Raw genomic sequence first — 114,464 nt, forward strand, 5'->3', positions numbered from 1 at the left:
TATCCGGTCATCCGCAAAAACGCCGTCCACAAGGGCAAATGACAGCCCTCCACCACACCACCACGAACACACCCACACCACACCGCCAGACCACCCTGCCCACAGAACGGTCAAAACACGAGGAGGTATGCCTGTGCGTCATGAATATGACGCACAGGCATACCACTGTGCCTCAGTTACAACACCCCGCTGCCGCGCCCCCGCCGGCCGCCGCTGCCCGCCGCGCCCCCGCCGGCCGCCCGCCGCCCCCCGCTGGCGTGCCGCGTGCCGCTCGTCGGCCGGCTGGCCGGCCGCCCCGCTGCTCTTCGGCCGCGATTACGCAGCCGTCCGCCGCTCCTCGGCCCGCTGCCCTGCCGCCCCGCCCGCAAGACCGTCGGGTGGGACGGTCCGGCCGTGAACCTGGGCTGGGGGCGAGGGGCGGGGGCGAGTGGTGGGGCCGAGGGGCGGGCGGGGTGTGGGCGGACGGCGCGGGCGGACGGCTAGGCTGGCTTACCGTGCTCGTACTGGTGGTGGACTCCTCGACCCCCGCGGTCACCGCGGCGCTGGTCGAGGTGACGGCGGACGGCGTCGCGCTGCGAGCGTACCGGTGCACGATCGACGCCCGGGCCCACGGTGAGCTGCTCGCCCCGCAGATCGAGGCGGTGCTCACCGACGTCGACGCGCGACCGGGTGACCTCGGCGCGATCGTCGCCGGGCTCGGCCCCGGTCCCTTCACCGGGCTGCGGGTCGGCCTGGTCACCGCCGCCACCATGGGCCAGGTGCTCGGCATCCCCACGTACGGCGTCTGCTCGCTCGACGGCATCGCCCACCCCACCACCCCGACCACCACGGCGGATGCGTCGCCCGGCCACGCCGTGTCCGGCAAGGCCGAAGCCAGCAGCGCCACGGCCGGGCCGGCCACAGCCGGCGACGGCACGGCCGGACAGGCCACAGCCGGCGACGGCACGGCCGGACAGGTCGGAGCCGGCGGGGCGACGGTCGGCTGGTCGACGGCGGGGGAGCGGCGGGTGCTGGTCGCCGCCGACGCCCGGCGCAAGGAGGTCTACTGGGCGGTCTACGACGGCGACGGCCAGCGGATCGTCGGGCCGGAGGTGGACGCCCCGGCGGTCGCCGCCGCCCGGGCCCGGGAGTTGGCCGTGACCGTCGCGGCCGGCGACGGTGCCCACCGCTACGCCGACGTGCTCGGCCTGCCGCTGCGCGCCGAACCCCGCTACCCCGACGCCGTCGCGCTGGTGACCCTGGCCGCCGCACGGATCCGGGCGGGTGCCCCCGGCGAGACGCTCACCCCGTTGTACCTGCGCCGCCCGGACGCGGTCGCGGCGACCAGCCGCAAGTCGGTGCTGCCGTGACGGTACGCATCGACCGGTTCCGCTGGTGGCACGTCGCCGAGGTGCTGCCGATCGAGGAGGACCTGTTCGGTGCCGAGCAGTGGTCGCCGGCGATGTTCTGGAACGAGTTGGCGAGCGGCCACTTCTACCGGGTCGCCCTGGACGCCGACGGGTCGTTGCTGGGCTACGCGGGTCTGACCGTCGACCCGGGCGGCGAGTCATGGGTGCAGAACATCGCGGTCCGCCGGGACGCCCAGCGGCGCGGGATCGGCCGGGCGCTGCTGGTGGACCTGCTCGCCGAGGCGGCCCGGCGCGGGATCGACAGTGTCCTGCTGGAGGTGGCCGTCGACAACGCCCCCGCCCAGCGGCTCTACGCGACGTACGGGTTCGAACCGATCGGCGTACGGCGGGGCTACTACCAACCGAGCAACACCGACGCGCTGGTCATGCGGCGTGACGCGGAACCGGCCGCAGACGGGACGGACCATGGCTGACGAACCGCTGATCCTCGGCATCGAGACCTCGTGCGACGAGACCGGGGTGGGCATCGTGCGCGGGCACACCCTGCTCGCCGACGCGCTCGCCTCCAGTGTGGACGAACACGCCCGGTTCGGTGGGGTGGTGCCCGAGGTGGCCAGCCGGGCACACCTGGAGGCCATCGTGCCGACCATGGACCGGGCGCTGCGCGAGGCGGGGGTGACCATCGCCGACATCGACGCGATCGCGGTCACCTCCGGGCCCGGCCTGGCCGGTGCCCTGCTGGTCGGGGTGGCCGCTGCCAAGGGTTACGCGCTGGCCGCCGAGAAACCGGTGTACGGGGTGAACCACCTGGCCGCGCACGTCGCCGTGGACACCCTGGAGCACGGCCCGCTGCCCGCCCCGGCGATCGCGATGCTGGTCTCCGGTGGGCACTCCTCGCTGCTGCTCGTCGACGACCTGGCCCGGGGGGTGACCCCGCTGGGCGCGACCATCGACGACGCGGCCGGGGAGGCGTTCGACAAGGTGGCCCGGCTGCTCGGCCTGCCCTTCCCGGGTGGCCCGTACATCGACCGGGAGGCGCGGTCCGGCGACCCGGCGTCGATCGCCTTCCCGCGCGGCCTCACCGCCGCCAAGGATCTCGCCGCCCACCGGTACGACTTCTCCTTCTCGGGACTGAAGACGGCGGTGGCCCGCTGGGTGGAGGGTCGGCGGCGCTCCGGTGAGCCGGTGCCGGTGGCCGACGTGGCCGCGTCGTTCCAGGAGGCGGTCTGCGACGTGCTCACCGGCAAGGCCCTCGCCGCGTGCCGGGCACACGGGGTGGACACTTTGGTCATCGGCGGGGGAGTGGCGGCGAACTCACGGCTGCGGTCGATGGCCGAGCAGCGGGCGCAGCGGTACGGCATCCGGGTCCGGGTGCCCCGGCCGGGGTTGTGTACCGACAACGGGGCGATGGTCGCCGCACTCGGGTCGCACCTGGTGGCCGCCGGGGTACGCCCGAGCCGGCTGGACCTGCCCGCCGACTCGGCGTTGCCACTGACCACGGTCAGCGTGTGACGGGAGGGGCGACGTGATCGTACGGATGTGGGAGGCGCGGGCCGAGTCGTACGGCTTCGCCGACCTGATCACCTGGGTGTGCGAGACGGCGTTGCCGGAGTTCGAGCACGATCCGCTGCACCTGTCCAGTGAGGTCTTCTCGTCCACCGATCACCGGGTGGTGGTCATCTCGAAGTGGCGCAGCAACCCCCGCGCGTTGCCTGATCCGCCGGCCACCCTGGTCGCCCGTCCCCCGCACTCGTGGGATTTCACCCAGGTCGACCGCTGACCGACCGCCCCGAACCCGGTGCGCCCGGACAGCCGACCGCCCCGAACCCGGTGCGCCCGGACAGCCGACCGCCCCGAACCCGGTGCGCCCGGAAATCGGCCGCCGCGGCCGGAAAATCGGCCGCCCCGGCCCGGACAGCCCGACGGCCCGCCGGCGGTGGTGCCGCCTGCGGGCCGTCGGGTCAGGTGCGTGGGGTCAACTGCGGCGGGTGATCCGCCAGGTGGCGTAGCCGCCCGCGCCGAGCGCGAGCAGGAAGACCGCCCAGACGACGGTGGTGCTGATCGCGACCGACGGGCCGGCGGCCCCGGCCTGGGCGGCGGCGACCAGCGAGTCCTGCTGCGCGGCCGGGATCGCGGCCGGCGGCATCTGCTGCCAGCGGACCAGGCCGGTGCTCTCCAGCATGGCCATGTGGTCGTTGACGAACTTGTTGGCCTCGTCGGCGAGCTTGCGGACGGTGTTGTCCCGGGTGCTGGCCCGGACCGCGCCGATCACCGGGAAGATCTTGCCGTGGGCCACCCGGAGCCGGGTCACGAAGATCTGGTCGAACTGAGCACCGGAGGCGTTCTGCATCTCGGTCAGCCACCCCTTCTGCTCGGCGGTGGGGTCGCTCGGCAGCGTCGCGCCCAGCTTGTTGGCGGCCTGCACCACCAGTTCGTCGAGAACGCCGTGCTGCCGGGCGATCTCCGCGCCGACCTCCCGTACCCGCGCGGACTGACCCTTGTCGGCGGCCATCGTGCCGGCCGGCATCTCCCACAGGCCGGCCAGTCGAACGCCGTTGAGCAGCGCCACGTCGGCGGCGTTCATCTGGACGCCGGGAGCGGCGACGGCCATGCCCGGTAGCACGACCAGCCCGGCCAGGAAGGTGACGACCAACACCGCCACCCGGTGGGTCCGGTGCCCTCGCCGACGACGTACGGAATCCAGCGATGCCATGCTGCGGTGCCTCCTCGATCCGGGCCGACCTGTCCTGCCGGGCAGCGACCCGCCGGCTGCCCGTCCGTCCACTGGTACGGACTGTCGGGCCGATCAGTTCACCGGGTGGCGCACGAGTCGGGAGGTATCCGTTCAGGCGGCGTCGAGCGGGTCGGCGAGGAGCCGTTCGAAGGCCAGCTCGGCCGCGCCGATCAAGGCCGCGTCGTCACCGAGTTTGGGGGTACGCAGCCGGACGTGTTCCAGGCAGGCGGGCAGCCCGGTCTCGTTGAGCCGACTGCGGACCTGGGCGGCGGCGGCGAGGTAGAGGTCCCGCATGGTGCCACCGAAGATGACCATCTCGGGGTTGAAGATGTTGACCAGGTTCGCCACGCCGAAGCCGAGCCAGTCACCGGCGTGCCGTACGGCGGTCTGGGCGCGGGCGTCACCCCGGTCGGCGGCGTCGAACACGGCCAGCAGCGCGTCGCGGCCCCGGGCCTCGGCGCGGCCGGCGGCCCGCAGCAGCCCGTACTCGCCGATCTGGGTCTCCCAGCAGCCCCGTGAGCCGCACTCGCAGGGGGTGCCGTCACGCACCACGACCATGTGACCGACCTCGCCGCCGTAGCCACCGTGGCCGGTCAGCCGGCGGCCTCCGGCGATGATGCCGGCACCGACGCCGACGTCCCCGTAGAGGTAGATGACGTTGTCGCAGCCGGCGGCGACGCCCCGGGCGTGTTCGGCGAAGGCGGCGACGTCGGCCACGTTGCCGACCGTGACCGGCAACTCCACGCCCACCTCGGCGGCGAGCGCCGCGCCGATCGGCTCGTCCACCCACCCGGTGGTGGGGCCGAGCCGGACCAGCCCGTCGGCCTTGCGCACCATGCCGCACACGGCGACCCCGGCACCGACGCAGACCGACCCGGGGGCCACCCGTTCCCGCATCTGCTTGAGCGCGCCGGCCAGCATCGGGGCGGTCTCCGCGGCGTCCAGGTCACGCGGCCGGTCCAGCTCACGGCGGTCGAGCACCTCGCCGCCGAGACCGACCCGCGCGGCCCGCAGCCGGTCCACCTCGATCGAGTACGCGTACGCGTAGACCCGGGCCGACTCGGGCCGGACGACCAGTGAGGGTCGTCCGGCCCGGCCGGTCTCCTTGGGCGTGCCCTCGCTGACCAGCCCGGCACCGGCCAGGTCGGAGGTGAGCGCGCCGATGGTGCTGCGGTTGAGGCCGAGGGCGGTGGTGAGTTCCGCGCGGGAGGTGGCGCCGTGCACGTGGACGTGCCGGAGCAGGGCCCCGAGGTTCTGCCGCCGGATCTCGTCCTGGCTCGGTCCTACCCGCATCGTTGGTGGCACCCCATGTCCCGCCGGTGGCGTACGCGGATCAGCGGGTGCCGGAGGCGGAGGCGCGGCGGCGCGACAGCGCGTCCACGCTGGCCGCGAGGAGCAGCACCACGCCGGTGACGACGTACTTCACCCCGGCGCTGTAGCCCATCAGGCCCATGCCGTTGTCGATGACGGCGACCACCGCGCCACCGAGCACGGCGTCGAGGACCCGGCCCTTGCCGCCGAAGAGGCTGGTGCCGCCGATCACCGCTGCGCCGACAGCGTAGAGCAGCACGTTGCTGCCGCCGGTGTTCGGGTCCACCGAGTTGGCCCGGCTGGCGGCGACGATGCCGCCGATGGCCGCCATGGACGAGCAGATCACGAAGACCGAGATGCGGATCTTGTCGACGTTGATGCCGGCCCGGCGGGCGGCCTCCTTGTTGCCGCCGACGGCGTAGACGTGCCGGCCGTAGCTGGTGCGCTGGAGCACGAAGGTCCAGACGATCAGCAGCACCGCGATGACCGGCACCACGATCGGCACACCCTTGAGCGAGTTGATCAGGACGTTGCGGCTGCGTTCCTGGTTGAGGATGTAGACCGCGATGCCGAGGATCAGGGTCAGCCCGCCGATGCGGGCGAGCACCACCGCCATCGGGTCGGTGGTCAGGCCCCGGGACAGCCGCTTGCGGTGGCGCAGCAGTTGCACGGCCGCGTACCCGCCGATGGCGATGGCGGCCAGCGCCCAGCCGAGGGTGGGCGGCAGGTTGCGGTTGGCGATCGCCACCAGCACCTCGTCGTTGACCGAGATGTTGGCGCCCCCGCTGATCAGCATCAGCACGATGCCCTGGAAGGCGAGGAAGCCGGCCAGGGTGACCACGAAGGACGGGATGCCGATCTTGGCGACCAGGAAGCCGAGCACGGTGCCGATGACCACGCCGGTGAGGATCGCGGCGAGCACCGCCACGTACCAGGGGTAGCCGGCCTTGGTGGCGACGTTGGCCAGGACGGCCGCGCAGACCCCGCTGGCGAAGCCGGCCGAGAGGTCGATCTCGCCGAGCAGCAGGACGAAGACCAGCCCCATGGCGATCAGGGTGACCGCCGCGCCCTGGGTGAACAGGTTGGCGAAGTTGCCGGCGGTGAGGAACGACGGCCGCATGACCGAGAAGACCGTGCAGAGCACGATCAGCCCGAGTACGGCGGGCAGCGCGCCGATGTCGCCGCCGCGTACCCGGCCCCAGTAGCCGCGGAGGTGGCTGCCGACGGTAGGCGGTGGCGTGACCGCCGCCGGGCCTTCCTTGCGCACGGCGGTGGTGGTCATCGAACGCCTCCTGCAGTGGTGTCGGCGGGTCCTGCGCCGTTGCCGGCGGTGACCGGCTCGCCGGTCAGACCGAGATTGCCGGAACGACCGGCGGTGATCAACTCGACGACCTGTGAGTGGGTGATGTCGGTGGTCTTCACCTGGGCGACCATCTGGCCGAGGTAGAGCGCGGCGACCCGGTCGGACACGGCGAAGACGTCGTTCATGTTGTGGGAGATGAGCACCACGGCCAGCCCGTTGTCGGCCAGCCGGCGGACCAGTTCGAGCACCTGGGCGGTCTGGGCGACGCCCAGCGCGGCGGTCGGCTCGTCGAGAATGACCAGTTTGCTGTTCCAGAGCACCGCCTTGGCGATGGCGACGGTCTGCCGCTGCCCGCCGGAGAGGCTGGAGACGTGCTGGCGCAGCGACTTCACGGTCCGTACGGAGAGCCCGGCCAGGGTTTCCGCGGCCATCTGCTCCATGGTCGGCTCGTCGAGCACCAGCCCGCTGTGCTTCTCCCGGCCGAGGAACATGTTCTGCACGATGTCGAGGTTGTCGCAGAGCGCGAGGTCCTGGTAGACGACCTCGATGCCGAGCGTGGCGGCGTCGCGGGGGCTGTTGATGCTCACCGGTCGGCCGTCGAAGAGGAACTCACCGGCGTCGGCCGGGTAGATGCCGCTGATGCACTTGACCAGCGTGGACTTGCCGGCGCCGTTGTCGCCGACCAGTGCGGTCACCTCTCCGGCGTGGGCGGCGAGGGCGACGTCGCGCAGGACCTGGACGGGACCGAAGCTCTTGTCGATCCCGCGCAGTTCCAGCAGGGGGGTCGCGGACACGGGGGTCTCCTTCGTACGGAGGGAAGATCTCGGGACCCGTCCGGCGGCGAGCGCCGCCCGGCACGAGGTTCCGTGCCGGGCGGCGTCGCGTCGGCGGGGTACGACGCTCGTCGTACGGGTCAGCTGATGCCGTTGGCGGTGCAGAGCGCGGCGTACGCGCCGGTGCAGAGCTTGGCCTTGTCGACGTAGCCGTCGGCCACGACGTCCTTGACGGTCGACTTGTCGATGGCCTTCGGCTCCAGCAGCACGGACGGGACGTCCCGGCCGCTCTCCGGGTCCTTGACGGTCTGCCCGGTCTCCTTGCGCTCGCCCTTCGCCACGGCGATGGCCAGCTCGGCGGCCGCGTCGGCCTCCTTCTTGACGGCCTTGTAGACGGTCATGCACTGGTCACCGGCGAGGATGTTCTGCAGGCCGGTCACGTCGGCGTCCTGGCCGGTCACCGGGACCTTGCCGTTGAGCTTGTTCTTCTTGAGCACCGAGATGGCCGCGTTGCCGAGGCCGTCGTTGGCGGAGAGCACACCGTCGATCTTGCCGCCGGTCTGGGTGAGCATCTGCTCGAAGATGGTGGCACCCTGCGCCGGGTCCCAGTCCGGGACGGCCTGGTCGGGGCCCTTGGTGTATTCCTTCGACTCGAACTTCGGCTTGAGCACCGAGTCGTAGCCGTTCTTGAACAGGGTGGCGTTGTTGTCGGTCGGCGAGCCGTTGAGGTAGGCGACCGTCGGGTTCTTGACGCCCTTCTCGGTCAGGCACTTGGCCAGGCCCTCGCCCTGGAGCTTGCCGACGGCCTCGTTGTCGAAGCTGACGTAGTACTGCGCGGAGCCGCCCAGGGTGAGCCGGTCGTAGTCGATCGTCGCGACGCCCTGCGACTTCGCCTTGTCCAGCACGGCCTTGCCGGTGCCGGAGTCCAGGTTGACGATCATCAGGGTGGTGACGCCACCGGTGATCATCTGGTCGGCGATGGTCTGGAAGGCGTTCTTGTCGTTCTGCGCGTTCTGGATGTCCGACTCGACGCCGGCGGCGTCGAACGCCTCCTTGAGGAACCGGCGGTCGGCCGTCTCCCAGCGGGCGGAGGACTTGCTGTCCGGCAGGATCACGCCGATCTTCGGCTTCTTGGCGGCGCTGCCGCCGGTGTCGTTGCTGCTGGAGTCGTCGCCACAGGCGGCCATGCTGCCGGTGGCGAGCAGGCCGACGGCGGCGAAGGTGAGGAAGCCCTTGCGCATGTCTGCACGGGTCCTTTCGAGGGTGGGGGAAGGAGTGGTCGGTGTTTTGTTGTGTCCGGCAACGTATTCCCGCTCACATCTCGGGCGCAAGACTGCCGAGGTCAGAAGTTTGTTGGGGGCGGTAACAATTCAGCAACGCGGTTGTCACCCGCAGGACACCCGTCCCGCAATCACGCTGCGTGTCCGGTCTGCGACCGCCCTGCCGGGGCTGGTCAGCGGGTGGCGATCCGCGCGGTACCGGCCCCGGTGAGGGCGACCAGATCGGTCGGGGCGAGCTGGAGCTGCAACCCCCGGCGACCCGCCGAGACATAGACGGTCTCGTGGTCCAGCGCGGAGACGTCCACCACCGTCGGCAACCGTCGCCGCTGACCGAGCGGACTGATCCCGCCCCGCACGTACCCGGTGCTCCGCTCGGCGACGGCCCGGTCGGCCAACGCGGCCCGTTTGCCACCGACCGCCGCCGACAGCGCCTTGAGGTCCAGCTCGCCGGTGACCGGGACGACCGCCACCGTCAGCGCCCCGTCGACCTCGGCGACGAGGGTCTTGAACACCCGCTGCGGTGGCACCCCGAGCGCCGCCGCGACCAGCGCGCCGTAGTGGGGCGCATCCGGGGAGACGTCGTACGGATGGATGCTGTGGGTGATCTTCTGCCTGGTCAGCAGCGCCGTCGCCGCGGTGGACCGTCCCGCCATGCGGTCACGCTAGCCCGGCCCGGCCCCGTCCGCGACCGGTCGACCGACCAGCACCGTCGGTGCCCCGGCGACCCGGGTCAGCACCAGGCTGGCCGGGTTCTCCCCGCTCAGCCGCAGGTCCCGGCGCAGCTGTTCGGGCACCAGCGCCGAGCCCCGCTTGAGGATCTCGACCCGGCCGACCCGGCGCTCCCGCAGCAGTGCGCGCAGCCGCTTCAGCGAGAACGGCAACACGTCGACGATCTCCAGGCACCGGCCGAACGGGGTCGGCCGCGGGGCGTCGGCATAGAGGTAGGCGATGCTCGGATCGGCAAGCGTCGCGTCGAGCGTGCCGGCCAGCTCCGCGACCAGGTGCGCCCGGACCACCGCCGGGCCCGGGTCGTACAGGTAGCGCCGCACCGGTCCGACCGTGGCCTCGGCCGCACCGGTGCCGGTCAGCTGGTGGACGGCGACCGGATCGCGGTCGGCGGTACGGCAGGTGGGAGAACCGTCCGCCGGGCGGTGCCGGTCGGCGGTCCCCGCCCTCAGCACGGTCGCCCGGCGGGGCACCTCGGCGAGCGGGCCGCCCCAGAGGGCCGCCTCGACCAGGTCCCCGTCGACGCTGACCCACTCCGCCTCGGCCCCGGCCGGGATCAACGCGTGGTCGACGCCGGGGGCCACCTTCACCACCGTGTGCGGCACCCGGCCGGCCAGCCCGGTGACGAAGTCCCACGGCGGCGAGTAGGCGTTCGGGTCGAAGATCCGTCGTCCGGTGCCGGCCCGCCGCCGGGCCGGATCGCAGAAGACCGCGTCGACCCGGGTCACGTCGAACGCCGTCGCGTCGCCGCACTCGACGGTGAACCGCCCGGCCAGGCCGGCCGCCTCGGCGTTCGCGGCGGCCAGCGCGGCGGTGACCGGGTCGGCCTCCACCCCGTACACCCGGATGCCGGCGCGGGCGGCGGCGAGCGCATCGGCGCCGAGGCCACAGCCCAGGTCGGCGAGGGTGCGCACCCCGGCGGCGGCGAGCCGCCCGGCCCGCCGGTCGGCGACGACCCGACGGGTGGCCTGCTCCAGGCCGGGGCGGGTGAGGAACATCCCGGCCGCCTCGGGGCCGAACTTGCCGACCGCCCGGCGACGCAGCTCGGCCTGGGTCAGCGCGGCGGCGGCCAGCCCGGGGGGCACCCCACGCGACCGCAGCGCCGCCGCCGCGACCAGCGGGTCGCCGCCGGCCACCTCGGTCGCCGCGGCGAGCACGACCGACCCCTCGGGGGTACGCAGCGCGGCGAACTGGTCGAGATCCACGCCCTCATTGTCCGGCCCGGCCGGCGGGCCGGCTCGGTCGGGCCGGTGTCGCGGCCTCCGGGCGGTGTCGCGGCCTCCGGCCGGTGTCGCGGCCTCCGGCCGGTGTCCGCACCGCCGGACCGCCGCCGTCGGGTCGGGCACCGCCCGGTCGACACGAAGGGCGGCGGATTGGCACTCTCCTTGACGGAGTGCTAGCCGAGGAATAACCTGCGATTAGCACTCTCACCCTGAGGGTGCCAGCGTCCGGGCCACCTGGTCCGGGTGCTGAACGCCAGGCGGACCGGCACCCGCGACGACGGCCCCGCCCGGTGGCATGTGGCAGATTGACGCTGGTCGGACTCTCGGCCGGCAACGAAACCAAGTACCCCAGGAGGGTATGCCCGTGACTACCGCGACCAAGGTTGCGATCAAGCCGCTCGAGGACCGCATCGTGGTCCAGGCGAACGAGGCTGAGACCACCACGGCGTCGGGCATCGTGATCCCCGACACCGCCAAGGAGAAGCCGCAGGAGGGCACCGTCCTCGCCGTCGGCCCGGGCCGGATCGACGACAAGGGCAACCGCGTGCCGCTCGACGTCAAGGTCGGCGACACCGTTCTCTACTCGAAGTACGGCGGCACCGAGATCAAGTACGCCGGCGAGGAGTACCTGGTGCTCTCCGCCCGCGACGTTCTCGCGGTCATCGAGAAGTAACCAACCGATTCCAGTGTCGTCGCCCCGGTCCGGCTCGCCGGGCCGGGGCGACGACGCTTCGAAGGGACATTCATGGCGAAGATCCTGAGCTTCTCGGACGACGCCCGACACCTGCTGGAGCACGGTGTCAACGCCCTCGCGGACACGGTCAAGGTCACCCTCGGCCCGCGCGGGCGCAACGTCGTCCTGGACAAGAAATTCGGTGCGCCGACGATCACCAACGATGGTGTGACCATCGCCAAGGAGATCGAGCTCACCAACCCGTACGAGAACCTCGGCGCGCAGCTGGTCAAGGAGGTGGCGACGAAGACCAACGACGTCGCCGGCGACGGGACCACCACCGCGACCGTGCTGGCCCAGGCGATGGTGCGCGAGGGTCTGCGCAACGTGACCGCCGGGGCCAACCCGGCCGGCCTCAAGCGGGGTGTCGACGCGGCGGCCGCCAAGGTCTCCGAGGCGCTGCTCGGCCGGGCCGTCGAGGTGGCCGACAAGGAGTCGATCGCGCACGTGGCGACGATCTCCGCGCAGGACGCCACCATCGGCGAGCTGATCGCCGAGGCGATGGAGCGGGTCGGCCGCGACGGTGTCATCACCGTCGAGGAGGGCTCCACCCTCACCACCGAGCTGGAGGTGACCGAGGGTCTCCAGTTCGACAAGGGCTTCATCTCGCCCAACTTCGTCACCGACTCCGAGTCGCAGGAGTCGGTGCTGGACGACCCGTACATCCTCATCACCACGCAGAAGATCTCGGCGATCGAGGAGCTGCTGCCGCTGCTGGAGAAGGTCCTCCAGAACAGCAAGCCGCTGCTGATCGTCGCCGAGGACGTCGACGGCCAGGCGCTGTCGACCCTGGTGGTCAACGCGATCCGCAAGACCATCAAGGTCTGCGCGGTCAAGGCCCCGGGCTTCGGCGACCGCCGCAAGGCGATGCTGCAGGACATGGCGATCCTGACCGGCGCCGAGCTGGTCGCCCCGGAGCTGGGCTACCGCCTCGACCAGGTCGGCCTGGAGGCGCTCGGCACCGCCCGGCGCGTCGTGGTCGACAAGGAGAACACCACCGTCATCGACGGCGGCGGCCAGTCCGCCGAGGTCGCCGACCGGGTCGCCCAGATCCGCAAGGAGATCGAGGCGTCCGACTCCGACTGGGACCGGGAGAAGCTGGCCGAGCGGCTGGCGAAGCTCTCCGGTGGCATCGCGGTCATCAAGGCGGGCGCGGCGACCGAGGTCGAGATGAAGGAGCGCAAGCACCGCATCGAGGACGCGATCGCCGCGACCAAGGCCGCGGTCGAGGAGGGTACGGTTCCCGGCGGCGGCGCCGCGCTGGCCCAGATCCGTTCGGTGCTCGACGACGACCTGGGCCTGACCGGTGACGAGAAGGTGGGTGTCTCGATCGTGCGCAAGTCGCTGGTCGAGCCGCTGCGCTGGATCGCCCAGAACGCCGGCCACGACGGTTACGTGGTGGTCGAGAAGGTCGCGGGCAAGGAGTGGGGCCACGGCCTCGACGCCGCCAAGGGCGAGTACGTCGACCTGGTCAAGTCCGGCATCATCGACCCGGTGAAGGTGACCCGTAACGCGGTCACCAACGCCGCCTCGATCGCCGGTCTGCTGCTGACCACCGAGAGCCTCGTGGTGGAGAAGCCGGAGCAGCCGGAGCCGGCCGCCGCCGGTGGGCACGGCCACGGCCACGGTCACGGCCACCAGCACGGCCCGGGTTTCTGACCCGGTAGTACGCCTGTTCAGGGCGCACCGTCGTACCTCGGCGGTGCGCCCTGACGCGTCCGGGGGCGGCTGCTTACGGATCGGTGACGTGGTTGGCGGCCGGCCCGGTCGATCGACGACACTGGCCGGATGAGCACCACCCCCCGCGGCTTCGCCGCACTGGCCGGGGTCACCGCCGCCGTGGTGGCCATCGGTGTCGCCGAGCCGGTCGCCGTCCTCACCGGCCCACGTTCCGCCCCGCTGATCGCGGTCGGCGGGGTGGTGGTCGACACGGTCCCCGAGCCGCTCAAGCAGTTCGCCATCGACGTCTTCGGCCGGTACGACAAGATCGCCCTGTTGGTGGGTACGGCGGTGCTGCTGGCGGCGTTCGCCGCCGGGATCGGTGTGCTCGCCGCCCGCCGGCTGGCCGTGGGGCTGTTGGGCATCACGGTGTTCGCCGGTCTCGGTGCCGCCGCCGCGCTCACCCGGGCCGGCGCGGACGCCGCCGACACCCTTCCGGCCCTGCTCGGCGGAGGGCTGGGTGCGCTGGTGCTCTGGGCGTTCGTGGCCGGCCCGTGGCAGCTCGACCCCTGGCCCTGGCAGCCACCCACCGCCCTGCCATCCGCCGCGCTGCCACCCACCGCGCTCCCGTCCACCCCGCCGGCCCACCCCGCGCCGGCTCCTTCCGGTGAGCCGGCTCCGTCCGGGCCGTCCCCGGCGGTGGAGCGGTCCGTCGTGCCGGGCGATCCGGCCCCGGCCGCCGGGCCACCGGCCGGCTGGGAACCGTTGGAGTCGACCGACCCCGAGTCCCGGCGGCGGTTCCTGCGGGGGGCCGGCCTGCTGGCGGGCACGGCGACCGTGGTGGGGCTGGGCGGGCACTGGCTCGCCGGGCGGCGGGGGGTCTCGGCGGCCCGGGAGGCGGTCGCGTTGCCCACCCCGTCGGCGGCGGCGCCTACGGTGCCGGCCGGCGCGGACCTGTCGCTGGCCCAGCTCGCCCCCTACACCACGCCGAACGGTGGCTTCTACCGGATCGACACGGCGCTGGTGGTGCCGCAGGTCGATCCGGAGACCTGGCGGTTGCGCATCCACGGCCGGGTACGCAAGCCGATCGAGCTGACCTTCGCCGAGCTGCTCGCCCGCCCGATGGTGGAGCGCTACGTCACCCTCGCCTGCGTCTCCAACGAGGTGGGCGGGGACCTGATCGGCAACGCCCGCTGGCTGGGCGTCCCGATCAGGGAACTGCTCGACGAGGCGGAACCGGAGGAGGGGGCCGACCAGGTGGTCGGCCGCTCGGTCGACGGCTGGACCTGCGGTACCCCGACGGCGGTGCTGCGCGACGGCCGGGACGCCCTGCTGGCGGTGGGGATGAACGGCGAGCCGCTGCCCGTCGAGCACGGGTTCCCGGTGCGGATGGTGGTGCCGGGCCTCTACGGGTACGTGTCGGCCTGCAAGTGGGTCACCGAGTTGGAGTTGACCAGCTTCGCCGACTTCGACGCGTACTGGGTGCCACGTGGCTGGTCGGCGCAGGGGCCGGTGAAGACCCAGTCGAGGATCGACACCCCCCGCCCGCGCAACCGGCTGACCGCCGGTGAGGTGGTGGTGGCCGGGGTGGCCTGGGCGCAGCACCGGGGGATCGCCCGGGTCGAGGTACGGGTGGACGGCGGCGCGTGGCAGGAGGCGACCCTCGCCCCGGCGGTGTCGGTGGACACCTGGGTGCAGTGGTCGTGGCGGTGGCCGGCGACCCCGGGTGAGCACACCCTCCAGGTGCGGGCGACCGACCGGGACGGCGAGACCCAGACCCCGCTGGCCGCCCCGGTGGCCCCGGACGGCGCCACCGGTTGGCACAGTGTCACAGTCACCGTCCGCTGATTCCGTACCACCTCTCGGTCATCAGTCTTGATCGATATGTTGATTACCGGAAAATCCTCCGTGGTGTCGAGGGTTGAGGCTGTGGGAGCGCTCCCGTAACATCCCTGATGCGACTGTTAACGTTCACCTAACAACGACCACCACCAATGTGCACGTTCCGTCCTGTCAGGAGGGTGTTTTATGTCCAGATCCAGATCGGCCAATGTCGGCCTGATCTCGGCCGGTGTCGCGTTGCTGGCGTCGGCATCGATCGTCACCGCGTTGCCCGCAGGCGCGGCGGCGGCGGGATGCTCGGTGAACTACGCCGTCTCCTCGGAGTGGGGTGGCGGCTTCGGGGCCAACGTCGCCATCACCAACCTGGGTGACGCGCTGAGCAGTTGGACGCTGACCTGGTCCTTCGCCTCCGGGCAGTCGGTGACCCAGGCGTGGAACGCGACCGTGACGCAGAGCGGCTCGGCGGTGACCGCCAAGAACGTCAGCTACAACGGCGCGATCCCGACCAACGGCTCGGTGTCGTTCGGCTTCAACGGCGCGTGGACGTCCAGCAACCCCGTCCCGACGAGCTTCGCGCTCAACGGGGTGGCCTGCAACGGTGGCCCGAACCCGACCACCCCGCCGCCGACCACGCCGCCCCCCACGACCCCGCCGCCGACCACCCCGCCCCCCACGACCCCGCCGCCGACCACGCCTCCGCCGACCACCCCGCCGCCGGGCAACTGCTCCCTGCCGACGTCCTACCGCTGGTCGTCGACCGGTCCGCTGGCGCAGCCGAAGTCCGGCTGGGCGTCACTCAAGGACTTCACCATCGCCCCCTACCAGGGCAAGCAGTTGGTGTACGCCACCACCCACAGCAGCAGCGCCACCGGTGGCTGGGGCTCGATGAACTTCGGCCTGGTCGACAACCTCAACCAGCTCGCCACGGCCCCCCAGAACACCATGAGCCAGAGCACCGTCGCGCCGTCGTTGTTCTACTTCGCGCCGAAGAACATCTGGGTCCTCGCCCACCAGTGGGGCCCGACGTCGTTCTCGTACCGCACGTCGACCAACCCGGCCAACGCCAACGGCTGGTCGGCCGCGCAGACCCTGTCGACCGCGAAGATCACCGACTCCGGCACCGGCGTGATCGACCAGACGATCATCGGCGACGACCAGAACATGTACCTGTTCTTCGCCGGTGACAACGGCAAAATCTACCGCCAGATCATGCCGATCGGGAACTTCCCGGGCAGCTTCGGCTCCAGCTACACGACGATCATGAGTGACACCTCGGAGAACATCTTCGAGGCGCCGCAGGTCTACAAGGTCGCGGGCCGCAACCAGTACCTGATGATCATCGAGGCCAGGACCAGCGGCTGGGAGCGCTACTTCCGCTCGTTCACGGCGACCAGCCTGAGCGGCACCTGGACGCCGAACGCGACGACCTACAACAACCCGTTCGCGGGCAAGGCCAACAGCGGTGCCACCTGGACCAACGACATCAGCCACGGTGAGCTGCTGCGCACCAGCGCGGACCAGACGAACACGATCGACCCGTGCAACCTGCAGCTGCTGTACCAGGGCCGCGCCACGAACTCGGGCGGTGACTACGGCCTCCTGCCGTACCGGCCGGGTCTGCTGACCCTGCAGCGCTGACGGCGTGACGCAGGGGGGACCCCGCTGTTCCTGACTCCCGCGACCGGTGGCGTACGCCGCACCGGGTGAGCCGTAGGACGGCTCGGCAGTGGGATCGGGTGGAATGAGGGGCGGGTCCGGCGATGCCGGGCCCGCCCCGCTCTTCGTGCATGTCGGCCGGCCCGGCGTCGGGACCAGGGGCCGGGAAACGACGAGGCCGCGCTCCGGAGATCGGAGTGCGGCCTCGTCGAGGTGTGGTGGGTCGGTCAGGCGATCTTGTGCTGGGCCGGTACGGCGGTCTTGTGCGGAGCGCCGAGGCGGGCCTCCATCCGGGCGATGTCCACCCGGGTCTGCCGGCGGTCGGCCAGGTCCTCCCAGCCGAGGGCGAGCAGCCGCAGCCGCTCCGACTCGCTGAGCCCACCCCAGACGCCGTACGGCTCGCGTACCGCGAGGGCGTGGGCGGCGCACTCGGCCCGCACCGGGCAGGCCTGGCAGACGGACTTGGCGCCGGACTCCCGACGCAGCCGGGACGAGCCGCGCTCGCCGTCCGGGTGGAAGAACTGGGCGCTGTCGCGGCCCCGGCAGGCACCGAGACGCTGCCAGTCCCACAGGTCGACGATGGGTCCGGGCAGTCTGCGTACGTTCGACATCAGCACCCCTCCTCCCGCGCGGCACCGCGGAGATCCTCGTTGAACCGGTGTCCGGGCTGTGGTCCGCGCTGCGTACCGCCTTCCGGCCTGGAGCATCGGTACCCGAACCCGCGTCGACTCACACGTGATGAGATCGAAAACCCGAGCCGACTGCGGCCTATGACCCAAATGTCGGAAAAGTTCAGAGGATTGCCCGGAACCTCCTCCCCGGTGGACCCCGTCATGGTCTGCTCGTGTCCGGAGAGGAGACCACCGTGCGTACCGTTCTCGTATGCGTCCGGACACCGGCCGCCGCGCAGCAGTTGACCAATGCGGCGTCGCGACTCGGCCTGGCCGCGGTCGTCCGGACGGCCGTCTCCGATCCCGAGGTGATGCTGCGCCTCGCCGAACGCCCGGTCGACGTGGTGCTCGCCGACACGGCGCTCACCCGGCCGGACAGCGCCGGTTTCGTCCGCCGGGTGCTGGCCCGCGCACCGCAGGCCGCGGTGCTGCTGCTCGGCGTCGAGGAGTCGGAGGCCGCAGCGGCCACCATCAGCGCCGGGGCGCGCGGCCTGATCCAGGGTGCCGACCACGACCTGACCAGCGCGGTGGCCAAGGCACTGCTGCTGCTCTCCGCACCCGGCCGGCCCGCCCGGCACCGGGTCGCCGACCCCGCCCGGGACACCGCGGCGGTCGGTGCACCACCCCGACCCACCACCGGCCGTACGCCCACGGCGGGCTGGTCGCAGGCGGCGGCCGAGGGGCCGCCCGGAGCGCCGTCGGTGGTGCCCGTGCAGCGCGGTGACGACGAGGTCGACGAGGAACCGGAGACCGGCCCGGTCGAGGCGGGCCCGGCCGGCGGGGTATCCCGGCCGGCCCCCGGCGCGCGCGGCGGGCGGACCTCGGTCGGGCTGACCGAGCGGGAACTCCAGGTGCTGCTCGGCATGGCCGAGGGCAAGAGCAACGCGGAGATCGGCCGGGAGTTGTTCGTCTCGGAGGACACCGTCAAGACCCACGCCCGACGGCTGTTCCGCAAGCTCGGTGCCCGGGACCGGGCGCACGCGGTGGCCGCCGGCTTCCGCGCCGGCCTGGTCGCCTGAGCCGGCGCATCGGCCTGGTCGTCAGACCGTCGTGCCGCCTGGGCGTCGTGCCGGCCTGGTCGTCAGAGTGCCGGCCTGGGTGCCTGGGCGTCCGTCGTGCCGGTCAGTCGTCCGGGTCGGGGTCGTCGTCGCCGGTGGACTCGGTGAGCGTGTCGTGCACCCCGTCGGCGTAGCCACGGGCGTAGTCCCAGGTGACGTAGTGGTCCGGGTCGGGGTCGTAGGCCGGCTCGTGCACCCGGGGGCGACCCGAGCTGAGCAGGTGACGCAGGTTGCCCCGGAGCAGGTCCCAGTCGAAGTAGTGCGGCTCGCGGCAGTCCTCGCACTCGATGACCAACCCGCGTACCCCGATCGGGGCCAGCAGGGCCTGGTAGATCTCCAGGTCGGCGAGGTCTTCCAGCACGTCCTGCCGCTCGACCTCGGTCAGCGGGTCGAGCGGGGCGTCGTCGCCCGGATCGTCCAGCCCCGCAGCCGGATCGGCCGGGTCGCCGTTGAACGGGTCGATGGGCTCGTCGTGCACCCCCTCACCGTAGACCCAACCCCCGCCGCACGCGCCCCCCGGCGGTCGCTGTGGCCTCGCCGACGCCGGCCGGTCGCCGACGAGGGCCGCCCAGCTCAGTGGGTACGATGAGACGACTCGCCGTCACCCCGGCGTGCGCCGGTGCCGCGCGCGCCGCCTCGCTGAATCCCGTCCGAGCAGCTCAGGGGAGCAATCGTGGAGAATTCGCCCAGCACCGATCTTCCGGCCGGCGTCGACAGCGGCGAGTGGGGCGGCCACCTGCCGGAGTTGCCCGCCGGGTCGGCGCGGGTGGTGCCGCTCGGGCTGACCTTCGACGACGTGCTGCTCCAGCCGGGCGAGTCGGACGTGGTGCCCAGCCGGGTGAACACCCGCACCCGGCTCACCCGCAACGTCGAGTTGACCATCCCGTTGCTGTCCAGCGCGATGGACACCGTCACCGAGGCCCGGATGGCGATCGCCATGGCCCGGCAGGGCGGCATCGGTGTGCTGCACCGCAATCTGTCCCTGGAGGACCAGGCGCTCCAGGTCGACCTGGTCAAGCGCTCCGAGTCCGGCATGATCACCAACCCGGTGACGGCCAGCCCCGAGGACACCCTGCGCGAGGTCGACGAGCTGTGCGGTCGCTACCGCATCTCCGGCGTCCCGGTGGTCGACGGCGACGGTCAGCTGGTCGGCATCGTCACCAACCGGGACATGCGCTTCGTCTCCGACCCGGCCACCCCGGTCCACTCGATCATGACCCGGACGCCGCTGGTCACCGCCCCGGTCGGGGTGAGCAAGGACGACGCGCTGGCGCTGCTGCGCCAGCACAAGGTCGAGAAGCTGCCGATCGTGGACGAGTCGGGGCGGCTGCGTGGCCTGATCACCGTGAAGGACTTCACCAAGAGCGAGCAGTACCCGGAGGCCACCAAGGACGACGCCGGCCGGCTGCGGGTCGCCGCCGCCATCGGGGTCGGCGAGGACGCCTACAAGCGGGCCCGCACCCTGGTCGACGCGGGCGTCGACGTGCTGATCGTGGACACCGCGCACGGTCACCAGCGGGCCGTGCTGGACATGGTCCGCCGGCTCAAGGCCGACGTCACGATCGACATCGTGGGCGGCAACGTGGCCACGTACGCCGGGGCGAAGGCCCTGGTCGACGCCGGTGCCGACGGCGTCAAGGTGGGTGTCGGCCCGGGGGCCATCTGCACCACCCGGATCGTCGCCGGGGTCGGCGTGCCGCAGGTGACCGCGATCATGGAGGCGGCCCGCGCCGCCCGTCCGGCCGGCGTCCCGGTGATCGGCGACGGTGGCATCCAGTATTCCGGCGACATCGCCAAGGCCCTGGTGGCCGGTGCCGACTCGGTGATGCTCGGCAGCCTGCTGGCCGGTTGTGAGGAGAGCCCCGGCGAGCTGATCTTCGTCAACGGCAAGCAGTTCAAGGCGTACCGGGGGATGGGGTCGCTGGGCGCGATGCAGTCCCGGGGCCAGGCCAAGTCGTACAGCAAGGACCGCTACTTCCAGCAGGACGTGCTCAGCGACGACAAGCTGGTCCCGGAGGGCGTGGAGGGTCAGGTGCCCTACCGGGGGCCGCTGTCCCGGGTGGCCCACCAGCTGGTCGGTGGGCTGCGGCTGGCGATGGGGTACGCCGGTGCGGAGAACATCCCCGACCTGCACCACCGGGGCCAGCTCATCCGGATCACCGCGGCCGGGCTCAAGGAGAGCCACCCGCACGACATCCAGATGACCGTCGAAGCCCCCAACTACCACACCCGCTGACCCACCACCCCAACCACCTGGAGTCCCTCATGCGTGACGTGGTCGAGATCGGGCTGGGCAAGACCGCGCAGCGCGGTTACCACCTGGACGACATCGCCATCGTGCCCAGCCGCCGGACCAGGGACGTCGACGACGTCTCCACCGGCTGGCAGCTCGACGCCTACCAGTTCGACATCCCCTGTGTCGGCCACCCGTCGGACGCCACCATGAGCCCGGCCTCGGCGGTCCGGCTCGGTCAGCTCGGCGGCCTGGGCGTGCTCAACGTCGAGGGCCTGTGGACCCGGTACGAGAACCCGGCCAAGGTCCTGGAGGAGCTGGCCGGTCTGGGCGAGGACGCCCGGGCCACCAAGCGGCTCCAGGAGGTCTACGCCGAGCCGATCCGCCCCGACCTGATCGCCGAGCGGGTCCGTGAGCTGCGGGCCGGTGGCAGCACGGTGGCCGTCCGGGTCTCCCCGCAGCACACCCTGGCGTTGGCCCCGGTGATCCTGGACGCGGGCGTCGACATCCTGGTCATCCAGGGCACCATCGTCTCGGCCGAGCACGTCTCGACCACCGACGAACCGCTGAACCTCAAGGAGTTCATCGCCGACCTCGACCTTCCGGTGGTCGTCGGCGGTTGCACCGACTACAAGACGGCGCTGCACCTGATGCGTACCGGTGCGGCCGGGGTGATCGTCGGCATCGGCGGCGACGACTGGTCGACCAGCGAGTCGGTGCTCGGCATCCGGGTGCCGATGGCCACCGCGATCGCCGACGCCGCCGCGGCCCGCCGCGACTACCTCGACGAGACCGGTGGACGCTACGTGCACCTCATCGCCGACGGTGACATGCAGACCTCCGGCGACATCGCCAAGGCGCTCGGCTGCGGCGCGGACGCGGTGATGCTCGGTGAGCCGCTGTCGCTGTGCGAGGAGGCCCCGGCCGGCGGGGCGTGGTGGCACTCGGCGGCCAGCCACCCGTCGCTGCCGCGCGGTGCCTTCGAGGTGGCCGGTGAGCCGCTCGGCTCGATGGAGCGGCTGCTCTTCGGCCCGGCCGACGAGCCGGACGGCCAGCTCAACCTCTTCGGCGGGCTGCGTCGGGCGATGGCCAAGTGCGGTTACCGCGACCTCAAGGAGTTCCAGAAGGTCGGCCTGGTCCTCGACCGCTGACCCGCCAGGCAGGACGGCCGGCCGGCCCCGGTGTGGGCCCGGCCGGCCGTCGCGGCCCGTCTCGCCGTCGGGTCCGCCGTTCGGCACTGCCGTCGGGTCCGCCGTTCGACCCGCCGGTCGGTCCTGCCCGGGTCTGCCGTTCGGCCCTGCCGTGGGGCCGCCGACCCGCCCTGCCGTCGGTCCGTCGTTCGGCGCGCACGGGGCCGACCCGCTCGGTAGGCTGCGCGCACGGCGGGGCGGCGAACGGGGGACGAAGGTGGCCATGAGCCGGAACCGGCGCGGCCTCGCGCTGCTGGTGACCGTGGCGCTCGCCCTGGCCGGCTGCACGGCCGACCCGAAGCCCCGGCAGTCCCGGTCCGCCCCGACCCCCGGGGCGACCCCGAGCGTGACCCCCGGCCCCGCCGGCGTCGGCGACCCCTACTTCCCGACCGCCGGCAACAGCGGTTACGACGTCGAGCGGTACACCCTCAAGGTCCGCTACGACCCCGCCGGCGACGAGTTGCGCGGCACCACCACCGTGCGGGCCAGGGCCACCGCCGACCTGCCCCTGTTCCACCTCGACCTGGCCGGCCTGACGGTCCGTCGGGTCACCGTGGACGGCACCCCGGCCCGGCACGCCCGCGAGGGAGCCGAGCTGGTGGTCACCCCGGGCACGCCGGTCCGGTCCGGGGCGGCGTTCACCGTCGAGGTCGGCTACGACGGGCAGCCGGTGCCGCTGCCCAACGAGACGATCGGTGAGGGGGGCTGGCTGCACACCGCCGACGGGGCGATCGCGCTCGGCCAGCCCGAGTCGGCGAGCAGCTGGTTCCCGGTGAACGACCACCCCTCCGACAAGGCCGCCTACGACTTCGAGATCACCGTGCCCAAGGGGCTGGTCGCGGTCGCCAACGGGGTGCCGCAGGGGCAACGCCCGGCGGCGGGTGGCTGGACCACCTGGCGCTGGTCCGAGGCGACCCCGATGGCGAGTTACCTGAGCACGGTGGTGATCGGGAAGTACCGCACCAGCACCGGCGAACACCGGGGCCGACCGGTGTTCAACGCGGTCGCGGCCAGCCTGCCCCGGGGTGCCGCCGACGAGTCGATCGCCGGCACCCTGGCGGTCGCCGACTACCTGGAGACCGTCTTCGGGCCGTACCCGTTCGGGGCGTACGGCGGGGTGGTGGTCGACGAGCCCCGGATCAGGTACGCGTTGGAGACGCAGAGCCGGCCGGTCTACTCGGCCAACTTCTTCCGCACCGGCGAGAACACCGGGGTGGTCGCCCACGAGATCGCCCACCAGTGGTTCGGTGACAGCGTCTCGGTGGCCCGCTGGGAGGACATCTGGCTCAACGAAGGGCTCGCCACGTACGCCGAGTGGCTCTGGGCCGAACACCAGGGCCGGGAGACCGCGCAGGCCGCCTTCGAGCAGCAGTACGCCGCGTCCGACGACCAGGTCTGGCGGGTGCCGCCCGCAGCGCCGGGGGTGGCGAACCTGTTCAGCGAGTCGGTCTACCAGCGGGGCGGGATGACCGTGCACGCGTTGCGGGTGACGATCGGCGACGAGGCGTTCTTCCGGCTGCTGAAGACCTGGGCGGCGGAGAAGCGCAACGGCAACGCCACCACCGCCGAGTTCGTGGCGACCGCCGAGCGGGTCAGCGGGCAGCAGCTCGACGACCTCTTCGCCACCTGGCTGTACGGCACCGAACGCCCCGCGACCCCCACCCGCCGCTGACCGGCTGCGGCCGGGTCCGCCCGCCCGACCCGCACCAGGTCAGTTCTTCACCCGCAGTTCGGGGTGGGCGTCGAGGTAGGTTTCGGCCTTGCCGGCCTTGAGCGCGGGCAGGAAGCCCTTGCCGACGCTGGTGAGCTGCTCACCCCGGTAGCTGCTGCCCTTGCCCACCCCGTCGCCGGGCAGCCCGACCAGGGTGATCCGGTCGGCGCTCATCCCACCCAGCGCGTACGCCAGGTCGACGATGCGCGGGCCGCCGGCATAGACCAGGGTGTCGCCGAGCGCCGCCACCACCTGGTCCACCCGGTCGGGTTCCCGGGCCAGGTTCTCGCTGAGGATCTTGGCGGCCAGCGCCCGGAGGAGTTGCTGCTGGTGCCGCTGTCGGGCGTAGTCGCCGCCGGTGATGTAGCGCTGCCGGGCGTAGTCCAGCGCCTGCCAGCCGTTGAGGTGCCGCTCGCCCTTCTCGTAGACCATCTGCGGGCCGGTGTAGCCGCCCCCACCGGGGGCCGGGTCGCGGTACTTGCCGTCCGGTCGGCGGTGCAGGGAGGGGACCCGCTGGTCGACGTAGAGGTCCACCCCGCCGAGGGTGTCGACCAGCCGGTCGAAACCGTTGAAGGTGATCACCGCACCGGCGTCGAAGCGCAGCCCGGTGTACCCGGTGACGGTGCTGCGCAGCAGCTCGTACCCCTGGGCGGCGCTCGGGTTCTTGGGCTTGCCCGGTACCCGGCTGCCGTAGCTCATGGCGTGGGTGAGCTTGGTCCGGCCGCCCCGGTAGCCCGACTTGGGGAACGCCGGGATGTCGACCACCAGGTCGCGGGGGAGCGAGAAGAGGTACGCCCGGTCCAGCCCGGCCGGCACGTGCAGGATCAGCACCGAGTCGCCGTGCGGTTCCCAACCGGGCACGCTGACCCGGGTGTCCACCCCGACCAGCAGCAGGTTGAGCGGGCCGGTGATGGCCGCGCCGGGGGGCGGGGTCGGGCTGGGGGTGGGGCTCGGCGTGGGGCTGGCGGTCGTGGCGACCGGTCCGGCCGTACGCCGTGGCCCGTCGTCGCGGACCTGCCGGGTCACCACCAGGGCGACCACCGCCACCAGTACGACACCGACCAGGGCGGCCAGCCCCCACACCCATCGTGGGCGTCCCGTTCCGGTTTCCTGAGTCATCGCTCGCCACCCCCGTCTGCACAACGCGTCGACCGGCCCCCCGGGTTGCGGTCGGCGACGGTCAGCATGATCGCGCGAAATCCGGCACTGGCGCGATGGCTACCCGCCGGTAATGATGCGTTCATGCGGTACGACGTGCTCGTCATCGGCTCCGGCTTCGGCGGCAGCGTCACCGCGCTGCGGCTGGCCGAGAAGGGCTACACCGTCGGGGTGCTGGAGGCGGGCCGGCGGTTCGCCGACGACGAGTTCCCGCAGACCTCCTGGCGGCTGCGCCGGTTCCTCTGGGCACCCCGGCTCGGCTGCTACGGGCTGCAACGGCTCACCCTGCTCCGCCCGGCCGACCGGAAGCACGGCGGCGGTGTGCTGGTGCTCTCCGGCGCCGGGGTGGGCGGCGGCTCCCTGGTCTACGCGAACACCCTCTACCAGCCGCCGGACGCCTTCTACACCGATCCGCAGTGGCGCGACGTCACCGACTGGCGGGCCGAACTCGCCCCCCACTACGACCAAGCCGCCCGGATGCTCGGGGTCACCACGTACCCCCGGCACACCGGCGCGGACCGGGCGATGCGGGCGGTGGCCGAGCGGATGGGGGTGGGGCACACCTTCGGGCCCACCCCGGTGGGGGTGCACCTCGGCCACCCCGGTCGACGCGTGGCGGACCCGTACTTCGGCGGGGCCGGCCCGGAGCGCACCGGCTGCACGCACTGCGGTTCGTGCATGACCGGCTGCCGGCACGGTGCCAAGAACACCCTGGTCAAGAACTACCTGTGGCTGGCCGAACGGCTCGGCGCGCGGGTCCACCCGCTGACCACGGTCACCGCCGTCCAGCCGGCCGCCGACGGCGGCTACCGGGTGCACACCGTACGGACCGGCGCCTGGCTGCGGCGGCGACGCCAGGTGTTCCGGGCCGACCAGGTGGTCTTCGCGGCCGGTGCGCTCGGCACCCAGCGGCTGCTGCACGAGATGAAGCAGACCGGTGCGCTGCCCCGCCTGTCGGACCGCCTCGGCGAGCTGACCCGCACCAACTCGGAGGCGATCCTCGGCGCGTCGGTCGGCCGGCGGCAGGCCCGGCTGCGGGGGCTCGACTTCACCGACGGGGTGGCGATCACCAGCTCGTTCCACCCCGACCCGCAGACCCACGTCGAGCCGGTCCGCTACGGCCGGGGCGCCAACGCGATGGGGCTGCTCCAGTCGTTGCTGGTCGACGGTGGCCCGCACCGGCTCCGGCGTTGGCTGGTCGGCCTGGCCCGGCACCCGGGGCAGGCCGTCCGGATGCTCTCGGTGCGGCACTGGTCCGAGCGGACGGTCATCGCGTTGGTGATGCAGTCGGTCGACAACTCGCTGACCACCCGCTGGCGGCGGGGGTGGCTGGGCCGGCGGCGGCTGGTCTCCGGGCCGGGGCACGGCACCCCGAACCCGACCTGGATCCCGGCCGGCAACCGGGCCGCCCGACTGCTCGCCGAGGAGATCGGCGGCACCCCCGGCGGGGCGCTCACCGAACCGTTCGACATCCCGATGACCGCGCACATCCTCGGCGGTGCGGTGATCGGGGTCAGCCCGGCCGACGGGGTGATCGACCCGTGGCACCGGGTGCACGGCCATCCGGGGCTGCACGTGGTCGACGGGGCGGCGGTCTCGGCGAACCTCGGGGTGAACCCGTCGTTGACGATCACCGCGCAGGCGGAACGGGCCATGTCGTACTGGCCGAACAAGGGCGAACCGGACCCACGGCCGCCGCTCGGGTCGGCGTACACCCGGGTGGGTGCGGTGGTGCCGCGGCACCCGGCGGTCCCGGCGGACGCCCCCGGCGCGCTGCGTCACGGGCCGCGCTGACCGGGTGCGGCACGCCCGGGGGCGGCCCGTGCCCGGGGCGGGTGTGACTGTCGGTAGGCTTTGCCCACATGAGCACGCCTCGCCCCGTCCTCGTGGTGGACTTCGGAGCCCAGTACGCCCAGCTCATCGCGCGCCGGGTGCGCGAGGCGAAGGTCTACTCGGAGATCGTCCCGCACTCCATGCCGGTCGCCGAGATGCTGGCGAAGGACCCGGCCGCGATCATCCTGTCCGGCGGCCCGTCCAGTGTCTACGCCCCGGACGCCCCGCAGATCGACGCCGGGCTGTTCGACGCGGGCGTGCCGGTCTTCGGCATCTGCTACGGCTTCCAGGCGATGGCCCAGGCGCTCGGCGGCACGGTCGCCCGGACCGGCAACCGGGAGTACGGCGGCACCCCGCTGCGTCCCCGGCTGCTCGACCCGGGTGTGCTGCTGCGGGATCTGCCGGCGGACCTGCCGGTCTGGATGAGCCACGGTGACGCGGTGACCGAGGCCCCCGCCGGGTTCACGGTGACCGCCGAGTCGGCGGGTGCCCCGGTCGCCGCCTTCGAGGACCTGGCCGGTCGGCGGGCCGGTGTGCAGTTCCACCCGGAGGTGGGGCACACCGCGCAGGGTCAGGAGATGCTCCGCCGCTTCCTCTACGACATCGCCGGCATCGCGCCAACCTGGACCCCGCAGAACATCATCGACGAGCAGGTGGCCCGGATCCGGGCCCAGGTCGGCGACAAGGAGGTCATCTGCGGCCTGTCCGGCGGGGTGGACTCGGCGGTCGCCGCCGCGCTGGTCCACGAGGCGGTGGGGGACCAGCTCACCTGCGTCTTCGTCGACCACGGCCTGCTGCGCGCCGGTGAGGCCGAGCAGGTTGAGAAGGACTACGTGGCGGCCACCGGCATCAAGCTGAAGGTGGTCGACGCGGCCGACCGGTTCCTCGGCGCGTTGGCCGGGGTGACCGACCCGGAGCAGAAGCGGAAGATCATCGGCCGGGAGTTCATCCGGGTCTTCGAGGCCGCCGCCCGGGAGATCGCCGCCCACGGCGACGTCGAGTTCCTGGTGCAGGGCACCCTCTACCCGGACGTGGTCGAGTCCGGTGGCGGCACCGGCACCGCCAACATCAAGAGCCACCACAACGTCGGCGGCCTGCCGGAGGATCTGAAGTTCGCCCTGGTCGAGCCGCTGCGCACGCTGTTCAAGGACGAGGTCCGGGCGCTCGGGCTCCAGTTGGGCCTGCCCGAGGCGATGGTGTGGCGGCACCCGTTCCCGGGGCCGGGCCTGGCCATCCGGATCATCGGCGCGGTCGACCGCGAGCGCCTCGACCTGCTGCGCCACGCCGACCTGATCGCCCGGGAGGAGCTGACGGCCGCCGGCCTGGACCGGGGTGTCTGGCAGTTCCCGGTGGTGCTCCTGGCCGACGTGCGCAGCGTCGGGGTGCAGGGTGACGGGCGCAGCTACGGGCATCCCGTGGTGCTGCGCCCGGTCTCCAGCGAGGACGCGATGACCGCCGACTGGTCCCGGCTGCCCTACGAGGTGGTGGCCCGGATCTCCACCCGGATCACCAACGAGGTCGCCGAGGTCAACCGGGTGGTCCTGGACGTGACCAGCAAGCCGCCGGGCACCATCGAGTGGGAGTGAGCCGGGCTCAGCCGGCCGTCGGCGGGGTCGTCGGCGGCTGCGGCCCGGTCGCCGGCCCGCCCGGCTGATACCCGACCGCCGGCCCGCCCGGCTGAGGCCCGGTGGTCGGACCGTCCCGCTGCGGCCAGGTGGTCGGCCCGCTCGGCTGGGGTCCGGTGGTCGGGGCCGTCGGCTGCGGCCAGGTGGTCGGAGCCGTCGTCGCCGGCTGCGCCGCCGGGTCGGTCGGGTGCGGCCAGGCCGGTGCGCCGGCCGGCTCCTCGGGCATCAGGAACCACATGATCGGGTACGCCAGCGCGGCCAGACCGCCGGTGACCAGGGTCGCCACCGCGAACAACACCCGGACCAGGGTGGGGTCGACGGCGAAGTAGCGGCCGAGACCGCTGGCGACGCCGGCCACCATCCGGTCGGTGGTCGGCCGGCGGAGCTGCTTGTACGGGGCGTGAGGGGTGCTCGTCGAAGTCATGTCTCCACGGTCCGCGCCGACCACCCCGACGACCTCGGTGACTGCCCCGATCCCTACCCTGATCGATCCCCGAGGGGCCAGCCCTGAGTCAGGAATCCGACTCTTTTCCGCACTGGTAACGCGACCCGGGGAGAATTTGGCCCCGTGACCACCTTGCTGGAGCCGCTCCGCAGGATCGCGGCATATGCAGTCTGTGCTGATTCAATCGGCCGAGTGTTACTGGTCCGCGCATCGGAGCGCTCCGGCACCCCCGGCGTATGGTCCCTGCCCGGCGGGGCGGTCGACCACGGCGAGGACCCGAACCACACCGTCGTCCGGGAGACCGCCGCCGAGACCGGCCTCTCGGTCGCCGTCGCCGGCCTGGCGGACGTGCTGGCCGACATGCGCGCGCTGCCCGAGCGCCGCATCACCATCCACACCGACCGCCTGATCTACCAGGTGTCGGTGCGCGGCGGCACCCTCACCGACCGGGTCGACCGCTCCACCGACCTGGCCCGCTGGTACACCCTCGACGAGGCACGGGAGCTGCCGCTGCGGGCCTTCACCGCCCGTGCCCTCGGGCTGCCGGCGTCCTCCGCCGACGTGGTCCCCGACGAGGCCCCCGAGTTCCCCTCCTTCTACGCCGTCCCCGGCCCGGACGGGCTGCACCGGGCGCAGCGCTTCGCCGCGTACGCGGTGGCCACCGACCCGGCGGGTCGGGTGCTGCTCACCCGGGTCTCCGACGGCTACCCGGGCGCGGGCTGCTGGCACCTGCCCGGCGGCGGCACCGACTACGGCGAGCAGCCGGGCGCGGCGCTGATCCGGGAACTGGTCGAGGAGACCGGGCAGACGGGGCGACTGGTCGAGCTGCTCGGGGTGGCCAGCCACCGCGACGCCGCCTCGCTCGGCCCGGAGGGCTACCCGATCGACTGGCACGGCGTGCGGGCCTTCTACCGGGTGATGGTCGACCAGCCCGCCCCGCCCACCGTCACCGACGTGGGCGGCTCCACCTGCGAGGCCCGCTGGTTCGGCCGCGAGGAGTTGGGCGCCCTGCCCACCGACCGGCTCACCGAGGTCACCGCCGAGGCGGTCCAGGCCGCCCGCCTCACCGCCTGACCGGCTGCGCCCGTCGCACCGGCCGGACAGGCCGGTGCGACGGCACCCACCCCGCTCGGGCGACCGCTAGCCTCATGATCGACGGGGCGGACCGCGGGCGGGGGAGTACACGTGCAGGAGCGACGACGGATCGCGGCGTACGGCTGGTGTGCGGACGACACCGGCCGGGTGCTGCTGGTGCGCGGGGCCGCAGCTGATCCGGCACCGGGGCTCTGGCGGCTGCCCGGTGGGGGTGTGGCGCACGCGGAGCATCCGGCCGACACGGTGGTCCGCCGGTTCGCCGGGGAGACCGGGCTGGGCGTCGCCGTCGGCGGGTTGCGCGCCGCCGTCGCCGACCTGTCCACCCGCCGCCTCGGCGCGGTCGAGGTGTCGGTGCACACCGACCGGTTGGTGTTTCACGTCACGGTCCCCGATGGTCAGCCGTCGCACGGTGACCGGACGACCGCCGACGGTCCCGCCGAACTGGCCTGGTGCACCCCGCAGCAGGCCGCCACGCTGCCGCTGATGCCGTTCACCGCCGAACTGTTCGGCCTGCCCACCCGGCCCGTCGCCGGACCGCCTGGAGCGCCACCACCTCCGCCCGCTGCCGGGCCGCCGACCGGGCCGGCCCCGTCGGGTTCGCCGGCCGGATCGGGGTCGGCGGAAGAGGAGGGGTCGGCGGAAGGGGCGTCCGCCGGGGCTGACGCCACTGCTGACCGACGGCAGCGGTTCGCCGCGTACGGGCTGGTCACCGACCCCGACGGACGGGTGCTGCTCACGATGATCGCGCCCGGCTATCCGGGTGCCGGTCGGTGGCACCTGCCCGGTGGCGGCACCGATCACGGTGAGCAACCGGTTGACGGTCTGTTACGGGAGTTGGTGGAGGAGTCGGGTCAGCGGGGCCGGATCGACCGGCTGATGCTGGCCGACAATCTGCACAATCCGGTCGCGTTGGGTCCGGAAGGGCGTCCCTTGGACTGGCACGGAGTGCGGGTGATCTATCGGGTGCTGGTCGACGAGCCCACCGATCCGGTGGTCACCGAGGCGGCCGGCGGATCGACGCAGGCCGCCGCCTGGTTCGCGTCTGCCCAGCTCAGCGGCCTGATGATGACCGACGTCGCGGAGTTGGCCACCGGGCGGACGGTCGGATGACGGTCGCTCGCCGAGCCGACTGTGGGGTGCTCCGGTAAAGTCGGCACTGCGGTTGGCGAAGAAAACGGGCGATGAAGCCCGAGATGGGAATAAGCGAGCGTTTTGCGCGGTTAAGAGTAGTTACCAGTACCGCCGGCAGCTATCGCCAACCACCACGCCGCTGTGCAATGGTGTACTCCGCTCGAACGGCTGCCGGGCCAAGAGCGGTCCGGCACGAGACAGCCGGACACCCGCCCACACGGGCGGCCAGCCGATCCGGTGATGGAGGAAAACGTGCCGAGAGCCCCATGGCGCCGGCGTCGTACGACTGACAGTCCGCGCCCCGCAGGGCGTCGCTGGGCGGGCCGGTTGCGCCGCAGCAGCACATTCGCCCGCCAGGTGCTGCTGGTCCGGGTGGGTCGCCGGGATGGCGACCAGCTCAACGGCACCGACCTGGTTCTTCCCGAGCACCGCGTCGACCGGCAGCGTCGCCGTTACGGTTTCGACCGTCGCGGGGTCACCCTCGACCGTGCCGAGATCGCGGCGGTCGCCCCGGTCAGCCCGGCCCTCAGCCCCGCCGCGCCGGTCGACGAGTCGCCCGCGATGGCGATCCCGCTGCTCCCCGGCGCGCGTACCCCCGCCCGCCGGATGAAGTTCGCGCTGGTCAACGCCTGCACCCTGGCCAGCCTGGTGCTCGGCATCAACGCCATCTTCGTCGCCATGAACGGCCAGACCCGGATCGCAGCACTCCTGCTGATCGCCTGCGTCATCTTCGACGGCCTCGACGGCGCGCTCGCCCGCAAGTTCGGCGTGGCCAGCCCGTTCGGCGCCCAGATGGACTCGCTGGCCGACATGTGCTCGTTCGGCCTCGCCGCCCCGGTGGTGGTCTACGCCGCACTGGCCGGATCGGCCCCCACCGCCGCCGCGGCGGTCGCGGCCGCCCTCGTCGCGTCCTGCGCCGCGATCCGGCTCGCCCGGTTCAACGTCTCGCCCAAGGACGGCCGGTTCTTCTGCGGTGTGCCCACCACGATGGCGGCGGCGGTGCTCGCCCTCACCGTGGCCATCGGGCTGCCGCTGCCGGCGAGCGTGCAGATCGGCGGGGTGGCGCTACTGGCCTTCGCGATGGTCTCCAGCTTCCCGTACGCCAAGCTGGCCCGGCTGGTGAAACTGCCGCCGTGGCTGTGGCTGGCCCCGGCCGTCGGCGCGCTTGTCGACATCCGGCTCACCTTCGCCCTCGTGGTGGTGGGCTACCTGGTCAGCGGTCCGCTGCTCTGGCTGCACCAGCGCCGCACCGCCTGACCCGTCCACAGTTACGCAACAGGGGCGCCGCGACCGCGGCGCCCCTGTTCGCGTTCGTGTCGACTCAGCTCCAGCGGGCGATGACCGAGGAACCGCCGACCACCTTGTCGCCGGGGCCGACCAGCGGGGTGGCGGCGTCGGCCGGCAGGTAGACGTCGGTGCGGGAGCCGAAACGGATCAGCCCGAACCGCTCCCCCCGGGCCAGCAGCGCCCCCACCGGTGCCCGCTGCACGATCCGGCGGGCGATCAGCCCGGTCCGCTGCGCCACCACCACCGTGCCGTGCGCGGTGTCCAGCACCGTGTAGGCGGCGACGTTGTGCTCGGCGTCCGGCTTCATGGCGTTGACGAAGCCGCCGTCGGCGACGAAGTAGTCGACCACCTTGCCCGCCACGGGGGAGCGGTTGACGTGCACGTCCAGCACCGACAGGAAGACCGCGATCCGCAGCCACTCACCGTCGCCGAACCGTTCGTCGTGCAGCCGCTGCACCGACAGCACCTGACCGTCGGCGGCGGCGACCACCGCGGACGGGTCCTCCGGCACGTCCCGCTGCGGGTCCCGGAAGAACGCGGCCACCGGGGCGGCAGCCAGCGCCGGCACCAGCCACAGCTTCGACTTCGGCCGGACGACCCGGGCGACGGCGGCCAGGCCGAGCGCGATGCCGGCGGCGGCGACCCCGTTCGAGTCGATGTGCATGCCCCGGGTCAGCGGCACGCTCGACGGCCGGTACGCCGGGGCCAGCTGGGCGGCCGAGGCGGCGGCGGCCGGGGTGAACCGCAGGTGGTGCACCCGTACCGGCGGGGAGTTACGCAGCACCAGGTCGGTGCGGACGCCGTGCAGCACCCCGATCCGGTCCAGTTCGGCGGCGGCCCCGTCGGTGCGGAACACCGGTGCGGCGACGCTGAGCACCGCGCCGTCGGTCAGGTACTTGGTGAGCCCGTCGACGACGTCGCGGGTCTCCTCGTCGGTGCCGGTGAACGGCTCGGCGGCGATGACCAGCTCGGCGGCGTCCGCCTCGGCGAGGGAGTCGACCACCCGGACCCGGTCGGCGACCCAGCGGCCCTGGGCCGTCACGTGCTCACGCAGCGTGGCGGCGTCGGTCGTCGCGGCCGGCACGACGGTCAACGTGTCGCCCGGCAGCAGCGCGTCGATCGCCGCGGCGAGGGCCGCGGCCCCGGGGGCCGCACCCACCAGCAGGGCTGCCTTCGGGTCGTTGCGTCGGGCGAGTTCGGCGACGAGGGCACGGGCGGCACGCTCGCCGATGCGGACCGGACCGGATGGACCGGAGGGGCGCACGGCGGGGAACTGGGTCATGTCGGGCGGGCTCCTGACGGGGTAGAGACGGACGTCGCGGCGGGACCGCCTCGGACGCCCGGACGAGGCGCATCCGGGCCGGTGCCGGGGCACCTGGTGCGCGGGCACCGGCGGAGCCCGACGACGTGGCGCGTGCCGGCGGAGGCGGGATCTCCCCGGCCAGCATACGAGCCGTCGGACGCCGCCCGCACCGGTGCGGTCAGCTGGACGCCCCGGGTGGGCCGGTGACCGGGGGGTCCACCAGGTCGCCGGACGGCCGCCGAGAAGTGTCCTGGTCGTCGGACCGGGCCGCCGGTTCGTGTTCGCGCCGGTGGTCCGAGCCGTGCTGTCGGCCCGGCTCGCGCGCCGGGTCGCCGAGGTGCAGCTCGGCGGTGTCCCGCCAGCCGGCGCGTTCGTCGTCCCCGCCCGCCGGGCCGGTCGGCGCGCTGCTCACCGGGCCGGTCGGCGTGGCGCTCACCCGGCCGGCCGGAGTGAGGGCCGGCTCGCCATCGGCCGGCGGGACCGGGCGGTCCGGGGTGCGGGCCGAGCGCACCGCCCCGACCAGCCCGAGCACTCCGATGAGCACCAGCGCGCCGGCCAGGAACCAGCCCACCGCGGGCAGGGCCAGCCCGAGGATCTGGGCGAGCAGCCACCAGAGGGAGAGCCCGACGAAGAGCAGCCCGAAGACGAACGACACCAGATCGGTGCGATGGCCCTTCACCGGATCACCTCCAGATTGCCCGCGTTGACGTGGACGGTGAGCCGCAGCGTGCCGCCGCCGGCCCCGTCCAGCCCCAGATCGGTGACCTGGCGTCCCTGCCCGTCCAACCCGGAGCTGCTCTTCCCGAAGACGGTGGCCTCCCCGGCCTTGACGTTCGTCACGGCCGTGACGTCCACGTTCGGCGGCACCACGATGGTGGCCTCCCCGAAGTTGACCACCACGGTCAGGTCGGTGTCCCGCTTGTCGAAGTCCACCGCACGCAGGTCCAGGGTCGCGTCACCGAAGCTGTTCTCGTAGCGGTCGGCCAGCTCCTGGTAACTGGTCGGGGCCCAGGTGACCGCCCCGTCGACACCCCGGACCCGGTCGTAGGACTCGGCGACCGTGGCGACACCGAGAGCGGCGGCGGCGACCAGGCCGAGGGCGATCAGCCAGCGGGCCCGGCCGAACCAGGTGCCGACGAGCAGCCCGAACCCGATGGTGGCGAGCACCGCCGCGAAGTAGCCGGCGGCGCCGATCGGGAAGACGTCCAGCAGGTCCAGGATGGCGACCACGCCGAGGGCCAGGAAGATCAGTGAGAAGGTCGCGGCACCCAGCGCCGACCGTTCCTTCGGTTTCTTCGGCGGTTTGACCCGGGGTGCGGGCGGCGGCGGTGGGGGAGGGCCCCCGGCGTACGGGCCGTGGGGCGCGAACGGCGGCCGGTAGCCCGTACCGGTGGGTGGGACGGTCACCGGCGCGGCGGCGGGCACACCGGTCAGCGGTGGCCGGGGCGGCCAGGCCGGTGCCTCCGCCCGGGTCGCCGCCAGCTCCATCGGCGCGGCCGGTGGCCAGGCCGGTAGCGGTGCGGTACGGGTCTGCGCCGGCCAGCCGGCCGGTTCGCCGGTGCGGGCCGCCGGCCACCCCGCGGGTTGCCCGCCACGATCCGACGGGAACGGGGGTGCCGGCGGGGCGGGTGCCACCGGGGCGAAGGGGGCCGGCCAACCGACCGGGGGGACCGGTCCGGGCGGGGCGGCCGGGCCGGGCGGTGGACCGGCGGCGGCCGGCACGCCGGGGCGGCTCTCCCGGTTGAGCAGCAGCGCACCACCGATGAGGATGGCCGCGCCCAGCAGCACCGCCCGGAACGCGTCGGTGACGATGTAACCGAAGCCCACCGCGACCGTGATGGTCAACAGGATCACGGTGATCGGGGACATGCTCGACCGGCCCCGACCCAGCATCGACTCCAGCGGCGAGGCGCTGTCCCCCTCGCCCGGGATGATCAGCCAGGCGGCCACGTAGACCAGGATGCCGACCCCGCCGAAGAACCCGAGCACCGCGAGGAGCACCCGCCACAGCACCGGGTCGGTGTTGGTGGCCCGGCCGATGGCCGCGCAGACCCCGGCCAGGTAGCGGCCGTCACGGGGCCGGACCAGGCCGTACCGTGAGGTGAAGCTGGCGCCTCCGGACGGTGGGGGATACCCCCCGGGCGGTTGCGGCGTGTCGTCGCCCCCCGTGGGCGACGGGGACGCCGGGGGTGGCCCGGCGGCGGAGCCGGGCGGCGGCATACCACCCGGTGCGGCCACCGGAGGGTACGGCGGCGGGGCAGGGTCCTCGGTCATGACTCGATCCTGCGGGGTCGCCGGGCCGAGTCGCCTCCGGAACCGACCCTGACCCCACCCTGAGATCCCGGTGGGCGGATGTCCGGGGCGTCCCCGTGGTCGGTGCCGTCGTCCCCGTGTGACGATCGGAGCGGCACCACACTCCGGGGTGTCCGTCCGCCACCCACCGTGACCAGGGAGCCTCCGATCAGCGTCGTGACCCCGCCGCCGCGCCTCTACCGGGCGCCCGAGCACCGGCTGGCCGCCGGTGTGGCCGCCGGCATCGCCGACCATCTCGGCATCTCGGTGCTGCGGGTACGCGTCGCCTTCATGGTGCTGCTCGGGCTCAGCGGACTGGGGCTGCTGCTGTACGCGGCGTTCTGGGCGGTGGTGCCGCTGCGGCCGGGTGACACCGCGACCCCGCCCCGGCGGGACCCCGGGCAGCTGCTGCCGTTCGTGGCGATCGGCCTCGGTGTGCTGCTGGTCCAGGTGCTGGTCTTCGACTCGGTCGGCGCGGCGGGCACCGCCGGTTGGCTGGTGGCGATCATCGCGGTCGGTGCCGGGGTGATCTGGCACCAGTCCGCGCCGGAGCGCCGCCGGCAGTGGAGCGGGTCGATGCCGGTGCCGTGGCTCGGCGCGGTGGTGGAGGAGAGCGACCGGCGGGCCTTCGTGCTCCGCTTCGCCGGGGGCGCGGTGCTGGTCGCCGTGGGCATCATCGGTGTGGCGGCGGTCTACTCGCCGGTGCAGAACCTCGACGCGGTGGTCAACGGGGTGATCTTCGCGTTGGTCGGGCTGGTCGGCGTCGGGGTGGTGGCCGCCCCGGTGCTGTGGCGCACGTGGAACCAGCTCCGCTCGGAGCGGGAGGGGCGCATCCGCGAGCAGGAGCGTGCCGAACTGGCCGCCATGGTGCACGACCAGGTGCTGCACACCCTGGCCCTGATCCAGCGCAACGCCAGCGACGTCAAGACGGTGCAGCGGCTCGCCCGGGGCCAGGAGCGGTCGTTGCGCAACTGGCTCTACAAGCCGACCGCCTCGCCGACCGAACGGTTCGCGGCAGCGCTCGAACAGGCCGCCGCCGAGGTGGAGGACACCTTCGCGATCACCGTCGAGGCGGTGGTGGTGGGTGACCGGGAGACCGACGAACGGGTCGGGGCGCTGGTCGCGGCGGCCCGGGAGGCGCTTGTCAACGCGGCCCGCCATGCCGGGGTGCAGACGGTGTCGCTCTACGCCGAGGTCGAGCCGGAGCAGGTGAGCGTCTTCGTCCGGGACCGGGGCAAGGGCTTCGACCCGGATACGGTGGAGGATCACCGGCACGGCGTCCGAGGGTCGATCATCGGGCGGATGAAGCGGCACGGTGGCCGGGCGGAGATCCGTTCCGAGCCCGGGGAGGGGACGGAGGTCCGGTTGATGCTGCCGATCACCGGCACCGGCTCCACGGCGGAAAGGGACAGCTGAGATGGCGGAGCAGTCGATGGAACCGGGTTCGGACGCCCCGACCCGGGTGGAGCGGTTGCGGGTCTTCCTGGTCGACGACCACGCCATGTTCCGGGCCGGGGTCCGGGCCGAGCTGGGCGCACACGTCGAGGTGGTCGGGGAGGCGAGCACGGTGGCCGAGGCGGTCGCCCGGATCGCCGCGACCGGGCCGGAAGTGGTGCTGCTCGACGTGCACATGCCCGACGGTGGGGGGCGGGCGGTGCTGGAGGCGATGCGCCGTAGCCACCCGCAGGTGAAGTTCCTGGCGCTGAGCGTGTCCGACGCCGCCGAGGACGTGATCGGGCTGATCCGGGCGGGTGCCCGGGGCTACGTGACCAAGACCATCTCCCCGGACGAGCTGACCGACGCGATCCGCCGGGTGGCCGACGGGGACGCCGTGTTCAGCCCCCGGCTGGCCGGGTTCGTGCTGGACGCCTTCGCGGCCCGGCCGGACGCCCCGGTCGCCGACCCCGAGCTGGACCAGCTCACCAACCGCGAGCGCGAGGTGCTGCGCCTACTCGCCCGGGGGTACGCGTACAAGGAGATCGCCAAGGAGCTGTTCATCTCGATCAAGACGGTCGAGACGCACGTGTCGAACGTGCTGCGCAAGCTCCAGATGTCCAACCGGTACGAGTTGTCCCGCTGGGCGGCGGACCGACGACTCGTCTGAGACCTCCCATTCCGGGAGCATCGCCCCAGGGCTGACAAGAGATCAATTCGTGTCGCATAATGCCCCGTCGCCTTCGCGCGTGCGGGTGGTGTCACGACCCCGCCCGGGGGCGACGCACACCGGCCCGCCGGGAGCGGGCCCACCCCTGGGGAGAGGTGCACGGAACTGATGTTCGGACAACGAGGACGACGCTGGGCGGGTATCGCCACGGCGCTCGTCACCGGTGGCGCGCTGGTGCTCGCCGCAGCCGGTCCGGCCGCCGCCGAGCCGGCGACGAAGGGCGTGGCGCGGGCGGTGCCGGGCACCGGCGTCACGCTCAAGCTGGACGGTCGGGCGCAGAAGACCTCGGCGCTGGCCCTGGAGTTGAAGGACGGCACCGTGCCGGTCTTCTGCATCGACTTCCACACCCCGGTGGCCCGCGACGGCGAGTACGCCGAGGGCACCTGGGGCGAGTCGGAGGTGAAGAACCTCGGCCGGGTGCAGTGGGTGCTCACCCACGGCTACCCCAACGCCGACCGGGCGAAGCTGCTCGCCGCCGCCGGGGCCACCCTGCCCGCCGGGCTGCCCGACTCCCGGCGTGACACGCTGCTCTACTTCGGCACCCAGACCGCCGTCTGGCACTTCAGTGACGGCATCACCCTGGGCGACTGGGAGCGGGGGCTGACCGCCGCCGCCGAGTACGACGTGATCCGTCGGGTGCACGATTACCTGGTGCGCAACGCCACCGACCAGCCGGAGCCGAAGGCCGAGCTGAGCCTGGACCCGGCGTCGGCCACCGCGACCACCGGCGGGCGTGCCGGGCCGTTCACGGTGCACGGGCCGGCGGGGGAGATCGCGCTGAAGGTCGAGGGTGGCCGTGCCGTCGACGCCGAGGGGCGTCCGGTCGGTACGACCACCAACGGTGGCCGGTTCTGGCTGACCGCAACCGCCGCCGGTCGGGTCACCGTGACGGTCTCCGCGCCGGACTCGGTCTCCTTCGGCCGGGTCTTCCTCTTCTCCGGCGGCAAGAACGCCAAGCAGAAGCTGATCCTGGGTGGCAGCACCGGCACCTCGGTGAACGCCGACGCGGCAGCGAGTTTCGCCGCCGCCCCCGCCTCGCCGTCGCCGTCGGCCACCCCGTCCGGGTCGCCGTCACCGTCGCCGTCCCCCTCGGCCGCGTCGCCGTCGCCGTCGGCCACCCCGGTCGAGTCCTCATCGCCGGCCAGCCCGGCACCGTCGACCTCGCCCGCCAGCAACGGTGGCGGGCTGCCGTTGACCGGTTCGCCGGTCGCGCTGGCCGCCCTGGCGGGGCTGGCGTTGCTGGCCTTCGGCGCGGTGGCCGTGCTGCTGGTCCGTCGTCGCAAGGTCCACTTCACCGTCTGACGTACGGCTCCCTGCGGCCCCGGCACCCGACGGTGCCGGGGCCGGCTGTTTCACCGGTCACCCCTGCGGGGGCCCCGAGACCCGGTGGCGTGGGGGCGGTGTGGCGGAGGGGCCGGTCGTCGGCGGGCGGCGGCCGGCAGTCACCTGCGGTGCAGGTGTGTCGACTGTCTTCGGCCGGCTGGCTGGGACTGTGCTCCGGCTGGCCGAAGCCGCCCTCAGCCGGACGGGCAGAAAGCGGTGACGCCCGGTGGAGGTCGGAGCACGCCAACCGGACGGCGGCAAAGCTCACACTGCTGACCCTGCGGTCACCACCCGGTCGAGCGGACTTGCTGTCTTACCTGCTCAGAGCGGTACGACCAGGGCATCTCATGATCTTTTCTCAAGTATCGGCAACACGGCAGGCAACTAACGGCTTGATAACGGCACCTTCACGTAATGGGCCGGTGGGTGTCACAGTGGCAGCACCTCACCCCCGATGTGAGGCACCCGTGTGTCCCGGCCGACCACGTCGCCGCTGCCTCCGGCACGGATCGTGGTCGTCGAGCCTGCCCGGGAGCCGAGTGCGGGGGTGTGGTGGCCCGGCGGATCGGTACCCCTGGGGTGTCCCGATTTCTCTGCGGTAACCGGTGATCTGTAACACATGATCGCCGTGCGGTGTCACCCCCCAACGTGCGTGAAACCCACGACGGAACCAGGTTAGAAAGAGGAGGCCCCTCGGAATGAGAGTCTCGAAGCGGGCGAGCGGCGCCATTGCGATGGGTGCGGCGTTCGCGCTCATCGCGTCCGGCTGCTCCAGCGGTAACGACGACGAAGGCAGCAGCGGCGCCAGCAGCTCGGACGGGGCCATCGTCGTCGACGGCACCGAGCCGGAGAACCCCCTGGTTCCGGCGAACACCACCGAGACCGGTGGCGGCAAGATCATCGACTGGCTCTGGACCGGTCTGGTCGAGTACCCCAACAACGGTGGTGCGCCGCAGAACGCGCTGGCCGAGTCGATCGAGACGACCGACTCCAAGGTCTACAAGATCAAGATCAAGCAGAACACGAAGTTCCACGACGGCACCGTCGTCAAGGCCAAGAACTTCGTGGACGCCTGGAACTGGGGCGCGTACTCGCCGAACGGCGCGCAGAACGCCAGCTTCTTCGCCGACATCGCCGGCTTCGAGGACGTCAACACCTCCGACCCGGACGGTGACGGCCCGAAGAAGGCGCCCGAGCCCAAGGCCAAGGAGATGTCCGGCCTCAAGGTCGTCGACGACTGGAACTTCGAGGTCACGCTCGCCGCGCCGACCGCCGTGTTCCCGACCAAGCTCGGCTACAGCACCTTCATGCCGCTGCCGGACGCCTTCTTCTCGCAGGGCGCCGAGGCCTTCGGCAAGAAGCCGATCGGCAACGGCCCGGTCAGCTTCGTCTCGTGGGAGAACAACGTCGCGATCAAGCTGACGCGGTTCGACGACTACAACCTGCGCGACAAGATGAAGATCAAGGACGTCAACGTCAAGATCTACCAGGACGACACGGCGGCCTACAACGACCTGGTCTCCAACAACCTGGACTTCCAGCAGCAGGTTCCGGTCTCCTCGCTGGCCGGCGACAAGTGGAAGGCCGACCTGGCCGACCGGGCGATCCCGTCGACCACGCCGTCCACCGGCATCATCGCGTTCCCGATCTACGACAAGCGCTTCCAGAACCCGAAGCTGCGCAAGGCGATCTCGCTGTCGATCAACCGGCAGGAGATCACCGACAAGATCTTCTTCGGTAACCGCAAGCCGGCCGACAGCTGGGCCAACCCGCTGACCCCGGGTGCCAAGCCGGGCAACTGCACCGCCTGCCAGTTCAAGCCGGACGAGGCCAAGGCCCTGCTGGCCGAGGCCGGTGGCTTCACCGGGCAGCTGAAGATGTACTACAACGCCGACGCCAGCCACAAGGACTGGATGGAGGCCGTCGCCGGGCAGGTCAAGAACACCCTGGGTATCGACGCGGTCGCCGTCGGTGTGCCGACCTTCGCGGTCTTCCGGCAGAACATCAACGCCCACAAGATGGACGGTGCCTACCGTGCCGGTTGGCAGCAGGACTACCCGGACGTGGAGAACTGGGTCAACCCGCTCTACGTGACCGGTGGCTCCTCGAACGACGGTCTCTACAGCAACCCCGAGGTGGACGCCCTGGCCAAGCAGGCCAGCTCCGCCCCGAGCCTGGAGGCCTCGCACGAGCTGTTCGCCAAGGCGGTCGAGAAGATCGACCAGGACGTTCCGTCGATGCCGATCTACTTCGGTGGCCAGCAGTCCGGTCACTCCGAGAAGATCAAGAAGATGGAGCTGACCAACGTCGGCGAGCTCGACATCACCTCCGTCGAGCTCTGATCCGTTCGGTCTGACCCCGGGTCGGGCTCGCCTACCGGTGAGCCCGACCCGGGGCCGTTCCGCGAGTGCGTGCACCCCACCCCTCGCCACGTTGTCGCCACCCGTGTCGGCCGCACCCCCGCCCCCGGCACACCCCTTGTCAGGAGGACCACCCCATGGGCCGTTATCTGGTGAGACGGCTGCTCCAACTCGTCCCGGTCTTCATCGGGACGACGCTGATGATCTACCTGCTGGTGTGGAAGGTCCCCGGGGACCCGTTCGCCGGCAAGTGCGGTGACCGTGGCTGTCCGGACAACTACCGGGCCATGATGACCGAGAAGTTCCAGCTGGATCAGCCCTGGTTCGTGCAGTACGCCACCTACATGAAGAACCTCCTGCAAGGCGACTTCGGGACCACCTGGTCGGGGCGCGACGTCGGCGAGATCATCGCCATCGCGTACCCGAACACCCTCAAGCTGGCCCTGGTGGCCCTGGTCATCGAGGGTGTCATCGGTCTCACCGCCGGTGTGCTCACCGGCCTGCGCCGCAACGGCTTCCTGGACAACCTGGTCCTCGTCTCCACGCTCTTCCTGATCGCGCTGCCGGTCTTCGTGGTCGGCTTCGTGCTCCAGTGGTTCTTCGGTGTGAAGCTCGGCATCGTCAAGCCGACCGTCTCCAACGAGATGCGGATCACCGAACTGCTCCTACCGGGCTTCGTGCTGGGTAGCGCGTCGATGGCGTACATCGCCCGGGTGTCACGCACCAGCATCGCGGAGAACCGCCGGGCCGACTACGTGCGTACCGCGATCGCCAAGGGGCTGCCGATGCGCCGGGTGGTCGGTATCCACCTGCTGCGCAACTCGCTGATCCCGGTGGTGACCCTGCTCGGCACCGACCTCGGCGCCCTGATGGGTGGCGCGATCATCACCGAGGGCATCTTCGGCATCAACGGCATCGGCCGCACCGTGCTGCGGGCGATCGTCACCAAGGAGAGCGCTACCGTTGTCTCCATCGTGGTCGTGCTGGTGCTCGTCTACCTGGTGATGAATCTGCTGGTGGACCTGCTCTACGCCGCACTGGACCCGAGGATCCGCTATGAGTGAGCGCAGCAGCGAACGAATCGTCATTGCAGTGTGCGCGGGCAACCAGGCCGGCGCCGAGCGCAGCGAGGTGCAGGCATGAGCGACCCGAGTGCCGCTTCGATCGTGAGCACGCCCCGTCCCGAGCAGTTGACCGAGGCAAGCTCCCCGGCCACCGTCGGCCCGACGGGCAAGAAGGAGAAGCCGCGCAGCCTGCTCGGCGACGCCTGGATCGACCTGCGCCGCAAGCCGCTGTTCTGGATCTCCGCCATCTTCATCGTGCTCTTCGTGGTGATGTCGGCCTTCCCGTCGCTGTTCACCTCGGGTGACCCGGACGCCACCGCGCTCTCCCGCAGCCGGCTCGAGCCCTCCGGCGACGCGTGGTTCGGCTACGACGTGCTCGGGCGGGACGTCTACGCCCGGGTGATCTACGGCGCCAACGCCTCGATCGTGGTCTCGCTGCTCTCCACGATCGGCACCCTGCTGATCGGTGGGGCGGTCGGCATCATCGCGGGCTACAAGGGCGGCTGGGTCGACGGCCTGCTCTCCCGGATCACCGACATCTTCTTCGGCCTGCCGTTCGTGCTCGGCGCGATCGTCATCCTCACCACGTTCAACGGCGCCGGATCCAACAACGGCGAGTGGGAGATCAAGTTCCTGGTGATCGGCTCGCTGGTGCTGCTGAGCTGGCCGGTGGTGATGCGGCTGATGCGCTCCTCGGTGCTCGCCACCAAGGAGGCCGACTACATCGTGGCGGCCCGCGCGATGGGTGCCAGCACCGGCCGGATCATCTTCAAGCACCTGCTGCCGAACTGCCTGGCGCCGCTGCTGGTCTACGGGACGATCATGATCGGCTCCTTCATCGGCGCCGAGGCCACCCTGTCCTTCCTGGGTATCGGCCTGCAGAGCCCGGTGGTCTCCTGGGGCATCATGATCAATGAAGCGCAGAACTACCTCCGGGTCTCGCCCTTCCTGCTCTTCTTCCCCTCCGCGTTCCTCGTCACCGCCGTGCTGAGCTTCGTCATGCTCGGCGAGGCGGTCCGCGAGGCCCTCGACCCGAAGCTCCGATAGGGGAGACTGAGTTGTCCGACATTCTCGTGTCCGAGCAGTCCGCGCCCGGCGCCGACGGATCCGGTCGCCCCTCCGGCCGGCTGCTCGAGGTCGACGACCTGCGGGTGGAGTTCCGCACCCGGGACGGCGTCGCCAAGGTCATCAACGGAGTGACGTACCACGTCGACGCGGGGGAGACCCTCGCCGTGCTCGGCGAGTCCGGCTCCGGTAAGAGCGTCACCGCGCAGACCATCATGGGCATCCTGGACATGCCGCCCGGCTTCGTCACCGGCGGTCAGGTCCGCTTCCACGGCAAGGACATGCTCACCATGTCCGCCGAGGAACGTCGCCGCATCCGTGGCGAGGGCATCGCGATGATCTTCCAGGACTCGCTCTCCGCCCTGAACCCGGTCTTCACCGTCGGGTTCCAGATCGCCGAGCAGTTCCGGGTCCGGCGCGGGATGAGCCGTTCCGACGCCAAGAAGCGCGCGATCGAGATGCTCGACCAGGTCAAGATCCCGAACGCCAAGGGCCGGTTCAGCAACTACCCGCACCAGTTCTCCGGCGGTATGCGGCAGCGCGCGATGATCGCGATGTCGCTGGCGCTCGACCCCGAGGTGCTGATCGCCGACGAGCCGACCACCGCGCTGGACGTGACCGTGCAGGCCCAGATCATGGACCTGCTCGGTGAACTCCAGCGGGAACGCCGGATGGGCATGATCCTGATCACCCACGATCTCGGCGTGGTCGCCGACGTCGCGGACCGGATCGCGGTCATGTACGCCGGCCGGATCGTCGAGGAAGCCGACGTCTACGACCTGTACGCCAAGCCGGCGCACCCGTACACGCTCGGCCTGCTCAACTCGATCCCCCGGCTGGACGAGAAGGGGCAGCAGCTCCGCACCATCAAGGGCCTCCCGCCGAACCTGATGAACATCCCGCCGGGCTGCCCGTTCAACCCGCGCTGCCCCATGGCGCAGCCGGTGTGCCGGGAGACCGTCCCCCCGCTGTTGCAGATCGGCACCGGTCGGGCCAGCGCCTGCCACTTCGCCGAGGAGCTGGTGAACCGTGACTGACAACATCATCGAAGTCCGTGACCTGGTCAAGCACTACCCGGTCACCCGGGGCATCGTGTTCAAGAAGACCATCGGCCAGGTCAAGGCCGTCGACGGCGTCTCGTTCGACCTCAAGGCCGGCGAGACGCTGGGCGTGGTCGGCGAGTCGGGCTGCGGCAAGTCGACGCTGAGCCGGGTCCTGATGAACCTGGAGAAGCCCACCGCAGGCACGGTGCACTACAAGGGCCAGGACATCGCCAAGCTCTCCGGTGGCGCGCTGCGGCGGCTGCGCCGGCAGATCCAGCTGGTGATGCAGGACCCGTACACCTCGCTGAACCCGCGGATGACCGTCGGTGACCTGATCGGTGAGCCGTTCGAGATCCACTCGGAGGTCGCGCCGCGGGGCAGCCGCCGGGACAAGGTCAAGGAACTGCTCGACCTGGTCGGCCTCAACCCGGAGCACATCAACCGGTACCCGCACCAGTTCTCCGGCGGTCAGCGGCAACGCATCGGCATCGCCCGGGCGCTCGCCCTGCGCCCCGAGGTGATCGTCTGCGACGAGCCGGTCTCCGCTCTGGACGTCTCGATCCAGGCCCAGGTGATGAACCTGCTGGAGAAGCTCCAGAACGAGCTGGGCCTGTCGTACGTGTTCATCGCGCACGACCTGTCGGTGGTCCGGCACCTGTCGGACCGGGTCGCGGTGATGTACCTCGGCAAGATCGTGGAGATCGGCACCGAGGACGAGATCTACGAGCGGCCGACCCACCCGTACACCCAGGCGCTGCTGTCGGCGGTGCCGGTGCCGGACCCGACGCTGCGGGAGAACAAGGCGATCATCCGGCTCACCGGTGACGTCCCGTCGCCGATCAGCCCGCCGTCGGGCTGCCGGTTCCGCACCCGGTGCTGGAAGGCGCAGGACCTCTGCGCCGAGCAGCCGCCGCTGCTGGAGATCCGCCCCGGCTCGGACCACCCGAGCGCCTGCCACTTCGCCGAGAAGCGGGAGATCGTCGCCACGCACGACGCGTGAGCCACACCCGGGCCGCCTGCCACCGTCACCCCGACGGCGGCAGGCGGTTCGTCGTTACCGGCCCGTGGTCCGGCAGCTCCACCCCACACCCGGGCGGTCCGCCCTTCCGCAACGCCCGGCGGTCCGCCCTTACAGCGGGCCGCGCCCCGCCCGCAGCAGCAACAGCGCGAGTTGGGTACCGTCGGCCCCCAACTCGGTGCGGAAGCGCTCCAGGATCTCGCGCTCCCGGGAGAGCACCAGCCGGGTGCCCCCGGAGGCCATCCGGGTCACCCCGACCTCCTGGGAGAGCGCCGCCCGTTCCTGCCAGAGCGCGATCAGCGTCCGGTCGATCTCGTCGATCCGTTCCCTGATCGCCACGATCCGCTCGGCCGCCGCCGTGTCACCGGTGCCGGTACGGGCGGCAGCGGCTCCGGTCGGGTCGGTCTCCGTGGGATCGGCCCCGGCCGGCTCGTCGTGCCGCGCGGGGCCACCGCTGGACTCCACCACGTCAGTCATCATCGTCGTACCCCTCGGGTCTCGGGCCCGGTGTTCGGATCCCGGGACGAAAAAGCCCCGGGCTCTCCGAGCCCGGGGCTTTCGTAGGTCCTGTCGATCAGGCGCGACCCACGGCTGCCGGACTCCCGGTGCCGTAGTAAAAGAAGAACCGCCGCTCGATCACGTCGTCGAGTATGCCGACCGGAAGCCGGTCCGCGCAAGCAGTCCCCGGCCACCGGGTGCGACCGTGTCCCCGCCGACGGGATCGGGCCGGGCTTCCCGTCGGCGCGCGGACGCGCCGACGGGAAGCCCGGCCCTCAGATCAGCCCAACCGGGTGATGCGGTCCGCCGCCGTGGGGGCGACCGGCTCCCCGGCACCCAGGTACGCCACCAGGGCGTCCACGTCGAAACCGGGTGCCGTGGTCCGGCCGGTGCCACCCGCCAGCTCGGTGAACCCGTCCCCGCCGTTGGCGAGGAAGTCGTTCGTGGTGACCCGGAAGCTGGCCGCCGGGTCGACCGGGGTGCCGTTCAGGGCCAGCGCGCTGACCCGCGAGCCGGCCGGGGCGGTGCTGTCGTACGAGTAGGTCAGCCCGGCCGACGGCTGGAGGATGCGCTGGGTGGTCTGCCCCTTGAAGCCGACGAACTGCTGCTCCAGCACGTCCTTGAGCTGCGCGCCGGTGAACGTCTGGGTGACCACCAGGTTGTTGAACGGCTGCACGGTGAACGCCTCGCCGTAAGTCACCTCGCCCGGCGCCTCACCACCGGCCGACGCCGCGTACGACAGGGAGGCCCGAACGCCACCCGGGTTCATCAGCGCGAGCTGCGCCCCGTCGCCCCTGGTGTACGCCAGCTGCGCGTCGGCGATCACGTCACCCATCGGGCTCTCCCCGTTGGGCCGGACGTCCCGGACGATGTCGGCGCTGATCTTCCCGACCACCCGGTTGGCGATCGGGGCGACCGCCGTGCGGTACTTGTCGGCCAGCGTCTTCGCGCCCGCGTCGACCAGGGCCGGGTTCTTGGCGAACACCCCGCCGGTCTGCTGCCAGGTCCCGTCGGCGTTGCGCACGCCGTTCTCCACGATCACGTTCTTCGCGGTGATGCCGGTGAACCGGCCGGTCCGCCGGTCCAGCGAGTAGTCGATGTCGGTGACCAGCTGGCCGTTGTTGCCGGCGCTGGTGACCACGCTCGGCTTGCCCGAGGAGTTCGGCAGCGAGCAGGAGTAGAAGCGGTGGGTGTGCCCGGAGACCACCACGCCGAACTCCGGCCGCAGGCCCTTGACGATGTCGACGATCGGGCCGGAGAAGTTGGCGCAGTCGGAGACGCCCGGGGTGGCCGGCGGCGCGGACTGTGCGCCGCCCTCGTGCACCAGCAGCACCATCGCCTTGACACCGAAGAGCTTGAGCAGGCCGCCCCACTTGTTGGCGGTCTGCACCTCGTCGGTGAAGGTGACGTCCTTGATGCCGGCCGGGTTGACGATGCCCGGGGTGCCCTCCAGGGTGACCCCGACGAAGCCGACCGGCACGCCGCCGACGAACTTCACGTCGATCGGGGGCAGGATCGGCAGCTTGGTCTTCTTGTTGATGGTGTTGGCGGCGAGGTAGGTGAACTTCGCGCCGGCGAAGCCGTCGCCGTCCTGGCAGCCGTCGACCGGGTGGCAGCCGCCCTTGTCGATCCGGAGCAGCTCCTTGACGCCCTCGTCGAACTCGTGGTTGCCGACCGAGCTGACGTCCAGGCCGATCTGGTTCATCAGCTCGATGGTGGGCTCGTCGTGGAAGGCGGCGCTGACCAGCGGGGTGGCCCCGATCAGGTCGCCGGCGCCGACGGTGGTGGTGACCCGGCCCTCGGCCTTCGCCTCGGCGCGCAGCTTCTTCAGCCAGGTGGCCAGGTATTCCACCCCGCCGGCCGGGGTGCCGTTGACGGTCGCGCCGCTGCCGCCGGGCGGGTCGATCGCGCCGTGGAAGTCGTTGTAGCTGAGGAACTGGCCCTTGACCTCGCCACCCGTCGCGGTGGCGTACGAGACGGCGACCGGGGCGAGGCCGGCCCCGGGGGCGGCGTCGGCCGGCGGCGTGGTGGTGCGGCCGGTGCTGGGCAGGCTGGCCACGACGGCCAGGGCGAGGACCGGCGCGGCGAGGTGACGCAGCACGGCCCGACCGCGCGAGCGCGGTTGACTCATGGTTGTTCTCCCAAGTCGTCTACGGGGGAGCAGGCGGGGATTTCCCGGGTCATCGTCGCGCCTCGGGACCCAAGATGCCAGTGGGGCCACCGTGACAGGTTCGTCTCAGTCCGGTCGGGGCGGTCGCCGGGGCCACGGGGGAGCTGCGGCAGATGGACCGTGGCGGTCGGCCGGCGGGGGTACGGCGTCCGGCCGGGCGTGCGGGAAGTGTCCGGCCGACGGCATAGACTCGCCGTGCGATGCATCCTCTCTTCGACATCCCCGCGTCCCCGCCCGCGCCCGAGCCCGCGTCGGTTCCGCCGCGCCGGCCCGGCCCCGCCCGCCGCCTCGATCCGCAGGACCTGGTGGAGGGCCTGAACGGTCCCCAGCGGGACGCGGTCACCCACTCCGGTTCGCCGCTGCTGATCGTGGCCGGGGCCGGCTCCGGCAAGACCCGGGTGCTCACCCACCGGATCGCCTACCTGCTCGCCGCGCGGGACGTCCACCCCGGCGAGATCATCGCGATCACCTTCACCAACAAGGCCGCCGGTGAGATGAAGGAACGGGTGACCCACCTGGTCGGCCCGCGCGCCCGGCTGATGTGGGTGTCGACGTTCCACTCCGCCTGCGTGCGCATCCTGCGCGCCGAGCACGAGCACGCCGGCCTGAAGTCGACCTTCTCCATCTACGACGCCGACGACTCCCGCCGGCTGATGCAACTGGTCGCCCGGGAGCTGGATCTCGACCCGAAGCGCTACCCGGCCCGGGGGCTCGCCGCCCAGGTGTCCAACCTGAAGAACGAGCTGACCGACCCGGAGGAGTTCGCCGGCCGGGCCACGGGCCCCAACGAGCGGGCGCTCGCCGAGGCGTACACCCTCTACCAGCGGCGGCTGCGGGAGGCGCACGCGCTGGACTTCGACGACCTGATCATGACGACGGTGCACCTGCTCCAGTCGCACCCGCACGTCGCGGAGAGCTACCGCCGCCGGTTCCGGCACGTCCTGGTCGACGAGTACCAGGACACCAACCACGCGCAGTACACCCTGATCAAGGAGCTGGTCGCCGGCACCGAGGGGATCGCGCCGGCCGAGCTGTGCGTGGTCGGCGACGCCGACCAGTCGATCTACGCGTTCCGGGGCGCGACGATCCGCAACATCCTGGAGTTCGAACGGGACTTCACCGACGCCCGGACGATCCTGCTGGAGCAGAACTACCGCTCCACCCAGACCATCCTCAACGCGGCCAACGCGGTGATCGACCGCAACACCTCCCGCAAGCCCAAGCGGCTGTGGAGCGACGCCGGGGCCGGTGAGCAGATCGTCGGCTACGTCGCCGACACCGAGCACGCCGAGGCCGACTGGGTGGGCCGGGAGGTCGACCGGCTGGTCGACGCGGGGGAGACCCGCCCCGGCGACGTGGCCGTCTTCTACCGCACCAACGCCCAGTCCCGGGTCTTCGAGGAGGTGTTCATCCGGGTCGGCCTGCCCTACAAGGTGGTCGGCGGAGTGCGCTTCTACGAACGCAAGGAGGTCCGCGACGCGCTGGCCTACCTGCGCGCGGTGGTCAACGACGACGACACGGTCAGCCTCCGCCGGGTGCTGAACACCCCACGCCGGGGCATCGGCGACCGGGCCGAGGCGTGCGTCGAGGCGCTCTCCAGCCGGGACCGGATCTCCTTCGGCGCGGCGCTGCGCCGGGCCCGGGAGGCACCGGGCATCTCCACCCGGGCCGCCAACTCCATCGCCGAGTTCGTCGCGCTCCTCGACGGTGCCCGCGAGCTGGCCGAGGAGGGCACCCCGGAGGAGGTGCTGGAGGCGCTGCTGACCCGGTCGGGCTACCTGACCGAGCTGGAGGAGAGCCTCGACCCGCAGGACGCCGGCCGGGTCGACAACCTCCAGGAACTGGTCAGCGTCGCCCGGGAGTACACCGAGCGGATCGAGGCGCTGGGCGAGGACGGTGAGCGGGCCACCCTCGCCGGTTTCCTGGAGCAGGTGGCGCTGGTCGCCGACGCCGACCAGATCCCCTCCGACGACCCCGACCACCAGGGGGTCGTCACCCTGATGACCCTGCACACCGCCAAGGGCCTGGAATTCCCGGTGGTGTTCCTGACCGGCCTGGAGGACGGCGTCTTCCCCCACCTGCGCTCGCTGGGCGACACCCGGGAGCTGGAGGAGGAGCGGCGGCTGGCGTACGTGGGCATCACCCGGGCCCGGCAGCGGCTCTACCTGTCCCGGGCGGTCACCCGTTCGGCCTGGGGGCAGCCGTCGTACAACCCGCCGTCGCGCTTCCTGGAGGAGCTGCCGCCGGAGCTGGTCCGCTGGGAGCGCACAGAGGGGACGTACACCTCGTGGGCCGGTGGGGGCGGCGGCGTCGGGGGGCGTGCGGACCGCGTGCCCGGCGGGCGTGGCGGCTTCACCGGGGGCACGCCGAGGGCGACGGAGCTGGCGAAACGGCTCGGGGTCGACGCCAGTCGGCTGGCCACCGCCAGCGAGCTGCCGCAGGGGCCGAAGGTGTCGGCCGGTGACCGGGTCAACCACCAGCGCTACGGCCTGGGGCGGGTGCTCGCGGTCGAGGGCCACGGGCCGAGCGCCCGCGCGCAGATCGACTTCGGCGACCAGACCATGTGGCTGGTGCTGCGGCACGCCCCGCTCGACAAGCTCTGAGGCGACAGCGAAGGGCCCGGCCCGGCAGCACGCCGGGCCGGGCCCTTCGCCGTCGCGGCTCAGCAGGCCACGTCGATGCCCCGGGCGCGCAGGAACGGCGCCGGGTCGATCTGGTTCCACATCTGCCCCTGGTGCACCTCGAAGTGCAGGTGGGGGCCGGTGGAGTCGCCGGTGGAGCCCTCGTAGCCGAGCACCTCGCCGACGCCGACCCGGTCCCCGACGGCGACCTTCACGCTGCTCTGGTGGGCGTAGTGGGTCAGGTAGCCGTTGCCGTGGTCGACGAAGACCGAGATGCCGTAGCCGTCGCCGACGTCGCCGGCCTTGACCACGGTGCCGGCCGCGGCGGCGTGGATCGGGGTGCCGGCCGGCATGGCGAAGTCGATTCCGGCGTGCAGGGCGCCCCCGCGCTGCCCGTAGCAGGAGGTGATCCCGGCCCCCGCCATGGGGATCACCCAGGACGGCTTCGGCTTGGGAGCGGTGGTCTTCCTGGCGACGGCCTTCGGCTTCGCGGTGACCTTCGGCTTGGCCTTCGGCTTCCGCGTCGGGGCGGCCGTCGGGGTGGGACTGGCGCTGGTGGGGGTCGGCACGGCGCTGGGGCTGGCCGGGGCGGTCGACTCCCGGGTGGACCGGTCGGCACGGTCGGTGGCCTCGGCACGGGCCTGTGCGTCGAGCGCGACGGCGGCCGGCTCGGGGGCGTCGTCCCGGTCGAGGGCGGCCGTGGCGGCCCCGGCCAGGCCGAGGCCGACCAGGGCGACCACGCCGACGGCGAGGGCGCGTGCGCCGCGTGGGTGACGCCGCCGGTGCCGGATCACGGCGGCGGAGATCCGCGCGTTGCGGGTGCTGCTGGCAGTGCGGGTGGTGCTGTCGGCGTTGCCGGTGGTGCTGTCGTTGTCTTCCTGCACGGCGGACCTTCACACACTCAGGGGATTCGGACCGGACCATCCTGGGTGTCGGAGCGCGCCGGGACGGGAACCGGTACCGGCGGGTAGCCCCGACCGCCCCGGAGGGCTGCCCGGCTATGTCCCGCAGGGGTGTCGTCTGCCCCGTTGACCGGGCCGGGTCGCCAGTGTCGTCGGTCACATCGCGGTGTGTGACGCAGCAGACTTACCCACACGCGAAACCGCCCGGATCCGTAGATCCGGGCGGTCAACAGGCGTCACGCAGGGTCAGGAGGCGGCTTTCTCGGTGTAGTACGCCTCGACCTGTAGCTTGATGTCCACTCCGCGCTCCTGGAGCCACGGCACCGGGTCGAGGGGCTGGCCCTTGACGTGGACCTCCAGGTGCAGGTGCGCGCCGTACGAGTGGCCGGTGTTGCCGACCAGGCCGAGCTGGTCGCCCGCCTTGACCTGCTGGCCCTCGTGCACGCTCACCGCGGAGGAGTGACCGTAGATGGCCTCGCTGCCGTCGGCGTGCTGGACGATCACCGCGTAGCCGTAACCGCCGAACCAGCCGGCCTTGGTGACCGTGCCGGAGTGGATGGCCACGTACGGGGTGCCCTCCGGCGCGACCAGGTCGATGCCGGTGTGCAGCTTGCCCCACCGCATGCCGTACGGGGAGTTGAAGTCGTAGCCCTGCATGGGCAGCAGCCACGGGTCCTGCTCGTCGACGCCCGCCGCGGTGTCCCGGGCGTTGTCGCGGGTGGCCCGGTCGGCGGCGTCGGCCCGCGCGGCGGCGTCCTGGCTGGTGATCGAGGCCTGCCGGAGCTCGTCGAGGACCGACGGGCTGACGCTCTTGGCGTCCGGCATCGCCCCCGCGCCGAGCGCGACGATCCCGGCACCGACGAACGCGGTGGTGACGACCGCCGCGTAGCGGCTCCGTGGGGGGGTTGGTACACGGCGGCGGCCGCGATATCTATCGGGCTCAGACGACAGGCGCTGGCGCACGCACACCCTCCGTTGTCGGGGATCCGATGCAATCTCCGACCGTTCGGTGCAGCTGATCGAACGGTCGGAGATCGCGTCATCACCCGTCCGTGGACCTGATGACAACCGTGGACACGTTAGCCCTCCACCGCTCCGGTCACAAGCGTAGGCACCGAAGCGGCGATTCCTTCTGTCCCTTTCCGTCCCTCATTGTCATAGCTCCAGACGCCGGACGGCTGTCCCTCTTCCTGCCCGTTCGTCGCGCACCGTGACCGTTCGGCGGAGGCGTCCGGCTTCCGGGTCGCCGGTCGGCACGGTAGGGGTCCGGCCCGGGTTCTCCACCCCGGGTCGGTCGGGTTACCGTTCGTTCAGCTGGTAGCCGCGGAGCCGTGAAGGGTGTGCGCTGATGAACTCTCGTATCCGGGTAGTCGTCGCGAAGCCGGGCCTCGACGGCCACGACCGGGGCGCGAAGGTGGTGGCGCGTGCGCTGCGTGACGCGGGCATGGAGGTCATCTACACCGGCCTGCACCAGACCCCGGAGCAGATCGTCGAGACCGCCATCCAGGAGGACGCCGACGCGGTCGGCCTCTCGGTGCTCTCCGGTGCGCACATGACGCTCTTCCGCCGGGTGCTGGAGCTGCTCGCCGAGCGGGACGCGCGGGACATCGTCGTCTTCGGCGGCGGCATCATCCCCGACGCCGATCTCCCCGAGCTGGTGGAGCTGGGCGTCAAGAAGATCTTCACGCCGGGTGCGACCACCCAGTCGATCGTGGAGTGGGTCCGGGCCAACGTGGCCCAGCCGGTGGGCTGACCACCCGGGTGCGCCGCACCCCTTCGTACGCCGACGGTGGTGTGCCGGTTTCCGGTCGCCGCCGTTTTCGTCGTGCCGTGACCCCCACGGCGGTGTGCTCCCCGCGGTGGTGTGACCCGGGCGGCGGTGTGATCCCGGGGGCGGTGTGGCCCGGCCGGGGCGGCGGATCGGGAGTCATCCGAATCCGGGCAGGGTGAAGGGCCGGACGCACCCCTCACACGCCCGGCCCTTCTATGCACGATGCCCCGCCGCCACCCCTCGACCGACAGGGCATCGGCCGCTCCCGTCTTCGCGCTGACCAGCGCTCCGACATCAGACTCAACGACGCCCGTACGGTGGGGTTACGCGTTGCTTGGGACAACCTGTGGACCAATTTGTGTCACCGGCGAGTCGCCGGCGGCGCGCTGTGCATTACCGCACACCGCGCACCCGCTCGGTTGCCGCCGGTGCCCACCTCGCTAGGCTGCGGCCAATGGCCTGTTTCAACTGATGACAGGCGTCAACGGAGTTTCACAACGCTGGCGGCGGCGCGACGGCGCGCCGCGGAGACGGGACGGGACGCGCAATCGTGGACCTGTACGAGTACCAGGGGCGGGACCTGTTCGAGCGGCACGGCTTGCCCGTGCTCGCCGGCGGCGTCGCCACGACCCCGGAGGAGGCCCGCGCGATCGCCGAACGCCTCGGCGGTCGGGTGGTCGTCAAGGCGCAGGTGAAGGTCGGTGGCCGTGGCAAGGCCGGCGGCGTCAAGCTGGCCGAGGGCGCCGACGAGACGGTGGCCAGGGCCACCGACATCCTCGGCATGGACATCAAGGGTCACACCGTCCACAAGGTCATGATCACGGTGACCGCGGACGTGGCCGAGGAGTACTACTTCTCCTACCTGCTCGACCGGGCGAACCGCACCTTCCTCTGCATCGCCAGCGTGGCCGGCGGTATGGACATCGAGCAGGTCGCCGCCGAGACCCCCGACAAGGTGGTCAAGGCCCCGATCGACGCGGTCGAGGGCGTGGACGAGGCGAAGGCCCGGGAGATCGTCGCCGCGGCCGGGTTCCCGGCCGAGGTCGCCGACCAGGTCGTCGCGGTCGCGGTCGGGCTGTGGAAGGCGTTCGTCGCCGAGGACGCCACCCTGGTCGAGGTGAACCCGCTGGCCAAGACGGGCGACGGCACGATGCTGCTGCTCGACGCCAAGATCACGCTGGACGAGAACGCCGGTTTCCGGCACCCGGACCACGAGGCGCTGGTCGACCAGGCCGCGGTGGACCCGCTGGAGCAGGCCGCCAAGGAGAAGGACCTCAACTACGTCAAGCTCGACGGCGAGGTCGGCATCATCGGCAACGGCGCGGGTCTGGTCATGTCCACCCTCGACGTGGTGGCCTACGCGGGCGAGCGGCACGGCAACGTCAAGCCGGCCAACTTCCTCGACATCGGCGGCGGCGCGAGTGCCGCGGTGATGGCCAACGGTCTGGAGATCGTGCTGTCCGACCCGTCGGTTCGCAGCGTCTTCGTCAACGTCTTCGGCGGCATCACCGCCTGCGACGAGGTCGCCAACGGCATCATCCAGGCGCTGGCCCTGCTGGAGGAACGCGGCGAGAAGGTCACCAAGCCGCTCGTCGTCCGGCTCGACGGCAACAACGCGGAGGCCGGTCGGGCGATCCTCGACGGCGCCGGCAACCCGCTCGTGCAGCGGGTCGACACCATGGACGGCGCGGCCGAGCGGGCCGCCGAGCTGGCAGCTGCGGGGGTCTGACGATGGCGATCTGGCTGACCAAGGAGTCCAAGGTCATCGTGCAGGGGATGACCGGTTCCGAGGGTTCCAAGCACACCCGGCGGATGCTCGCCGCCGGCACCAACGTCGTCGGCGGGGTCAACCCGCGCAAGGCCGGCACCACCGTCGACTTCGACGGCACCGAGCTGCCGGTCTTCGCCTCCGTCGCGGACGCGATGCGGGAGACCGGGGCGGACGTCACGGTGATCTTCGTACCGCCGCAGTTCACCAAGGGCGCGGTGGTCGAGGCGATCGACGCGCAGATCCCGCTCGCCGTGGTGATCACCGAGGGCGTGCCGGTGCACGACACCGCCTCGTTCTGGGCGTACAACGTGGCCAAGGGGGAGCAGACCCGGATCATCGGGCCGAACTGCCCCGGCATCGCCTCGCCCGGCGCGTCCAACGCCGGCATCATCCCGGCCGACATCACCGGCTCCGGCCGGATCGGCCTGGTCAGCAAGAGCGGCACGCTGACCTACCAGATGATGTACGAGCTGCGCGACATCGGCTTCTCCACCTGCGTCGGCATCGGTGGCGACCCGATCATCGGGACCACCCACATCGACGCGCTCGCCGCGTTCGAGGCCGACCCGGAGACCGACGCGATCGTCATGATCGGCGAGATCGGCGGCGACGCCGAGGAGCGGGCCGCCGACTTCATCAAGGACAACGTCACCAAGCCGGTGGTCGGCTACATCGCCGGCTTCACCGCGCCCCCGGGCAAGACCATGGGGCACGCCGGCGCGATCATCTCCGGCTCGGCGGGCACCGCCGAGGCCAAGCAGCAGGCGCTGGAGGCGGTCGGGGTCAAGGTCGGCAAGACCCCGACCGAGACCGCCAAGCTGATGCGGGAGCTGATGTCCGGCCGCTGAGCCGTGGGCTGCACCAGCCCGAACGGGCGACGCACAGCTGAAGGGGGCGACCGGAGACGGTCGGCCCCTTCAGTTGTTCCAGAGCGGGTAGTTCCCGCTGGCCCGCCAGATCGCGGTGCCGATGATGTTGATCACGCCGAACGCGATGGCCAGGTAACCGAGCAGCGGCGACTGGCCGTACCGCTTGGCGTCGCGGATCGACAGGTAACCGAAGACGATGCCCAGGATGCCGCAGCAGATCAGGCCGAGGACGATGCCGAGCACCCCCCAGAGCGTGGTGCGGTCCCGCCCGGCCGCAGCCGGTGGCGGTGGGTATGGAGCATTCACGGCTTCCTCCGGGCGATCGGTGCCGCGACTTCGGTCGCGTCCCTGCGCCGAGGCTAGACCGGATCGGGGGCCCATGGCGGTGGATCACGGAACTCGCCGGAGCCGGGCGGCCCCGGCGGGCAGCCACCACCGGCGCGGCGTGCCAGAGTAGACCCGATGTCCTCGATCACCCCTGATCAGCCCCGCCGTCCCAGCGGTGCCCGTGCCGGCGGCCGGCCGCCGGGCCGTGCCGGTGGTGCCCGGGTGCCCGCCCCCCGTCGACCGGAGCAGCCCGGACGCTCCCGGGCGCCGTTGCCGGTCGCCGCCGGGGTGGCCGCCGCCGGTGCCGCCGTCACCTCCTATCTGCCGGTGGCGGTGGTGCTCGGGCTGGCCCAGTTCACCGAGGACGCCGGCTCGGTGGTCGGTGCGCTGCGGGCCGGGCTCGCCGGTTGGCTGCTCGGCCACGGGGTGCCGCTGGGGACCACCGCCGGCCCGATCGGCCTCGTCCCGCTGGCGCTCTCGGTGTTCGCGTGCTGGCGGCTGAGCCGGGCCGGGGTGCACGCCAGCCGGGCGGTCGGCGCGCGCGGCGGCCGGTCCCCCCGGCAGGCGGCCACCGTCGCCGTCGCGGTCGGCATCGGGTACGCCCTGTTCGGCGTCCTGGCCGCGCTGCTGGTCGACAGCACCGGCCTGCGGGTCTCCCCGGTCCGGTCCGGGCTGACCCTGCTGCTCTTCGGCACGGTGGCGGCCCTGGTCGGGGCGGCACGCACCACCGGGGCGGCCGGCCTGCTGGCCGAGCGTGCGCCGGCGGTGCTGCGCGACGGTGTCCGTACCGGCCTGGTCGCCGCTCTGCTGCTGCTCGGGGCGGGTGCCGTGGCGGCCGGCCTGGCGGTGGCGACCGGCGGGGGAGACGCCGCCGACCTGATCGGGGCCTACCGGACCGGGGTGGCCGGGCAGGCCGGCATCACCCTGGTCAGCCTGGCCTACGCACCGAACGCCACCGTCTGGTCCACCGCCTACCTGCTCGGCCCCGGGTTCGCCGTCGGCACCGGCACGGCGATCCGCCTCAGCGAGGTGTCCGTCGGGTCGCTGCCGGCCGTACCGCTGCTCGCCGGCCTGCCCAGCGGCCCGGTCGACGGGCTCGGTGCGGCGCTGCTGGCGGTGCCGGTGCTGGCCGGCATGACGGCGGGTTGGCTGCTCGGCCGCCGGCTGCTCCGCCCGGACCCCGACGACCGGGCCGGGCCGGACTGGCCGGCGCTGCTCGGCCCGGCGGCGCTCGCCGGGCCGGTGGTCGGCCTGGTCGTCGGGCTCGCCGCGGTGGCCTCCGGCGGATCGCTCGGCGGCGGCCGGCTGGCCGAGATCGGCCCGGTGCCGTGGCAGGTGGCGGCAGTGGCCACCGCCGTGGTCGCGGTCGGCGCGCTGCTCGGGGCCGCTGCCGCCAAGGTGCTCGACCGTCCGTCGTCGGCCCGCCCACCCGCCCGGCCGCGGTCGCCCGTCACCCGCCCCCGGCCGGCTGCGGACCGGCCGGGCCCGGCCGAGGACCGGTCGCGTACGGGCCGGGACCGCCCCCGATCAGCCGGCGACCGGCCGCCCCGCCCGGTCGTCGACTGAGCCTCTGCTCCTGCCGGCTGCGCGGTCCTGCCGGCTGCGCCGCGCCGCGCACCCTGCTGCCGGCCGCGCGGCCCGGCCGGCCTGGCCGGGCCGACCTCGCCGTCTCGTTCCGGCCCGGCGGTCTCGCAGTGCTGCCGGCCTGGCCGTCTCGTTCCGGCCCGCCGGTCTGGCCTGGCCGTCTCGTGCCGGCCCGGCGGTCTGGCCTGGCCGTCTCATGCCGGCCCGGCGGTCTCGCGGTGCTGCCGGTTTACGGCGAGGGGCGCCCCGGACGGTGCCGGGACGCCCCTCGATGTCGCGCCCGGTCAGGGCGAGGTGGGCAGCGTGAAGCTGCCGATGAGGTTGAGCAGCAGCAGCAGGATGCCGAGCCCGACCGCGATCGCGCCGCAGATCAGGCCGGCCTTGGCCTGACCGGCGTTGCTGGCCAGACCCTGGTTGGCCTTCTGCATCCCCAGCCAACCGGTGATCACCGCGCCGATGCCGAGCGGGATGCCCAGGAAGAGGCAGCAGAGCAGCGGAAGCGACGCGATGCCGAGGATCAGCGACACCAGGCCGAGGGTGTTCTGCTGCCCCTGCGGCGCCGGATAACCGGCCCCCGGATAGGAGGCCGCCGCGGCGTACGGCTGCTGCCCGTAGGGGTCCTTGTGGACGGGCTGGCCGTACGGGTCCGGCTGGAAGGGCTGCTCGTACGGCTGACCCGAGGTGGGCTGGGGGCCGTACGGGTCGTGCGGGGGCTGCCCGTACTGCGGAGGCTGCCCGTACTGGGGCTGCTCGCCGTACGGTGCCGCCGGTTGCTGCCCGTACGGTGCCTGCGGCGCGGCGTACGGGTCCTGCGGCTGGCCCGAGACGGGCTGCTGCCCGTACGGATCGTGCGGGGGCTGCTGGCCGTACGGGTCGTGGCCGGGGTTTCCGGGCTGCATCTCGGCTGCTCCTCAGTCGTGGGCCGTCAGTAGCTGCTGGTGCTGCTGCCGTCGATCGCACCCATCACACCACCGAAGATGCAGCACAGCAGCACGATGACGAGCCACACACCACCGATGATGAAGGCCAGCTTCGACCACTTCTTGGACTCGCGGGCGGCGGCCTCGGCACCCGCGTAGTCGCCCTGCTGCAGGGCCGGGTTGACCTTGGATGCGTTGATGATGGCGGGGATCGCCAGCGGCCAGAAGAAGAAGATGGCCACGATCGACGGGGTCATGTTGTTGTTGATCGGCTGCTGCGGGTTGGGGTAGCCGGGCTGCATCTGTGGTACTCCTCGTTCACGTCGGTACGGCGTCCGTACCTGATCATTGGCTATGGGGTGCGGTGGCGGGCGCGGCCCGGCCACCGGGCGACCGGCAGCGTACCGTGTCCGGGCGACACGCGTGATCACCCGAAACGTCGCCGCCCGCAGGATGGGCGTGCCGACCTGCCCGCTAGGGTGGCCGGGTGACCGAGCCCGCGCCCGTCGCCCGCCTCGTCGTCCTCGTCTCCGGCTCCGGCAGCAACCTCCAGGCGCTGCTGGACGCCGCCGCCGACCCCGGCTACGGGGCCCGGGTGGTGGCCGTCGGTGCCGACCGGGACGGCATCGTCGGGCTGGACCGCGCCGCCGCCGCCGGGGTGCCGACCTTCGTCGACCGGGTGAAGGACCACCCCACCCGCGCCGACTGGGACAAGGCCCTCACCGCGCACGTCGCCGAGCACCGGCCCGACCTGGTGATCTCCGCCGGTTTCCTGAAGTTGGTCGGGCCGCAGTTCCTGGCGGCGTTCGGCGACCGCTACCTCAACACGCACAACACGCTGCTGCCGGCGTTCCCCGGCATCCACGGCCCCCGGGACGCGCTCGCCTACGGCGTCAAGGTCACCGGGGCCACCCTCTTCTTCGTCGACGCCGGGATGGACACCGGCCCGATCGTCGCGCAGGTCGCGGTGCCGGTCCTCGACGACGACGACGAGGAGACGCTCACCGAGCGCATCAAGCAAGCCGAGCGCCGCCAGCTCGTCGAGCAGGTCGGTCGCCTGGTCCGTTCAGGTTGGACGATCACCGGAAGAAAGGTCACCGTTCCGTGAGTGCCCCGCAGGACTCCCGCCGCCCGATCAGGCGGGCACTGGTCAGCGTCTACGACAAGAGTGGTCTGGTCGAGCTGGCCCGCGCGTTGCACGGGGCCGGGGTGGAGATCGTCTCGACCGGTTCCACCGCCTCGACGATCTCCGGCGCGGGCGTGCCGGTGACCCCGGTCGAGCAGGTGACCGGCTTCCCCGAGATCCTTGACGGCCGGGTCAAGACCCTGCATCCCAAGATCCACGGCGGTCTCCTGGCCGACCTGCGCAAGGACTCGCACGGCGCGCAGCTCGACGAGCACGGCATCGCCGGCATCGACGTCCTGGTCTCCAACCTCTACCCGTTCCAGGAGACCGTTGCCTCCGGCGCGTCGGCGGACGAGTGCGTCGAGCAGATCGACATCGGTGGGCCGGCGATGGTCCGGGCCGCCGCCAAGAACCACGCCTCGGTGGCCGTGGTGACCGACCCGGCCGCGTACCCGGCGCTGGTCGCCGCGCTGGCCGAGGGCGGTTTCACGCTGGCCCAGCGGCGGGCGCTCGCGGCCCGCGCGTTCGCCGACATCGCCGAGTACGACGTCGCGGTCGCCGACTGGTTCGCCGGCACCGCCGCCCCCGCCGAGGACGGCTGGCCGCACTTCGCCGGGCTGGCCCTGCGCCGGCAGGCGACGCTGCGCTACGGCGAGAACCCGCACCAGGGCGCCGCCGTCTACGCCGACCCGGGCAGCCCGCCGGGGCTGGCCCAGGCCGAGCAGTTGCACGGCAAGGAGATGTCCTACAACAACTACGTCGACGCGGACGCCGCCTGGCGGGCCGCGAACGACTTCCCCGACCAGCCGGCGGTGGCGGTCATCAAGCACGCCAACCCGTGCGGCATCGCCGTCGGCGCGGACGTCGCCGAGGCGCACCGCAAGGCCCACGCCTGCGACCCGGTCTCCGCGTTCGGCGGGGTGATCGCCGTCAACCGGCCGGTCTCGGTGGAGCTGGCCGGGCAGGTCGCGGAGATCTTCACCGAGGTGCTGGTGGCACCGGACTTCGAGCCCGGCGCGGTGGAGATCCTCCAGGGCAAGAAGAACATCCGGCTGCTGCGCGCCCCGGCCTTCGCCCCGCTGCCGGCCGAGTGGCGGCAGGTCACCGGTGGTGTCCTCGTGCAGCAGCGGGACCGGATCGACGCCGAGGGCGACGACCCGGCCAACTGGAAGCTGGCCACCGGCGAGGCCGCCGACGAGGCGACCCTGCGGGACCTGGTGCTGGCCTGGCGGGCGGTCCGCGCGGTGAAGAGCAACGCGATCCTGCTGGCCCGCGACGGCGCGTCGGTCGGGGTGGGGATGGGTCAGGTCAACCGGGTCGACTCGGCCCGGCTGGCGGTCAGCCGGGCCGGTGCGGAGCGGGCCCGGGGTTCCGTCGCCGCCTCGGACGCCTTCTTCCCGTTCGCCGACGGCGCGCAGATCCTGATCGACGCCGGGGTGAAGGCGATCGTCCAGCCCGGCGGGTCGATCCGCGACGAGGACACCATCGCCGCCTGCCAGCAGGCCGGCGTCACCATGTACCTCACCGCCACCCGGCACTTCTTCCACTGATCCACCCCGGCCGGGCGGGCCGCTGCTCCACCCCGGCCGGCCACTGCTCCACCCCGGCCGGGCGGGCCGCCACCGGCCGGCCCGGCGTACCGCCTGCGTGATCACCTACGGCCGAGCGGCACCCGGTGTGTGCTCGGCCGTAGGTGTCCGCGCGGCGCGGTGACCGGTGGTCAGGCCCCGCCCGGCGGGTCGCGTAGGGCGGCGAAGTGGCAGGCGCTGGGGTGGGGGTCGGCGGGCCGGGGGACGGTCGGCGGGTCTTCCCGGGCGCAGATGTCCTCGGCTTTCCAGCAGCGGGTGCGGAAGTGGCAGCCGGACGGCGGGTCGGCCGGGCTGGGCACGTCGCCGGTCAGCCGGATGATGCCGGTGGCGTCGCGGGCGGCCGGGTCGGGCACCGGCACCGCGGACAGCAGCGCCTGGGTGTACGGGTGGGTGGCCCGTTCGTAGATCTCCTCCTCGGTGCCGATCTCGACGATCCGGCCCAGGTACATCACCGCCACCCGGTCGCAGATGTGCCGGACCACCGACAGGTCGTGCGCGATGAACACGTACGACAGGCCCAGCTCGTCCTGGAGTTGCCCCAACAGGTTGATGACCTGGGCCTGGATCGAGACGTCCAGGGCGGAGACCGGCTCGTCGCAGACGATCACCTCGGGGCGCAGGGCGAGCGCCCGGGCGATGCCGATGCGTTGCCGCTGACCGCCGGAGAACTGGTGCGGGTAGCGGTTGACGTGCTCGGGGTTCAGCCCGACCAGGTCCAGCAACTCCTGCACCCGGCCGCGTTTGCTGCCCTTGGGTGCGGCGTCGGGGTGGATGTCGAACGGCTCGCCGATGATGTCGCCCACCGTCATCCGGGGGTTCAGCGAGGTGTACGGGTCCTGCATCACCATCTGCATGTTGCGCCGCAGCCGGCGCAGTTCGCCCCCGGAGGCGGAGAGCAGGTCGCGGCCCTCCAGGGTGGCCCGGCCGGAGGTCGGCGTCTCCAGCCGCATCAGCAGCCGGGCGAGGGTCGACTTGCCGCAGCCGGACTCGCCGACGATGCCGAGTGTCTCGCCCCGACGCAGCACGAAGCTGACCCCGTCGACCGCCCGGACCGCGCCGACCTGCCGTTGGAAGAGCACGCCCCGGGTGATCGGGAAGTGTTTGACCAGGTCGTCGACGGCGAGGATGGTCTCGCCCCGGACCTTGGCCGGGCTAGCGGGCGCGGTCATCGTGGACCTCCTGCGCGAAGTGGCACGCGCTGGTCCGGCCGTCGGCGAGGACCAGGTCGTCCGGCACCACGTCCACGCAGACCTGCTGCACGTACGGGCATCGGGGGTGGAACGGGCAGCCGGTGGGGATCCGCATCAGGTTCGGTGGCAGTCCCCGGATCGTGGCCAGCTCCCGGCCGCGCACGTCCAGCCGGGGAATCGAGGCCAGCAACCCCTTGGTGTACGGGTGGGCCGGTGCCCGGTACAACGCGTGGACGTCGGCGTGCTCGACGATCCGGCCGGCGTACATGACGGCGATCCGGTCCGCGACGCCGGCCACCACCCCCAGGTCGTGGGTGATCAGGATCATCGCCATGTCGAGGTCGCGCCGCAGGTCGGCCAGCAGGTCCATGATCTGGGCCTGCACGGTGACGTCGAGGGCGGTGGTCGGTTCGTCGGCGATCAGCACCTTCGGGTCCAGCGCCAGCGCCATGGCGATCATGACGCGTTGCCGCATCCCGCCGGAGAACTGGTGCGGGTGGTCGCCGAGCCGCCCGGCCGCCCCGGGGATGCGCACCAGGTCCATCAGTTCGACGGTCCGCCGTCGGGCGTCGGCGCGGGACATCCCGGCGCGGTGTCGCAGCGTCTCGCCGATCTGCCAGCCGACCGGGAAGACCGGGTTCAACGCCGACAGGGCGTCCTGGAAGATCATCGCGATCTCCTTGCCGCGTACCTGCCGGCGTTGCTCCTCGGGCAGGGTGAGCAGATCGCGGCCCCGGTAGCGGATCTGCCCGGAACGGATCACCGCCGGTGGGGTGTCCAGGATGCCCATGACCGCCTGGGCGGTGACCGACTTGCCGGAGCCGGACTCACCGAGCACGGCCAGCGTCTCACCCGGGTCCAGGTGGTAGGAGACCCCGTTGATCACCTTGGCCACCCCCTCGCCGGTGCGGAACTCGACGTGCAGGTCCCGTACCTCCAGCAGGTGACCGCCGGGCGGGGTGGGTGAGGCCGGCGTGGGCCGGACCGCGGACTCGGTCACCGGATCTGCCTCTCGCTCGCGACTGCGGGACCCGCTGCGGGCGTGCGGGGCGTGGGTGCCGGGCCCGTTGCGGGCGGGGGCGCTGTGGCCGGCACGGGCGTGCGGGGCGTGGGTGCCGGGCCCGTTGCGGGCGTGCGGGGTGGGGGCGCTGTGGCCGGCACGGTGCTCACCGCAGCTTCGGGTCGAAGGCGTCGCGGATCGCGTCGCCCAGCATGATGAAGGCCAGCACGGTCAGCGCGAGGAAGGCGGACGGGACGACCAGCGGGGTCGCCGACTCGCGCATGTGCACCCGGCCGGCGTCGATCTCGATGCCCCAGGAGATGGTGGGCGCCTTCAGTCCGATGCCCAGGAAGCTCAGGGTCGCCTCGGCGGCGATGAACGAACCGAGCGCGATGGTCAGCACCACGATCGCCGGGGCGAGCGCGTTGGGCAGGATGTGCCGCCACATGATCCGGCCGTTGCCCGCGCCGAGCATCCGGGCGGCGGCGACGTAGTCCTGCTCCTTGGCGGTGATCACCGAGGAGCGCACCACCCGGGCGGCGGTGGTCCAACCGAGCACCGCCAACACGAAGATCACCGCGAACAGCCGGACCGTGTCGCTGCTGGTGCTGACCCGCTTGAGCAGCACGATCGCGGCGAGCAGCAGCGGGATGCCGAGCACGATGTCGATCACCCGGGAGAGCACCGCGTCGACCCAGCGGCCGAAGTAGCCGGCCACCATCCCGACGACCAGCGCGATGATCCCGGTGAGCAGCGCGGAGAGCGCGCCCACCAGCAGCGAGGCGCGGGCCCCGTAGACCGCCCGGGCGTACGTGTCGCAGCCCTGGAAGTCGTACCCGAAGATGGCCCCGCCGGACGCCCCGGCGTGCTGGCGGGACAGCACGCAGTCGCGCGGGTCGTTGGCGGTGAACAGCGACGGCACGGCGGCCATCGCGGCGACCAGCACGACCAGCACCAGACTGATCCAGAAGACCGGCTTGCGGCGCAGCTCACGCCAGGCGTCCCCGGCCAGGCTGCGGGGTTTCTGCGGTACGCCGACCCGGTCGGGGGTGCCGGGCTCACCGGAGACCCCCCGGCGGGCGGACTGGTCCTCCGTCGCCGCCACCGTCTCGAAGTCGCTCATGCCCGTACCTCGTCGCGCTCACTCATAGCGGATCCTCGGATCGAGTACGGCGTACAGGACGTCCACCACCAGGTTGGCGACGAGGTAGACGACGACGAGCACGCTGACGATGCCCACCACCAGCGGGCCGTCCTCGGTGCGGATGCCCCGGAACAGGTTGAAGCCCACCCCCGGGATGTTGAACACGCCCTCGGTGATGATCGCGCCGCTCATCAGGTTGCCCAGCTCGACGCCGAGGAAGGTGATCACGGGGATGAGCGAGTTACGCAGTACGTGCACCCCGATGATCCGCCGCCGGACCAGCCCCTTCGACCGGGCGGTGCGGACGTAGTCGGCGCGCAGGTTCTCGGCGACCGAGGTCCGGGTCAGCCGCAGCGCGGTGGCCAGCGACAGCGAGCCGAGCACGATGCCGGGCAGCAGCAGGGCCCACAGGTCGGGGTCGGCGCCGGCGGTCGGGGGGAAGATCGGCCAGCGGACGCCGAGCAGGTACTGCGCGAGCGGGGCCAGCACGATGGTGGGGATGCCCAGCACCAGCAGGGTCAGCACCAGCGTGGCGTTGTCGAAGAGGCTGGCCCGGCGGATGCCGGCGAGCACCCCGGCGGTGACCCCGAACAGGATCGTCACGGCCATCGCGATCACGGCCAGCTTGACGGTGACCGGCCAGGCGGCGGCGAGGATGTCCCCGATCGACCGGCCGGTCAGCGACTGGCCGAGGTCACCCTGGAGCAGGTTCTTGAGATAGTCGAGGTAGCGGTAGAAGAAGCCGCCGATCCCGGTCCGGTCGAGGTGGAACTTCTCCGTGAGGTACGCCCGCTGGGCCGGGGTGACCGGCCGTTCGCCGGCCAGCGCCTGGATCGGGTCGCCCTGGCCGGCGAACATCAGGGCGTACACGATCAGCGTGGTCCCGAAGAAGGCGAGGACCATCTGGAGCAGACGCCGCAGAACGAAGCGGAACATACTGTGCAGTCTTGCTGATAAGGGGCGGGGACGGAGGCGGGTCGGGCCACCGTCCACCGATGACCCGACCCGTTGCTCCCGTCGGCGGCCCCGTTGCCGCCGACGTACCCTGCACGTGCCGGTCGGCCGTTCGCCGCCGCCGCGCCTTCACCTGCCGGCGGCCGTCCGCGGCCGACGCCCCTTCACCTGCTGGCGGCCGTTCGCGCCGCCCGGACTAGCTGACCGCCTCGATCTTCAGCAGGTCGATCCGGTCGAAGAGGTCCATCTGGACGTTCTTTACCTTGGTCGAGTGGCCGAAGTTGTTCTGGCCGTAGCGCAGCGGGATCACCGGCAGGTCCTTGGCCAGCAGGTCCTCCGCCGCCTGGTACTTCGCGATCGCGGCCTCCTCGTTCGGGGCCTTGGCGCCCTCGACGAGCAGCTTGTCGAACTCCGGGTTGCTGTAGCCGTAGTAGTTCGACGAACCGTTCGTGCTGTACAGCGGGCCGAGGTAGTTCTCCATCGACGGGTAGTCCATCACCCAGCCCATCCGGAACAGCCCCACCGGCTGCTTCGCCTTGACCTTGGTCAGCAGGTCGGCGAACTTGGGCTCGGCGGTGCCGACGCACTCCACGCCCAGGTTGGCCTTGAGCTGGTTGCAGGTCGCGTCGATCCAGTCCTTGTGCCCGCCGTCGCCGTTGTACGACAGCTCGATCTTCTTCGGGCCGCCGGCCGCCTCGTACGCCGACTTCGCCTTGGCCGGGTCGAACTCGCCGGCCGCGCCGATGGTGTTCTCCCGGTAGCCCGCGACCACCGGCGAGACGAACGAGCGGGCCGGCTGCTGCGAGTCCTTGAAGATCGACTTGGTGATCTCGTCCCGGTCGATCGCCATCGAGATGGCCTTGCGCACCTCGGGCTTGCTGAACTCCTTCTGGAAGGTCGGGAAGGCCAGCACCTGCAACGACGACGCCGGGCTCTGCTGGAACCGGTCGCCCAGGTCGGTCGCGGCGGTCGACAGGTTCTCGGTCGGGATCGTCTTGATCACGTCGAGGTTGTCCGACAGCACGTCCGCGTACGCGGCGGTGGGCTGCTGGTAGATCCGGAACTCGACCCCGCCCACCTTCGGCTGCTCGCCGGGGAAGGCGTCGTAGCGCTCCACCTCGACCTTGGCGTCGTGCTGCCAGGAGCCCTTCATCCGGAACGGGCCCTGCCCGATCGGGGCCTGCTCGTAGCCCTCCTTCAGCGTGCCGGGCCCCGAGAAGGCGGCCTTCGGCAGCGGGTAGAAGGCGGTGTACCCGAGCATCGTCTTGAACTCGCTGTACGGCTCGGTCAGCGTGACGGTGAAGGTCAGGTCGTCGACCTTCTTCAGCCCGGACAGCCGCTCGGCGGCCGGCTTGTCGCCCTGCAGGTCGGCGTACCCGGCGATCTTCTCGAAGAAGTAGCTGGAGTTCTGCCCGTTGGGGGCGTACGCGCCGTAGTTCCAGGCGTCGAGGTAGTTGTCGGCGGTGACCTTCTCGCCGTTGTGGAAGGTGTAGCCGTCCTTGAGCTTGACCGTCCAGACCCTGTTGTCCGACGAGGTGACCGACTCGGCCGCCACCTCGTAGGGCTTGTTGGCCTCGTCGTAGTCGACCAGCGGGCTGAACAGGGCGGCGAGCACCTGCGAACCGCTGGTCTCGTTGGTGTTGGTCGGCACCAGGTGCTGCGGCTCGGCGATCTCGATCCGCACGGCCGCGTTGGGGTCGGACTGACCGGTTCCGCTGCCGCCGCCCGAGCCGCAGGCCGCCAGGCCCAGGGTCACCGCGAGCGGGAGAGCGGTCCAGGCAGCAAGCCTGCGCACACGCATGGGGGTCTCCTCATCTCATTACGTAGCGCAGCCGGACCCGGCGCTGGGTGACTCTGCGCAACGTCCGGTAACGGTAGGTCGGGATCGGCCCGACGACAACGGAAGCGTTGCGAACGGATAACGGACCACCGGCAATGGCCTTGCGGTTGCTCTGCTCGCCTGGTATCAGGGGGCAGCGATTTTAGCTGCTCAATATGGGCGTGGAGAGGGCGTCGGATGCCTGCGGATGGTCTAGCGGTCGCCGTGGGGGATTACGCGTCGCCTGTCCGGCCCGCAGTCGATGTGGGGTCTTCCGTCCGCCACGACGTCGTGGCCTGCCCCACTTTGGGTGACACAAAGTGACCATTGGCACGTCACTTAAAGTGACGGCTGCCCCGTCGCCGGCTCGCCGTCCGCCGGCCGTGAGACGATCTGGTCGTGACGGCGATCATCCTGGACGGCAAGGCGACCGCAGCCAAGATCAAGGACGAGCTGCGGGTACGGGTCAAGGCGTTGGCCGAGCGAGGGGTCACCCCCGGCCTGGGCACCGTCCTGGTCGGCGCGGACCCCGGCTCGGAGGCGTACGTCAACGGCAAGCACCGCGACTGCGCCGAGGTGGGCATCGCCTCGATCCGCCGGGAGCTGCCCGCCGACGCCACCCAGCAGCAGCTCGACGACGTGCTCACCGAGCTGAACGCCGACCCGGGCTGCCACGGCTACATCGTCCAGCTGCCGCTGCCGGCGCACCTCGACACCCAGCGGGCGCTGGAGCTGATCGACCCCGACAAGGACGCCGACGGCCTGCACCCGGTGAACCTGGGCCGGCTGGTGCTCGGCTACGACGGCCCACTGCCCTGCACCCCGCGCGGCATCGTCGAGCTGCTCCGCCGGTACGACGTGCCGCTGCGCGGTGCCAACGTCGCCCTGGTCGGCCGGGGCAACACCGTCGGCCGGCCGCTCGGCCTGCTGCTCAACCGGCGCAGCGAGAACGCGACCGTCACCCTGTGCCACACCGGCACCCTCGACCTCGCCGCCCACACCCGCGCCGCCGACATCGTCATCGTCGCCGCCGGGGTGCCCGGTCTGCTCACCGCCGACATGGTCACCCCGGGCACCACGGTGGTCGACGTCGGCATCACCCGGGTGATCGGCGACGACGGCAAGGGTCGCTACACCGGCGACGTGGACCCGGAGGTGGCCCAGGTCGCCGCCCGGCTCGCGCCGATGCCGGGAGGCGTCGGGCCGATGACCCGGGCCATGCTGCTCACCAACGTCGTCGAACGCGCCGAACGCGGCTGACCTCCCCTGCGGCGCTGTGGCTCCCCCGCTGCTGCCGGCTGACCTCCTCTGCTCGGCCGCCGGTTGTCCCGCTGGGGTGGCCGGCCTTCCCCCGCTTGGCGGTTGACTCCCCAGCGCGGCGGCGGGTGTTCCCTGCTGGGCGGGGTGGTCTGCCCTGCGCGGCGGTGGCGCACGCCTGCGCTACCGGGACGCTCCGCCGCAGGTGCCGCCGCCCACCGCGTACCCCGTCGGGAACCGGGCGGTGGTGACGTTGGCCCCATCCCGGGGATGGTCGCCGCCCCTGGCCCGAACGGTGCCACGTTGACTGTTACGGTCGGGAAAACCGACTGGTAGCAGGGGAGTGGGACGACCATGGGTAAGAAGGTCACTGTCGTCGGGGCCGGGTTCTACGGCTCCACCACCGCACAGCGCCTGGCCGAGTACGACGTCTTCGACACCGTCGTGATCACCGACATCGTGGAGGGCAAGCCGGCGGGTCTCGCGCTGGACCTCAACCAGTCCCGCGCGATCGAGGGCTTCGAGACCAAGGTCGTCGGTGCCACCACCGGCCCCAACGGCGAGGGCTACGAGACCATCGAGGGCTCGGACGTCGTGGTGATCACCGCGGGTCTGCCCCGTAAGCCGGGCATGAGCCGGATGGACCTGCTGGAGACCAACGCCAAGATCGTGCGGCAGGTCGCCGAGAACGTCGCCAAGTACGCCCCGAACGCCGTCGTCATCGTGGTGTCCAACCCGCTCGACGAGATGACCGCGCTCGCCCAGCTCGCCACCCAGTTCCCCAAGAACCGGGTGCTCGGCCAGGCCGGCATGCTCGACAGCGCCCGGTTCACCAACTTCGTCGCCGAGGCCCTCGACGTACCGGTGAAGTCGGTCAAGACGCTGACCCTCGGCTCGCACGGCGACACCATGGTCCCGGTGCCGTCGCAGAGCACCGTCAACGGCAAGCCGCTGCGCGACGCGATGCCCGCCGAGCAGATCGAGGAGCTGGTCGTCAAGACCCGCAACGGTGGCGCCGAGGTCGTCGCGCTGCTCAAGACCGGTTCGGCGTACTACGCCCCGTCCGCCGCCGCCGCCCGGATGGCACGGGCCGTGGCCGAGGACTCCGGCGCGGTCATGCCGGTCTGCGCCTGGGTCGACGGCGAGTACGGCATCTCCGGGGTCTACCTGGGCGTCGAGGCCGAGATCGGCGCGGAGGGCGTGAAGCGGGTCGTCGAGACCGACCTGGACGCCGACGAGCTGGCCAGCCTCAAGGAGGCCGCCGAGGCCGTCCGCGCCAAGCAGGCCGACGTGGCCAGCATGTGATCCGCTGAACCATCCGCCGCAGGGGCGGGACGGCTTCCGCCGTCCCGCCCCTGCGCCGTCCCCACCCCACCCCACCCCGTCCCGTCCCGCCGGTCCCCGCCCCGGTGATCAAGAGGTTTGCGTCAACCAGCCAGCCTGAGGTGACCCAAACCTCTTGATCACTGCAGTGGGTCAGGGCTCGCGGCGGGTGATCAAGAGGTTTCGGTCAGGAAATCGCCCTGACGTGACCCAAACCTCTTGATCGCCGCCGACGGGTGCCCGGCTCCGGTGGTGATCAAGAGGTTTGGGTCAGGAAATCCCCGGCATGACCGAAACCTCTTGATCACCGGGGCGGGGCGGGGCGGGGCGAGGTGGGGCGGGGCGGGCGGGAGGGGAGGGGTGCGGGGTGGGGGCGGGGGCGGGGTGGCTGTGATCAGCGGTGGGGTGGCGTGGGGGCGGGCGGGGTGGGTGGGTGGGGGGTGAAGGGGGCGGTGAGGTGGGGGGTGGCCAGGAGGGTGGGGGTGGAGGTGGTGGCGAGCTGGTCGAGCAGGGTGGTGCGGGAGTCCCGGGCGGTGGTCGGGTCCGCCTCGTGGGCGTAGGCCAGCTCCGGGTCGATCAGCTGCACCACGTGCACCAGCAGGTCGCCGGTGAACAGGATCCGGTCGTCGCCGGTGTCGACCAGCACGCACTGGTGGCCGGGGGTGTGCCCGGGGGTGGGCAGCAGGCGTACCCCGGGGGTGAGGGTGGTGTCGCCGTCGACCACGCGGAGCTGGCCGGCGGCGCGCAACGGCGCGATCAGACCGGCCGGCAGTCCCGGGTTGATGCTCTCCACGGCGGCCAGTTCGGCCCGCTGGAGCAGGTAGGTCGCGTTGCGGAAGTAGGGCCGGCCCGGGGTGCCGGTCACCGCCCAGCCGATGTGGTCGCTGTGCAGGTGGGTGAGGATCACGGTGTGTACGTCGGCCGGGTCGATGCCGGCGGCGGCCAGTTCGGCCGGCAGTCGGCCGGGGACCGGTGCCCAGCTCGCGGCGGGCGAGTCGGCTGGTCCGATGCCGGCGTCGACCAGGGTCACCGGCCCGTCCCCGACGCGCAGCGCGAAGGCGCGGAACGGCAGCCACCAGCCGCCGTCGTCGGTGACCGAACCGGGTTCGCGCCGGTCCGCCTCGCGCCAGTGTGCGGCGGTGGCTCCGGGGAATGCCTGCGTCCGGGGCTGGAAGAACGGTCCCTCACCGTCGGTGAGGGCGGTGACCGTGATAGACCCGAGGGTGCGGCTCAGTGGCATCCGGTGATGGTGCCAGGGTCCGCCCCGGCCCACGCGGTGATTTTGGCCGTCCGGGGCCGCCGGGTCGAGGCCGGCTCGGTGCCGTGAACCGGTTTCCAGTACGCTCGTACTGCTTGAGCACGTGTCCCCCGAGAGGAGCGCCGGCCGATGGCGAAGATCAAGGTAAACAACCCGGTCGTAGAGCTCGACGGCGACGAGATGACCCGGATCATCTGGAAGCAGATCCGGGAGCAGCTGATCCTGCCCTACCTCGACGTCGACCTGCACTACTACGACCTGTCGATCCAGCACCGGGACGCCACCGACGACCAGGTGACCATCGACGCCGCGAACGCCATCAAGGAGCACGGCGTCGGCGTCAAGTGCGCCACCATCACCCCGGACGAGGCCCGGGTGGAGGAGTTCGGCCTCAAGAAGATGTGGCGGTCGCCGAACGGCACCATCCGTAACATTCTCGGCGGCGTGGTCTTCCGCGAGCCGATCATCATGTCGAACGTGCCCCGGCTGGTCCCCGGCTGGACCAAGCCGATCATCATCGGCCGGCACGCCCACGGCGACCAGTACAAGGCCACCGACTTCGTGGTCCCCGGCCCGGGCACGGTGACCATCACCTACACCCCGGCCGACGGCGGCACCCCGATGGAGATGGAGGTCGCCAACTTCCCCGGCGGCGGCATCGCCATGGGCATGTACAACTACGACGAGTCGATCCGGGACTTCGCCCGCGCCTCGTTCCGGTACGGCCTGGACCGGGGCTACCCGGTCTACCTGTCCACCAAGAACACCATCCTCAAGGCGTACGACGGCCGGTTCAAGGACCTCTTCGCCGAGGTGTTCGAGAACGAGTTCAAGGACGAGTTCGCCGCCGCCGGCATCACCTACGAGCACCGGCTCATCGACGACATGGTCGCCGCCGCGCTCAAGTGGGAGGGCGGCTACGTCTGGGCCTGCAAGAACTACGACGGTGACGTGCAGTCCGACACCGTCGCGCAGGGCTTCGGCTCGCTCGGCCTGATGACCTCCGTGCTGCTCTCCCCGGACGGTCGTACCGTCGAGGCGGAGGCCGCGCACGGCACGGTCACCCGGCACTACCGGCAGTACCAGAAGGGCGAGAAGACCTCGACCAACCCGATCGCCTCGATCTACGCCTGGACCCGGGGCCTGGCCCACCGGGGCAAGCTGGACGGCACCCCGGCGGTCACCGAGTTCGCCGACACCCTGGAGCAGGTCATCGTCGACACCGTCGAGTCCGGCCAGATGACCAAGGACCTCGCGCTGCTCATCTCGCGCGACGCCCCGTGGCAGAGCACCGACGAGTTCATGAACACCCTCGACGAGAACCTGGCGCGCAGGCTCAGCGCCTGATCCTCGCCCGTACCCACGGAACCCGTCGGCGGACCGCCGACGGGTTCCGTCGTCTGCGGCCAGGCGGCGCGCACCGCCGGCACCGGTACGCCAGAAGGTCGGCAGCACCGGCAGCACAGCACCGGCCCCGGCGGCCCCGGCGGTCGGCGGCCCCGGCGGTCGGCGGCCCCGGCGGCACCGGCACTGGCACCGGCCCCGGCAGCACCGGTCCCGGCGGCCTGCGGTCGGGGGCACCGGCGGTGCCACCCGTCCGGGTGACGGCGGCGTCACCGGTCGGGGAAGAGGTCGTTGAGCCGGGTGGACGTGGTGCCAGTCGCGTCCAGGGAGCACGTCGGTCACCGCACGGCACCAGTGCCGATCGACAAGCCTCCCGGGCTGTCGAGCACAGCCAGCCGTCCCTTCCCCGCGGGGGGCCCGTCCCGGGCCCCCCGCGTCCTGCTCTGCGGGGTCGTCCGGCGGGCAGGGGTGCGGGGTCAGCCGGCGCGCAGGAGCTCGGCGGCGCGCTCGGGGGCGATGTCGTTGATGAAGACCCCCATGCCCGACTCGGAGCCGGCCAGGTACTTCAGTTTGTCCTTCGCCCGGCGGATGGTGAACAGCTGCAGGTGCAGGTGGCCCAGCTCCCGGTCGATCCGCACCGGCGCCTGGTGCCAGGCCGCGATGTACGGCATGGGCAGGTCGAACAGCCCGTCGAAGCGGCGTAGCACGTCCAGATAGAGCGGGCCGAACGCGTCCCGTTCGGCGTCGTCGAGCGCCGGGATGTCCGGCACCGGCCGGTGCGGCGCGACGTGCACCTCGAACGGCCAGCGGGCCGCCGCCGGCACGTACGCCGTCCAGTGGTCGTTGGCCGCGACCACCCGGTCCCCGGCGGCGCGCTCGGTGGCGAGCACGTCGGCGTAGAGGTTGCCGCCGCCGGTGCGCTCCGCGTGCCGGCGGGCCGCCGCGAGCAGCGACCGGGTACGCGGTGTGACGAACGGGTACGCGTAGATCTGGCCGTGCGGGTGGTGCAGGGTGACGCCGATCTCCACCCCCCGGTTCTCGAAGCAGAACACCTGCTCCACCCCGGGCAGCGCGCCGACCGCCGTGGTCCGGTCGGCCAGCGCGTCCAGCACCAGCCGGACCCGGGCGGGGGAGAGGCTGGCGAAGGACGCCTGGTGGTCGTCGGTGAAGCAGACCACCTCGCAGCGTCCCTGGCCGGGGCGGACCGGGGTGAACCCGGTGATCTCGGCCGGCTCGTCGGCGATCCGTTGGCTCAGCGAGGGGAACCGGTTCTCGAAGACCGCCACGTCGTAGTCGGGGGCGGGGATCTCGCTGTGCCGGTCGCCCCGGGACGGGCACAGCGGGCACTGGTCGGCCGGGGGGAGGAAGGTCCGGGTCTGCCGGTGCACCGCCACCGCCACCCACTCGTCGGTGAGCGGGTCGTACCGTAGCTGGGAGGCCGGCGGAGGTGGGGGCAGCTCCCGCTGGTCCGGCTGGTCCCGGACGGCGTCGTCCCGCTCGTCGAAGTAGATCAGCTCGCGGCCGTCGGCCAGCTCGATCGCCGTACGCTTCACCGCGTCGTCTCCTGCCCGGTCGCCCGGCCCGTGCCTGTCACGATCACCAGCTCGCCCACCTTCTCGTCGATCACCCGGCGCGCTTCGGGGGCCAACCGGTCGTCGCTGACCAGCACGTCGGCGGCGCCCAGGCCGACGATGGAGGAGATGCCCACGGTGCCCCACTTGGTGTGGTCGGCGAGGACGACCAGCCGGTCGGCGGCCTCCACCAGGGCCCGGTCGGTCTCCGCCTCCATCAGGTTGGGGGTGGTGAAACCGGCCCGCTCGGTGATCCCGTGTACGCCGAGGAAGAGCAGGTCCAGGTGCAGCGACCGGATGGCCTCCACGGCCAGCGGGCCGACCAGCGCGTCGGACGGGGTGCGTACCCCGCCGGTCAGCACCACGGTCTGGTCGGGGCGGCCGGCGGTGTGCAGGATCTCGGCCACCGGCAGCGAGTTGGTCACCACGGTCAGCCCGGCGACGTCGACCAGGCGGCGGGCCAGCTCGGCGGTGGTGGTGCCGGCGGAGAGGGCGATCGCCGCACCGGGCCGGACCAGTTCGGCCGCGTGACCGGCGATGGCGGCCTTCTCGGCGGACTGCCGGACGGACTTGGCGTGGAAGCCCGGTTCGTCGGTTGAGCCGGGGCCGGTGGTGGTGGCCCCGCCGTGCACCTTGGCCAGCAGCCCCTGGTCGTGCAGGGTGTCCAGGTCGCGCCGGATGGTCATGTCGGAGACACCGAACTCGGCGGCCAGCTCGGTGACCCGTACGCCACCGGCGGTCCGGACCCGGTCGAGGATCGTCGCCTGTCGCTGCCGTGCCAGCATCCGCCGTACCTCCCCGCATACCTGCACGCGCTCAAACGTGTTCAAACAAGATTGAACACTAGCGCGCAGCAGGCAGCGGCGGAAGTGGAACCCCCGAGGTCAGGCGGACGGCAGGCGCGGCTCCACCCAGCCGGTCTCGGTGAGGTGGTTCATCACCGCCTGCACCGCCTCCTCGATGCTCTGGCCGGTGGTGTCGACCACCAGATCGGCATCGGTCGGCGTCTCGTACGGGTCGTCGATGCCGGTCATCCCGGTGAGCAGGCCGGCCCGGGCGCGGGCGTACAGCCCCTTGCGGTCGCGCTGCTCACAGACCTCCAACGGGGTGGCCACGTGCACCAGCAGGAACCCCGCCCCGGCGGACCGGGCCATCTCCCGCACGGCGGCCCGCGCCTGGGCGTACGGGGCGATCGGGCAGCAGATGCCCACCCCCCGGTGCCTGGCGATCTCGGCCGCCACCCAGCCGATCCGCCGGACGTTGGCGTCCCGGTCGGCCCGGCTGAAGGTCAACCCGGCCGACAACTCCCGGCGCACCACGTCGCCGTCGAGCAGGGTGATCGTGCGCTCGCCCTGCTCACGGAGCAGATCGGCGAGCCCCCGGGCGATGGTGGACTTGCCGGAACCGGAGAGCCCGGTCAGGAAGACCACCAGCCCCCGGTGCCGGCGCGGCGGGCGGGCCCGGGCGAGCTCCTTGGCCACCGCCGGCGGGGTGTGCCACTCGGGCAGCGGGAACCCCCGGTCGAGCAGGTCGTCGATCTCCGCCTCGCTCAGCGCCAGCTTGCGGTTACGCGGGGGGATGTCGTCCCGCCAGCGCCACTGGCCGTCCCGGCTGTCGTAGGCCAGCTCGCGGGGGACCAGCACCCGCAGCCCCGCCCCGGAGAGCATGGCGCCGGTGGAGAGGAGGTGGGTCACCCCGTACGCGGCGGAGATCCTCGCCCGCAACAGGGCGTCGCTGATCTCGTCGGCGCGGCGGGGCAGCGGCACCGCGACCAGGGTCGCCGGGGGCATCCGGTCCCGGGCGGCGAAAACGCTGCGGACCAGGGCCTCGGTGGGCAGCCCACCCGCGCCGTCCTCGCCGACCGGGATCATCACCAGCAGGTGCGCGCCGAGGGTACGGGCGGCGTGCGCGATCTGCGCCAGCTGCGGCCGGTGCAGCGGCCGGTCGGCGATCACCCCGAGCACCCGTCCCGGGGGCAGCAGCGGTCGGATCTCCTCCGGACCCCGGCGCAGCCGCTGGAACGGGCCGTGCCCGCCGTCGCCGAGCCGGCGGACGGGGCCGCCCAGCCCGGCCACACCCTCGCGGACCGGCCAGACGTCGGTCACCTCAAGGGCCGCCACCGGGGCACCCTCGCCGTCGGTGAGCACCAGCGTCCGCCGGCCCGGGTCGGCCTGGTCCAGCCCGTCGGCGACGGCGGTGGGCACCTGGAGGGTCACCGGGACCGGCCAGGCGGTGCCGTCGGCCAGCCGACCGCGACGCTGCAGCGAGGCCAGGTCGGCGCGGGTCATGAAGCCGGCCAGCGGGGTGTACGCCCCGCTCAGCAGCAACTCCAGATCGGCCAGCTCACCGGGGCGCGGCGCGTACGCGGGGGCATCCCGCAGCACGTCCTCGGGCAGCACTGAACCGTTGCTCATCCGTACCCCTCACTCGCTGGCCGGATCACAGTTTCTCAGTCGGCCGGCGATCGGTCGAGAGCGCCACTCCACTGCCGACCCGGAAGTGGATCAACGGGGGAGGGTGTCGACCGGTCGATGAGCGAGGTCAACCCACCGGAACCAGGGGTGCGGCACCGAACGAGACGGCGAATCTCTGACACCAGATCGCGACACTCGTCAGCCCGGCGGGGTCGGTGCCGGACGGGATGGCGTACGCCTGGTCGCCCTTGTTGCCCTTGAGTCGGCCCAGCTCCACCCGGCGGCCGTCGTCGAACACGCCCCAGCCGGCCCGGCCGGTGCGGACCGGCTGGTCGGTCAGCCAGACCTTCAGGTCGGGGCCGTTGGAGGTGTCCAACCCGACCAGTTCCAGCCGGTGCCCCCCGTCTGCGGTACGGACGATCCGGGCGGTGCCCGAGGTGTCGTGTTCATGACTGACGAACTCTCCCCGGCTGACCACCACCGGCCGGGTGCTGGTGGGGCTACCGGCGGGGGTGCCGGTGGCCGGGGTGGTCGGCGTGGTCCCGGCGGGGGTGGTCCCGGTGGGCGTGCCGCCGGGGGCGTCGGTCGGGGTGGTGCCGGCCGGGGCGGCGTCCACCTCGGAGAGCTGTTCGTCGACCTGGTTGTCGGTCACCACCTTCCAGGGTTGGAACCAGTACAGGCCGAAGGCGGCCCCGACACCGAGAACGGCGACGGCGACCCAGGTCAGCGGGGCACGGAACAGACGACGGGACATGCTGCCCAGTCTCTCCGGACCACGGCGGCCCGGCACCGCCCAGCGCCGTTACGAAAGCCTTACCGCCCCGGCGTGCGGACAGCGCCCCGGCCGTGCGGACGGCGGCTCGGCCGGCCGAGGCCGGGGCGCAGGTCGGGGCAGGGAATCAGGGGCGACCCCGGGCGATTCCGGATACCCGCCAGGGTGCCGCCTCCCTAGGCTGGCGGCGTGACACTGATCGCGACCGAGTCGCTGACCAAGACGTACGGGGGCCGGGTCACCGCGTTGACCGACCTCACCGTCGCGGTCGAGCCGGGGATCATCGGGCTGGTCGGCGCCAACGGCGCCGGCAAGTCGACCCTGATAAAGATCCTGCTGGGCCTGCTCCCGCCGACCAGCGGGCGGGTCTCCGTGCTCGACCTCGACCCCACCACCGACCCGGCGGCGGTCCGCGCCCGGGTCGGCTACATGCCGGAGCACGAGGCGCTCCCACCCGACCTGTCCGCCGCCGAACTCGTCACCCACCTCGGGCGGATGAGCGGCCTGCCCCGGACGGTGGCCCGCGAGCGCGCCTCCGAGACGCTGCGGCACGTCGGCCTCTACGAGGAGCGGTACCGGCCGGTCGGCGGCTACTCCACCGGGATGAAGCAGCGGGTCAAGCTCGCCCAGGCCCTGGTGCACGACCCGGACCTGCTGCTGCTCGACGAGCCCACCAACGGCCTCGACCCGGCCGGCCGGGACGCCATGCTCGCCCTGGTCCACCGGATCGGCACCGAGTTCGGCATCTCCGTGCTGGTCTGCTCGCACCTGCTCGGCGAGGTGGAGCGGATCTGCGACACCCTGATCGCCATCGACGGTGGGCGGCTCCTGCGCGCCGACCGGATCGACGCGATGACCTCGGCCACCGACCTGCTCGCCGTCGAGGTCAGCGAGGGCACCGACCAGCTGGCCGGCCGGCTCGCCGCGCTCGACCTGCCGGTGACCCGCGACGGCCGGATGCTGCTCGTCCCGCTGGTCGACGAGCGTACCTACGACCTGATCCTCGGCGTGGTCGCCGAGCTGGACCTGCCGCTGCACCGGCTGGACCAGCGCCGGCACCGGGTGGCCGAACTCTTCGCCCCGAGGGAGCCCAGCAATGCCTGAGCCGACCGGCGTCATCCACGACATCGGCTACCAGCGGTACACCGGCCCGAGGCTGGGCCGCCGGCACGTCTTCGGCGCGCTCTACGGGCACGGCCTGCGGACCGTCTTCGGGTTGGGCCGCAGCGCCAAGGCCAAGATCTTCCCCTGGCTGGTCGTCGGCATCGTGACCGTGGTGGCCGCCGGCGTCACCGCCGTCCGCAGCCAGCTCGGCCAGGTGGTGATGACGTACGCCCAGTTCGCCGACGCGATGAGCTGGCTGGTCATCTTCTTCGTCGCGGTGGCCGCCCCCGAGCTGGTCTCCCGGGACCTGCGCAGCGGCGTGCTCCCGCTCTACTTCTCCCGGCCGCTGCCGCGCGACGACTACGCGCTGGCCAAGCTGCTGTCCCTGGTCAGTGCGATCTGGCTGCTGTTGGGCGGGCCGCAGCTGGTGATGTTCCTGGGGGCGGCGTTCACCACCCCCGACGGCCTGCGCGGGACCTGGAACGAGCTGCTGGACCTGCTGCCCGGGTTGCTCTACGCCGGGCTGTGGGCGGTGGTCTTCGCCGCGATCGGTCTGCTGGTCGCCTCGCTCACCGGCAAGCGGGCGTTCGCCGCCGGTGGGATCGTGGCGGTCTTCCTGATGACCACCCCGGTCGTCGGCGTGCTGTCGATCCTGCCGTCCCGCGCGGTCAACGAGCTGGCCTACCTCGCCTCGCCGTCGACGCTGGTCGGCGGGGTGGGCACCTGGGCGCTCGGCGACCTGCTGGTGCCCGCCGACCAGGGCGGTGGAATCCCGATCGGCAGCTTCGGCCCGGTCTACGCGATCGTCGCCGTGCTGCTGGTCTCCGCCTGCACCGCCCTGCTGCTGCTGCGATACCGGAAGGTGGCCGCCCGATGACCACACTCGACACCGACGCCCGACCGGCGGTCACCACCAGCACCCTGGATCTCGTCGGGGTCTCCCGCTGGTACGGCAACGTGGTGGCGGTCAACGACGTCACCATGCAGCTCGGCTCCGGGGTGACCGGCCTGCTCGGGCCCAACGGCGCCGGCAAGACCACCCTGCTGCACATGATGGCCGGCTTCCTCGCCCCGTCCCGGGGCACGCTCACCCTCGACGGCGAGTCGACCTGGCGCAATCCCGGTGTCTACCGGCAGCTCGGGCTGGTCAGCGAGCGGGAGGCGGTGCACTCCTTCCTCACCGCCAAGGAGTTCGTGCTGGCCAGTGCGAAGCTGCACCGGCTGCCCGACCCGCAGGCCGCGGCCCGCCGGGCGATCGAGCTGGTCGAGATGACCGACGCTCAGGACCGCCGGATCGGCACGTACTCCAAGGGGATGCGGCAACGTACCCGGGTGGCCGCCGCGCTGGTGCACGACCCGCAGGTGCTGCTGCTCGACGAGCCGTTCAACGGGATGGACCCGCGCCAGCGGCTGCACATGATGGGTCTGCTGCACTCCCTCGGCGACGCCGGGCGGACGATCCTGTTCAGCTCGCACATCCTGGAGGAGGTCGAGCAGGTCTCCGGCACGGTGCAGGTGATGGTGGCCGGCCGGTTGGCCGCCTCGGGCGACTTCCGAACCATCCGCCGGCTGATGACCAACCGACCGCACGTCTTCGCGGTCCGCTCCACCGACGACCGGGCGCTGGCCGTGGCGCTGATGGCCGACGCGTCGGTCACCGGCGTCGAGCTGGACAAGACCGGCCTGACCGTACGGGCCGGCGACTACGGCGCGTTCACCCGGGCGCTGCCCAAGATCGCGCTCGCCCGGCAGATCCGGGTCCGGCAGTTGACCCCCGAGGACGAGTCCCTGGAGAGCGTCTTCTCCTACCTTGTGGAGGCCTGATGTCGACCGTTTCCTGGATCACCGCGCGTGGGCTCTTCGGCCGTCGCCGGTTCCTCATGCTGCTGCCGCTGCCGGCGGTGCTGGTGCTGCTCGCCGTGCTCTGCCGGTCGCTCGGGGTCGACCCGGGCGAGTGGGCGTCGCCGGTGCTGGTCGGCCTCGGTCTGGCCGTGGTGCTGCCGGTGGTGGCGCTCATCGTCGGCACCGGCGTGCTGGGCGCGGAGATCGACGACGGCACCGTGGTACACATCCTGACCAAGCCGCTGCCGCGCTGGCAGATCGTGCTGCCGAAACTCGCCGTGGCCGCCGGGGTCAGCGCGGTCACCGTCGCCGTGCCGCTCTACGTCGCGGGCGTGCTCGCCGACTCGGTACGCCTCGGCCTGGCCCTCGCCGCCGCTTCGGCGCTGGGTGCGCTGGCCTACTCGGCGCTGTTCCTGGCGCTCAGCCTGGTCACCCGGCGGCCGGTGCTGCTCGGCCTGGTGTACGTGCTGATCTGGGAGGGGCTGCTGGGCAACTTCGTCAGCGGCACCAGGGTGCTGTCGATCCAGCAGTGGGTGATCGCCCTGGCCGACCGGATGGCCCCCACGGCACTGCTGTCGACGACCGTCTCGGTGCCGGTGGCGGTCGTGTTGATCGCCCTGGTGAGCGTCGGCTTCACCGTCCTGGCGATCGACCGGCTCCGCTCCTTCAGCGTCGCCGGAGAAACCAGCTGACCCGGTCCGGCCGGACCGGACGATGACCGGTCGACACCGTTGCGCAGATGTGGCGGTACCCGGTTGCATGGGTACCGCCACATCGGCGATCCGGCACCGACCCGCCTCAGAAGGCGCTGGCGATGACGAGTTCGGGGGTGCGGTCGGGGAGCAGGTCGAGGGTGGTGATCCGGCCGGCGGCGCGCACGTCGTCGGCGATCAGGGTGAGCTGGTCGAGCAGGGCCGCCGGGCCCAACGCCTCGGCCAGCGGGATCTCCGCCCGCATCGACAGCTTGCGGTCGGACTTGGCCCGGCGGATCTGGGCCAGGGCGTCCCCGGCCAGCCGGAGCAGGGCCGGGTCACCGGTGCCGGTGATGGCCCGGTCCACCTCGTACGTGGTGGGCCAGGTCGCCCGGTGCACCGAGCCGTACCGCCACCACGACCAGACCTCCTCGGTCACGTACGGCAGCACCGGGGCGAAGAGCCGTAGCTGCACCGACAGGGCGGTGGCGAGTGCCGCCCGGGCCGAGTCGGCACCCGGCCCGGTGCCGTAGGCGCGTTCCTTCACCAACTCGATGTAGTCGTCGCAGAACCGCCAGAAGAACGCCTCGGTGGCCTGTAGGGCGGTCGTGTGGTCGTACCCGTCGAAGGCGGTCGTCGCGGTGGTGACCACGGCGGACAGTTCGGCGAGCATGGCGGTGTCCAGCGGGGTGGTCGCCGGGGCGCGCAGGGCGTCGCCGGCACCGAGGCCGAGCGCGAACTTCGACGCGTTGAGTAGTTTGGTGGCCAGTCGCCGCCCCACCTTGATCTGCGCCGGGTCGAAGGCCAGGTCCATCCCGGGGCGGCCGTTGGCCGCCCAGTAGCGGACCGCGTCCGACCCGTGCTGCTCCAGCAGCGCCATCGGGGTGACGACGTTCCCCTTGGACTTGGACATCTTCTTGCGGTCCGGGTCGAGGATCCAGCCGGACAACACCGCGTCCCGCCAGGGCAGCACCCCGTGTTCCAGGTGGGCGCGGACCACGGTGGCGAAGAGCCAGGTCCGGATGATCTCCTGCCCCTGCGGGCGCAGGTCCATCGGGAAGATCCGGTCGAACAACTCCGGGTCGGTCTCCCAGCCGCCGACGATCTGCGGGGTCAACGACGAGGTGGCCCAGGTGTCCAACACGTCCGGGTCGCCGACGAAACCGCCCGGCACACCGCGCTGCGATTCGTCGTAGCCGGGCGGCGGTTCGCTGGACGGGTCGATCGGCAACGACGCTTCGTCCGGTGTGAGAGGGTTGGCGTGGTCCGGCTCGCCAACGGCGTCGAGCCGGTACCACACCGGCACCGGCACCCCGAAGAAGCGCTGCCGGCTGACCAGCCAGTCACCGGTCAGCCCACCCACCCAGTGCGCGTAGCGGTGCCCCATGTGCTCCGGCACCCAGCGCAGCTCGTCACCCCGGGCCAGCAGCTCCGCCCGCAGTCCGGCGTCCCGGCCGCCGTTGCGCAGATACCACTGCCGGGTCGAGACGATCTCCAACGGCCGGTCGCCGCGTTCGTAGAACTTCACCGGATGGGTGATCTCGCGCGGCTCGCCGACCAGGTCACCGGCCTCGCGCAGCAGCTCAACCAGGGCCCGGCGGGCGGCGTTGACCGGCTGCCCGGCCAACGCCGCGTAGGGGGCCGCCGGCACGTCGGCCGGTGGCTCGGCCAGCAGCCGACCGTCCCGGCCGATCACCACCCGGGTCCCCAGGTCGAGGTCCCGCCACCAGGTCACGTCGGTCAGGTCACCGAACGTGCACACCATCGCGACGCCGGTGCCCTTCGCCGGGTCCGCCAGCGGGTGCGCGCGCACCGGCACCTCCACCCCGAACACGGGGGTACGCACCGTCGCGCCCACCAGGTCGGCGTACCGCTCGTCGTCGGGGTGGCAGACCAGCGCCACACACGCCGGCAGCAGCTCCGGCCGGGTGGTGTCGATCAGCACCTCCCGCCCGCCCGGCCCGGTGAACCGCAGCCGGTGGTACGCCCCCGGGCGCTCCCGGTCCTCCAGCTCCGCCTGCGCCACGGCGGTGCCGAACCCGACGTCCCACAGCGTCGGCGCCTCCGCCTGGTACGCCTCATCCCGGGCCAGGTTGCGCAGGAACATCCGCTGCGAGGTGGCCCGCGCCGCCCGCCCGATCGTGGTGTACGTCAGCGACCAGTCCACGGACAGCCCGAGCCGCCGCCAGAGCGCCTCGAAGACCTGCTCGTCGTCGGCGGTCAACCGTTCGCACAGCTCGACGAAGTTGCGTCGGGAGATCGGCGTCGGCTCCCGGCGTCGGGCCTCGGTGACCGGGGCGTCGGGCGGCTGCCACGCCGGGTCGTACGGCAGGGACGGGTCGCAGCGCACCCCGTAGACGTTCTGCACCCGGCGTTCGGTGGGCAGGCCGTTGTCGTCCCACCCCATCGGGTAGAACACGTTGCGACCGCGCATCCGCTGGAACCGGGCCACCGTGTCGGTGTGCGTGTAAGAGAAGACGTGCCCCATGTGCAGCTCGCCGGATACGGTCGGCGGCGGGGTGTCGATGGAGTACACGTCGTCGCCGCGACCGTGCCGACGCGGGGTTCCCGCCGGCCCGCGACCCGCTACGGTCGCCTTCTCCCGGTCGAATGCGTACGTGCCCTCCTCCTGCCAGCGGTGCGCCCAGTGCTCCTCGATGCCGTCCAGGGTGGGACGTTCGGGCACACCGGCGCGGGCCGTCCTCGCCGTATCAGTCATCGGTCGATCGTAGGCAGCCTGTGACCTCCCGCCCACCGGCTTTACCCGGCGTGCCGGCCGCCCTGCACCGGGTGGCCGGAACCCGTGTCAGGGCACCGTATCCGGTCGTGGCTGTCTCTCTCGGCGTCGGGCGATCTTGCTGGCGCTTCCGTGCTGAGGCGCGGGCGTCGGACGACGCCCGGTAGTGACGGTGCCGGGTTCGGGCGGCGGCCTGTCGAGCCGGCTGGTCAGACGAGCCCTCCTGAGGAGGCGCGCACAGCGACTTCCGCCGGCTCCGGAGTTCCGCTCCGGAGCCGGCGGAAGTTGTGCCGCTGACCTTCAGCGTCAGTTCAAGAACTGCCAGGTCTGATTCGTGGCGGGCGGGCTCGCACACGCGAACTGGGCGGCCAACGCGCCGTTAGCGGTACTTGCCCCCGAGATTCCCAGGCACAGTCCGCTTCCTCGGTTCTGAAGTCGGAACCACGTCTGCGTGCTGTCGGTCCACAGAACCTTCCAGTCCTGGTTGTAGCCGCTGCCCGGGGCCGCGATGATCGCCGCCGCTCCGGAGGCGGTGCTGGCACCGTCGATTCCCATGTTTCTGGTCGGGTTCGCGGAGTAATTCTGTAAGCTGATCCAGCTGCCATCGTTGATGATGTACCACCGCTGTACGCCGGTGCCCGCGTCGGACTGCTGAACGACCTTGGTCCCGGCGGTAAAGCTGCCATTTTGCGGCTGCAGCAGTTTGAGGGACTTCCTGTTCTGCAGCTTGAAAGGGTTGGCGGCGGCGGCGACGTCAACGTTCGCAGGTGTCACGCTGTCCGGTGAACCGGCACCGTCGGGTGCCGCGTGGGCGGTGACCGGCATGATTACGGTTGCGATTGCGGTTGCTGCGGTCATGGTGGCAGCAGCCACGGCCTTACTGACCCTGTCACGCATCGCTGTTCTCCCCTGTGTCGCGACTCGGTTGCTGTAAATGATCTGATCGAAGGGCTGCCAGACCGTCCATGCGCTATCGCGCCGAGGTAGGCAATTGACGCTCGGTCCGGCCGAACAGAGCCAGTCTGTTCGGCCGGACCGGACGAGCGGGTACAACTAGAAGGCGGTGAAGGACCACGTCTGGTTGATTGCGTTGGCACAGGTGTAGATGGCGGCCCTCGCGCCGGCGGCGGTGCTGGCGCCGTCGATTCCTAGGCACATCGAGGTGTTTTTGCGGTTCCTGAGATAGAAGAACGTGTCATCGATTTGCGACACGACCCAGTCTTGGTCGGTGCTGGAGGAGGGGTTGACGATGACCGCCGACGTGTCGGAGGCGGTGCTGGCGCCCGAGGTTCCCAGGTTCCGGACTACGCCGTAGTTCTGGAGGGTGACGTACCCGGAGTCGTCGATCAGGATCCAGCCCTGCAGAGAACTGCTGCTGCTGTTCTGCTGGCGGACGACGGCGTTGTTGGCGGTACTGCTGGCCTGCAGGAACTTGGAGGACTTCTTGTTTCTTACCCCGAACGGAACTGCGGCCAGCGACTGCGACGGGGACACGACCGACGAAATCGGTATCGCTGCCCTGTCGTCGGCCTTTGCCTGCGCGGCTGCCGGGCTGACCGCAATGGCCAGCGCTGCGGTCACAGCCGCTGAGACTGTTGCCCTGATTAATTTGTTACGCACGGTAACTCCTCCCCGTAGTCACTCGGCTGCCCCGAGTGATCCCTTGACAGCGAGAGTGCCAGACGAATCACTCTCATGCAATAGGAATCAACCAATGTTCCGGCGATGATCTCGATGAGTTGTCAACTGGAACCAGCGGGTGGTGTCAGGGCATTCGTAAGGGTGAGATATGACCCGTCCAGTGTCTTGACCACGAACGTTCACGGTGTTGAATGACGCGCCGTGCGGCCAGGCGGCGTCGTGGGATTCAGGCTGCGGTGGTGGCAGATCCGGTACGCGTGTGACGGCTGAGTGATCGGGAAGATCGGCAGCTGCTCAGAATTAACCGAGGTGCCGGTTCGCCAATCCGACTACGTCGGGTCACGGCCGTGCTCGCGTCACGTTCAGACAGGGCGATCCTCATGTCGAGGATGCGCCCAACACAAATTCGTCAGGAGCTCTAAGTAGGTAGTCTCTTCCAGTGGAGAGGCATTGCGGTTAGGACCCTTCTGAACTGGACTGGTCAGGGGTCGTCAGGAAAGCGGCGGGCACGCCTGCGCTGATCAACCGGTGACGTGCCCGGTCCACCGAGGTGGGTGCCCAGTCCGGGTACGTAAGCAGATACAGTAACTGTTGCGCCGCGTCTCGGTTGACCCGAGCCGCAGCGATCGATGCTTCGACAGTGCCCGTTGCCATCTCCCAGTCCCCTTCGGCCGCGCTGAGGGCCGCGCTTGCGTGCGCCGGCCGCGTTGTAACCGCGAGGGCAAGCGCGATGATGGCGACCAGGCTGCCGGCGACGGAGAGGACGGGCAGCAGCCACATGGGCGCGGTAGGCCAGTAGGAGCCGGGCGTGAGGGCGCTGTGTACCGTGGCGATCGGGCCGCTGGTGTCGCCGTGTGAGCGCAGCACACGCCCGAGGTTGAGGTACAGAGCCACGGCAGGTGCCGCCAGAACAATCAGGGCAGTGGCGGTCAGCGCCGTCACTGTTGCTCGGTGCACGGAATTCGCTTGATGAATCCTGCGTGCCATCGTCGCAGCGGACAGCCATCCGGTGATCAGCCCGAGGACTGCGCCGGTGAGGGCAAGGGTAGGTACGGCCGGCGAGTTGGCGGCCCAGGCGGACAGCCTCACGATGCCGCCGTCGGCAACGAAACTGCCGCTGACCTCGAGCACCAGCCCTTGCGACTCGGCAGTGAAGCGGGAGTACCGACTCGGGAGGCGGGTGATGGTCTTGTCGCCCGGATAGAGCACGCTCGCCTGGTCATCGACGACAACGACCGGTGAGACTGACCAGCCCGCCACTGCGTAGCGCTGCTGCGCCTGAGCGGCATCCCAACCGGTGTCGATCCGCATGTCGGCAGCGACCACCGGTGCCGCGTGCGGCGACGTCTTACGCGACACGACCGGCGTCTCGTCGATGCCGGTAGCCCGTTGACTGAGCTCGGCCAGCCCTGCCGTGTCGGGAAGTTCGGCCAGGCTTCGGTTGCCCAGCCATGAGCCGGCTGCTGCACCGAAGGCCCCCAGCAGTACCGCGACGAGCACCACTGCCGCCACCGTGACGGCACGGCGATTCGGAAGCGCAAACCACCAACGCGCCCGCCTCGCGAACAGACGCGCACCGCCAGCGGCGGTGGACCAGGAGGTGTTCATTCGTCAACTCCTACCGCACGCTCCGTCTTACCGGGCAGCCTGCCCGGCATGCCCCAAAGAGTACGTATGCCCAGACATCACGTCCATGAGGCGCTGCTTGGGCGGCAGACAGATGCGCCACGGACTCATTCGCCAACCGGGCCGAGTCCTACGTCGGCCGCTGAGGTCAGGGGCCGGCGTAGGACCGCGATCGGCTGACCGCTCCAGCCGGTCAGACGTGGACTCAGTCTGTCGTCGGGGTGGTGGCGGTGTGGTTCTGGCGACAGACCCCGCAGTAAGACACCGAGTTCACCACGAAGGAGAAGGATCCCCGGTCCTGCCCCGGGCTGACCGCCGCCGCCGCTCCGCCCGGATTCTCGCAGCGGTTCTGGTTGGCGCTCAGGGTCAGGCTGGTGCCATTGCTCATGGACCGCGTTCCGGTCGGCATGTTGACGCACCAAACGGACGTGCCCGTGGGGGCGGTGTTCTGAATCAGGGATCCGGAGAAGTTCGTGCCGGTCCAGTTGCAGAACCGCCCCGAGCCGCATCGAGCCAGCGCAGAGCTTGCGTCGGCCTGGGCGGCTTCTGGAACAGCCAGCATGAGCGGGGTCGTGGCGGCGACCGCGAGCGCGGCAAACAGCATCCTGGTCTTGGTCATGTCTGTCCCTTCGACGGTGGGCCGAGGGGCACGACGGCCATGCAGGCAAGGCACCATCTTGGTGATCCTCAAGAACGCGCCCCCGCACAGGATCACATCTGGTAGCTGAACGATAACTTTCGATGACGGTGAGGGGCAAGGATCGGGTGCGATAATTTTGCAACTTCCATCGAAGTCCGAACACCCGTCTCCTGCGCGGCTGAACGCGACGGCTGGTCGTCGACCCGGATGATCCTTCGATGATGTCGTAGCCGGCGGTGGTCCGCTGACGCGCCACGCACAGCAGACCTTCGTGCAGGTCGACGTCAGCCCACCGCAGACCGGCGGGCCCCGGCGTACGCCGCGTTCAGGGTGACGACGCGTTGCTGCGGCTCTGCCGCAGCATAGGGCGAGCGGGGTCTATGCCTTCTCAAGCACGATCAAGTGGTACTCCAGCCAGCGTCGCGACAATCCGTGTTGCAACGCTGATCCGCCGATCATGTTGGCCCAGAACGGCCTCTCGACAAGACGGTTGCGAACCCGTGGAACCACGGAGGCCGCGCCCACGACCACATTGATCAACCGGTCGCGGGGACGACCGAGGCGCAGGTACGACGTGAGATCCAGGTCTTCCACCATGCGCAGGCCAGCGCTCTCCGACATGGCGGCCAGCTCGGCTACGGTGTGCAAACTGCCGATACGCCAACCGGCGCGGAACTGGTCCAGACAACGATCGCGCGCGGCAAGACCACGATCCTTGTCGGTCATCCAGTCGTCGCACAGGATAAGGCGACCGCCGGGACGCAGCCTGTCCACGAGAGACGGGATCAGATTCTCCAGAGAGGGCGAGTGTACGACCGCCTCAACGGCGACCATGGCGTCATAGTGTGGCTCTGCGGGTAGTTCCGCAAAGTCGGCGCAGATCACCTGACAGCGCTCGGTCAGCCCGGCACGAGCGAACCGCTTTTCAGCGATCTCGGCCTGTACACGACTGATCGTCACTCCAGATACAGATCCGTCCAGTTCGCGGGCCAGGCGGACCATGGTCGCACCGACGCCACAGCCGAGGTCGAGCAACCTTGCGCCTTCGGCGGGCACGTACCCGCGCAAGCGCTCGGTCATCAAACGGTTGACGGTGTCTGCCGCCTCCGCCGCGCCCGCGACACCGGGCATCCATACCCCGCGGTGGATGGCGTCACTGCCCGGGCTCTCGGCAACCAGCAGGAAGCGACGGGTGTTGTCGTCGTAGTAGTCGGCAACGCGATCAACATGCCCAGCCGCAGCGTTCGTGGATGTCGAACTCATCGCGGCAAGTTAGCACGCTGACCCGACCATTCGGACGTGCCGCCGTGCCCGGGTCGAGCACGGTGACCCGCCGGCCTACCGGTTCGGGAAGGCCGGCCGGACCCGCCGCCTACCGGTTCGACGAGCCGGCGGGCGGGGCGAGCAGCGGTCCCTGGGTGGCGATCTGGAAGCCCAGCCCGGTGCGGTCGTTGACCCGGTCGAGGATCACCGAGACCGGCGCGTAGGTGTTCTGCTCGTCCGGGTTGGTGCAGGGACCCTCACCGGGGTCGCCGTTGTGCAGGATGCCCAGCGCCCGCCCGTTGGACTCGGTGAACAGCGGGCCGCCGCTGTCACCCGGCCGGGCGCACACCCGCACGTCGATGCCGCCACTGGCCTTGCCGATGACCTCGCCGCAGCGGGTGCCCGGCAGGTAACCGGCCCCGGCGCCCGAGTCGACGTACTGCTCGCCGGCCTTCGGGGTGTACGCCGAGCCGGTGGCGCAGACCACCCAGCCGGCCTGCACGGCGGAGTACGCGGTGACGCCGGTGATCGGCACGTCGTGGCTGCCCTTGCTGGCGCAGGCCGGGTTGTCGGCCACGCACCAGTAGTTGACCAGGCTCGGGGCGTTGCCCACGGTCCGCCTCGGGTACGCCCAGCGGGTGCTGGCCCCCTTGGCGTAGGGCAGGACCGCGTAGTCGTTGGGGAAATCGTTCTCGGCCAGCACCGGGTTGGTCGACTCCAGGCCCACCGGCACCTTCGGCCCGAGGAACTGGTGCCAGGTGTCGTCGACGCGCTGGTGCCGGCCGCCGACCACACAGTGCCCGGCGGTCAGCACGTAGTACTGCCCCGACTTCGCCCGGACGTTGAAGCCGGTGGTGCAGCCGCCGACGGTGCCGTCGTCGCGGGGCACGTCGAGCCGGATTCCGCCGCGCATCGGCGCCTGCGCGCAGTAGCGCGGGTCGCACGCCTTGGGAATCGTGCCCTCGTCGAACCGGGCCCGGGTCCGGGCCGGCACCCCGGCCGCGTCGAGCGCGCCGGCCAGCCGGGCGTCGTCGGCGGGCACCCCGTCGCCGGTGAGCACCAGCACCTCGTTGGCCCGCTCGTCGACCAGCACGTCCTGACCGGCGGTGACGCCCAGCGCCCCGGCCACCCGGGCCGCCGCCGCGTCCAGGTCGCGCCGCGAGTACCGGACCGGGACGACGGTGACGTGCCGGGCGTCCGGCAGGCCGGCGACCGTCTCGGTGACCCGGGCCGGGTCGGTGGCGGCGATGGTGAGCACCCCGCCGCCGGCCTGGTCCAGCCACATCCCGGCGTAGGAGTCGGGGAAACGGGCGGCGAGGGTGTCGGCCAGCGGCGCGGACAGTTCCTGGAGGGCCAGCCGGCGGGCGGCCTCGCCCGGGGCGACCCGGTAACGGTTGCTCAGGTAGCTCACCGAGGCGGGGGCGGCCTGCGCGACCTGGTCGGCCGGGCGGGTCACCACCGGCGCCGGGCGTGCTGCGGCCGGCGCCGCCGCCCGGCCGGCCGTGTCGGCGGTGGCCGACGTGCGGACCTCCCCGGCGACCGGAACCGTCCCCGCCGACCAGGCGCCCCCGGTCGCGCCGGTGGCCGCACCGGCATCCCGGTCCACGGCCAACGCCACGCCTGTCGTCCCCATCGTGCTCAGCGCCAATGCCGCTGCCAGCACCACTCGTCCACGGATCCGCACGCCGCAACCTCCCCGTATGCCGGCGATGTGATCGGCCCCGCCGCACCCGACCGGGCGGACCGGTGGAAACGGGGGCGAGGCCCATCGATGCGGGCAGAGTCTAGTCGTCCCACGGTCACCGGGCTGCCCCACCCGGCCGGGTCAGACCAGGGAATCACGCCACTGCCGGTGCAGCGCGGCGTACCGGCCACCGGTGGTGGCGAGGTGGGCCGGTGGGCCGTCCTCGACGATCCGTCCGCAGTCGATGACCAGCACCCGGTCGGCGGTCTCCACCGTGGAGAGCCGGTGCGCGATCACCAGCGCGGTGCGGTCGCGCAGCACGGTGGCCAGCGCCCGCTGCACCAACCGCTCGGTCGGCACGTCCAGCGACGACGTGGCCTCGTCGAGGATCAGCACCCGGGGGTCGGCCAGGAACGCGCGGGCGAACGCGACGAGCTGCCGCTGCCCGGCGGAGAGCCGGCCGCCGCGCCGGTGCACCTCGGTGGCGTACCCGTCGGGTAGGGCGGCGATGAAGTCGTGCGCACCGATCGCCCGCGCCGCCGCCTGCACCGCCGCGTCGGTGGCGTCCGGCCGCCCGAACCGGATGTTCTCCGCCACCGACCCGCCGAACAGGTGGTTCTCCTGGGTCACCAGCACCACCGCGCGCCGCAGCTCCGCGTCGGACAGGTCCCGCAGGTCGACGCCGTCCAGTTCGACAGTGCCGGCGTCCGGGTCGTGGAACCGGGCGAGCAGCTTCGCCACCGTCGACTTGCCGGCACCGGTCGGGCCGATCAGCGCGACCGTCTGCCCGGCCGGCACGACCAGGTCCAACCCGGTCAGGATCGGCGTCTGCGGCAGGTAGCCGAAGGACACCGCGTGGAACGTCACCGCACCCCGGCCCGGCCCGGCCGGCAACGGCACCGGCGACGCCGGTTCGGGCACCCCGGGCTGCTCGTCCAGCACCCCGGCGAGCTTCTCCAGGGCGGCGGTCGCCGACTGGAGGGAGTTGTAGAACTGGCTCAGCTCCTGCATCGGCTCGAAGAACCGGCGCAGATAGAGCAGGAACGCGGCGAGTACCCCGACCTCGGTGGCACCGCCCAGTACCCGCCAACCGCCGTACCCGAGCACCAGCGCCACGGTCACGTTGCCGATCACCTTGATCCCCGGCGAGTAGGTGGCGATCAGCCGGAAGCCGTGCAGGCTGGTCCGCCGGTACTCGTCGTTGACCGTCACGAAGATCTGCTGGTTGCGCGGCTCACGGCGGAACGCCTGCACCGCGCGGATGCCGCGCAGCGACTCCACGAAGTGGACGATCACCAGCGCCACCGCCTCCCGACTGTGCCGGTAGGCCCGGGCCGAGGCCCGGGCGAACCAGCGGGACAGCCAGAACAGGAACGGGAACGCCAGCAGGGTCACCGCCGCCAGCGGCAGGTCCAGCCAGAGCAGGATGGCGGCGACCGACAGCACCGACAGCGCGGCGGCGACCAGGGTGTCGATCCCCCCGTCGACCAGTTCGGCGATGGAGTCCACGTCACTGGTGAGCCGGGACACCACCCGACCCGAGGTGTACCGCTCGTGGAACCCGACCGAGAGGGTCAGCAGGTGGCCGTACACCCGCTGGCGCAGGTCGAGCAGGACGGCCTGGCCGATCCGGGCGGAGCGGGTGAGGTAGCTGCGCCGGGCGACGTACTCGGTGACGGCCGCGACGGCGAACGCGCCCGCGACGGCCGCCAACGGACCCGGGTCGCCGGCCCGCAGCGGCGGCACCGCCCGGTCGATACCGAGCATGACCAGGTACGGACCGGCCATCGCGGCGGCGTTCTGGGCCAGCAGCAGGGCCACCGCCACGCCCAACGGCCGGCGGTGCGGACGGAGCAGGTCCCGCAGCAGCGCCCGACTGCGACCCCGCAGCCGGGCCACCGCCTCGGGGGAGTCGTCCTCGGCGCGGCTTCGGTCGGCGTCCGGGTCGGTGGCCCGGCCCCGCCAGTGCGACAACGCGGTGCCGGGCTGGCCGTCGTCACCGGCCGGGGGGTGCTGCCGCGGTGGTCGACGGCTCACGAACGCACCAGGCCCGGTGCCGGCGAGGGTTCGGCGGCGAGCACCGCACGGTACGCCGGCACCGTGGCCAGCAGTTCGGAGTGCCGGCCGACGGCGGTGATCCGCCCCCCGTCGAGCAGCGCCACCCGGTCGGCCAGCGCGACGGTCGACGGCCGGTGCACCACGAGCAGCGCGGTGGTGTCCCGCAGCACCCGGCGCAACGCCGCCTCGACCAGCGCCTCGGTCTGCACGTCCAGGGCGGAGAGCGGGTCGTCGAGGACCAGCAGCGCCGGCCGGCCGAGCACCGCGCGGGCCAGTGCCAACCGTTGCCGCTGCCCGCCGGAGAGCGACAGGCCCTGCTCGCCCACCCGGGTCGCCAACCCCCACGGCAGGTCGTACGCGAAGTCGGCCTGGGCCAGCGCCAACGCGGCCCGGACCTCGTCGCCGGTGGCGTCCGGGCAGCCCAGGGTGAGGTTCTCCCAGACCGACATGGAGAACAGGGTCGGCTCCTCGAAGGCCACCCCGACCAGCCGGCGCAGCGCGTCCAGGCGTACCCCCCGCAGGTCGTGCCCGTCCAGGGTGATCCGGCCGCCGGTCACGTCGTACAGCCGGGGGACCAGGGAGAGCAGGGTGCTCTTGCCGCAGCCGGTCGCCCCGACGAGGGCCAGCGTCTCGCCCGGCTCGACGGTCAGCTCGATCTCCCGCAGCACCGGTTCGGCGCTGCCCGGGTAGCGGAACGACACCCCCTCGAAGCGGAGCCGGCCGCGCACCGCCGGCCGGGTCAGCGCGACCGCGTCCGGGGCGTCCACGATCGACGGCGGGGTGTCCAGCACCTCGTGGATGCGGTCCGCCGCGGTCGCCGCCTCCTGCCCGTTGGCGATGATCCAGCCGAGCGACTGCACCGGCCAGATCAGCATGAGCTGGAGGCTGACGAACGCGACCAGTTCCCCGATGGTCAACGTGCCCCGGGCGACAAGCGTCGCGCCGCCGACCAGGGTCGCCCCCAGGGTCAGGTTGGGCACCAGGTCGAACAGGGCCGACGCGCGGGCCAGCAGGGCGCCCTTGCCGACGCCGGTGTCGTGCAGCGCGCGGGCCCGCCGGGCGAACCGGTCGGCCAGCTCCGGCCCCCGCCCGTACGCCTTCATGGTGCGCAGCCCCTGCGCGGTCTCCTCGACCAGGGTGGCCACGTCGCCCTGCTGGTCCTGCATCCGCCGCGACGCCGTGTGGTAGTGCCGGCCGAACCGGCGGCTGATCAGGAACAGCGGCACCGCGCTGGCGGCCACCAGCAGCCCCAGCGGCCCGTGCAGCCGGAGCAGAAGGACCACCACGGCGACGTAGGTGACCACGTTGAGCACCAGGAACAGCAGGCCGAAGGAGAGGAACCGGCGCAGCACCGACAGGTCGCTGATCGCCCGGGAGAGCAGCTGCCCGGACTGCCAGCGGTCGTGGAAGCCGGCCGGCAGGCGTTGCAGGTGGGCGTAGAGGTCGGCACGGATGGTCGCCTCCATGCCGACCGAGGAGGACGACTGGCTCCACCGCCGGATGAAGATCAGCACCGCCTCGACCAGCCCGAGCAGCAGGGCCAGCCCGCCGAGGCGGAGCAGCCCCGCCGGGTCGTGCCGGGCGATCGGCCCGTCCACCACCCGCTGCGCCACCAGGGGTACGGCGAGACCCGCCCCCGTCGCGGCCAGCGCGGCCAGCAGCAACAGCACGTACGCGGCGGCGTACGGGCGCAGGTAGCGGCGCAGCCGCCAGAGGTTGCGCAGCGGAGAGACCCGGCCGTCCGCCCTCGGGATGGCCGGGTCGCCGTCGCGCTGCGCAGGCACTACCCGACGGTAGCGTCGATCCGCGTCGATGCCGCTGTCAGGTTGCCGTCAGCCGGCGCTCGTGCCCGAGCAACCACTTCTTCACCGGCAGCCCGTACCGGTAGCCGCCGAGGGTCCCGTCGGTGCGCAGCACCCGGTGACAGGGGACGAAGAGGGCGGCGGCGTTACGGGCACAGGCGGCGGCGGCCGCCCGGACCGCGGCGGGCCGGCCGGCCAGCGCGGCGTACCCGGTGTAGGTGATCGGCTCACCGGGCTTGACGTCGCGCAGCACGGTCCAGGCGTGGGTCTGGAACGCGCCGCCGCTCTGCTGCCGTACCGGCACCCCGTCGATCGCGGTCAGGTCCCCGTCGAGGTAGGCGCGGACGGCGGCGGTCACCGGCCCGAGGTCGGCGTACGGCTCCAGGGGGCCACGCAGGCTCGGGTGCACCAACGGCAGCAGGCTCTGCGGGTCGGCGGTGAACCCGGCGGCCCGGACCGCGCCGTCCGGGTCGACCAGCACGCTGAGCGGGCCGGCCGGGGTGTCCATGGTGGTGGTGCCGAGGGTGGTGGTGCCGAGGGTGGTCATGCCGCTCTCCAGAGTCTGATCGCCGCGTACGACCGCCAGGGCCGCCAACGGTCGGCGTACGCGTCCAGGGTGGTGGGGGTGTGGGGCAGGCCGAGGGCGGCGGCGCCCCGGCGTATCGCGAGGTCGGTGGGGATCAGCACGTCGGGGTCGCCGAGAGCCCGCATGGCCAGGTAACCGGCCGTCCACGGGCCGATCCCGGGCAGTGCGGTCAACCGCCGTACCGTCTCGGCCCGGTCCCCGCCCGGTTCCAGGTCGATCTCCCCGGCGGCGACCGCCCGGGCCAGCGCCCGGATCGTCTCCCGTCGGGCGACCGGCATCCCGAACGCCGCATCCGGCAACCCCAGCACCTCCTCCGCCCCCGGAACCCCCCACACCCCCCACCCCCCACTGCCCGCCCCGCCGTCCCCGCCCGTCTCGGCGGGGTGATCAAGAGGTTTGCGTCGCGGGGAAGCGCTCTCCGTGACGCAAACCTCTTGATCACCGGGGCCGGGGCCGGGGCCGGGACCGGGGGTGGGGCTGGGGGCGGGGGCGGGGCTGGGGGTGGAGTGGGTTAGGAGGCGGGTGAGGGTGGTGCGGGCGGCGGGGAGAGAGACCTGCTGGCCGACGATGGCGCGCAGGGCCAACTCGAAGCCGTCCACCGACCGGGGCACACGGACCCCGGGTTCGGCGGCGACGACCCCGGCCAGGGCCGGGTCGGCGGCCAGTGTCTGGTCGATCGCCTCCGGGTCGGCGTCCAGGTCGAACAGACGCCGGCACCGGGCCACCGCCGGGGCCAGGTCCCGCAGGTCGGCCAGCCGCAGCGTCGCCACGACGTGTCCGCGCGTCGGCGTCAACGCGACCTCCGCCGGGCCGTGCGGCAGCCGCAACCCCCTGCGGTACGTCCCGTCGCGCACCTCCTCCAGGCCGGGCAGCACCCGGGCGGCGAGGTACTCCAGCAGGGCAGCGGCGTGCAGCGGCGGCCGGTACGCCAACCGCAGCGTGATCGTGCCCGCCCCGCCCGGTGCCGGTTGGCTGCCCCGCCCGGTACGCAGTTGCGACGGCACCGTCCCGTACACCTCGCGGACGGTGTCGTTGAACTGCCGCACACTGCCGAAGCCGGCTGCGAACGCCACCTCCGCCAGGCCCAGTCCGGTGGTCTCGATCAGCGTCCGTGCGGTCTGTGCCCGTTGCGCCCGGGCCAGCGCCAACGGGCCGGCACCCAACTCCGCCCGGAGCATCCGGTGCAGGTGCCGCTCGGTGTAGCCCAGCCGGGCGGCCAGCCCCGGCACGCCGTCCCGGTCGACCACCCCGTCGGCGATCAGCCGCATGGCCCGACCCACCACGTCGGCGCGGACGTCCCACTGCGGGGAACCGGGCGCGGCGTCCGGCCGGCACCGGCGGCAGGCCCGTAGCCCGGCCCCCTGCGCGGCGGCGGCCGACGGGAAGAACCGGACGTTGCGCCGTTGCGGCGTCATCGCCGGACACGACGGCCGGCAGTAGATCCCGGTCGACGTGACGCCGGTGTAGAACCAGCCGTCGAACCGCTGGTCCCGGCTGTCCACGGCCCGGTAGCACCGTTCAAAGTCCAACTCCACGCCACCGATCATGCCCGCAGCTCAGCGGCGGTGGCTCGCGGGAATCGGACCTGAGCGTGCCGGGCCCGGCGGTGGGCCGGTGGCGGCCACATTCGCGCCGACCGGGCTGAGGGGGCGTGCCGGGCCCGGCGGTGGGCCGGTGGCGGCCACATTCGCGCCGACCAGGCTGAGGGGGTGGCCTGACCGGGTTGAGGGGGCGGCCCGGCGCGAGGGCGGGCGACCCCGCCGGCCGACAGCAGTGAGTCGACGGCCGGCAGGGTCGCCGTGCGTCAGTTCCCCGTCGTCGGGCCGGCCGGCCGGCCGCCCCGTGGGCCCTCGTCGACGGGCGGTGCGGTGCGGGCGGGGACCGGTGCGGCGGGGACCCGGCCGGTCCGGGGCTGGTCGACGGGTGGTGCGGAGCGGGCCGGTGCGGGCATCCCGGGTGCTGCCGGTGCGGCGGTGCGGGCCGGGACGGGTGCGCCCGGTTCGGCGGTCCGGCCGGTCAGCGGTGGCCGGTCGACGGGCGGTGCGGTCCGGTCCGGGGCGGGGACCGGCGCGGCCGGCCCCCTGCTCGGCGTCGAGGCCGGTACGGCGGGCGGGGCGTCCCCGCGACCGCTGGCGGCCATCGCGAGCGGGGCGGCGATCAGCACGGCGGCGACGGCACCCACGGCGCTCATCGTCACGGTGGCGCGGCGTCGGGTGCGGGCCCGGTGTTCCGCGCGGGTCAACTGGTCGTGCACTGTCGGTGCCTCCTCGGCAAGGTCGGTGAGGGTGGCGCGGATGAGGTCCTCGATGGGCGTGGTCACCGCCGTACCTCCAGCAGTTCGATGTCCGGCAGGAGTTGCCGCAACCGGGCCACGGCCCGGTGGGTGCGGCTGCGTACGGTGCCGACCGAGCAGCCGAGCGCGGCGGCCACCTGGGTCTCGGTCAGGTCCTCGTAGTAGCGCAGGACCACGACCGTGCGTTGGGCCGCCGGCAGCGCGCGCAGCGCGGCCCGCATCGCCAGGCGTACGTCGGTGCCGCCGAACGGGTCGGGACCGGCCCGTTCGGCGGCACCGGTGAGCAGCGTCTCCCGGTACCGGCGCAGTCGCCGCCACCAGCTGACCTGCTCCCGGTACATGACCGCGCGCAGGTAACCCTCCGGGTCGGTGTGACGCAGGTCGCGCCACTTCGGAATGGTCCTGGCCAGCGCCGACTGGAACAGGTCCTCGGCGGCGTGCCGGTCCCCGGTGAGCAGGTACGCGACCCGCATCAGGGCCGGCGTCCGGCTGGCCACGAACTCGGCCAGCCGGGCCCGGTCGTCCTCGTCCACCCGCCCTCCCCGATGTTGGCTGTCACCGATACAGACGCCCCAGCCCGGCGCAGCTATCCCGGGATCCGCGGGGAGTTTCCCGCGGCAAAGTGTCGGTAGTGGTCGGTAGCGTCCCGGCACCAACTCCAGAAGGGTGCGGCGATGGCGAGCGTGACCGGGCGGGGCGACCCTCGGTCAGGGCGGGCGCGGCTGGACGAGGCTGCCGCGCAGGGCCTCTACGACCGGATGCGGGTGGTCGCGCCGGCCGCCTTCGGTGCGATCGAGCGGGACCGGGCCGACGACCCGGCGCGGCCGTTCGCCGACACCGCGTGCGGTCGGCTGGCCGGGTCCCTCGACGCGGCCGGCCTGCGGGCGCTGGGCATGTGGGCGCACCACTGGTGCATGCGGTTCTACGACGACGACACCCGGGTCGGCCGGCGGCTGGTCCGGGAGATCGCCGGTCGGCGGGGGCTGGGCTGGACGGCCGACGAGGTCCACTGGATGCTCGGTGAGTCCGAGCGGGCCGGCCCGACCGCGCGGGACCGGTTCACCCTGCCGCTCGCGGCGGCGGGTGAGTTGCCCGGGGTGACCGACGGCGGGGCGGGCTGGCGTCTCGCCGGGTGATCCGGGTCGGTGACCGCAGCGGCGGCGCGACCCGCCGGGCGGCGGTTGCCGGGGGTCGGGGTGGCCGGGGCCGGCGGTGGCGCAGGATGGGAGCGGGAGTCAGTCAGCGAGAGGACCAGGATGCCCGCCGTTCAACCGACGATCGTCGCCACCAGCATGGGTTTCACCAGCCGTAACCGGGGGCCCCTGGATGCCGTCCCCGGGCCGGTCTTCGACCTGATGGCCGAGTTGGCGCAGGTCGACGAGCCGAGGATCTGCTATCTCAACCAGGCCGTCGGCGACCAGCCCACCTCGTTGACGATCTTCCACGGCGCGTTCGCCGGTACCCGTTACCGCCCGTCGCACCTGGCGCTGTTTCCGATGCCCAACGTCGAGGACGTCCGGGCCCACCTGCTCGGCCAGGACATCATCTGGGTCGGTGGCGGCAGCGTGGCCAACCTGTGCGCGGTGTGGCGGGTGCACGGCCTGCCGGAGATCCTGCGCGAGTGCTGGGAGGCCGGGGTGGTGCTCGGCGGGGTCTCCGCGGGCTCGATCTGCTGGCACGTCGGCGGGCCCACCGACAGCTTCGGGCGGCAGTTGCGCGCCTACACCGACGGCCTGGGCTGGTTGCCGTACGGCAACGGGGTGCACTACGACAGTGAGGCGCAGCGCCGGCCGCTGCTGCACCGGTTGGTCGCCGACGGCACCCTGCCGGCCAGCCACTGCACCGACGACGGGGTGGGGTTGGTCTACCGGGGCACCCGGCTGGCCGAGGCGGTCGCCGACCGGCCCGGCGTGGCCGCGTACGAGGTGGTGCCGGACGGTGCGGGTGGGGTGCGGGAGACCCGGATCGAGCCCCGGCTGCTGACCGACTGAGCGTCTCCGACGGGCCTGCCTGCCGGGTACCGGGGGCCGACGGCGTAAGCTGGCCCGTCGTGAGTCTCACCATCGGCATCGTCGGCCTGCCCAACGTCGGCAAGAGCACCCTGTTCAACGCGTTGACCAAGAACGACGTGCTCGCGGCGAACTACCCGTTCGCCACGATCGAGCCCAACGTCGGGGTGGTGGGGCTGCCGGACGGGCGGCTCGACAAGCTCGCGGAGATCTTCTCGTCGCAGAAGGTGCTGCCCGCGCCGGTGTCGTTCGTCGACATCGCCGGTCTGGTCCGGGGGGCGTCGAAGGGGCAGGGCCGGGGCAACGCGTTCCTGGCGAACATCCGGGACGCCTCGGCCATCTGCCAGGTGGTGCGGGCCTTCTCCGACCCGAACGTGGTGCACGTCGACGGCAAGGTCTCGCCGGCCGACGACATCGAGACGATCAACACCGAGCTGATCCTGGCCGACCTGCAGACCCTGGAGAAGGCGCTGCCCCGGCTGGAGAAGGAGGCCAAGCTCCGTAAGGACCGGGCCGCCGCCGTCACCGCCGCGAAGCAGGCCGTCGAGGTGCTCGACGGCGGCACCACCCTGTACGCCGGGGCCGCCGCCGCCAAGATCGAGCTGGAGCACCTGCGGGAGCTGCACCTGCTCACCACCAAGCCGTTCCTCTACGTCTTCAACGTCGACGAGGCGGAGTTGGCCAACGCCGCCTTCCTCGACGAGTTGCGCGCGCTGGTGGCCCCCGCCGAGGCGGTGTTCATGGACGCCAAGATCGAATCCGAGCTGGTGGACCTGCCCGAGGAGGAGGCCCGCGAGCTGCTGGAGTCGATCGGGCAGTCCGAGCCGGGGCTGAACCAGCTCGTCCGGGTCGGCTTCCGCACGCTCGGGCTCCAGACGTACCTCACGGCGGGGCCGAAGGAGGCGCGGGCCTGGACGGTGCCGGTCGGCGCGACCGCCCCGGAGGCCGCCGGGGTGATCCACAGCGACTTCCAGCGCGGCTTCATCAAGGCCGAGGTGGTCTCCTACGGCGACCTGGTCGCGGCCGGTTCGATGGCGGCGGCGAAGGCCGCCGGCAAGGTCCGGATCGAGGGCAAGGAGTACGTCATGCAGGACGGCGACGTGGTGGAGTTCCGCTTCAACGTCTGATTCCGGTCCACCGTCTGCCGCATCGGATCGGTTCGCCCGGCGGTGGTAACACCGTGGTATGGTCGATCGATGGCGAGGACGAAGAAGGTCACGATCACGCTGCCGGCAGAGCTGCTGGAGAGCATGAAGACGCACACCGACAACGTCTCCGGCTACCTCACCGAGCTGGCCGAGCGGGCCGAGCGGCGCAGACTTCTCCGGGAGGAGTTGGATCGCTACCAAGGCGACCTCGGGGCGTTCACTGACGAGGAGATGGCCGCGGCTCGGGCGCTCCTGCACGGGACCGAGGAGACCGGGCGTGCGGCGTGAGCCTTGAGTCGCTGGTGCTCGACTCGCAGGGCTTCTCAGGGTGGATCGACCAGGATCGAAAGGTGATGCGCCTGCTGGAGCAGGCGGAGCGGGACGGGGTCGATCTCGCCATGTCGGCGGCCACGATCATCGAGGTCTCCCACTCCGGTGTGGACATCGCGCGGCTGAACTGGCTGCTGTCCCGGATCCGGGTGGAGGCGGTGACGAAGGAGAGTGCCCGTCGCAGTGCTGCGCTGCTGAAGGCGGCAGGGCTGCACGGGCACAGGTACGCCATCGACGCCATGGTCGCCGAGGTGGCGCTACGGCTACCCGCACCGGTGGCGCTCCTGACATCCGATGTCGACGACATGGTCAAGCTGTGCGGGCGGCAGGTTCGGACCATAGCGCTGTAGGTGGGTCACGAAGGTCGCGCCGGTGCGTCAAGTCGTTGACCGGCGACGCCGACCGGGGTGAGCCGCGCGTCACCCCGTTGCGGGCAGCGGGCCGGGGCGGTGCGGGCCTACCGTGACGGCGTGGCGTTGCGACTGGAACCGATGACCGACGAGCAGTACCTCCGCTACCGGGAGCACGCCGAGGAGGACTACGCGCGCAACATCGCCGCCTCCGGGGCGATGCCGTTGCCGGAGGCGCGGGAGAAGGCCCGGCAGGACTTCCAGGGCCTGCTGCCCGACGGCCTGGCCACCGAGGGGCACCGGCTCTGGACGGCGTACGACGACGACGTCGAGGTCGGTCGGCTCTGGCTGCACCTGGAGCAGAGGTCCGACGGTGTGCACGCCTTCGGCTACGACTTCGCGGTGCGCGAGGAGTTGCGCCGCCGGGGCCACGGTCGGGCGATCATCGAGGCCGCCGAGCGGCTCTGCCGGGAGTTGGGCGTGGTCGCCATCGGGCTGAACGTCTTCGGCTTCAACACCGGCGCGCGGGCCCTCTACGAGCAGATGGGCTTCGAGGTCACCGCCATCCGCATGATCAAACGGCTCTGACACCCCGCCCCCGGGTCGCAGCGCCCGGCTGGGCGACACACCCGTCGGGCCGGTGCGCACGACGGGGGCCGGGGATTGGATTCGCCCGCCCCGGGGTCGGGACGGATGCCCCGACCCCGGCCGGTCCACCCCTCAGCGGCGGTAGACCGAGACGTGCGATCGGCTGTCGTCGCCGAACGGGTGCCGGTGCCAGTCGGCGTACCGGGCGACGAGCCGCAGTCCGGCCTGTTCGGCCAGCTCGTCGATCTGTTCCGGCCAGCGGTAGTGCATCGCGAACGGTTCCAGGTGCACCCCGTCGCGGTCGAAGGTGATCGTCTGCCGGATGAAGGTCTGTGCGGCCCGGTCGTACTGGTGCAGCCGGATGGTGGCGGAGTCCTCGGTCACCGCCCGCATCTGTACCTGCTCGTCCCGGTCGAAGTTGGCCGGGTCGGGCACGAACGCCTCGACGACGAACTCGCCACCGGGGGCCAGCACCCGGGCCACGTTGCGGAAGCAGTCCTGCTGCCGCTGCGCGCGCACCAGGTTGAACAGGGTGTTGAACACCAGGTAGACCAGCTGGTACGGACCCGTGACGGGCACGTCGGCCAGGTCGCCGACGGTGACCGGGACGCTGTCTCCGCCGGGCTTGGCACGCAGCTTCGCCACCATCTCCGGTGACGCCTCGACCCCGTCGACGGGTACGCCCCGGGCGGCGAGCGGCAACGCCACCCGGCCCGTCCCGATGGCGAGTTCCAGCACCCGTCCGCCGTCGGCCCGACCGGCGAGGAAGTCCACCGCCGGTGCCGGGTCGGGGTTGCCGGGGCTGTCGTACCTGTCGGCCCACATCCTGCCGAAGTGGCCCGGGTCGTCGAACACCGACATCAGCGGCCCCCTTCCCCGGGCCGGACCGCTCTGTCGTTACCGGCGCTGAGCCGTGCCGGCACTGCCGTGTCGCTGGTGGTCATGAAGCCTCGATTTCCGCTGTCGGAGGATGGTCGGCGCCTGGGTGGACCCCGTCACGTACGACATGTCGTCAGCTCCTTCCGGTCGGCTTCACGGCCAGCCAAGCAGCGGCCCGTCAGTGGGGCAACCCGGTTTCCGGCGGGCGGGCCAGGTCCAGCGTCCAGTGCCGGGTACGGATCACCTGCTCGTTGAACTCGACGTCCTCCTCGCCGCGCGGGGTGAATCCGAGTGCCCGGCAGATCCCGTTGGACGGGCCGTTGGTGACGGCCGGGAAGGCGTGCACGGTGTCCCACCGTCGCTCGGCGCGGGCCTGGTCGAGCAGCGCGCGGACGCCCCGCTTGGCCAGGCCCCGGCCCTGGAACTCGGGCAGCACCATCCAGCCGATCTCGGCGGCCGTCGCGTCGTCCGGCGCGGGCCGCCAGAGGGTGACGGTCCCGGCGACGGCGTCGTCCACCACGATCATCTTGATCAGGGCGGTGCCGTCGGCGGCCAACCGGGCGTCCCGGCGGACCTGCCGGGTCACGTGGGCCGGCGGCAGCGGCCCGCCGAGTTCGGCCATCATCACCGGGTCGCAGCGCATCCGCAGGTACGCCTCGACGTCGGTGGCCAGCACGTCACGCAGGAACACGCCGCACCTGCCCCCGCCGGCCACAGTGGAGAGTCGTCCGCATGGGCCGAGTATTCCAGGGACCGCCCGGTCCGGGGGTCGGGCGGAGCGGGGTGGGCACCCGTCGGCGGCGCGGCGGGCGGGCCGGCGCGGCGGGAGGGGCGGGTCGGTGGCCGGCAGGGCGGGGCGGTCAGGAGATGTAGTGCAGGATCACGTTGTGCACGTGGTGGCTCTTCTGCGCCCCCCGGAACTCCACCTCGTAGGTGTGGGTGCCGACGTGCACCGCGATCGAGCCGGTGGAGAAGAACTCCCCGCCCCACGACTTGTTGCTCACCACGCTCACGCTGGTGATCTTGGAGTACGGGATGCTGGTGATCGCGAACTTCTTCCCCACGAATGACCGGTCCTGGATGATCACCCGCCGGTCGGTCAGGCCGATGAACCCGGTGCCGGTGCCGACGGCGTCGTAGACGGCGATGATCTGTTCCCCGTCGAGCAGTCCACTGCGGATCTGGTTGAACTGCTCCTTGCGGTCGTACGTCGCATTTGCCATGGAATCCACGGTAGGAGGTGCCCGCCAGCGTCGGCGGTTGCCCGCCGGTTGGCCCCGTCGACTAGTCTCCCCATGCCTGGCCAGACGCGGGCGACGGGGGAGGGAAGCGGCGTGACCAGCGAGCATTCCGAGGCGCAACCCACCGACGAGGCCCGGCCGGAGCCCTCGGCGGCACCGACCGGTGGCGCGGACGCGGCTGCGCCCCGCCGGGCGGGTACCACCGACGTGCCCGACTGGGAGCCGTGGCCGCAGCGGCCGCCCACCCGGGGCCGGCTGAACCGGCTGGCCGTCGTCACCCTCGTGTTCGGCCTGCTCGGCGGGGTGCTCGCGCCGGTCACCGCCGTGTTCGCGCTGCGACGGATCAGGCGCGAGGGCGAGCGGGGGAAGGGTCTGGTGACCGCCGGGCTGGTGCTTCTCGGCGGCTGGGTGCTGGCCGGCCTGGTGGCGTGGGGCGTCACGGCGACCGGCACCGACCCGGACACCGGGCTGCGGGGGCTGCGGGTGGGGGACTGCTTCCGGGTGCCCACCGGGGCCACCGCCAGCCGTACCGCGCCCGAGCAGGTCACCCGGGTCGGCTGTGACGCGCCCCACAACGCCGAGTACGTCGACGACTTTCCGGCGTACGAACGCTCCGCCGACGAGCGTTACCCCGGCGCGGCGGTGCTCTCCCAGCGGGCGGAGACGCTCTGCCGGCAGCGCCAGCGCAGCTACGTGGTGGACCCGCTGGGGTTGCCCGCCGAGGTGCGGTTGAGCTGGTACCTGCCGACCCGGGTCGACTGGTCCACCGATCCCACCATCACCTGCTATCTGACCTCACCGACCCAGCTGTCCCGCCCGCTGCGGATGGACGGTACGGTGCTCGACCCGGCGCAGCTCGGCTACCTGCTGGCCAGCCGGGACTGGACCGAGGCGCGGGCCGCCCTGGTGGCCAGCGGGTCGACCAGCACCCCGGCGACGTTGCGTGACGCGGTCCGCCGGGCCGAGGCCACCCACACCGACATGTGGTTCCGGTTGCGCCGGGAACCCTGGCCGGAGGCGGTCCGACCGGCGATGGAGCGGCTGCTCACCGAGATGGAGCAGGACGAGCCGGCCTGGCGGGACGCCGACGGCGAGCCCGACCGGGGCAGGCTGCTCCAGATCGTGGCGCAGGCGGGGCAGCACCCGGACCCGGCCACCGAGCTCGCCGTACGCCAGGCCCTCCGGTTGCCCACCGCACAGGGTGAACCGATGCGGTGACCGTCACCGACGGTGTCGAGTTGACCACTCGGTGGGGGTGGGTCGGACGTTCCGGGGAGCTGGCCGGCCGCGGATCGGCCCTAGGCTGAGGCTGGTGGCGACGGTGCGGTGGCGGGCGGGGGTCGACAATGACGGGGGTGACCGTGGGCGTGCTCGTCGGACGGGTGCCCGCCGTCGCGGGGCGCTCAGTCCGCCGTCACCGCACGGTACGCGTCCTCGATGCGGGCGGCGAGCAGCACCTCACCGTCGGTGAGTGGCTCGCCGTCGCCGTGGCCGACCCGGATGCGCGTCTCGGTGTCCTGCCGGCTGATGTCCGGTCGCAACCGCAACGCGTCCGCGACGACCTTGACCCGCTCGGTCAGCTCCGCGTGCTGGGAGTCGTCTATCACCAGAGTGCGGCGGATCTGCTCACCGTCACGGGTCCACCCGTGCAGGAGCGTGAGGGCGTCACTGAGATAGTCGTGCTTGGTTCGGCTGGTGAACAGCGCACGCATCACCGCACCTCCCAGGCGCCGTTGCCGGCTTGTGGCCAAATCGTCGCCGTCCCGTGTCCTCGTGGTGTTAACAGTCTGTCGACCTGACGGCGGTGTGTCCACGCCCACACTTCCGTCTCTTATTGGCCTACCGGTCGAGGACGGTACCCAAACCGACGATTGATCTGGCACGCTGGACGCCCGTGCAGACCGAACGGTGTAGCGGTGACGGGCAGACCGACCGGCGTGAGCCGCGGGTGGTCGTGGGTGCGGCGATCATCTCCGCGGGGCGGGTGCTCGCCTGTGCGCGCACCGCGCCCCCCGAGGTCGCCGGCATGTTCGAGTTTCCCGGCGGCAAGGTCGAGCCGGGCGAGAGCGAGACGGCCGCGCTGATCCGCGAGTGCGCCGAGGAGTTGGCCGTCCGGGTGGCGATCGGCGACCGGATCGGCCGGGACGTCCGGATGGCCCACGGCCGGTCGGTGTTGAAGGTGTACGCGGCCCGCCTGTTGCACGGCGACCAGCCGCGCGCGCTGGAACACTCCGCGCTGCGCTGGCTCGCCGCCGGTGAGCTGGACAGCGTCACCTGGCTTCCCGCCGACGCGCCGATCGTCGCCGCCCTCCGCCCGCTGCTGGCCGCCGACTGACGGGTCGGCCACCCGGGTGCGGACGGCGACGGGGGCCGCGGCTTGCGCCGCGACCCCCGTCGTCTGTCGTGCCCGGTGCGGGCCCACCGGGTGGCGTCAGTGCCGGTCGCCCTCGCCTGCCGGCTTGTCGTCCTGGCTCGGGTGGGCGAAGTTGAGGTGCTCCGGCGGCAGCGGGAAGGTGACGTCGTCACCGAACGGCGACGGGGCCGCCGCCCGGTCGAAGGTCAGCTCCGTCAGCGGGAGCCGGCCCCGGTCGTCGACCGCCGGCATCGTCGGGTGCGGGACCTCACGGTGCCAGTTCACACCCTGCTGCGCCTGGGCCTCCGCGGCCGGGTCGCCGGAACCGCCGGCGTGCGAGTGGACCCCGGTCTGACGAGCGCCGCTGTGCACCACGGACCCCTTTCCCGCGCTGTTCGCGGTGCTCTGGGGCGTCTCGCCCCGACGGAAGATCTTGCTACCGAGCCATACCAGGGGATCGTACCTGCGGTCGACGACCCGTTCCTTCATGGGGATGATCCCGTTATCGGTGATCTTGATGTGCTCGGGGCAGACCTCCGTGCAGCACTTGGTGATGTTGCAGAAGCCGAGCCCCTGCTCCTGCTGCGCGTACTGCTTGCGGTCGGTCTTCGCGTCCAACGGGTGCATGTCCAGCTCGGCGGCCCGGATGAAGAACCGGGGGCCGGAGAAGGCCGGCTTGTTCTCCTCGTGGTCGCGGATCACGTGGCACACGTTCTGGCACAGGAAGCACTCGATGCACTTGCGGAACTCCTGCGAGCGCTCCACGTCGACCTGCTGCATCCGGTACTCGCCCGGGGCCAGGTCGGCCGGCGGGGCGAAAGCCGGCGTCTCCCGCGCCTTCTCGTAGTTGAACGAGACGTCCGTGACCAGGTCCCGGATCACCGGGAAGGTCCGCAGCGGGGTGACCGTGACGGTCTCCGACTCCTCGAACGTCGACATCCGGGTCATGCAGCTCAGCCGGGGCTTGCCGTTGATCTCCATCGAGCAGGAGCCGCACTTGCCCGCCTTGCAGTTCCACCGGCAGGCCAGGTCCGGCGCCTCGGTGGCCTGGAGCCGGTGGATGACGTCGAGGACGACCTCGCCCTCGTTCACCTCGACCGAGTAGTCCTGGAGGTCACCGCCGGTCTCGTCGCCCCGCCAGATGCGGAACTCCCTCTTGCTTCCCATCAGTTCGCCTCCTCGGTGAGGGCGTCGAAGTCGGCCAGCTCCTCGTCGGTCAGATACTTGGCCAGCTCGGTCCGGTCGAAGAGACCGATCAACTCGGCCCGCATCTTCGGCAGCGGCTTGTGCTCCAGCCGGACGGTGTCGCCGTCCAGGGCGCAGACCAGGTTGACCCGACGCCAGCTCGGATCCATGGTCGGGAAGTCCTCGCGGGTGTGCCCGCCGCGCGACTCCTGCCGCTCCAGCGCCGCCTTCGCGGTGCACTCCGAGACGACCAGCATGTTGCGCAGGTCCAACGCCAGGTGCCAGCCCGGGTTGTAGCGCCGGCCGCCGGCCGCGCTCACCTTCGCCACCCGCTCGCGCAGCTCGGTCAGCCTGTGCAGCGCGTCTACCAGCTCGCCCTCCCGGCGGATGATCCCGACCAGATCCCCCATCACCGCCTGGAGGTCCTGCTGCAGGGTGTACGGGTTCTCCCCGGTGTCCCGCTGCAACGGCGCCAGCGCCGCCTCCACGGCGGTCTCCACCGCACCCACCGGCACCTTCGGCCGCGAGGTCAGCTGATCGGTGTACGACGCCGCGTGCCCGCCCGCCCGCTTGCCGAAGACCAGCAGGTCGGACAGGGAGTTGCCACCCAACCGGTTGGAGCCGTGCATGCCACCGGACACCTCACCTGCGGCGAACAGCCCCTGCACGGTGCCGTACGCGGCCCCGGAGTCCGGGTCCACCTCGACGCCGCCCATCACGTAGTGGCAGGTCGGCCCGACCTCCATCGGCTCGGCCGTGATGTCGACGTCGGCCAGCTCCTTGAACTGGTGGTACATCGACGGCAGCCGGCGACGGATCTCGTCGGCCGAACGCCGGGAGGCGATGTCCAGGTAGACACCGCCGGCCGGCGTACCCCGACCGGCCTTGACCTCGCTGTTGATCGCGCGGGCGACCTCGTCGCGGGGGAGCAGCTCCGGCGGGCGTCGGTTGTTGTCCGGGTCGGTGTACCAGCGGTCCGCCTCCTCCTCGGTCTCCGCGTACTGCTTGCGGAAGACGTCGGGGACGTAGTCGAACATGAACCGCTTGCCGTCGGAGTTCTTCAGCACCCCGCCGTCACCGCGTACCGACTCGGTGACCAGGATGCCCTTCACCGAGGGCGGCCAGACCATGCCGGTCGGGTGGAACTGGAGGAACTCCATGTTGATCAGCGTGGCCCCGGCGCGCAGGGCCAACGCGTGCCCGTCCCCGGTGTACTCCCAGGAGTTCGAGGTGACCTTGTAGGACCGGCCGACGCCGCCGGTGGCCAGCACCACCGCCGGGGCCTCGAACAGGATGAACTCCCCGGACTCCCGGTAGTAGCCGAACGCCCCGGCCACCCGGTCCCCGTCGAGCAGCAGCTCGGTGATCGTGGTCTCGGAGAAGACCTTGATCCGGGCCTCGTAGTCGCCGAGGTCGCGCTTGTCCTCCTGCTGGAGGGAGACGATCTTCTGCTGGAGGGTACGGATCAGCTCCAGGCCGGTCCGGTCACCGACGTGCGCCAGCCGGGGGTACTCGTGCCCACCGAAGTTGCGCTGGGAGATCTTGCCGTCCTTGGTCCGGTCGAAGAGCGCCCCGTACGTCTCCAGCTCCCAGATCCGCTGCGGCGACTCCTTCGCGTGCAGCTCGGCCATCCGGAAGTTGTTGAGGAACTTGCCGCCGCGCATGGTGTCGCGGAAGTGCACCTGCCAGTTGTCCCGGCTGTTCACGTTCCCCATCGCGGCCGCCGCGCCGCCCTCGGCCATCACGGTGTGCGCCTTGCCGAAGAGCGACTTGGAGATGATCGCGGTCTTCTTGCCGGCGAGCCGGGCCTCGATCGCCGCGCGCAGGCCGGCGCCGCCGGCCCCGATCACGACGACGTCGTAGTGGTGTCGTTCGATGCGAGTGGTAGTGGTCATGTCGCCGCGCCCTCTAGTTGATGAACCGCAGGTCGGTGAACCAGCCGGCGGCGATGGCCATCACGTAGAAGTCGGTGAAGGCCAGCGTGCCGAGGGTGATCCAGGCGAGCTGCATGTGCCGGGTGTTCAGCTTGGACACGAACGTCCAGGCCCGGTACCGCACCGGGTGCGCGGAGAAGTGCTTCAACCGGCCGCCGATGATGTGCCGGCAGGAGTGGCAGGAGATCGTGTACGCCCACAGCATCACCACGTTGACCAGCAGGACGATGTTGCCCAGCCCGAAGCCGAAGCCCTCTGGCGAGTGGAAGGCCAGGACCGCGTCCCAGGTGTTGATCAGCGAGATGATCGCGGCGGCGTAGAAGAAGTAGCGGTGCAGGTTCTGCCCCAGCAGCGGGAACCGGGTCTCCCCGGAGTAGGACTTGTGCCCGTCCGGCACCGCGCAGGCCGGCGGCGACAACCAGAACGACCGGTAGTACGCCTTGCGGTAGTAGTAGCAGGTCAACCGGAACAGCAGCAGGAACGGCAGGGTCAGCGCCGCGTCCGGGATGATCCACCAGCCGGGCAGGAGAGTGCCGAAGTGCGAGGAACCCTCGACACACCGGTCGGTCACACAGGGGGAGTAGAACGGCGTCAGGTAGTGGTACTGGTCCACCCAGTACCACTTGTGCATGAACACCCGGACGGTCGCGTACGCCACCCAGGCGCTGAGCCCGACGACGGTGATCAGGGGGGCGAACCACCAGCGGTCGGTCCGCAACGTCTTCGCCGCGATGGCGGCGCGCGCCCGCGCACCCCGCGGCTTCGTTGCCGTTGATGTCATTCGAGTCGTCTTCCTGACGGGACGGGCCCTCGCGGGCGGGCGGTTCACGTTCCGTGCCGGTCAGTGGACCGGCCGGACCGTGTCCACTGCCGCGTCGTGCGCAAGCAGGCGACCACGCCGGGACATCGGCGCAGCTAAGTGACACACGTTACGCCGATCATCACGGTCGGGCCGCGCAACGCAGTGTCCCGTGTGTCCCGCACCTTGGAAAGACCCGGACCGTGATCAATCCTGACCGGTTGCGGCCAACCGGCCACACCCCCCGGCGGACCAGCGGGAACCGGTCAGCCCGAGGCGCCACCGGTGAAGTTCCACGAGGCCAGCCGCAGCGGTGGCCCCTCCCACCAGTCGCCGTCGGTGCGGTCCGGTTGGCGGACCGGCCGCCGGCCGAGGCCGAGCACCGTGCCCGGCCCCAACGCCCGGGGGTACGACTCGGTGAAGCGGAAGTTCCGCACCGCCCGCACCGGCACGCCGTCCTCCACCAGCCACACCCCGTTGCGGGTCAACCCGGTGATCACCAGGCTCAACGGGTCGAGCACCCGGGTGTACCAGAAGTCGCTGACCAGCAGCCCCCGGGTCATGGGGGCGACCAGCGCGGCGGTGTCCGCATCCACCACCGCCCCCGGCACCGGGCCGCCGGTCGGGTCGCCGTCTGTCGCCGGGTCCACCGCCCCGCCGGTCGGGCCGCCCTCGGGTGCCCCGAGTAACCGCAGGTTGCTGGGGACCGGGCCGAAGGTGGACCCGTCGGGCGTCCCGTGCCCGGTCGATGTCGTGCCCGCCGCGGCGGCGCTGCGCCGGTCGTGGGCAACCGCACGGGTGGTGCCCGCCTCGACCAGGGTGAGCGCCCGACGCGGGGTGCCCTCCAGGTCGAACGGCAGCGTGCCGGTCGGGTCGTCGACCAGGGTCACCGCCGGATCGAACTGGGCGGTGCCGGGGCGGGCGAACGACTGACGTTCGACGTACCGCTTGCCGTTGAAACCGGACCAGGCGAGATTCTGCAACAGGTCGGCCACGGCGGCCGGTTCGAGGACCACCTCGTACCGGCCCGGGGGCAGCTCGACCGGGTCGGCGGCGGCCCGTGCCTTCGCCGCCGCCCGGACCCCCAGGAGCGTGCCGTCCACCTCGTCGAGGCGACCGGCGCAGAGCCGGGCCACCCCGTCCGCGCCGCCCGTGCGGGCGATGCCGTCCATCGCCGCCTCGGTGGTGCGCCCCTGCGCCGACTGGCCGGCCGAGTTGGCGAACGCCCCCGACCGGTAGGAGGTGCGGCAGTAGCCGGCCGCCTCCAGCCCGCCCACCGCGTCGACGAAGGCCCGGACCCGGTCGGCGCGGTCCGCCGGCTCGGCGTAGGCGGTCGCCTCGTCGAGCAGGCCGTTGGAGTGCACCGCCGACGGTGGGGTCAGCCCCGGCCAGGCCGGGTCGGGCGGGCAGAGCCGGGCCGCGGCGAGGGTCCGCCCGACCAGGGCGCGCAGCCCGTCCGGGTCGACCAGGCTGCCGCCACCGGTGGCCGTGCGGCCGTCGACGTGCACCCGCAGCCGCACCGTCACCTGAGACCCGGCGACGTTCTGGTGGATGAACGAGTTGGCGAACCGGGTCAGCGCCAGGTCGTGCCGGACGACGATGGCCTCGGCCTCGGCGGCCGGCCCGGCGAGCTGGTGGACCAGCTCCACCACCCGGGCGGCGACGTCCAGCTCGGTCGCCCCGGCGTCCCGCAGGCCGGTCATGCCCGCACCCCCACCCGGACGCCCCGGAACCGGGCCGGCGCGGCCGGATGGCCGGTGTGCCCGATCTGGCCGGGCTGGCCCTTGCCGCAGTTCGGGGTGCCCCACGGGACGATCTCGGAGGAGAGCATGTCCATCGACCGCCAGAACAGCGGCCCGATGCCGGTGTAGGTGGGGTTGCGCAGCATCCGGCCGCGCCGGCCGTTGCGCACCTCCCAGGCGATCTCGCAGCCGAACTGGAAGTTGAGCCGCCGGTCGTCGATCGACCAGGACCGGTTGACGTCCATCAGCACCCCGTCGTCGGTCGCCGCGATGATCTCGTCGAGGGTGTGTGGGCCGGGTTCCAGGCCCACGTTGGTCATCCGCACCATCGGCAGCCGGGCCCAGCCGTCGGCGCGTACGCTGCCGCCGTGGTCCAGGCCGGCGACGGCGGCCGAGTCCCGGCCGGCGAGCACCCCGACCCAGCGGCCCTCGCGTACCGCGTCGCGTCTGACCGCCGGGGAGCCCTCGTCGTCGAAGCCGAAGCTGCCCAGCGCGCCGGGGATCGTCGGGTCGATGGTGACGTTCATCAGCTCGGAGCCGTAGCGCAGCGAGCCGAGCTGGGCCAGGTCGAGCCAGGAGGTGCCGGCGAACGCCGCCTCCCAGCCGAGGATGCGGTCCAGCTCGATGGCGTGCCCGACCGACTCGTGGATCTGCAACGCGAGCTGCTCGTCGCCGAGGATCAGGTCGGTCTCGCCGGCCGGGCACTGCGGGGCGGTGAGCAGCGCCCGGGACTCGTCGGCGATCTGAGCGGCGTGCCCGGTCAGATCCAGTGACTCGACCAGCTCCCAGCCGGTGGTGCCGTACTGGCCCCGGTAGCTCGGCCAGGAGCGGCGCTGGGTCTCGTGCTCGCCGATCGAGGTGGCCGAGATGCCGCCGCCGCACTCGCGGATGTGCTGGTCGATGCGGTGCCCCTCGCTGGAGACGAACCACTTGCGGGTGTCCCAGACCTGGTAGAGCCCCTGGGCCAGGTCGGCCCCCTGCCCACGGGCCGCCTCGGTGGCCCGGACCAGCAGGTCACCCTTGTCGGACAGGGCCACCCCGAGCGGGTCGACGGCGCAGTCGGAGGCCCAGCTCGCCACCACCGGCTCGGCCGGCGTCAGCGTGATCGGTGGGCCGGGCACCCGGGCGCTCGCGGCGGCGACCTGCGCGGCCCGCCGGCCGGCTTCGCGCGCCGCCGCGTCGGACAGCTCGGGTACGGCGTGGAAGCCCCACCCCGACCCGACCAGCGCGCGCACCCCCAGGCCGAGGCTCTCGTCCTGGGTCAGCTCCTCGATGTCGCCGTTGCGCGCGGACATCGACTCGTAGCGCAGGTGCATCACCCGGGCGTCGGCATACCGGGCGCCCGCGTCGAGGGCGGCCTGCACGGCGGCGGCTGCGGCATCGAACTCGGTCATGGACCGACCCTAGGCCAGCCCACCGACATCCGTCAGGGCACCAGATGCTCGGGGCGGATCGTGGCCTGCACCGGCTCAAGCAGGCGCAGGGTTTCTCCGCGTTTGGTGGCGGAGTGTTCCGTGTAGTGGCGGCCCCGCCGACGGTAGAGGCGTAGCGCGCCGGTCTTCTGCTCCACCAGCAGGTACCACTCGATGCCGGCTGCCGCGTAGTAGTGCATCTTCAGGACCTTGTCGGTGGACGCGTTGCTCGGCGAGATGATCTCGCAGACGAGGTGCACCTCGTCTGCCTCGATCATCGGCTCGTCCAGATTCACGGGGTCGGTGATGATGAGGTCGGGGATGGGGATGCGGCCGGGCCGGAGTCGAACGTTCACCGCCTCCAGCAGTTCCAGGCCGACCTTCTCGGCCGCCGGTTCGAGTATGTTGCCCAGTTTGCGCGAGATGCGTTGGTGGCGGGGGGTGGGGGCTGGGGTCACGTGGAGGCTCCCGTCGAAGAGTTCGACGCGTTGGGACGTCTCATCGAGGGAGAGGTACTCCTCTTCGGTCCACGGTCCGTCGTGGCCGAACACCGCTGCGGTCATGGTCGGTCACCTCCACCTCGTGTCGCCGGGCATCCTCCACCGGGCACCAGGGCCATGGTCGCACCCCGGGTGCGACCGGTGGGTGACGACACCGCACGGCGACGCGGAGCC

The 114,464-nt window shown here is 72.1% G+C and carries 98 protein-coding genes and 4 pseudogenes; 47 read left to right on the forward strand and 55 right to left on the reverse strand.

Annotated features, from left to right (window positions below):
• Window positions 1-494: 494 nt before the first annotated feature.
• Genes tsaB through JQN83_RS15970 form a run of 4 tightly spaced genes read left to right on the forward strand, consistent with a single transcriptional unit; the run spans window position 495 to window position 3,129 of the window.
• Window positions 495-1,349, forward strand: coding sequence for a tRNA (adenosine(37)-N6)-threonylcarbamoyltransferase complex dimerization subunit type 1 TsaB (gene tsaB, locus JQN83_RS15955; protein ID WP_208567942.1), 855 nt, complete (start codon window positions 495-497; stop codon window positions 1,347-1,349).
• Window positions 1,346-1,822 (forward strand): ribosomal protein S18-alanine N-acetyltransferase, encoded by a 477-nt coding sequence (gene rimI / locus JQN83_RS15960; RefSeq protein WP_208567943.1) that lies wholly within the window; start codon window positions 1,346-1,348, stop codon window positions 1,820-1,822. The genes tsaB and rimI overlap by 4 nt, the downstream gene beginning before the upstream one ends.
• Window positions 1,815-2,861, forward strand: a complete 1,047-nt coding sequence (tsaD, locus tag JQN83_RS15965; protein WP_208567944.1) for a tRNA (adenosine(37)-N6)-threonylcarbamoyltransferase complex transferase subunit TsaD — start codon at window positions 1,815-1,817, stop codon at window positions 2,859-2,861. The genes rimI and tsaD overlap by 8 nt, the downstream gene beginning before the upstream one ends.
• Window positions 2,862-2,874: 13 nt before the next feature.
• Window positions 2,875-3,129, forward strand: coding sequence for a hypothetical protein (locus JQN83_RS15970; RefSeq protein WP_208567945.1), 255 nt, complete (start codon window positions 2,875-2,877; stop codon window positions 3,127-3,129).
• A gap of 195 nt (window positions 3,130-3,324) precedes the next feature.
• Here the strand turns inward: JQN83_RS15970 and JQN83_RS15975 are convergent, their stop codons facing one another.
• The 7 genes from JQN83_RS15975 to JQN83_RS16005 form a co-directional block, all read right to left on the reverse strand.
• Complete coding sequence (locus JQN83_RS15975; RefSeq protein ID WP_208567946.1) at window positions 3,325-4,062, reverse strand: DUF4142 domain-containing protein; 738 nt, start codon at window positions 4,060-4,062, stop codon at window positions 3,325-3,327.
• A gap of 132 nt (window positions 4,063-4,194) precedes the next feature.
• Window positions 4,195-5,376: an ROK family protein gene (locus tag JQN83_RS15980; RefSeq protein WP_208567947.1), complete on the reverse strand. Its 1,182-nt coding sequence runs from the start codon at window positions 5,374-5,376 to the stop codon at window positions 4,195-4,197.
• 40 nt (window positions 5,377-5,416) lie between these two features.
• Window positions 5,417-6,676, reverse strand: coding sequence for a sugar ABC transporter permease (locus JQN83_RS15985; protein ID WP_208567948.1), 1,260 nt, complete (start codon window positions 6,674-6,676; stop codon window positions 5,417-5,419).
• Complete coding sequence (locus JQN83_RS15990; protein ID WP_208567949.1) at window positions 6,673-7,491, reverse strand: ATP-binding cassette domain-containing protein; 819 nt, start codon at window positions 7,489-7,491, stop codon at window positions 6,673-6,675. Before JQN83_RS15990 ends, JQN83_RS15985 begins: the two co-directional genes overlap by 4 nt.
• Window positions 7,492-7,610: 119 nt before the next feature.
• The gene (locus JQN83_RS15995; protein WP_208567950.1) at window positions 7,611-8,711 is read right to left on the reverse strand and encodes a sugar ABC transporter substrate-binding protein; all 1,101 of its coding nucleotides are present in this window, start codon (window positions 8,709-8,711) and stop codon (window positions 7,611-7,613) included.
• Window positions 8,712-8,923: 212 nt separating this feature from the next.
• Entirely contained in the window at window positions 8,924-9,403 is a 480-nt protein-coding gene (gene ybaK, locus JQN83_RS16000) for a Cys-tRNA(Pro) deacylase (RefSeq protein ID WP_208567951.1), read from the reverse strand.
• Between the two features lie 9 nt (window positions 9,404-9,412).
• Window positions 9,413-10,681 carry a THUMP-like domain-containing protein gene (locus JQN83_RS16005; RefSeq protein ID WP_208567952.1) on the reverse strand — a complete coding sequence of 423 codons (1,269 nt, stop codon included), beginning with the start codon at window positions 10,679-10,681 and terminating at the stop codon, window positions 9,413-9,415.
• Between the two features lie 382 nt (window positions 10,682-11,063).
• Between JQN83_RS16005 and groES the strand changes: the two genes are divergently transcribed.
• The 4 genes from groES to JQN83_RS16025 all read left to right on the forward strand — a co-directional run bounded on the left by groES (window position 11,064) and on the right by JQN83_RS16025 (window position 16,571).
• Window positions 11,064-11,372 (forward strand): co-chaperone GroES, encoded by a 309-nt coding sequence (gene groES / locus JQN83_RS16010; protein ID WP_067313457.1) that lies wholly within the window; start codon window positions 11,064-11,066, stop codon window positions 11,370-11,372.
• A 72-nt stretch (window positions 11,373-11,444) separates the two neighbouring features.
• Window positions 11,445-13,091 carry a chaperonin GroEL gene (groL, locus tag JQN83_RS16015; protein ID WP_208567953.1) on the forward strand — a complete coding sequence of 549 codons (1,647 nt, stop codon included), beginning with the start codon at window positions 11,445-11,447 and terminating at the stop codon, window positions 13,089-13,091.
• A 129-nt stretch (window positions 13,092-13,220) separates the two neighbouring features.
• Window positions 13,221-14,939: a molybdopterin-dependent oxidoreductase gene (locus JQN83_RS16020; RefSeq protein WP_208567954.1), complete on the forward strand. Its 1,719-nt coding sequence runs from the start codon at window positions 13,221-13,223 to the stop codon at window positions 14,937-14,939.
• A 180-nt stretch (window positions 14,940-15,119) separates the two neighbouring features.
• Window positions 15,120-16,571 (forward strand): non-reducing end alpha-L-arabinofuranosidase family hydrolase, encoded by a 1,452-nt coding sequence (locus tag JQN83_RS16025; RefSeq protein WP_208567955.1) that lies wholly within the window; start codon window positions 15,120-15,122, stop codon window positions 16,569-16,571.
• 245 nt (window positions 16,572-16,816) lie between these two features.
• Here JQN83_RS16025 and JQN83_RS16030 read toward each other — a convergent pair whose 3' ends face one another.
• Window positions 16,817-17,200: a WhiB family transcriptional regulator gene (locus JQN83_RS16030; RefSeq protein WP_208567956.1), complete on the reverse strand. Its 384-nt coding sequence runs from the start codon at window positions 17,198-17,200 to the stop codon at window positions 16,817-16,819.
• A gap of 254 nt (window positions 17,201-17,454) precedes the next feature.
• On the opposite strand from JQN83_RS16030, the gene JQN83_RS16035 reads away from it, so the two are divergent.
• Window positions 17,455-18,279, forward strand: a complete 825-nt coding sequence (locus JQN83_RS16035; protein ID WP_208567957.1) for a helix-turn-helix transcriptional regulator — start codon at window positions 17,455-17,457, stop codon at window positions 18,277-18,279.
• A 103-nt stretch (window positions 18,280-18,382) separates the two neighbouring features.
• Here the strand turns inward: JQN83_RS16035 and JQN83_RS16040 are convergent, their stop codons facing one another.
• Window positions 18,383-18,796 (reverse strand): DUF5319 domain-containing protein, encoded by a 414-nt coding sequence (locus JQN83_RS16040; RefSeq protein ID WP_208567958.1) that lies wholly within the window; start codon window positions 18,794-18,796, stop codon window positions 18,383-18,385.
• A 195-nt stretch (window positions 18,797-18,991) separates the two neighbouring features.
• Here JQN83_RS16040 and guaB point away from each other — a divergent pair, with 195 nt between their 5' ends.
• The 3 genes from guaB to JQN83_RS16055 all read left to right on the forward strand — a co-directional run bounded on the left by guaB (window position 18,992) and on the right by JQN83_RS16055 (window position 23,413).
• Window positions 18,992-20,554: an IMP dehydrogenase gene (guaB, locus tag JQN83_RS16045; RefSeq protein WP_208567959.1), complete on the forward strand. Its 1,563-nt coding sequence runs from the start codon at window positions 18,992-18,994 to the stop codon at window positions 20,552-20,554.
• A gap of 29 nt (window positions 20,555-20,583) precedes the next feature.
• Entirely contained in the window at window positions 20,584-21,702 is a 1,119-nt protein-coding gene (locus JQN83_RS16050; RefSeq protein ID WP_208567960.1) for a GuaB3 family IMP dehydrogenase-related protein, read from the forward strand.
• A gap of 262 nt (window positions 21,703-21,964) precedes the next feature.
• Window positions 21,965-23,413, forward strand: coding sequence for a M1 family metallopeptidase (locus JQN83_RS16055; protein WP_208567961.1), 1,449 nt, complete (start codon window positions 21,965-21,967; stop codon window positions 23,411-23,413).
• A gap of 39 nt (window positions 23,414-23,452) precedes the next feature.
• On the opposite strand, the gene JQN83_RS16060 is transcribed toward JQN83_RS16055, so the two are convergent.
• Entirely contained in the window at window positions 23,453-24,571 is a 1,119-nt protein-coding gene (locus tag JQN83_RS16060; protein WP_208567962.1) for an LCP family protein, read from the reverse strand.
• A gap of 123 nt (window positions 24,572-24,694) precedes the next feature.
• Between JQN83_RS16060 and JQN83_RS16065 the strand changes: the two genes are divergently transcribed.
• Entirely contained in the window at window positions 24,695-26,404 is a 1,710-nt protein-coding gene (locus JQN83_RS16065; protein WP_208567963.1) for an FAD-dependent oxidoreductase, read from the forward strand.
• 68 nt (window positions 26,405-26,472) lie between these two features.
• On the forward strand, window positions 26,473-28,029 hold the full coding sequence (gene guaA / locus JQN83_RS16070) for a glutamine-hydrolyzing GMP synthase (RefSeq protein WP_208567964.1): 1,557 nt from the start codon (window positions 26,473-26,475) through the stop codon (window positions 28,027-28,029).
• A 7-nt stretch (window positions 28,030-28,036) separates the two neighbouring features.
• On the opposite strand, the gene JQN83_RS34345 is transcribed toward guaA, so the two are convergent.
• On the reverse strand, window positions 28,037-28,492 hold the full coding sequence (locus JQN83_RS34345; RefSeq protein ID WP_208567965.1) for a PspC domain-containing protein: 456 nt from the start codon (window positions 28,490-28,492) through the stop codon (window positions 28,037-28,039).
• A 144-nt stretch (window positions 28,493-28,636) separates the two neighbouring features.
• Between JQN83_RS34345 and JQN83_RS16080 the strand changes: the two genes are divergently transcribed.
• The 3 genes from JQN83_RS16080 to JQN83_RS16090 all read left to right on the forward strand — a co-directional run bounded on the left by JQN83_RS16080 (window position 28,637) and on the right by JQN83_RS16090 (window position 31,996).
• Window positions 28,637-29,587 carry an NUDIX hydrolase gene (locus JQN83_RS16080; RefSeq protein WP_208567966.1) on the forward strand — a complete coding sequence of 317 codons (951 nt, stop codon included), beginning with the start codon at window positions 28,637-28,639 and terminating at the stop codon, window positions 29,585-29,587.
• Between the two features lie 111 nt (window positions 29,588-29,698).
• Window positions 29,699-30,718: an NUDIX hydrolase gene (locus JQN83_RS16085; protein WP_208567967.1), complete on the forward strand. Its 1,020-nt coding sequence runs from the start codon at window positions 29,699-29,701 to the stop codon at window positions 30,716-30,718.
• A 348-nt stretch (window positions 30,719-31,066) separates the two neighbouring features.
• Window positions 31,067-31,996 (forward strand): CDP-alcohol phosphatidyltransferase family protein, encoded by a 930-nt coding sequence (locus JQN83_RS16090; RefSeq protein WP_208567968.1) that lies wholly within the window; start codon window positions 31,067-31,069, stop codon window positions 31,994-31,996.
• 64 nt (window positions 31,997-32,060) lie between these two features.
• Here JQN83_RS16090 and JQN83_RS16095 read toward each other — a convergent pair whose 3' ends face one another.
• From JQN83_RS16095 to JQN83_RS16105, 3 genes and pseudogenes are all read right to left on the reverse strand, one after another.
• A complete protein-coding gene (locus JQN83_RS16095) occupies window positions 32,061-33,308 on the reverse strand; it encodes a phosphatidylserine decarboxylase (protein WP_208567969.1) in 1,248 nt (415 codons plus the stop codon).
• A 513-nt stretch (window positions 33,309-33,821) separates the two neighbouring features.
• A pseudogene (locus JQN83_RS34130) lies at window positions 33,822-34,008 on the reverse strand (hypothetical protein); the annotation flags it as partial.
• Window positions 34,005-35,603: a PspC domain-containing protein gene (locus JQN83_RS16105; RefSeq protein WP_208567970.1), complete on the reverse strand. Its 1,599-nt coding sequence runs from the start codon at window positions 35,601-35,603 to the stop codon at window positions 34,005-34,007. The gene JQN83_RS16105 and the pseudogene JQN83_RS34130, both read right to left, overlap by 4 nt.
• A gap of 168 nt (window positions 35,604-35,771) precedes the next feature.
• Here JQN83_RS16105 and JQN83_RS16110 point away from each other — a divergent pair, with 168 nt between their 5' ends.
• The 8 genes from JQN83_RS16110 to JQN83_RS16145 all read left to right on the forward strand — a co-directional run bounded on the left by JQN83_RS16110 (window position 35,772) and on the right by JQN83_RS16145 (window position 45,640).
• Window positions 35,772-37,037: an ATP-binding protein gene (locus JQN83_RS16110; protein ID WP_208567971.1), complete on the forward strand. Its 1,266-nt coding sequence runs from the start codon at window positions 35,772-35,774 to the stop codon at window positions 37,035-37,037.
• Between the two features lies 1 nt (window position 37,038).
• Entirely contained in the window at window positions 37,039-37,725 is a 687-nt protein-coding gene (locus JQN83_RS16115; RefSeq protein WP_208567972.1) for a response regulator, read from the forward strand.
• Window positions 37,726-37,893: 168 nt separating this feature from the next.
• A complete protein-coding gene (locus JQN83_RS16120) occupies window positions 37,894-39,087 on the forward strand; it encodes a thioester domain-containing protein (protein WP_244252570.1) in 1,194 nt (397 codons plus the stop codon).
• A 719-nt stretch (window positions 39,088-39,806) separates the two neighbouring features.
• The gene (locus tag JQN83_RS16125; protein ID WP_208567973.1) at window positions 39,807-41,450 is read left to right on the forward strand and encodes a peptide ABC transporter substrate-binding protein; all 1,644 of its coding nucleotides are present in this window, start codon (window positions 39,807-39,809) and stop codon (window positions 41,448-41,450) included.
• Window positions 41,451-41,605: 155 nt separating this feature from the next.
• A complete protein-coding gene (locus tag JQN83_RS16130; RefSeq protein ID WP_208567974.1) occupies window positions 41,606-42,532 on the forward strand; it encodes an ABC transporter permease in 927 nt (308 codons plus the stop codon).
• Window positions 42,533-42,607: 75 nt separating this feature from the next.
• A complete protein-coding gene (locus tag JQN83_RS16135; protein ID WP_208567975.1) occupies window positions 42,608-43,579 on the forward strand; it encodes an ABC transporter permease in 972 nt (323 codons plus the stop codon).
• A gap of 26 nt (window positions 43,580-43,605) precedes the next feature.
• Window positions 43,606-44,634 (forward strand): ABC transporter ATP-binding protein, encoded by a 1,029-nt coding sequence (locus JQN83_RS16140; protein WP_208568134.1) that lies wholly within the window; start codon window positions 43,606-43,608, stop codon window positions 44,632-44,634.
• The gene (locus JQN83_RS16145) at window positions 44,627-45,640 is read left to right on the forward strand and encodes an ABC transporter ATP-binding protein (RefSeq protein ID WP_208567976.1); all 1,014 of its coding nucleotides are present in this window, start codon (window positions 44,627-44,629) and stop codon (window positions 45,638-45,640) included. Before JQN83_RS16140 ends, JQN83_RS16145 begins: the two co-directional genes overlap by 8 nt.
• A gap of 129 nt (window positions 45,641-45,769) precedes the next feature.
• Here JQN83_RS16145 and JQN83_RS16150 read toward each other — a convergent pair whose 3' ends face one another.
• Together JQN83_RS16150 and JQN83_RS16155 are read right to left on the reverse strand one after the other, a co-directional pair.
• Window positions 45,770-46,138 (reverse strand): chorismate mutase, encoded by a 369-nt coding sequence (locus JQN83_RS16150; RefSeq protein ID WP_208567977.1) that lies wholly within the window; start codon window positions 46,136-46,138, stop codon window positions 45,770-45,772.
• Between the two features lie 298 nt (window positions 46,139-46,436).
• Window positions 46,437-48,287 (reverse strand): bifunctional metallophosphatase/5'-nucleotidase, encoded by a 1,851-nt coding sequence (locus tag JQN83_RS16155; protein WP_208567978.1) that lies wholly within the window; start codon window positions 48,285-48,287, stop codon window positions 46,437-46,439.
• Between the two features lie 239 nt (window positions 48,288-48,526).
• Here JQN83_RS16155 and pcrA point away from each other — a divergent pair, with 239 nt between their 5' ends.
• Window positions 48,527-50,929: a DNA helicase PcrA gene (pcrA, locus tag JQN83_RS16160; RefSeq protein ID WP_208567979.1), complete on the forward strand. Its 2,403-nt coding sequence runs from the start codon at window positions 48,527-48,529 to the stop codon at window positions 50,927-50,929.
• Between the two features lie 59 nt (window positions 50,930-50,988).
• On the opposite strand, the gene JQN83_RS16165 is transcribed toward pcrA, so the two are convergent.
• Together JQN83_RS16165 and JQN83_RS16170 are read right to left on the reverse strand one after the other, a co-directional pair.
• Complete coding sequence (locus JQN83_RS16165; protein WP_208568135.1) at window positions 50,989-51,753, reverse strand: M23 family metallopeptidase; 765 nt, start codon at window positions 51,751-51,753, stop codon at window positions 50,989-50,991.
• A gap of 342 nt (window positions 51,754-52,095) precedes the next feature.
• Window positions 52,096-52,812: a M23 family metallopeptidase gene (locus JQN83_RS16170; RefSeq protein WP_208567980.1), complete on the reverse strand. Its 717-nt coding sequence runs from the start codon at window positions 52,810-52,812 to the stop codon at window positions 52,096-52,098.
• A gap of 385 nt (window positions 52,813-53,197) precedes the next feature.
• Between JQN83_RS16170 and icmB the strand changes: the two genes are divergently transcribed.
• The 3 genes from icmB to sucD all read left to right on the forward strand — a co-directional run bounded on the left by icmB (window position 53,198) and on the right by sucD (window position 56,239).
• The gene (gene icmB, locus JQN83_RS16175; protein ID WP_208567981.1) at window positions 53,198-53,602 is read left to right on the forward strand and encodes a coenzyme B12-dependent isobutyryl CoA mutase small subunit; all 405 of its coding nucleotides are present in this window, start codon (window positions 53,198-53,200) and stop codon (window positions 53,600-53,602) included.
• Between the two features lie 568 nt (window positions 53,603-54,170).
• Window positions 54,171-55,349 (forward strand): ADP-forming succinate--CoA ligase subunit beta, encoded by a 1,179-nt coding sequence (sucC, locus tag JQN83_RS16180; RefSeq protein WP_208567982.1) that lies wholly within the window; start codon window positions 54,171-54,173, stop codon window positions 55,347-55,349.
• Window positions 55,350-55,351: 2 nt separating this feature from the next.
• On the forward strand, window positions 55,352-56,239 hold the full coding sequence (gene sucD, locus JQN83_RS16185; protein WP_208567983.1) for a succinate--CoA ligase subunit alpha: 888 nt from the start codon (window positions 55,352-55,354) through the stop codon (window positions 56,237-56,239).
• Window positions 56,240-56,308: 69 nt separating this feature from the next.
• Here sucD and JQN83_RS16190 read toward each other — a convergent pair whose 3' ends face one another.
• Complete coding sequence (locus JQN83_RS16190; RefSeq protein WP_208567984.1) at window positions 56,309-56,566, reverse strand: hypothetical protein; 258 nt, start codon at window positions 56,564-56,566, stop codon at window positions 56,309-56,311.
• A 156-nt stretch (window positions 56,567-56,722) separates the two neighbouring features.
• On the opposite strand from JQN83_RS16190, the pseudogene JQN83_RS16195 reads away from it, so the two are divergent.
• Window positions 56,723-57,997: pseudogene (locus JQN83_RS16195) on the forward strand (cell division protein PerM); the annotation flags it as partial.
• 458 nt (window positions 57,998-58,455) lie between these two features.
• Here the strand turns inward: JQN83_RS16195 and JQN83_RS16200 are convergent.
• Window positions 58,456-59,070, reverse strand: a complete 615-nt coding sequence (locus tag JQN83_RS16200; RefSeq protein ID WP_208567985.1) for a DUF4190 domain-containing protein — start codon at window positions 59,068-59,070, stop codon at window positions 58,456-58,458.
• Window positions 59,071-59,096: 26 nt separating this feature from the next.
• Window positions 59,097-59,393 (reverse strand): CD225/dispanin family protein, encoded by a 297-nt coding sequence (locus JQN83_RS16205; protein WP_208567986.1) that lies wholly within the window; start codon window positions 59,391-59,393, stop codon window positions 59,097-59,099.
• Between the two features lie 185 nt (window positions 59,394-59,578).
• Between JQN83_RS16205 and purN the strand changes: the two genes are divergently transcribed.
• Window positions 59,579-60,199, forward strand: coding sequence for a phosphoribosylglycinamide formyltransferase (purN, locus tag JQN83_RS16210; RefSeq protein WP_208567987.1), 621 nt, complete (start codon window positions 59,579-59,581; stop codon window positions 60,197-60,199).
• Window positions 60,196-61,767 carry a bifunctional phosphoribosylaminoimidazolecarboxamide formyltransferase/IMP cyclohydrolase gene (gene purH, locus JQN83_RS16215; RefSeq protein ID WP_208567988.1) on the forward strand — a complete coding sequence of 524 codons (1,572 nt, stop codon included), beginning with the start codon at window positions 60,196-60,198 and terminating at the stop codon, window positions 61,765-61,767. The genes purN and purH overlap by 4 nt, the downstream gene beginning before the upstream one ends.
• 170 nt (window positions 61,768-61,937) lie before the next feature.
• On the opposite strand, the gene JQN83_RS16220 is transcribed toward purH, so the two are convergent.
• The 5 genes from JQN83_RS16220 to JQN83_RS16240 all read right to left on the reverse strand — a co-directional run bounded on the left by JQN83_RS16220 (window position 61,938) and on the right by JQN83_RS16240 (window position 67,895).
• Window positions 61,938-62,975, reverse strand: a complete 1,038-nt coding sequence (locus tag JQN83_RS16220) for an ABC transporter ATP-binding protein (protein ID WP_208567989.1) — start codon at window positions 62,973-62,975, stop codon at window positions 61,938-61,940.
• Window positions 62,959-63,996 carry an ABC transporter ATP-binding protein gene (locus tag JQN83_RS16225; RefSeq protein WP_208567990.1) on the reverse strand — a complete coding sequence of 346 codons (1,038 nt, stop codon included), beginning with the start codon at window positions 63,994-63,996 and terminating at the stop codon, window positions 62,959-62,961. The genes JQN83_RS16220 and JQN83_RS16225 overlap by 17 nt, the downstream gene beginning before the upstream one ends.
• 166 nt (window positions 63,997-64,162) lie before the next feature.
• Complete coding sequence (locus JQN83_RS16230; RefSeq protein ID WP_208567991.1) at window positions 64,163-65,119, reverse strand: ABC transporter permease; 957 nt, start codon at window positions 65,117-65,119, stop codon at window positions 64,163-64,165.
• An 18-nt stretch (window positions 65,120-65,137) separates the two neighbouring features.
• On the reverse strand, window positions 65,138-66,076 hold the full coding sequence (locus JQN83_RS16235; protein WP_208567992.1) for an ABC transporter permease: 939 nt from the start codon (window positions 66,074-66,076) through the stop codon (window positions 65,138-65,140).
• A gap of 214 nt (window positions 66,077-66,290) precedes the next feature.
• Window positions 66,291-67,895: a peptide ABC transporter substrate-binding protein gene (locus JQN83_RS16240; RefSeq protein WP_208567993.1), complete on the reverse strand. Its 1,605-nt coding sequence runs from the start codon at window positions 67,893-67,895 to the stop codon at window positions 66,291-66,293.
• Window positions 67,896-68,312: 417 nt separating this feature from the next.
• On the opposite strand from JQN83_RS16240, the gene JQN83_RS16245 reads away from it, so the two are divergent.
• The gene (locus JQN83_RS16245; protein ID WP_208567994.1) at window positions 68,313-69,173 is read left to right on the forward strand and encodes a bifunctional methylenetetrahydrofolate dehydrogenase/methenyltetrahydrofolate cyclohydrolase; all 861 of its coding nucleotides are present in this window, start codon (window positions 68,313-68,315) and stop codon (window positions 69,171-69,173) included.
• 351 nt (window positions 69,174-69,524) lie between these two features.
• Window positions 69,525-70,475: a malate dehydrogenase gene (gene mdh, locus JQN83_RS16250; protein ID WP_208567995.1), complete on the forward strand. Its 951-nt coding sequence runs from the start codon at window positions 69,525-69,527 to the stop codon at window positions 70,473-70,475.
• A 412-nt stretch (window positions 70,476-70,887) separates the two neighbouring features.
• Here mdh and JQN83_RS16255 read toward each other — a convergent pair whose 3' ends face one another.
• Entirely contained in the window at window positions 70,888-71,733 is an 846-nt protein-coding gene (locus JQN83_RS16255; RefSeq protein WP_208567996.1) for an MBL fold metallo-hydrolase, read from the reverse strand.
• A gap of 147 nt (window positions 71,734-71,880) precedes the next feature.
• Here JQN83_RS16255 and JQN83_RS16260 point away from each other — a divergent pair, with 147 nt between their 5' ends.
• Entirely contained in the window at window positions 71,881-73,098 is a 1,218-nt protein-coding gene (locus JQN83_RS16260; protein WP_208567997.1) for an NADP-dependent isocitrate dehydrogenase, read from the forward strand.
• Window positions 73,099-73,571: 473 nt separating this feature from the next.
• Here JQN83_RS16260 and galT read toward each other — a convergent pair whose 3' ends face one another.
• The 4 genes from galT to JQN83_RS16280 all read right to left on the reverse strand — a co-directional run bounded on the left by galT (window position 73,572) and on the right by JQN83_RS16280 (window position 77,834).
• Window positions 73,572-74,648, reverse strand: coding sequence for a galactose-1-phosphate uridylyltransferase (galT, locus tag JQN83_RS16265; protein WP_208567998.1), 1,077 nt, complete (start codon window positions 74,646-74,648; stop codon window positions 73,572-73,574).
• On the reverse strand, window positions 74,645-75,451 hold the full coding sequence (locus tag JQN83_RS16270; protein WP_208567999.1) for a DeoR/GlpR family DNA-binding transcription regulator: 807 nt from the start codon (window positions 75,449-75,451) through the stop codon (window positions 74,645-74,647). Before JQN83_RS16270 ends, galT begins: the two co-directional genes overlap by 4 nt.
• A gap of 99 nt (window positions 75,452-75,550) precedes the next feature.
• Window positions 75,551-77,080, reverse strand: a complete 1,530-nt coding sequence (gene cysC, locus JQN83_RS16275) for an adenylyl-sulfate kinase (RefSeq protein ID WP_208568000.1) — start codon at window positions 77,078-77,080, stop codon at window positions 75,551-75,553.
• Window positions 77,081-77,207: 127 nt separating this feature from the next.
• Window positions 77,208-77,834 (reverse strand): DM13 domain-containing protein, encoded by a 627-nt coding sequence (locus JQN83_RS16280; protein ID WP_208568001.1) that lies wholly within the window; start codon window positions 77,832-77,834, stop codon window positions 77,208-77,210.
• A 264-nt stretch (window positions 77,835-78,098) separates the two neighbouring features.
• Here JQN83_RS16280 and JQN83_RS16285 point away from each other — a divergent pair, with 264 nt between their 5' ends.
• Genes JQN83_RS16285 through JQN83_RS16300 form a run of 4 tightly spaced genes read left to right on the forward strand, consistent with a single transcriptional unit; the run spans window position 78,099 to window position 81,490 of the window.
• Window positions 78,099-78,956 carry an ABC transporter ATP-binding protein gene (locus tag JQN83_RS16285; RefSeq protein WP_443674016.1) on the forward strand — a complete coding sequence of 286 codons (858 nt, stop codon included), beginning with the start codon at window positions 78,099-78,101 and terminating at the stop codon, window positions 78,954-78,956.
• Window positions 78,949-79,833 carry an ABC transporter permease gene (locus tag JQN83_RS16290; RefSeq protein ID WP_208568003.1) on the forward strand — a complete coding sequence of 295 codons (885 nt, stop codon included), beginning with the start codon at window positions 78,949-78,951 and terminating at the stop codon, window positions 79,831-79,833. Before JQN83_RS16285 ends, JQN83_RS16290 begins: the two co-directional genes overlap by 8 nt.
• A complete protein-coding gene (locus tag JQN83_RS16295; RefSeq protein ID WP_208568004.1) occupies window positions 79,830-80,780 on the forward strand; it encodes an ABC transporter ATP-binding protein in 951 nt (316 codons plus the stop codon). The genes JQN83_RS16290 and JQN83_RS16295 overlap by 4 nt, the downstream gene beginning before the upstream one ends.
• Complete coding sequence (locus JQN83_RS16300; RefSeq protein WP_208568005.1) at window positions 80,780-81,490, forward strand: ABC transporter permease; 711 nt, start codon at window positions 80,780-80,782, stop codon at window positions 81,488-81,490. The genes JQN83_RS16295 and JQN83_RS16300 overlap by 1 nt, the downstream gene beginning before the upstream one ends.
• 106 nt (window positions 81,491-81,596) lie before the next feature.
• On the opposite strand, the gene valS is transcribed toward JQN83_RS16300, so the two are convergent.
• The 14 genes and pseudogenes from valS to JQN83_RS16365 form a co-directional block, all read right to left on the reverse strand.
• Window positions 81,597-84,209 (reverse strand): valine--tRNA ligase, encoded by a 2,613-nt coding sequence (valS, locus tag JQN83_RS16305; RefSeq protein WP_208568006.1) that lies wholly within the window; start codon window positions 84,207-84,209, stop codon window positions 81,597-81,599.
• Between the two features lie 324 nt (window positions 84,210-84,533).
• On the reverse strand, window positions 84,534-85,124 hold the full coding sequence (locus JQN83_RS16310) for an RICIN domain-containing protein (RefSeq protein ID WP_208568007.1): 591 nt from the start codon (window positions 85,122-85,124) through the stop codon (window positions 84,534-84,536).
• 156 nt (window positions 85,125-85,280) lie between these two features.
• Window positions 85,281-85,808 carry an RICIN domain-containing protein gene (locus JQN83_RS34135; RefSeq protein WP_208568008.1) on the reverse strand — a complete coding sequence of 176 codons (528 nt, stop codon included), beginning with the start codon at window positions 85,806-85,808 and terminating at the stop codon, window positions 85,281-85,283.
• Window positions 85,809-86,324: 516 nt separating this feature from the next.
• Window positions 86,325-87,476, reverse strand: coding sequence for a hypothetical protein (locus JQN83_RS16320; protein WP_208568009.1), 1,152 nt, complete (start codon window positions 87,474-87,476; stop codon window positions 86,325-86,327).
• 223 nt (window positions 87,477-87,699) lie between these two features.
• Window positions 87,700-88,113 (reverse strand): peptidase inhibitor family I36 protein, encoded by a 414-nt coding sequence (locus tag JQN83_RS16325; protein WP_208568010.1) that lies wholly within the window; start codon window positions 88,111-88,113, stop codon window positions 87,700-87,702.
• 399 nt (window positions 88,114-88,512) lie between these two features.
• Window positions 88,513-89,397, reverse strand: coding sequence for an SAM-dependent methyltransferase (locus tag JQN83_RS16330; protein ID WP_208568011.1), 885 nt, complete (start codon window positions 89,395-89,397; stop codon window positions 88,513-88,515).
• Between the two features lie 109 nt (window positions 89,398-89,506).
• Window positions 89,507-91,081 (reverse strand): trypsin-like peptidase domain-containing protein, encoded by a 1,575-nt coding sequence (locus JQN83_RS34140; RefSeq protein ID WP_208568012.1) that lies wholly within the window; start codon window positions 91,079-91,081, stop codon window positions 89,507-89,509.
• A gap of 141 nt (window positions 91,082-91,222) precedes the next feature.
• Entirely contained in the window at window positions 91,223-93,055 is a 1,833-nt protein-coding gene (locus JQN83_RS16340; protein WP_244252601.1) for an ABC transporter ATP-binding protein, read from the reverse strand.
• A gap of 59 nt (window positions 93,056-93,114) precedes the next feature.
• Window positions 93,115-94,923: an ABC transporter ATP-binding protein gene (locus JQN83_RS16345; RefSeq protein WP_208568014.1), complete on the reverse strand. Its 1,809-nt coding sequence runs from the start codon at window positions 94,921-94,923 to the stop codon at window positions 93,115-93,117.
• 37 nt (window positions 94,924-94,960) lie between these two features.
• Window positions 94,961-95,488 (reverse strand): methylated-DNA--[protein]-cysteine S-methyltransferase, encoded by a 528-nt coding sequence (locus JQN83_RS16350; RefSeq protein WP_244252573.1) that lies wholly within the window; start codon window positions 95,486-95,488, stop codon window positions 94,961-94,963.
• Window positions 95,485-95,850 (reverse strand): annotated as a pseudogene (locus JQN83_RS34145) (DNA-3-methyladenine glycosylase family protein); the annotation flags it as partial. The pseudogene JQN83_RS34145 and the gene JQN83_RS16350, both read right to left, overlap by 4 nt.
• 188 nt (window positions 95,851-96,038) lie before the next feature.
• Window positions 96,039-97,062 (reverse strand): annotated as a pseudogene (locus JQN83_RS34150) (bifunctional transcriptional activator/DNA repair enzyme AdaA); the annotation flags it as partial.
• Between the two features lie 269 nt (window positions 97,063-97,331).
• The gene (locus tag JQN83_RS16360) at window positions 97,332-97,847 is read right to left on the reverse strand and encodes a hypothetical protein (protein WP_208568016.1); all 516 of its coding nucleotides are present in this window, start codon (window positions 97,845-97,847) and stop codon (window positions 97,332-97,334) included.
• Window positions 97,844-98,353 (reverse strand): SigE family RNA polymerase sigma factor, encoded by a 510-nt coding sequence (locus JQN83_RS16365; protein ID WP_208568017.1) that lies wholly within the window; start codon window positions 98,351-98,353, stop codon window positions 97,844-97,846. The genes JQN83_RS16360 and JQN83_RS16365 overlap by 4 nt, the downstream gene beginning before the upstream one ends.
• A gap of 141 nt (window positions 98,354-98,494) precedes the next feature.
• Here JQN83_RS16365 and JQN83_RS16370 point away from each other — a divergent pair, with 141 nt between their 5' ends.
• The 6 genes from JQN83_RS16370 to JQN83_RS16395 all read left to right on the forward strand — a co-directional run bounded on the left by JQN83_RS16370 (window position 98,495) and on the right by JQN83_RS16395 (window position 102,245).
• Window positions 98,495-98,956, forward strand: coding sequence for a hypothetical protein (locus JQN83_RS16370; RefSeq protein WP_208568018.1), 462 nt, complete (start codon window positions 98,495-98,497; stop codon window positions 98,954-98,956).
• A 120-nt stretch (window positions 98,957-99,076) separates the two neighbouring features.
• A complete protein-coding gene (locus JQN83_RS16375) occupies window positions 99,077-99,811 on the forward strand; it encodes a Type 1 glutamine amidotransferase-like domain-containing protein (protein WP_208568019.1) in 735 nt (244 codons plus the stop codon).
• A gap of 59 nt (window positions 99,812-99,870) precedes the next feature.
• On the forward strand, window positions 99,871-100,956 hold the full coding sequence (gene ychF / locus JQN83_RS16380) for a redox-regulated ATPase YchF (RefSeq protein WP_208568020.1): 1,086 nt from the start codon (window positions 99,871-99,873) through the stop codon (window positions 100,954-100,956).
• A gap of 69 nt (window positions 100,957-101,025) precedes the next feature.
• Window positions 101,026-101,265: a hypothetical protein gene (locus JQN83_RS16385; RefSeq protein ID WP_208568021.1), complete on the forward strand. Its 240-nt coding sequence runs from the start codon at window positions 101,026-101,028 to the stop codon at window positions 101,263-101,265.
• Complete coding sequence (locus JQN83_RS16390; protein ID WP_208568022.1) at window positions 101,262-101,657, forward strand: PIN domain-containing protein; 396 nt, start codon at window positions 101,262-101,264, stop codon at window positions 101,655-101,657. The genes JQN83_RS16385 and JQN83_RS16390 overlap by 4 nt, the downstream gene beginning before the upstream one ends.
• A gap of 120 nt (window positions 101,658-101,777) precedes the next feature.
• Window positions 101,778-102,245, forward strand: a complete 468-nt coding sequence (locus tag JQN83_RS16395; protein ID WP_208568023.1) for a GNAT family N-acetyltransferase — start codon at window positions 101,778-101,780, stop codon at window positions 102,243-102,245.
• A gap of 132 nt (window positions 102,246-102,377) precedes the next feature.
• Here JQN83_RS16395 and JQN83_RS16400 read toward each other — a convergent pair whose 3' ends face one another.
• From JQN83_RS16400 to JQN83_RS16410, 3 genes are all read right to left on the reverse strand, one after another.
• Window positions 102,378-103,106: a class I SAM-dependent methyltransferase gene (locus JQN83_RS16400; protein ID WP_208568024.1), complete on the reverse strand. Its 729-nt coding sequence runs from the start codon at window positions 103,104-103,106 to the stop codon at window positions 102,378-102,380.
• Between the two features lie 196 nt (window positions 103,107-103,302).
• On the reverse strand, window positions 103,303-103,815 hold the full coding sequence (locus JQN83_RS16405; RefSeq protein ID WP_208568025.1) for a GNAT family N-acetyltransferase: 513 nt from the start codon (window positions 103,813-103,815) through the stop codon (window positions 103,303-103,305).
• Between the two features lie 169 nt (window positions 103,816-103,984).
• Complete coding sequence (locus JQN83_RS16410; protein WP_208568026.1) at window positions 103,985-104,347, reverse strand: PH domain-containing protein; 363 nt, start codon at window positions 104,345-104,347, stop codon at window positions 103,985-103,987.
• A gap of 111 nt (window positions 104,348-104,458) precedes the next feature.
• Here JQN83_RS16410 and JQN83_RS16415 point away from each other — a divergent pair, with 111 nt between their 5' ends.
• Window positions 104,459-105,583, forward strand: a complete 1,125-nt coding sequence (locus JQN83_RS16415) for a septum formation family protein (protein WP_208568027.1) — start codon at window positions 104,459-104,461, stop codon at window positions 105,581-105,583.
• 185 nt (window positions 105,584-105,768) lie between these two features.
• Here the strand turns inward: JQN83_RS16415 and JQN83_RS16420 are convergent, their stop codons facing one another.
• Window positions 105,769-106,077, reverse strand: a complete 309-nt coding sequence (locus JQN83_RS16420; protein ID WP_208568028.1) for a 4a-hydroxytetrahydrobiopterin dehydratase — start codon at window positions 106,075-106,077, stop codon at window positions 105,769-105,771.
• A 182-nt stretch (window positions 106,078-106,259) separates the two neighbouring features.
• On the opposite strand from JQN83_RS16420, the gene JQN83_RS16425 reads away from it, so the two are divergent.
• Window positions 106,260-106,700, forward strand: coding sequence for a (deoxy)nucleoside triphosphate pyrophosphohydrolase (locus tag JQN83_RS16425; protein ID WP_208568029.1), 441 nt, complete (start codon window positions 106,260-106,262; stop codon window positions 106,698-106,700).
• A gap of 96 nt (window positions 106,701-106,796) precedes the next feature.
• On the opposite strand, the gene JQN83_RS16430 is transcribed toward JQN83_RS16425, so the two are convergent.
• From JQN83_RS16430 to JQN83_RS16455, 6 genes are all read right to left on the reverse strand, one after another.
• Entirely contained in the window at window positions 106,797-107,885 is a 1,089-nt protein-coding gene (locus tag JQN83_RS16430) for a succinate dehydrogenase/fumarate reductase iron-sulfur subunit (RefSeq protein WP_208568030.1), read from the reverse strand.
• Window positions 107,885-109,798, reverse strand: coding sequence for a fumarate reductase/succinate dehydrogenase flavoprotein subunit (locus tag JQN83_RS16435; protein ID WP_208568031.1), 1,914 nt, complete (start codon window positions 109,796-109,798; stop codon window positions 107,885-107,887). The genes JQN83_RS16430 and JQN83_RS16435 overlap by 1 nt, the downstream gene beginning before the upstream one ends.
• Window positions 109,799-109,811: 13 nt before the next feature.
• Window positions 109,812-110,618: a succinate dehydrogenase subunit SdhC gene (gene sdhC / locus JQN83_RS16440; RefSeq protein ID WP_204957815.1), complete on the reverse strand. Its 807-nt coding sequence runs from the start codon at window positions 110,616-110,618 to the stop codon at window positions 109,812-109,814.
• Between the two features lie 284 nt (window positions 110,619-110,902).
• Complete coding sequence (locus JQN83_RS16445) at window positions 110,903-112,339, reverse strand: TldD/PmbA family protein (protein ID WP_208568032.1); 1,437 nt, start codon at window positions 112,337-112,339, stop codon at window positions 110,903-110,905.
• A complete protein-coding gene (locus JQN83_RS16450; protein ID WP_208568033.1) occupies window positions 112,336-113,772 on the reverse strand; it encodes a TldD/PmbA family protein in 1,437 nt (478 codons plus the stop codon). Before JQN83_RS16450 ends, JQN83_RS16445 begins: the two co-directional genes overlap by 4 nt.
• 32 nt (window positions 113,773-113,804) lie before the next feature.
• Window positions 113,805-114,353, reverse strand: coding sequence for a Uma2 family endonuclease (locus JQN83_RS16455; protein WP_208568034.1), 549 nt, complete (start codon window positions 114,351-114,353; stop codon window positions 113,805-113,807).
• Window positions 114,354-114,464 lie beyond the last annotated feature (111 nt).

The sequence above is a fragment of the Micromonospora antibiotica genome (genome assembly GCF_017599305.1).
GTDB lineage: Bacteria > Actinomycetota > Actinomycetes > Mycobacteriales > Micromonosporaceae > Micromonospora > Micromonospora antibiotica.

What these genes read in the sequence shown, in the direction of transcription:
- JQN83_RS16280 (WP_208568001.1), bottom strand. Translation starts at nt 77,834, where the DNA reads ATGTCCCGTCGTCTGTTCCGTGCCCCGCTGACCTGGGTCGCCGTCGCC.
- JQN83_RS16260 (WP_208567997.1), top strand. Translation starts at nt 71,881, where the DNA reads ATGGCGAAGATCAAGGTAAACAACCCGGTCGTAGAGCTCGACGGCGAC.
- JQN83_RS16205 (WP_208567986.1), bottom strand. Translation starts at nt 59,393, where the DNA reads ATGCAGCCCGGCTACCCCAACCCGCAGCAGCCGATCAACAACAACATG.
- JQN83_RS16310 (WP_208568007.1), bottom strand. Translation starts at nt 85,124, where the DNA reads ATGCGTGACAGGGTCAGTAAGGCCGTGGCTGCTGCCACCATGACCGCA.
- JQN83_RS34345 (WP_208567965.1), bottom strand. Translation starts at nt 28,492, where the DNA reads ATGACTTCGACGAGCACCCCTCACGCCCCGTACAAGCAGCTCCGCCGG.
- JQN83_RS16385 (WP_208568021.1), top strand. Translation starts at nt 101,026, where the DNA reads ATGGCGAGGACGAAGAAGGTCACGATCACGCTGCCGGCAGAGCTGCTG.
- JQN83_RS16445 (WP_208568032.1), bottom strand. Translation starts at nt 112,339, where the DNA reads ATGACCGGCCTGCGGGACGCCGGGGCGACCGAGCTGGACGTCGCCGCC.
- JQN83_RS16055 (WP_208567961.1), top strand. Translation starts at nt 21,965, where the DNA reads ATGAGCCGGAACCGGCGCGGCCTCGCGCTGCTGGTGACCGTGGCGCTC.
- JQN83_RS16435 (WP_208568031.1), bottom strand. Translation starts at nt 109,798, where the DNA reads ATGACCACTACCACTCGCATCGAACGACACCACTACGACGTCGTCGTG.
- JQN83_RS16120 (WP_244252570.1), top strand. Translation starts at nt 37,894, where the DNA reads ATGTTCGGACAACGAGGACGACGCTGGGCGGGTATCGCCACGGCGCTC.
- JQN83_RS16325 (WP_208568010.1), bottom strand. Translation starts at nt 88,113, where the DNA reads ATGACCAAGACCAGGATGCTGTTTGCCGCGCTCGCGGTCGCCGCCACG.
- JQN83_RS16060 (WP_208567962.1), bottom strand. Translation starts at nt 24,571, where the DNA reads ATGACTCAGGAAACCGGAACGGGACGCCCACGATGGGTGTGGGGGCTG.
- JQN83_RS16025 (WP_208567955.1), top strand. Translation starts at nt 15,120, where the DNA reads ATGTCCAGATCCAGATCGGCCAATGTCGGCCTGATCTCGGCCGGTGTC.
- JQN83_RS16030 (WP_208567956.1), bottom strand. Translation starts at nt 17,200, where the DNA reads ATGTCGAACGTACGCAGACTGCCCGGACCCATCGTCGACCTGTGGGAC.
- JQN83_RS16115 (WP_208567972.1), top strand. Translation starts at nt 37,039, where the DNA reads ATGGCGGAGCAGTCGATGGAACCGGGTTCGGACGCCCCGACCCGGGTG.
- mdh (WP_208567995.1), top strand. Translation starts at nt 69,525, where the DNA reads ATGGGTAAGAAGGTCACTGTCGTCGGGGCCGGGTTCTACGGCTCCACC.
- JQN83_RS16370 (WP_208568018.1), top strand. Translation starts at nt 98,495, where the DNA reads ATGGCGAGCGTGACCGGGCGGGGCGACCCTCGGTCAGGGCGGGCGCGG.
- icmB (WP_208567981.1), top strand. Translation starts at nt 53,198, where the DNA reads ATGAACTCTCGTATCCGGGTAGTCGTCGCGAAGCCGGGCCTCGACGGC.
- JQN83_RS16240 (WP_208567993.1), bottom strand. Translation starts at nt 67,895, where the DNA reads ATGCGTGTGCGCAGGCTTGCTGCCTGGACCGCTCTCCCGCTCGCGGTG.
- JQN83_RS16150 (WP_208567977.1), bottom strand. Translation starts at nt 46,138, where the DNA reads ATGATGACTGACGTGGTGGAGTCCAGCGGTGGCCCCGCGCGGCACGAC.
- guaA (WP_208567964.1), top strand. Translation starts at nt 26,473, where the DNA reads ATGAGCACGCCTCGCCCCGTCCTCGTGGTGGACTTCGGAGCCCAGTAC.
- JQN83_RS16020 (WP_208567954.1), top strand. Translation starts at nt 13,221, where the DNA reads ATGAGCACCACCCCCCGCGGCTTCGCCGCACTGGCCGGGGTCACCGCC.
- JQN83_RS16155 (WP_208567978.1), bottom strand. Translation starts at nt 48,287, where the DNA reads ATGAGTCAACCGCGCTCGCGCGGTCGGGCCGTGCTGCGTCACCTCGCC.
- JQN83_RS15980 (WP_208567947.1), bottom strand. Translation starts at nt 5,376, where the DNA reads ATGCGGGTAGGACCGAGCCAGGACGAGATCCGGCGGCAGAACCTCGGG.
- JQN83_RS16420 (WP_208568028.1), bottom strand. Translation starts at nt 106,077, where the DNA reads ATGCGTGCGCTGTTCACCAGCCGAACCAAGCACGACTATCTCAGTGAC.
- JQN83_RS16410 (WP_208568026.1), bottom strand. Translation starts at nt 104,347, where the DNA reads ATGGCAAATGCGACGTACGACCGCAAGGAGCAGTTCAACCAGATCCGC.
- JQN83_RS16065 (WP_208567963.1), top strand. Translation starts at nt 24,695, where the DNA reads ATGCGGTACGACGTGCTCGTCATCGGCTCCGGCTTCGGCGGCAGCGTC.
- JQN83_RS16095 (WP_208567969.1), bottom strand. Translation starts at nt 33,308, where the DNA reads ATGACCCAGTTCCCCGCCGTGCGCCCCTCCGGTCCATCCGGTCCGGTC.
- valS (WP_208568006.1), bottom strand. Translation starts at nt 84,209, where the DNA reads ATGACTGATACGGCGAGGACGGCCCGCGCCGGTGTGCCCGAACGTCCC.
- JQN83_RS15975 (WP_208567946.1), bottom strand. Translation starts at nt 4,062, where the DNA reads ATGGCATCGCTGGATTCCGTACGTCGTCGGCGAGGGCACCGGACCCAC.
- JQN83_RS16105 (WP_208567970.1), bottom strand. Translation starts at nt 35,603, where the DNA reads ATGACCGAGGACCCTGCCCCGCCGCCGTACCCTCCGGTGGCCGCACCG.
- groL (WP_208567953.1), top strand. Translation starts at nt 11,445, where the DNA reads ATGGCGAAGATCCTGAGCTTCTCGGACGACGCCCGACACCTGCTGGAG.
- JQN83_RS16430 (WP_208568030.1), bottom strand. Translation starts at nt 107,885, where the DNA reads ATGGGAAGCAAGAGGGAGTTCCGCATCTGGCGGGGCGACGAGACCGGC.
- JQN83_RS16255 (WP_208567996.1), bottom strand. Translation starts at nt 71,733, where the DNA reads ATGCCACTGAGCCGCACCCTCGGGTCTATCACGGTCACCGCCCTCACC.
- sdhC (WP_204957815.1), bottom strand. Translation starts at nt 110,618, where the DNA reads ATGACATCAACGGCAACGAAGCCGCGGGGTGCGCGGGCGCGCGCCGCC.
- sucD (WP_208567983.1), top strand. Translation starts at nt 55,352, where the DNA reads ATGGCGATCTGGCTGACCAAGGAGTCCAAGGTCATCGTGCAGGGGATG.
- JQN83_RS16230 (WP_208567991.1), bottom strand. Translation starts at nt 65,119, where the DNA reads ATGAGCGACTTCGAGACGGTGGCGGCGACGGAGGACCAGTCCGCCCGC.
- JQN83_RS16330 (WP_208568011.1), bottom strand. Translation starts at nt 89,397, where the DNA reads ATGAGTTCGACATCCACGAACGCTGCGGCTGGGCATGTTGATCGCGTT.
- JQN83_RS16270 (WP_208567999.1), bottom strand. Translation starts at nt 75,451, where the DNA reads ATGCTGGCACGGCAGCGACAGGCGACGATCCTCGACCGGGTCCGGACC.
- JQN83_RS16455 (WP_208568034.1), bottom strand. Translation starts at nt 114,353, where the DNA reads ATGACCGCAGCGGTGTTCGGCCACGACGGACCGTGGACCGAAGAGGAG.
- ybaK (WP_208567951.1), bottom strand. Translation starts at nt 9,403, where the DNA reads ATGGCGGGACGGTCCACCGCGGCGACGGCGCTGCTGACCAGGCAGAAG.
- JQN83_RS16295 (WP_208568004.1), top strand. Translation starts at nt 79,830, where the DNA reads ATGACCACACTCGACACCGACGCCCGACCGGCGGTCACCACCAGCACC.
- JQN83_RS15995 (WP_208567950.1), bottom strand. Translation starts at nt 8,711, where the DNA reads ATGCGCAAGGGCTTCCTCACCTTCGCCGCCGTCGGCCTGCTCGCCACC.
- JQN83_RS16350 (WP_244252573.1), bottom strand. Translation starts at nt 95,488, where the DNA reads ATGACCACCCTCGGCACCACCACCCTCGGCACCACCACCATGGACACC.
- JQN83_RS16375 (WP_208568019.1), top strand. Translation starts at nt 99,077, where the DNA reads ATGCCCGCCGTTCAACCGACGATCGTCGCCACCAGCATGGGTTTCACC.
- JQN83_RS16450 (WP_208568033.1), bottom strand. Translation starts at nt 113,772, where the DNA reads ATGACCGAGTTCGATGCCGCAGCCGCCGCCGTGCAGGCCGCCCTCGAC.
- JQN83_RS15985 (WP_208567948.1), bottom strand. Translation starts at nt 6,676, where the DNA reads ATGACCACCACCGCCGTGCGCAAGGAAGGCCCGGCGGCGGTCACGCCA.
- JQN83_RS16300 (WP_208568005.1), top strand. Translation starts at nt 80,780, where the DNA reads ATGTCGACCGTTTCCTGGATCACCGCGCGTGGGCTCTTCGGCCGTCGC.
- JQN83_RS16050 (WP_208567960.1), top strand. Translation starts at nt 20,584, where the DNA reads ATGCGTGACGTGGTCGAGATCGGGCTGGGCAAGACCGCGCAGCGCGGT.
- JQN83_RS16290 (WP_208568003.1), top strand. Translation starts at nt 78,949, where the DNA reads ATGCCTGAGCCGACCGGCGTCATCCACGACATCGGCTACCAGCGGTAC.
- JQN83_RS16220 (WP_208567989.1), bottom strand. Translation starts at nt 62,975, where the DNA reads ATGACCGCGCCCGCTAGCCCGGCCAAGGTCCGGGGCGAGACCATCCTC.
- JQN83_RS16135 (WP_208567975.1), top strand. Translation starts at nt 42,608, where the DNA reads ATGAGCGACCCGAGTGCCGCTTCGATCGTGAGCACGCCCCGTCCCGAG.
- tsaD (WP_208567944.1), top strand. Translation starts at nt 1,815, where the DNA reads ATGGCTGACGAACCGCTGATCCTCGGCATCGAGACCTCGTGCGACGAG.
- JQN83_RS16320 (WP_208568009.1), bottom strand. Translation starts at nt 87,476, where the DNA reads ATGAACACCTCCTGGTCCACCGCCGCTGGCGGTGCGCGTCTGTTCGCG.
- JQN83_RS16400 (WP_208568024.1), bottom strand. Translation starts at nt 103,106, where the DNA reads ATGTCGGTGTTCGACGACCCGGGCCACTTCGGCAGGATGTGGGCCGAC.
- pcrA (WP_208567979.1), top strand. Translation starts at nt 48,527, where the DNA reads ATGCATCCTCTCTTCGACATCCCCGCGTCCCCGCCCGCGCCCGAGCCC.
- JQN83_RS16125 (WP_208567973.1), top strand. Translation starts at nt 39,807, where the DNA reads ATGAGAGTCTCGAAGCGGGCGAGCGGCGCCATTGCGATGGGTGCGGCG.
- JQN83_RS16235 (WP_208567992.1), bottom strand. Translation starts at nt 66,076, where the DNA reads ATGTTCCGCTTCGTTCTGCGGCGTCTGCTCCAGATGGTCCTCGCCTTC.
- cysC (WP_208568000.1), bottom strand. Translation starts at nt 77,080, where the DNA reads ATGAGCAACGGTTCAGTGCTGCCCGAGGACGTGCTGCGGGATGCCCCC.
- JQN83_RS16130 (WP_208567974.1), top strand. Translation starts at nt 41,606, where the DNA reads ATGGGCCGTTATCTGGTGAGACGGCTGCTCCAACTCGTCCCGGTCTTC.
- JQN83_RS16200 (WP_208567985.1), bottom strand. Translation starts at nt 59,070, where the DNA reads ATGCAGCCCGGAAACCCCGGCCACGACCCGTACGGCCAGCAGCCCCCG.